The organism is Agarivorans albus, from assembly GCF_019670105.1.
GTDB classification, from domain to species: Bacteria; Pseudomonadota; Gammaproteobacteria; order Enterobacterales; family Celerinatantimonadaceae; genus Agarivorans; species Agarivorans albus.
Genome location: NZ_AP023032.1, coordinates 1,648,601 through 1,763,943, shown reverse-complemented (window position 1 = coordinate 1,763,943; position 115,343 = coordinate 1,648,601). Strand labels below are relative to the sequence as shown.

At 44.2% G+C, this 115,343-nt stretch carries 97 protein-coding genes, 6 tRNA genes and 3 rRNA genes (2 of these 106 running past the window's edge); 48 read left to right on the top strand and 58 right to left on the bottom strand.

All coding sequences use genetic code 11. The features are described from left to right. The 7 genes in view from K5620_RS08135 to K5620_RS08105 are tightly spaced (at most 9 nt apart) and all read left to right on the top strand, a layout consistent with a single transcriptional unit that may run on beyond the window. Positions 1-2,685: the 3' portion of a monovalent cation/H+ antiporter subunit A gene (locus K5620_RS08135; protein WP_016400655.1), read on the top strand. The gene continues 111 nt to the left of window position 1, outside the view; 2,685 of the gene's 2,796 nt are visible here — the last part of the coding sequence; its start codon lies beyond the left edge, outside the window; it ends in the stop codon at positions 2,683-2,685. After that, on the top strand, positions 2,685-3,038 hold the full coding sequence (locus K5620_RS08130; RefSeq protein WP_016400656.1) for a Na+/H+ antiporter subunit C: 354 nt from the start codon (positions 2,685-2,687) through the stop codon (positions 3,036-3,038). The genes K5620_RS08135 and K5620_RS08130 overlap by 1 nt, the downstream gene beginning before the upstream one ends. Further along, entirely contained in the window at positions 3,038-4,549 is a 1,512-nt protein-coding gene (locus K5620_RS08125) for a monovalent cation/H+ antiporter subunit D (protein WP_016400657.1), read from the top strand. The genes K5620_RS08130 and K5620_RS08125 overlap by 1 nt, the downstream gene beginning before the upstream one ends. Next, on the top strand, positions 4,546-5,049 hold the full coding sequence (locus K5620_RS08120) for a Na+/H+ antiporter subunit E (protein ID WP_016400658.1): 504 nt from the start codon (positions 4,546-4,548) through the stop codon (positions 5,047-5,049). The genes K5620_RS08125 and K5620_RS08120 overlap by 4 nt, the downstream gene beginning before the upstream one ends. Then, a complete protein-coding gene (locus K5620_RS08115) occupies positions 5,043-5,312 on the top strand; it encodes a K+/H+ antiporter subunit F (protein WP_016400659.1) in 270 nt (89 codons plus the stop codon). Before K5620_RS08120 ends, K5620_RS08115 begins: the two co-directional genes overlap by 7 nt. 9 nt (positions 5,313-5,321) lie before the next feature. After that, positions 5,322-5,687: a Na+/H+ antiporter subunit G gene (locus K5620_RS08110; RefSeq protein ID WP_016400660.1), complete on the top strand. Its 366-nt coding sequence runs from the start codon at positions 5,322-5,324 to the stop codon at positions 5,685-5,687. Next, positions 5,677-6,282: a DUF938 domain-containing protein gene (locus K5620_RS08105; protein WP_016400661.1), complete on the top strand. Its 606-nt coding sequence runs from the start codon at positions 5,677-5,679 to the stop codon at positions 6,280-6,282. The genes K5620_RS08110 and K5620_RS08105 overlap by 11 nt, the downstream gene beginning before the upstream one ends. Before the next feature lie 54 nt (positions 6,283-6,336). Here the strand turns inward: K5620_RS08105 and clpX are convergent, their stop codons facing one another. From clpX to tig, 3 genes are all read right to left on the bottom strand, one after another. Continuing rightward, a complete protein-coding gene (gene clpX, locus K5620_RS08100; protein ID WP_016400662.1) occupies positions 6,337-7,617 on the bottom strand; it encodes an ATP-dependent protease ATP-binding subunit ClpX in 1,281 nt (426 codons plus the stop codon). Between the two features lie 113 nt (positions 7,618-7,730). Then, entirely contained in the window at positions 7,731-8,354 is a 624-nt protein-coding gene (gene clpP, locus K5620_RS08095) for an ATP-dependent Clp endopeptidase proteolytic subunit ClpP (protein ID WP_016400663.1), read from the bottom strand. An 89-nt stretch (positions 8,355-8,443) separates the two neighbouring features. Then, entirely contained in the window at positions 8,444-9,745 is a 1,302-nt protein-coding gene (gene tig, locus K5620_RS08090; protein ID WP_016400664.1) for a trigger factor, read from the bottom strand. Positions 9,746-10,142: 397 nt separating this feature from the next. On the opposite strand from tig, the gene K5620_RS08085 reads away from it, so the two are divergent. Further along, entirely contained in the window at positions 10,143-10,649 is a 507-nt protein-coding gene (locus K5620_RS08085) for a prepilin-type N-terminal cleavage/methylation domain-containing protein (RefSeq protein WP_016400665.1), read from the top strand. 44 nt (positions 10,650-10,693) lie between these two features. Here K5620_RS08085 and K5620_RS08080 read toward each other — a convergent pair whose 3' ends face one another. The 7 genes from K5620_RS08080 to K5620_RS08050 all read right to left on the bottom strand — a co-directional run bounded on the left by K5620_RS08080 (position 10,694) and on the right by K5620_RS08050 (position 18,899). Beyond that, positions 10,694-11,680, bottom strand: coding sequence for a Gfo/Idh/MocA family protein (locus K5620_RS08080; protein ID WP_016400666.1), 987 nt, complete (start codon positions 11,678-11,680; stop codon positions 10,694-10,696). Positions 11,681-11,687: 7 nt separating this feature from the next. After that, the gene (locus K5620_RS08075; protein WP_016400667.1) at positions 11,688-12,587 is read right to left on the bottom strand and encodes a carbohydrate ABC transporter permease; all 900 of its coding nucleotides are present in this window, start codon (positions 12,585-12,587) and stop codon (positions 11,688-11,690) included. Further along, positions 12,584-13,600: a carbohydrate ABC transporter permease gene (locus K5620_RS08070; protein WP_040306892.1), complete on the bottom strand. Its 1,017-nt coding sequence runs from the start codon at positions 13,598-13,600 to the stop codon at positions 12,584-12,586. The genes K5620_RS08075 and K5620_RS08070 overlap by 4 nt, the downstream gene beginning before the upstream one ends. A gap of 69 nt (positions 13,601-13,669) precedes the next feature. Next, positions 13,670-14,911, bottom strand: a complete 1,242-nt coding sequence (locus tag K5620_RS08065; protein ID WP_016400669.1) for an ABC transporter substrate-binding protein — start codon at positions 14,909-14,911, stop codon at positions 13,670-13,672. Between the two features lie 59 nt (positions 14,912-14,970). Continuing rightward, positions 14,971-15,978: a LacI family DNA-binding transcriptional regulator gene (locus K5620_RS08060; RefSeq protein ID WP_016400670.1), complete on the bottom strand. Its 1,008-nt coding sequence runs from the start codon at positions 15,976-15,978 to the stop codon at positions 14,971-14,973. Positions 15,979-16,090: 112 nt separating this feature from the next. Beyond that, entirely contained in the window at positions 16,091-16,795 is a 705-nt protein-coding gene (locus K5620_RS08055) for a phytanoyl-CoA dioxygenase family protein (protein WP_016400671.1), read from the bottom strand. Positions 16,796-17,078: 283 nt separating this feature from the next. Continuing rightward, a complete protein-coding gene (locus tag K5620_RS08050) occupies positions 17,079-18,899 on the bottom strand; it encodes a carbohydrate-binding protein (RefSeq protein ID WP_016400672.1) in 1,821 nt (606 codons plus the stop codon). An 841-nt stretch (positions 18,900-19,740) separates the two neighbouring features. Here K5620_RS08050 and K5620_RS08045 point away from each other — a divergent pair. Further along, complete coding sequence (locus K5620_RS08045; protein ID WP_016400674.1) at positions 19,741-21,072, top strand: carbohydrate porin; 1,332 nt, start codon at positions 19,741-19,743, stop codon at positions 21,070-21,072. Positions 21,073-21,328: 256 nt separating this feature from the next. Continuing rightward, positions 21,329-22,294: a MalM family protein gene (locus K5620_RS08040; protein WP_246612318.1), complete on the top strand. Its 966-nt coding sequence runs from the start codon at positions 21,329-21,331 to the stop codon at positions 22,292-22,294. A gap of 480 nt (positions 22,295-22,774) precedes the next feature. On the opposite strand, the gene K5620_RS08035 is transcribed toward K5620_RS08040, so the two are convergent. The 5 genes from K5620_RS08035 to K5620_RS08015 form a co-directional block, all read right to left on the bottom strand. Then, a tRNA-Pro gene (locus K5620_RS08035) sits at positions 22,775-22,851 on the bottom strand. 134 nt (positions 22,852-22,985) lie between these two features. Then, positions 22,986-23,070: transfer RNA gene (locus tag K5620_RS08030), tRNA-Leu, on the bottom strand. 43 nt (positions 23,071-23,113) lie between these two features. Next, positions 23,114-23,189 (bottom strand) — tRNA-His (locus tag K5620_RS08025). A 31-nt stretch (positions 23,190-23,220) separates the two neighbouring features. Next, positions 23,221-23,297: transfer RNA gene (locus K5620_RS08020), tRNA-Arg, on the bottom strand. A 47-nt stretch (positions 23,298-23,344) separates the two neighbouring features. Continuing rightward, positions 23,345-23,421, bottom strand: a tRNA-Pro gene (locus tag K5620_RS08015). Between the two features lie 46 nt (positions 23,422-23,467). Here K5620_RS08015 and K5620_RS08010 point away from each other — a divergent pair. The 4 genes from K5620_RS08010 (at position 23,468) to K5620_RS07995 (ending at position 27,367) form a co-directional block, all read left to right on the top strand. Further along, the gene (locus K5620_RS08010; RefSeq protein ID WP_215426346.1) at positions 23,468-23,632 is read left to right on the top strand and encodes a hypothetical protein; all 165 of its coding nucleotides are present in this window, start codon (positions 23,468-23,470) and stop codon (positions 23,630-23,632) included. A gap of 208 nt (positions 23,633-23,840) precedes the next feature. After that, entirely contained in the window at positions 23,841-25,505 is a 1,665-nt protein-coding gene (locus K5620_RS08005; protein WP_016400677.1) for a putative transporter, read from the top strand. Between the two features lie 177 nt (positions 25,506-25,682). Next, positions 25,683-26,540 (top strand): bifunctional methylenetetrahydrofolate dehydrogenase/methenyltetrahydrofolate cyclohydrolase FolD, encoded by an 858-nt coding sequence (folD, locus tag K5620_RS08000; RefSeq protein ID WP_016400678.1) that lies wholly within the window; start codon positions 25,683-25,685, stop codon positions 26,538-26,540. Between the two features lie 98 nt (positions 26,541-26,638). After that, positions 26,639-27,367 (top strand): substrate-binding periplasmic protein, encoded by a 729-nt coding sequence (locus tag K5620_RS07995; protein WP_016400679.1) that lies wholly within the window; start codon positions 26,639-26,641, stop codon positions 27,365-27,367. A 43-nt stretch (positions 27,368-27,410) separates the two neighbouring features. On the opposite strand, the gene cysS is transcribed toward K5620_RS07995, so the two are convergent. Continuing rightward, the gene (cysS, locus tag K5620_RS07990) at positions 27,411-28,790 is read right to left on the bottom strand and encodes a cysteine--tRNA ligase (protein WP_016400680.1); all 1,380 of its coding nucleotides are present in this window, start codon (positions 28,788-28,790) and stop codon (positions 27,411-27,413) included. Between the two features lie 152 nt (positions 28,791-28,942). On the opposite strand from cysS, the gene K5620_RS07985 reads away from it, so the two are divergent. The 3 genes from K5620_RS07985 to K5620_RS07975 all read left to right on the top strand — a co-directional run bounded on the left by K5620_RS07985 (position 28,943) and on the right by K5620_RS07975 (position 30,985). Then, the gene (locus K5620_RS07985) at positions 28,943-29,440 is read left to right on the top strand and encodes a peptidylprolyl isomerase (RefSeq protein ID WP_016400681.1); all 498 of its coding nucleotides are present in this window, start codon (positions 28,943-28,945) and stop codon (positions 29,438-29,440) included. A gap of 6 nt (positions 29,441-29,446) precedes the next feature. After that, on the top strand, positions 29,447-30,196 hold the full coding sequence (locus tag K5620_RS07980; protein WP_016400682.1) for a UDP-2,3-diacylglucosamine diphosphatase: 750 nt from the start codon (positions 29,447-29,449) through the stop codon (positions 30,194-30,196). Between the two features lie 192 nt (positions 30,197-30,388). Further along, on the top strand, positions 30,389-30,985 hold the full coding sequence (locus tag K5620_RS07975) for a Yip1 family protein (RefSeq protein WP_016400683.1): 597 nt from the start codon (positions 30,389-30,391) through the stop codon (positions 30,983-30,985). A gap of 59 nt (positions 30,986-31,044) precedes the next feature. Here K5620_RS07975 and rluB read toward each other — a convergent pair whose 3' ends face one another. From rluB to rnm, 5 genes are read right to left on the bottom strand one after another with little or no spacing between them, the layout of a single operon-like run. Continuing rightward, positions 31,045-31,905, bottom strand: a complete 861-nt coding sequence (gene rluB, locus K5620_RS07970; RefSeq protein ID WP_040306893.1) for a 23S rRNA pseudouridine(2605) synthase RluB — start codon at positions 31,903-31,905, stop codon at positions 31,045-31,047. 26 nt (positions 31,906-31,931) lie between these two features. Further along, complete coding sequence (gene scpB, locus K5620_RS07965; protein WP_016400685.1) at positions 31,932-32,483, bottom strand: SMC-Scp complex subunit ScpB; 552 nt, start codon at positions 32,481-32,483, stop codon at positions 31,932-31,934. Then, a complete protein-coding gene (locus K5620_RS07960; protein WP_016400686.1) occupies positions 32,476-33,294 on the bottom strand; it encodes a segregation and condensation protein A in 819 nt (272 codons plus the stop codon). The genes scpB and K5620_RS07960 overlap by 8 nt, the downstream gene beginning before the upstream one ends. Beyond that, complete coding sequence (locus K5620_RS07955; RefSeq protein WP_016400687.1) at positions 33,294-33,914, bottom strand: L-threonylcarbamoyladenylate synthase; 621 nt, start codon at positions 33,912-33,914, stop codon at positions 33,294-33,296. The genes K5620_RS07960 and K5620_RS07955 overlap by 1 nt, the downstream gene beginning before the upstream one ends. 23 nt (positions 33,915-33,937) lie before the next feature. Further along, complete coding sequence (gene rnm, locus K5620_RS07950) at positions 33,938-34,780, bottom strand: RNase RNM (protein ID WP_016400688.1); 843 nt, start codon at positions 34,778-34,780, stop codon at positions 33,938-33,940. 242 nt (positions 34,781-35,022) lie between these two features. Here rnm and K5620_RS07945 point away from each other — a divergent pair, with 242 nt between their 5' ends. From K5620_RS07945 to galU, 10 genes are all read left to right on the top strand, one after another. Continuing rightward, positions 35,023-36,606, top strand: coding sequence for an anthranilate synthase component 1 (locus tag K5620_RS07945; protein WP_016400690.1), 1,584 nt, complete (start codon positions 35,023-35,025; stop codon positions 36,604-36,606). Then, a complete protein-coding gene (locus K5620_RS07940) occupies positions 36,596-37,192 on the top strand; it encodes an aminodeoxychorismate/anthranilate synthase component II (RefSeq protein WP_016400691.1) in 597 nt (198 codons plus the stop codon). Before K5620_RS07945 ends, K5620_RS07940 begins: the two co-directional genes overlap by 11 nt. Then, positions 37,192-38,196, top strand: a complete 1,005-nt coding sequence (gene trpD / locus K5620_RS07935; protein ID WP_016400692.1) for an anthranilate phosphoribosyltransferase — start codon at positions 37,192-37,194, stop codon at positions 38,194-38,196. Before K5620_RS07940 ends, trpD begins: the two co-directional genes overlap by 1 nt. Continuing rightward, positions 38,193-39,575: a bifunctional indole-3-glycerol-phosphate synthase TrpC/phosphoribosylanthranilate isomerase TrpF gene (trpCF, locus tag K5620_RS07930; RefSeq protein ID WP_016400693.1), complete on the top strand. Its 1,383-nt coding sequence runs from the start codon at positions 38,193-38,195 to the stop codon at positions 39,573-39,575. Before trpD ends, trpCF begins: the two co-directional genes overlap by 4 nt. Before the next feature lie 51 nt (positions 39,576-39,626). Further along, positions 39,627-40,817, top strand: coding sequence for a tryptophan synthase subunit beta (gene trpB / locus K5620_RS07925; protein ID WP_016400694.1), 1,191 nt, complete (start codon positions 39,627-39,629; stop codon positions 40,815-40,817). Beyond that, a complete protein-coding gene (gene trpA, locus K5620_RS07920) occupies positions 40,817-41,623 on the top strand; it encodes a tryptophan synthase subunit alpha (protein WP_016400695.1) in 807 nt (268 codons plus the stop codon). Before trpB ends, trpA begins: the two co-directional genes overlap by 1 nt. A 70-nt stretch (positions 41,624-41,693) precedes the next feature. Next, positions 41,694-42,254, top strand: a complete 561-nt coding sequence (locus tag K5620_RS07915) for a septation protein A (protein ID WP_016400696.1) — start codon at positions 41,694-41,696, stop codon at positions 42,252-42,254. A 4-nt stretch (positions 42,255-42,258) separates the two neighbouring features. Beyond that, on the top strand, positions 42,259-42,558 hold the full coding sequence (locus K5620_RS07910; protein WP_016400697.1) for a YciI family protein: 300 nt from the start codon (positions 42,259-42,261) through the stop codon (positions 42,556-42,558). 124 nt (positions 42,559-42,682) lie between these two features. Further along, the gene (locus K5620_RS07905; RefSeq protein WP_016400698.1) at positions 42,683-42,955 is read left to right on the top strand and encodes a ComEA family DNA-binding protein; all 273 of its coding nucleotides are present in this window, start codon (positions 42,683-42,685) and stop codon (positions 42,953-42,955) included. Positions 42,956-43,124: 169 nt separating this feature from the next. Then, positions 43,125-44,024, top strand: a complete 900-nt coding sequence (gene galU / locus K5620_RS07900) for a UTP--glucose-1-phosphate uridylyltransferase GalU (protein ID WP_016400699.1) — start codon at positions 43,125-43,127, stop codon at positions 44,022-44,024. A gap of 293 nt (positions 44,025-44,317) precedes the next feature. Here galU and rrf read toward each other — a convergent pair. The 7 genes from rrf to K5620_RS07865 all read right to left on the bottom strand — a co-directional run bounded on the left by rrf (position 44,318) and on the right by K5620_RS07865 (position 56,249). Beyond that, positions 44,318-44,433 (bottom strand): 5S ribosomal RNA (gene rrf / locus K5620_RS07895). Positions 44,434-44,543: 110 nt separating this feature from the next. Further along, positions 44,544-47,433 (bottom strand): 23S ribosomal RNA (locus K5620_RS07890). 240 nt (positions 47,434-47,673) lie between these two features. Further along, positions 47,674-47,749: transfer RNA gene (locus tag K5620_RS07885), tRNA-Glu, on the bottom strand. A gap of 105 nt (positions 47,750-47,854) precedes the next feature. Further along, a 16S ribosomal RNA gene (locus K5620_RS07880) occupies positions 47,855-49,397 on the bottom strand. The 16S, 23S and 5S rRNA genes sit together here with 1 tRNA gene alongside, the layout of an rRNA operon. A gap of 482 nt (positions 49,398-49,879) precedes the next feature. Next, the gene (gene gmhB, locus K5620_RS07875; protein WP_016401160.1) at positions 49,880-50,434 is read right to left on the bottom strand and encodes a D-glycero-beta-D-manno-heptose 1,7-bisphosphate 7-phosphatase; all 555 of its coding nucleotides are present in this window, start codon (positions 50,432-50,434) and stop codon (positions 49,880-49,882) included. Between the two features lie 34 nt (positions 50,435-50,468). Then, complete coding sequence (locus K5620_RS07870; protein WP_016401161.1) at positions 50,469-52,469, bottom strand: HAMP domain-containing methyl-accepting chemotaxis protein; 2,001 nt, start codon at positions 52,467-52,469, stop codon at positions 50,469-50,471. Positions 52,470-52,577: 108 nt separating this feature from the next. Next, positions 52,578-56,249 carry an ATP-binding protein gene (locus K5620_RS07865; protein ID WP_016401162.1) on the bottom strand — a complete coding sequence of 1,224 codons (3,672 nt, stop codon included), beginning with the start codon at positions 56,247-56,249 and terminating at the stop codon, positions 52,578-52,580. Positions 56,250-56,417: 168 nt separating this feature from the next. On the opposite strand from K5620_RS07865, the gene rcsF reads away from it, so the two are divergent. The 6 genes from rcsF to K5620_RS07835 all read left to right on the top strand — a co-directional run bounded on the left by rcsF (position 56,418) and on the right by K5620_RS07835 (position 62,090). Then, complete coding sequence (rcsF, locus tag K5620_RS07860) at positions 56,418-56,789, top strand: Rcs stress response system protein RcsF (RefSeq protein ID WP_016401163.1); 372 nt, start codon at positions 56,418-56,420, stop codon at positions 56,787-56,789. Next, positions 56,789-57,508 (top strand): tRNA (N6-threonylcarbamoyladenosine(37)-N6)-methyltransferase TrmO, encoded by a 720-nt coding sequence (gene tsaA, locus K5620_RS07855; protein WP_016401164.1) that lies wholly within the window; start codon positions 56,789-56,791, stop codon positions 57,506-57,508. The genes rcsF and tsaA overlap by 1 nt, the downstream gene beginning before the upstream one ends. Next, the gene (locus tag K5620_RS07850) at positions 57,498-58,118 is read left to right on the top strand and encodes an acyltransferase (RefSeq protein WP_016401165.1); all 621 of its coding nucleotides are present in this window, start codon (positions 57,498-57,500) and stop codon (positions 58,116-58,118) included. Before tsaA ends, K5620_RS07850 begins: the two co-directional genes overlap by 11 nt. A gap of 59 nt (positions 58,119-58,177) precedes the next feature. Further along, positions 58,178-59,878 carry a proline--tRNA ligase gene (locus tag K5620_RS07845; protein ID WP_016401166.1) on the top strand — a complete coding sequence of 567 codons (1,701 nt, stop codon included), beginning with the start codon at positions 58,178-58,180 and terminating at the stop codon, positions 59,876-59,878. A gap of 104 nt (positions 59,879-59,982) precedes the next feature. Beyond that, the gene (locus K5620_RS07840; protein ID WP_016401167.1) at positions 59,983-61,128 is read left to right on the top strand and encodes a patatin-like phospholipase family protein; all 1,146 of its coding nucleotides are present in this window, start codon (positions 59,983-59,985) and stop codon (positions 61,126-61,128) included. A gap of 80 nt (positions 61,129-61,208) precedes the next feature. After that, positions 61,209-62,090: a GGDEF domain-containing protein gene (locus K5620_RS07835; protein WP_016401168.1), complete on the top strand. Its 882-nt coding sequence runs from the start codon at positions 61,209-61,211 to the stop codon at positions 62,088-62,090. Here K5620_RS07835 and tilS read toward each other — a convergent pair. From tilS to rpsB, 18 genes are all read right to left on the bottom strand, one after another. Beyond that, a complete protein-coding gene (tilS, locus tag K5620_RS07830; protein WP_040307019.1) occupies positions 62,068-63,390 on the bottom strand; it encodes a tRNA lysidine(34) synthetase TilS in 1,323 nt (440 codons plus the stop codon). The genes K5620_RS07835 and tilS overlap by 23 nt on opposite strands. A gap of 48 nt (positions 63,391-63,438) precedes the next feature. Further along, the gene (accA, locus tag K5620_RS07825; protein ID WP_016401170.1) at positions 63,439-64,395 is read right to left on the bottom strand and encodes an acetyl-CoA carboxylase carboxyl transferase subunit alpha; all 957 of its coding nucleotides are present in this window, start codon (positions 64,393-64,395) and stop codon (positions 63,439-63,441) included. A gap of 12 nt (positions 64,396-64,407) precedes the next feature. Then, on the bottom strand, positions 64,408-67,893 hold the full coding sequence (gene dnaE / locus K5620_RS07820) for a DNA polymerase III subunit alpha (protein WP_281423306.1): 3,486 nt from the start codon (positions 67,891-67,893) through the stop codon (positions 64,408-64,410). Between the two features lie 2 nt (positions 67,894-67,895). Continuing rightward, complete coding sequence (rnhB, locus tag K5620_RS07815) at positions 67,896-68,492, bottom strand: ribonuclease HII (RefSeq protein WP_016401172.1); 597 nt, start codon at positions 68,490-68,492, stop codon at positions 67,896-67,898. Between the two features lie 30 nt (positions 68,493-68,522). After that, entirely contained in the window at positions 68,523-69,665 is a 1,143-nt protein-coding gene (lpxB, locus tag K5620_RS07810; protein WP_016401173.1) for a lipid-A-disaccharide synthase, read from the bottom strand. Beyond that, positions 69,665-70,453 (bottom strand): acyl-ACP--UDP-N-acetylglucosamine O-acyltransferase, encoded by a 789-nt coding sequence (lpxA, locus tag K5620_RS07805; RefSeq protein WP_016401174.1) that lies wholly within the window; start codon positions 70,451-70,453, stop codon positions 69,665-69,667. Before lpxA ends, lpxB begins: the two co-directional genes overlap by 1 nt. 12 nt (positions 70,454-70,465) lie before the next feature. Then, on the bottom strand, positions 70,466-70,921 hold the full coding sequence (gene fabZ / locus K5620_RS07800) for a 3-hydroxyacyl-ACP dehydratase FabZ (RefSeq protein WP_016401175.1): 456 nt from the start codon (positions 70,919-70,921) through the stop codon (positions 70,466-70,468). A 14-nt stretch (positions 70,922-70,935) separates the two neighbouring features. Then, a complete protein-coding gene (gene lpxD, locus K5620_RS07795; protein ID WP_016401176.1) occupies positions 70,936-71,961 on the bottom strand; it encodes a UDP-3-O-(3-hydroxymyristoyl)glucosamine N-acyltransferase in 1,026 nt (341 codons plus the stop codon). Positions 71,962-71,963: 2 nt separating this feature from the next. Then, the gene (locus tag K5620_RS07790; RefSeq protein WP_016401177.1) at positions 71,964-72,473 is read right to left on the bottom strand and encodes an OmpH/Skp family outer membrane protein; all 510 of its coding nucleotides are present in this window, start codon (positions 72,471-72,473) and stop codon (positions 71,964-71,966) included. A gap of 24 nt (positions 72,474-72,497) precedes the next feature. Next, a complete protein-coding gene (gene bamA, locus K5620_RS07785; protein WP_016401178.1) occupies positions 72,498-74,927 on the bottom strand; it encodes an outer membrane protein assembly factor BamA in 2,430 nt (809 codons plus the stop codon). A 27-nt stretch (positions 74,928-74,954) separates the two neighbouring features. Beyond that, positions 74,955-76,307: a sigma E protease regulator RseP gene (rseP, locus tag K5620_RS07780; RefSeq protein ID WP_016401179.1), complete on the bottom strand. Its 1,353-nt coding sequence runs from the start codon at positions 76,305-76,307 to the stop codon at positions 74,955-74,957. Beyond that, positions 76,304-77,506: a 1-deoxy-D-xylulose-5-phosphate reductoisomerase gene (gene ispC, locus K5620_RS07775; protein ID WP_016401180.1), complete on the bottom strand. Its 1,203-nt coding sequence runs from the start codon at positions 77,504-77,506 to the stop codon at positions 76,304-76,306. The genes rseP and ispC overlap by 4 nt, the downstream gene beginning before the upstream one ends. Before the next feature lie 6 nt (positions 77,507-77,512). Then, the gene (locus K5620_RS07770) at positions 77,513-78,355 is read right to left on the bottom strand and encodes a phosphatidate cytidylyltransferase (RefSeq protein WP_016401181.1); all 843 of its coding nucleotides are present in this window, start codon (positions 78,353-78,355) and stop codon (positions 77,513-77,515) included. Then, entirely contained in the window at positions 78,348-79,139 is a 792-nt protein-coding gene (uppS, locus tag K5620_RS07765; RefSeq protein ID WP_016401182.1) for a polyprenyl diphosphate synthase, read from the bottom strand. Before uppS ends, K5620_RS07770 begins: the two co-directional genes overlap by 8 nt. Before the next feature lie 69 nt (positions 79,140-79,208). Next, positions 79,209-79,766, bottom strand: a complete 558-nt coding sequence (gene frr / locus K5620_RS07760; protein ID WP_016401183.1) for a ribosome recycling factor — start codon at positions 79,764-79,766, stop codon at positions 79,209-79,211. Positions 79,767-79,777: 11 nt separating this feature from the next. Further along, complete coding sequence (pyrH, locus tag K5620_RS07755; RefSeq protein ID WP_040307020.1) at positions 79,778-80,527, bottom strand: UMP kinase; 750 nt, start codon at positions 80,525-80,527, stop codon at positions 79,778-79,780. Positions 80,528-80,602: 75 nt separating this feature from the next. Further along, the gene (gene tsf, locus K5620_RS07750; protein WP_016401185.1) at positions 80,603-81,451 is read right to left on the bottom strand and encodes a translation elongation factor Ts; all 849 of its coding nucleotides are present in this window, start codon (positions 81,449-81,451) and stop codon (positions 80,603-80,605) included. 102 nt (positions 81,452-81,553) lie between these two features. Continuing rightward, the gene (rpsB, locus tag K5620_RS07745) at positions 81,554-82,288 is read right to left on the bottom strand and encodes a 30S ribosomal protein S2 (protein WP_016401186.1); all 735 of its coding nucleotides are present in this window, start codon (positions 82,286-82,288) and stop codon (positions 81,554-81,556) included. A 306-nt stretch (positions 82,289-82,594) separates the two neighbouring features. Between rpsB and map the strand changes: the two genes are divergently transcribed. From map to K5620_RS07725, 4 genes are all read left to right on the top strand, one after another. Beyond that, on the top strand, positions 82,595-83,389 hold the full coding sequence (map, locus tag K5620_RS07740; RefSeq protein ID WP_016401188.1) for a type I methionyl aminopeptidase: 795 nt from the start codon (positions 82,595-82,597) through the stop codon (positions 83,387-83,389). A gap of 24 nt (positions 83,390-83,413) precedes the next feature. Next, positions 83,414-86,023 carry a bifunctional uridylyltransferase/uridylyl-removing protein GlnD gene (glnD, locus tag K5620_RS07735; protein ID WP_016401189.1) on the top strand — a complete coding sequence of 870 codons (2,610 nt, stop codon included), beginning with the start codon at positions 83,414-83,416 and terminating at the stop codon, positions 86,021-86,023. Positions 86,024-86,059: 36 nt separating this feature from the next. Next, entirely contained in the window at positions 86,060-87,097 is a 1,038-nt protein-coding gene (gene dapD, locus K5620_RS07730; RefSeq protein ID WP_016401190.1) for a 2,3,4,5-tetrahydropyridine-2,6-dicarboxylate N-succinyltransferase, read from the top strand. A 190-nt stretch (positions 87,098-87,287) separates the two neighbouring features. Continuing rightward, a complete protein-coding gene (locus K5620_RS07725) occupies positions 87,288-87,665 on the top strand; it encodes a DUF3461 family protein (RefSeq protein ID WP_016401191.1) in 378 nt (125 codons plus the stop codon). 59 nt (positions 87,666-87,724) lie between these two features. On the opposite strand, the gene ptsG is transcribed toward K5620_RS07725, so the two are convergent. Then, complete coding sequence (gene ptsG, locus K5620_RS07720) at positions 87,725-89,161, bottom strand: PTS glucose transporter subunit IIBC (RefSeq protein ID WP_016401192.1); 1,437 nt, start codon at positions 89,159-89,161, stop codon at positions 87,725-87,727. A gap of 553 nt (positions 89,162-89,714) precedes the next feature. Between ptsG and lamB the strand changes: the two genes are divergently transcribed. Beyond that, positions 89,715-91,007, top strand: a complete 1,293-nt coding sequence (gene lamB / locus K5620_RS07715) for a maltoporin LamB (RefSeq protein ID WP_040307021.1) — start codon at positions 89,715-89,717, stop codon at positions 91,005-91,007. A gap of 332 nt (positions 91,008-91,339) precedes the next feature. Here the strand turns inward: lamB and K5620_RS07710 are convergent, their stop codons facing one another. The 4 genes from K5620_RS07710 to K5620_RS07695 all read right to left on the bottom strand — a co-directional run bounded on the left by K5620_RS07710 (position 91,340) and on the right by K5620_RS07695 (position 95,207). Then, entirely contained in the window at positions 91,340-92,338 is a 999-nt protein-coding gene (locus K5620_RS07710) for a MalM family protein (RefSeq protein ID WP_040307022.1), read from the bottom strand. Positions 92,339-92,428: 90 nt separating this feature from the next. Continuing rightward, positions 92,429-93,715, bottom strand: a complete 1,287-nt coding sequence (locus K5620_RS07705) for a carbohydrate porin (protein WP_016401195.1) — start codon at positions 93,713-93,715, stop codon at positions 92,429-92,431. A gap of 419 nt (positions 93,716-94,134) precedes the next feature. After that, a complete protein-coding gene (gene truC, locus K5620_RS07700; protein ID WP_016401196.1) occupies positions 94,135-94,896 on the bottom strand; it encodes a tRNA pseudouridine(65) synthase TruC in 762 nt (253 codons plus the stop codon). Beyond that, entirely contained in the window at positions 94,896-95,207 is a 312-nt protein-coding gene (locus K5620_RS07695; RefSeq protein ID WP_040307034.1) for a YqcC family protein, read from the bottom strand. The genes truC and K5620_RS07695 overlap by 1 nt, the downstream gene beginning before the upstream one ends. A 127-nt stretch (positions 95,208-95,334) precedes the next feature. On the opposite strand from K5620_RS07695, the gene K5620_RS07690 reads away from it, so the two are divergent. Genes K5620_RS07690 through K5620_RS07680 form a run of 3 tightly spaced genes read left to right on the top strand, consistent with a single transcriptional unit; the run spans position 95,335 to position 97,451 of the window. Then, positions 95,335-96,381: a DUF3549 family protein gene (locus K5620_RS07690; RefSeq protein ID WP_040307023.1), complete on the top strand. Its 1,047-nt coding sequence runs from the start codon at positions 95,335-95,337 to the stop codon at positions 96,379-96,381. 9 nt (positions 96,382-96,390) lie between these two features. Further along, positions 96,391-96,675: a hypothetical protein gene (locus K5620_RS07685; protein WP_016401199.1), complete on the top strand. Its 285-nt coding sequence runs from the start codon at positions 96,391-96,393 to the stop codon at positions 96,673-96,675. A 2-nt stretch (positions 96,676-96,677) separates the two neighbouring features. Continuing rightward, positions 96,678-97,451 carry a Zn-ribbon-containing protein gene (locus tag K5620_RS07680; protein ID WP_016401200.1) on the top strand — a complete coding sequence of 258 codons (774 nt, stop codon included), beginning with the start codon at positions 96,678-96,680 and terminating at the stop codon, positions 97,449-97,451. A gap of 265 nt (positions 97,452-97,716) precedes the next feature. Here K5620_RS07680 and syd read toward each other — a convergent pair whose 3' ends face one another. After that, the gene (gene syd, locus K5620_RS07675) at positions 97,717-98,259 is read right to left on the bottom strand and encodes a SecY-interacting protein (RefSeq protein WP_016401202.1); all 543 of its coding nucleotides are present in this window, start codon (positions 98,257-98,259) and stop codon (positions 97,717-97,719) included. Positions 98,260-98,319: 60 nt separating this feature from the next. Between syd and queF the strand changes: the two genes are divergently transcribed. The 7 genes from queF to K5620_RS07640 all read left to right on the top strand — a co-directional run bounded on the left by queF (position 98,320) and on the right by K5620_RS07640 (position 108,589). After that, positions 98,320-99,183, top strand: a complete 864-nt coding sequence (queF, locus tag K5620_RS07670; RefSeq protein WP_016401203.1) for an NADPH-dependent 7-cyano-7-deazaguanine reductase QueF — start codon at positions 98,320-98,322, stop codon at positions 99,181-99,183. A 14-nt stretch (positions 99,184-99,197) separates the two neighbouring features. Beyond that, a complete protein-coding gene (locus K5620_RS07665) occupies positions 99,198-101,372 on the top strand; it encodes a tetratricopeptide repeat protein (RefSeq protein WP_016401204.1) in 2,175 nt (724 codons plus the stop codon). A gap of 114 nt (positions 101,373-101,486) precedes the next feature. Further along, positions 101,487-103,079 (top strand): GGDEF domain-containing protein, encoded by a 1,593-nt coding sequence (locus K5620_RS07660; protein ID WP_016401205.1) that lies wholly within the window; start codon positions 101,487-101,489, stop codon positions 103,077-103,079. A gap of 92 nt (positions 103,080-103,171) precedes the next feature. Beyond that, on the top strand, positions 103,172-104,533 hold the full coding sequence (gene ppnN / locus K5620_RS07655; protein WP_016401206.1) for a nucleotide 5'-monophosphate nucleosidase PpnN: 1,362 nt from the start codon (positions 103,172-103,174) through the stop codon (positions 104,531-104,533). Positions 104,534-104,557: 24 nt separating this feature from the next. Continuing rightward, positions 104,558-105,340, top strand: coding sequence for a flap endonuclease Xni (gene xni / locus K5620_RS07650; RefSeq protein ID WP_016401207.1), 783 nt, complete (start codon positions 104,558-104,560; stop codon positions 105,338-105,340). Between the two features lie 160 nt (positions 105,341-105,500). Continuing rightward, entirely contained in the window at positions 105,501-107,387 is a 1,887-nt protein-coding gene (locus K5620_RS07645; protein WP_016401208.1) for a methyl-accepting chemotaxis protein, read from the top strand. A gap of 194 nt (positions 107,388-107,581) precedes the next feature. Further along, positions 107,582-108,589 (top strand): isocitrate dehydrogenase, encoded by a 1,008-nt coding sequence (locus K5620_RS07640; protein ID WP_016401209.1) that lies wholly within the window; start codon positions 107,582-107,584, stop codon positions 108,587-108,589. Positions 108,590-108,657: 68 nt separating this feature from the next. Here K5620_RS07640 and rlmM read toward each other — a convergent pair whose 3' ends face one another. The 6 genes from rlmM to guaB form a co-directional block, all read right to left on the bottom strand. After that, positions 108,658-109,719, bottom strand: coding sequence for a 23S rRNA (cytidine(2498)-2'-O)-methyltransferase RlmM (gene rlmM, locus K5620_RS07635; RefSeq protein ID WP_016401210.1), 1,062 nt, complete (start codon positions 109,717-109,719; stop codon positions 108,658-108,660). Then, positions 109,712-110,077, bottom strand: coding sequence for a DUF423 domain-containing protein (locus K5620_RS07630; protein WP_016401211.1), 366 nt, complete (start codon positions 110,075-110,077; stop codon positions 109,712-109,714). Before K5620_RS07630 ends, rlmM begins: the two co-directional genes overlap by 8 nt. A 2-nt stretch (positions 110,078-110,079) precedes the next feature. After that, positions 110,080-111,006, bottom strand: coding sequence for a transcriptional regulator GcvA (locus K5620_RS07625; RefSeq protein ID WP_016401212.1), 927 nt, complete (start codon positions 111,004-111,006; stop codon positions 110,080-110,082). A gap of 426 nt (positions 111,007-111,432) precedes the next feature. Beyond that, complete coding sequence (locus tag K5620_RS07620) at positions 111,433-112,608, bottom strand: MFS transporter (protein WP_016401213.1); 1,176 nt, start codon at positions 112,606-112,608, stop codon at positions 111,433-111,435. 331 nt (positions 112,609-112,939) lie between these two features. Further along, entirely contained in the window at positions 112,940-114,520 is a 1,581-nt protein-coding gene (gene guaA / locus K5620_RS07615; RefSeq protein WP_040307024.1) for a glutamine-hydrolyzing GMP synthase, read from the bottom strand. A 74-nt stretch (positions 114,521-114,594) separates the two neighbouring features. Then, on the bottom strand, positions 114,595-115,343 hold the 3' portion of the coding sequence (gene guaB, locus K5620_RS07610) for an IMP dehydrogenase (protein WP_016401215.1). It continues 712 nt past the right edge of the window; only the last 749 of its 1,461 coding nucleotides appear in the window; its start codon lies beyond the right edge, outside the window; it ends in the stop codon at positions 114,595-114,597.

Below are 115,343 nucleotides of genomic sequence, written 5' to 3'. Positions count from 1 at the left end.
CTTGCACTGGCCTTGATTTTGTTCGACATGCCTGCGGTATTGGGTGGCCAATTTTTCACCCAAAGTATCGCTTGGATCCCACAGCTAGGGCTTAACCTCTCTTTTCGCCTTGATGGCTTATCAGTGCTGTTCAGCTTACTGATTTTGGGCATAGGTTTATTGGTCATTTTGTATGCTCGCTACTACTTGAGCGAAAAAGACCACATGGGCCGCTTTTATTGCTACCTAATCATGTTTATGACTGCAATGCTGGGTATTGTGATGTCGAATAACATGTTGCAGTTGTGGTTTTTCTGGGAGTTAACCAGTATCAGCTCCTTCCTACTCATTAGTTTTTGGTCTCATAGCAGTGACGCCAGAAAAGGCGCTCGCATGGCGCTTACCATTACTGGCGCTGGCGGCTTAGCCCTGTTAGGTGGCATTGTGTTACTGGGTCAAGTTGTCGGTAGCTACGAACTGGATGTGGTGTTAAACAGCGGCGATTTAGTGCAGCAACACCCTTATTACTTTGCCATTTTGGCTTTGTTTCTATTAGGCGCTTTCACTAAATCGGCACAGTTTCCGTTCCACTTTTGGCTACCACATGCCATGGCAGCCCCTACACCGGTAAGTGCTTATTTACACTCTGCCACTATGGTTAAAGCGGGTATCTTTCTATTAGCACGTTTTTACCCAGTGCTAGCAGGAACCGAAACCTGGTTTGCGGTGGTTTCTCTTACTGGCTTGTTCACGTTGTTACTGGGTGCTTACACAGCACTATTTAAGCACGATTTAAAAGGCTTACTGGCTTATTCAACCATTAGTCACTTGGGTTTAATTGTATTGCTGCTTGGCTTAAATACCCAACTGGCGGCAATTGCTGCAGTATTTCATATTATTAACCACGCCATTTTTAAAGCTTCACTATTTATGGCTGCAGGCATTATCGACCATGAGTCCGGTTCGCGTGATATGCGCAAACTTAATGGTTTATGGAAGTACATGCCAATCACCGCCACGCTGGCGATGGTGGCCTCAGCCTCGATGGCGGGTGTGCCGCTGTTAAATGGTTTTCTTTCCAAAGAAATGTTTTTTGCCGAAACTCTCGACCAAAGCATTTTAGGCTCATTGTCTTGGCTTATTCCTGTTCTCGCCACCATTGGCGGAGCGTTTGCAGTAGCCTATTCATTACGCTTTATTCACGATGTGTTTTTCAACGGGGAACCAAAAGGTTTAACCAAAACACCGCACGAGCCACCGCGCTACATGCGAGTGCCCGTCGAAATCTTGGTGGCTTTATGTTTGATTGTTGGAATCTTCCCTAATTTCACCATTGGCCCGCTGTTAGACAGTGCCTCGCTGGCAGTATTGAACCACCCCTTACCCGAATTTAGTTTAGCTCTTTGGCACGGCTTTAACATTCCATTGCTTATGAGCGGTCTGGCTATTGCTGGCGGATTAGCCATTTATTTAAACCGCAAACCATTGTTTAGGTTTGAAGGCTTATTCCCTGCGCTGGACGCAAAAATGATATTTGAAGGCGCCATTCAACGCTGCGTAATATGGGCGCAAAAAGTGAATGGTTATTTAGAGTCTGGCTCGTTACAGCGCTACGCATTTTGGCTGTGCTTTTTTGCACTAGCCCTAACGGCACCACCGCTACTGGATTTAGAGACAACTCAAGGAAGCTTGCCAAGCACGCCGCTTAATGGCGCTGTAGTGATTGCCGCAATATTACTGATTGCAGGCTCTCTCGCTACCATCATTTGGAGCCACTACCGGATGATAGCGCTGCTGATGCTATCGCTAGTGGGTTTGGTGGTATCGATTACCTTCGCCTACTTCTCGGCGCCAGATTTAGCCTTAACCCAGTTATCTGTAGAAGTAGTAACGGTAATCTTACTGTTGTTAGCTTTGTACTTTTTTCCTCAACATACTCCTACCAGTAAAAGCCGCCCCAGCCACTTTGTTCGTGACTTAGCGGTAGCTTCGGCAATTGGTTGTATCGTTGGCAGTATTTGTTTTGCCTTACTGACTCACCCGCTCGATAGCATTTCAGATTTCTTTATTGCTAATGCTAAAACTGGCGGCGGTGGTACCAATGTGGTTAACGTAATTTTGGTTGATTTCCGTGGTTTTGATACCTTTGGCGAAATTACCGTTTTGGGTATTGCGGCACTAGGTATTTATAAGCTGATCGCAAGAATGCGTTTATCGATGCGTACTAAAGATCACGATGGCCGCTTATGGGCTAAAGACAAATACCCAATTCTGCTGTCGGTAGTATCACAAAGCTTACTGCCCTTATTCTTATTGGTATCGGCTTACATTTTCATGCGAGGACACAACCTACCTGGTGGTGGCTTTATTGCGGGCCTAATTACCTCGATTGCGCTAATTCAGCAGTATTTGGCTCACGGCGTAGATTGGATGAGCAAGCGGGTAAGTGTTAGTTACCACTACTTTATTGCCATTGGTTTAGTCACCGCAGCAATCACCGGTTTAGGTAGCTGGGCCTTTGGTCGCCCATTCTTAACCTCCTGGTTTGATTACTTCTCACTACCTTGGATAGGCAAGTTTGAGCTTACCAGCGCGTTGGTATTTGATTTAGGCGTGTACTTAACGGTAATCGGCGCAACCTTATTGATTTTGGCTAATCTAGGCAAACTCACTACCAAAGAACGACTCACCGTAGGAGAAAGATAATGGAAGTAGTCTACTCAGTGTGTGTCGGCTTTATGACCGCTTGTGGCATCTTTTTGATGCTACGTGGCCACACTTTTACCCTTGTTATAGGATTAACCTTGCTGTCTTATGCTGTTAACTTATTTTTGTTTGCCAGTGGCGGATTAACCATTGGCGCTCCAGCGGTGCTAAATGGCGGAGATAATTACGCCGACCCACTCCCTCAAGCTTTAGTCCTAACAGCGATTGTTATTGGATTTGCGATGACCGCTTTTGCCGTTATTTTGGCCATGCGCGGACGTGCCGACTTGGGTAATGACCATGTTGATGGAGAAGAACCTATAGACCGTTTAGCGCGGGAGGATAAAGCCTAATGAGTTTGTTTGATCATTTAGTTGTTTTCCCCGTTCTTATCCCGTTTTTTGTGGGCGTGGTGTTGCTATTTCCAAGCCTAAGTGCTTCGTTAAGCAAACAACGTATTTTCACTGTTGCAGCCAATTTATCAATGGCTGTTGTGGCAATAGCCTTGCTTTTAAAAGTGCAAAATCAAGGTATTCAAATGTATGCCTTAGGTGATTGGTCGGCGCCCTTTGGTATTGTATTAGTGGCTGATGCCTTTTCAGCATTAATGATTGCCTTAAGCGCCATATTAGGCCTAACTGTCATTTTGTATGCCAGTGCCGGTGAAGATAAAAATGGCGCATTTTTTCATCCATTAATTATGTTCCAACTAATGGGTATTAACGGCGCCTTTCTAACTGGCGATGCGTTCAATCTGTTTGTATTTTTTGAGGTATTACTGATTGCTTCCTACTCCTTGATGATCCACGGAGGCGGTAAACAAAAAATTCAGGCCAACATCCATTATGTGTTTTTGAACTTAATTGGCTCATCGTTATTCTTGTTTGCCTTAGGCACCTTATACGGCACCTTAGGTACCCTCAACTTTGCCGATATGGCTGACAAAATTCCGCAACTGTCACACAGTGAACAGCTAATTACTAAGTCTGGTGCATTACTGTTACTTGCCGTGTTTGGCTTGAAAGCAGCAATGCTTCCGCTGCACTTTTGGTTGCCTAAAGCATACTCAAGCACCAGCACCCCAGTAGCCGCGCTATTTGCCATTATGACCAAAGTTGGTATCTACAGTATTTGGCGGATCCACGGAGTAATGTTTGGTGAACAAGCGGGTGAGCTAGCCAATATTGCACTACCTTGGCTATGGCCAATTGCCCTATTAACCATCGCCATTGGCGCGATATCAGTATTAGCGAGCCAAAGCCTAAGAGTATTATGTAGCAACTTGGTGATTGTTTCGGTTGGTACTTTGTTGGTTACAATTAGCCTTAATAGCGTACAAGCAAGCACTGCCGGTATTTATTACTTAGTACACAGTACCATCGCTTGTGCCGCGATGTTTTTGCTGGCGGGGCTCATTCAGCAACAGCGAGGAAAAGCAGAAGACCGCTTTGTAACAGCGAGAGCCATGCCTCAATCAGCTAAATTAGGCTTTGTATTTGCGCTGCTTGCAATTGGTCTAATCGGCATGCCTCCGTTGTCTGGTTTTGTTGGCAAAGCCCTTATCTTGCAATCGGTCACCGATACCAATCAAATGGCGTGGATATGGTCTTTAATTTTAGGTGCAGGTTTGATTTCGCTAATTGCCTTATCTCGCGCCGGAACCTCTTTGTTTTGGCGTACCAGTGGCGAAAACACCACTGCCTTACAAGGGCACCCTATTCAATATTTAGCCATCGCTATTTTAGTGGGCTTACTACCTTTAATGGTGGTCTTTGGTGGTCCATTAACCGATTACGCTCAGCTTGCCGCAGAGCAACTCAATGCAGGCTTAAGCCTGCAACAACTTAACGAGGTAGCCAAATGATTAAAACTCAAAAGAAATTTGTTTGGTTTCCAACCCCTTACCACAGCTTACTGTTGTGGTTAGTATGGCAAATCTTACATGAGTTTAGCCGCGGGCATATGGTACTAGGTGCAATCTTCGCTATTGTAATCCCTTGGATCGTTGCGCCTCTAAGTGAAAAAGAACCGGTTGCTAAAAACCCACTTAAAGTAATCTCTTACACATTTCGTTTAATTATCGATATTGTAGTTTCGAACTTTGATGTTGCGAAAAGGGTTTTGCAAAGTAACAAAAAGCTTAACCCTGCGTTTGTCGCAGTGCCCATCTCTTTTAGCGAACCTTTGCCATTAACCATTTTTACAAGCAGTGTGTCGTTAACCCCAGGAACCTGCAGTGTCGAGTTATCTGACGACAAACAATGGCTGTATGTACACGTGCTTCACCTAGAGGATGAGCAAGCGCTAATTACACAAATTAAACAGCGCTATGAAGCCCCACTGAAGGAGATTTTCAAATGTTAGCTTATGCCACTCTCTTTGCTAGCGGCTTAATTTGTATAGCCTTGGCGCTTAATGCTTGGCGCTTAATTATTGGGCCTACCGCACCTGATCGCATTGTTGCGGTAGACACTATGTATATCAACAGTATTGCCTTAATTATATTGCTAGGTTTATACCAAGGCTCGGTAAGTTACTACGAAAGCGCATTGCTAATCGCCCTATTAGGCTTTGTTAGTACTGCTGCATTTTGTAAATACTTACTTCGCGGCGACATCATCGAATAGGATTAGCAGATGACCAGTTTATTAGAAATTGTTGTAAGTATTCTGCTTGTACTAGGTGCGGTAGTTATGTTGATTGGCTCAATTGGTTTAGCCAAGTTGCCAGATTTTTTCACCCGCTTGCACGCCCCAACCAAGGCGAGCACATTGGGTGTCGGCTGTATTTTAATTGCCTCAATGGTTTATTTTAGCTTTGAGTTAGGCAGGGTTAATTTAAAAGAAATACTGATTACCATGTTTTTGCTAATTACTGCGCCTATTGCTGCGCACATGCTAGCTAAAGCCGGTTTGCACTACAAAGTGAAGCTTAAGGACAATACTCATAAGCAACACTTAACCAACAAAGCTTATTTGCATCAAAACCCGAATGACGAGTAATCAACATCCGGCGGCGTTTTTTAATCGCGCCGCCGACAATAACAAACAGGCAATCATAGAACAGCTCGCACCAAGGCTAACATCATCGCGGTGTCTGCTTGAGATTGGCTCAGGCACCGGACAACACGCGGCTTTTTTTGCTAAAGCCCTACCTCAGCTTCGTTGGCAGACCTCAGACCAACAAACCAATGACGCAGCCATTCAATATTGGCAAGAGTACATGCTACTCAGTGAGCAACCGCCGCCGCTTAGCTATCAAGTAGGTAAAGATGTATGGCCATGTGATTGCGACGCGGTATATACCGCCAATACCGCACACATAATGCGTAAAGAGCTCGTAGAGCTAATGTATTCGGACATCGGTGACAATTTACCATCTAATGGACAACTGTTTCACTATGGCCCGTTTAAGCAAGCTGGCCAATACAGTAGCGAGAGTAATCGCGAGTTCGATTTGATGCTGCAAGCTCAAGGCTACGGAGGCCTTCGAGACATTGAGCAATTGCAGGCTTGGGCTGCCAAACATGATTTACACCTCAAAGAGACAATAGCTATGCCAGCTAACAACCTGTTTTTAGTTTGGCAAAAGGCCTAACTTACAAAAATAAAAAAGCCAGTCATAAGACTGGCTTTTTTATACTCGCACAGTTTACTCTGCGCTAGCAGCTTTATCTTCATTGGTGTAAATCAAGATTGGGTCACTCTCACCTTGAATCACCGTTTGGTCGATAACTACTTTTGAAATATTATCAATCGATGGTAAGTCGTACATAGTATTAAGCAATACGGCTTCTACAATTGAACGCAAACCACGAGCACCAGTTTTACGCTCCATCGCTTTGTGAGCGATAGCTCGAAGTGCATCTTCGCGAAACTCTAGCTCAACATCTTCAAGCTTGAACAAAGCACCGTACTGTTTAGTAAGGGCATTTTTAGGTTCGCTCAAAATCTGGATTAATGCGTCTTCATCAAGCTCAGTTAGCGTAGCCACAACTGGCAAACGACCAATAAACTCAGGAATAAGACCATACTTAACTAGATCTTCTGGCTCAACTTTAGAGAAGGTTTCGCTTAGCGAGTTTTTATCTGCTTCACCCTTCACTTCAGCCCCGAAACCAATACCGGTTCCGGTAGAAGCACGTTGCTCGATAACCTTATCTAAGCCAGCAAATGCGCCACCACAGATGAATAAGATCTTAGAGGTATCAACCTGTAAAAACTCTTGCTGAGGATGCTTACGTCCGCCTTGAGGAGGAACAGAAGCTACAGTACCTTCAATTAACTTAAGTAAGGCTTGCTGTACACCTTCACCAGAAACATCACGAGTAATTGACGGGTTATCTGATTTACGAGAAATTTTGTCAATTTCATCAATGTAAACAATACCGCGTTGCGCTTTATCAACGTCGTAGTCACATTTCTGCAGTAACTTCTGAATGATGTTTTCAACATCTTCGCCCACATAACCTGCTTCGGTTAAAGTGGTAGCATCAGCCATGGTAAACGGTACGTCGAGTAAACGAGCAAGCGTTTCCGCCAGTAGAGTTTTACCACTACCAGTTGGGCCAATAAGCAGGATATTACTCTTACCAAGCTCAATGCCATCAGCCACATCACCGTTACGAAGGCGCTTGTAGTGGTTATAAACCGCAACTGCTAATACTTTCTTGGCGTGATCCTGACCAATTACGTAGTCATCAAGGTGTTCTCTAATTTCCTTAGGAACCGGTAAGGCGTTGCCTTCTTTTTTATTTGGCGATATTTCTTTTATTTCTTCTCGAATGATGTCGTTACATAACTCAACACATTCGTCACAAATATAGACGGAGGGACCGGCAATCAGCTTTCTCACTTCATGCTGGCTTTTACCGCAGAAGGAGCAATACAACAGCTTACTGCTATCTCCATCACCCTTGCGCTTATCTGTCATTCGCTAACCTCAAACTATGTAGCATTCTACGCTTTTATCTACAGTGTAAATCAAACCGCGAAGAATGCTATTTTCTCTATGCTCTATCTGTACAGACCGTGAATTGGAACTAATTATTCACGACGCGCAAAGATATCATCGACGATACCGTATTCTTTAGCCTGTTCAGCTGTCATATAGTTATCGCGATCAGTGTCTGCAGCGATAGTATCAAAACTTTGACCAGTATGCTCGGCCAACAACTCGTTCATGCGACGTTTTGTTTTAATAATTTCGTTAGCGTGAATTTCAATGTCAGAAGCTTGACCTTGATAACCGCCTAGTGGCTGGTGAATCATCACTTTGGCGTTTGGTAAACAATAACGTTTGCCTTTAGCGCCACCAGCCAATAAAAATGCGCCCATGCTTGCTGCCATACCCATACACACGGTACTAATTTTAGGCTTAATAAACTGCATGGTGTCGTAAATCGCCATACCAGCGCTAATTGAACCGCCTGGCGAGTTAATGTAAATGAAGATGTCTTTCTCTGGGTTCTCAGATTCTAAAAATAACAACTGAGCAACCACTAGGTTGGCCATGTGGTCTTCCACTTGACCAGTTAAGAAAATAACTCGGTCTTTTAATAGACGAGAGTATATATCATAAGAGCGTTCCCCTTTAGAGGTTTGCTCAATAACCATTGGCACCAAAGCCGCCATGGGGTCGAATGCAGACTGATTAACTTCTTTAGACATTGATGCGCTCTTCCTTAAAAAAAATGGCTCGTATGTAGTACATACGAGCCATTATATGCGAGATAAAGGTGGCTAAGTCAAATTAGACCTTAGTTTGCACCTTGCTTGTTCATAATTTCATCAAAAGCTACTTCTTTTTCAGTCACTTTTGCTTTACCAAGCACAAATTCAATCGCTTGCTCTTCTAAAACTACGTTACGAACGTTGTTCATCAACTCTTCGTTTTTCGCGTAGTAGTCAAGAACTTCAGTTGGATCTTCGTAAGCAGAAGCGAAAGAAGCAATGTGCTCTTTAACTTTCTCATCATCAGCTTCTAGTTCGTTAACTTTGATTAACTCACCTAATAGAAGACCGGTGCGAACGCGACGTTGTGCTTGCTCAGTGAATAGCTCATCCGGAAGCTCTGGAGCATTTTGTGCGTTTTCGCCAAAACGTTGCATTGCTTGCTTACGAAGTTGCTCAACTTCTTGAGAAACTAGAGCAGCTGGTACGTCAATTTCGTTTTGCTCGATAAGACCAGCTAAAACTTGCTCTTTAACACCCGCTTTTAGCGTTTGCTCAAGTTCACGTTCCATGTTCTTACGGATTTCAGCTTTAAGTGCGTCTAGTTCACCAGACTCTACACCGAACAATTTAACGAATTCTTCGTTAACTTCAGCTAGTTCAGGCTTTTCAACTTTGTTGATTTTGATATCAAAAGTTGCAGCTTTACCTTTTAGGTTTTCTGCGTGGTAATCTTCTGGGAAGTTAACTTCAATAGTGAACTCTTCGCCAGTTTTCTTACCCATGATGCCGTCTTCAAAACCAGGAATCATACGGCCAGCGCCCATAGCTAGGTCGAAACCTTCAGCTTTGCCGCCTTCAAATTCTTCACCGTCGATCTTACCTAAGAAGTCTAGGTTTACGCGGAATTCGTTTTTGATCATGCCCTTGGTTTCTTTCCAAGTAGCTTGCTGCTTGCGCAACGTGTCGATCATGTTGTCAACGTCTTTGTCGTTAACAGTAGCTGTTTTCTTTTCTACTTCGATTGCGTCTAGACCAGCAACTTCTACTTCTGGGAAGATTTCGAAAGTAGCGCTAAAGCTGAACTCGCCATCTTTAGTATCACCAGGCTGAAGTGCTGGAGCACCTGCTGGGTTTAGCTTCTCTTGCATGATAGCTTCGTAGAATGAACGCTGCATTGCTTGACCAGTTACATCGTGGCGAATAGCTGCACCGTAACGTTTCTTGATTACGCTTACTGGCACTTTACCAGGGCGGAAACCGTCGATGCGAGCGCGACGTGATTCTTGCTTAAGCGCTTGCTCAATTTGCTGTTCGATTTGCGTAGCGTCAATCGAAATCGTAACACGACGCTCCAAGCCCTGAGTTGTTTCTACTGAAACCTGCATTTTATTACCTCGGCTATAGTCAGCACCCTGCTGACAATTTACTTACGTAAACAATGGGAATTTAGCGGTTCGCATTGGCGAACTAGCTGTCCTTAGTTAAGGACCCATAATTTCAAAACGCCGCATTATAGCCATGGTTTTCGCCAAGGTCGAGACTGATTGCTAGATAATCGCAGATATCGCGTAAATATTTGCTGCTACGCATACCTGTTTGGCGATTTTCACTACATTAAGCTCAAAGCTCCCGCTCAAAAAACAGGTCTTTGTTGATATAACGCTTGCTTATAATTAGCGCACCCGCACAAAATTAGACCAATGACTCTACAAAGCTAGGCAAGCGATAAGCAAACTTTTATACTTCGCCGAAAACGGATGCGGTAAAAATGTTTAGGGATTAATGAAAAACCAAGGCTTTACCTTAATAGAACTGGTTGTAGTGATTATCGTGATCGGTATTCTTGCGGTTACTGCTGCACCTAAGCTACTAAATCTATCCAGTGATGCCCGAATAAAAACCATTGAACAAATCAGCGTTAGTGTAAAAGCCGCCAACGACCTCCTCACCCTTAAATCCTACATGCCAAGTTATGTGTCGCAACAGGTGCCTAATCGCGATGATTTAATCGACGTAGACATGGATGGAGATGGCACTTTTGATGTATTTAACCCCGATAGTCCTGACGTAAGACTAAAATGGCGATACCTTGATAATACCGACATTACTAAACGCATCGACATTGATGATGTTTTTGTTTTACAAGAGCAAGGCATTGCTTTCACTTATTTGGGTTACGACAGAAACGGTAATGGCCAAGTCACTGACGACAACTGCTATTTTCAATATACCCAAGCCAGTAACGCAACTACACCTCCGCAATACGAGCTAGTCGACGACGGTTGCTAAAAAGCCCCTAAGGCGGGGCTTTTGCTAAATGCATTAACGACCGACTAAAGAAATGGGTAACTAACGCCTACTTGAGCCAGAATCTCATCCATTACTCGCTGGGTGCCTAGGGTGTCTTGCCAAGTATTTAACTGGCTTTGCAACATCCCCCGACGAATGCAACTCATCGCTTCACTTGCTTGATACTCAAAACCGCTGGCTAAGTACGGCAGCTCTAATAACTCTGGGCGCTTGTCGAATAAATGAAGCTCTACTTTGTTGCTATCCCAAAAATACGCTGGCACCACAATTTTGCCTTTATCACCGTAAATGCAAAAACTGTTTTCGGTATAACTTTGGAAAGAACAGGTGAATTGGCTAACTGCACCACCATAGTTAAGAATAACGCTACAACGCTCGTCAACACCTGTAGGACCAACCAAGCCATCGGCTAAAACCTTACTAGGGTGTCTGCCCATCACAAACTGCGATAAAGCAACGTTATACACTCCGTAATCAAGTAGCACCCCGCCCGCTAAATCTACATTAAGTAAGCGATCACTTTCATCTCTTGGGATTGGAAACGCAAAGCTAGATTGCAGCAACTTAATGTCACCAATCATGTTTTGATTTAGCCAACGCTTTACCTGCTGCCATACTGGCAAATAGCGGCTCCACATAGCTTCCATTAAAAACACTTGGTGCTGTTCGGCCAACGCCATAAGTTGTTCAGCTTGCGCGGCATTCACCGTTAAGGGCTTTTCACACAACACTGGCTTACCCGCTAAAATACAAGCCCGAATCGTTTCGTAATGAAAACGATGGGGGTTGGCAATATATACTGCATCAACCTTTAGGTCGGCGAGTAATTCGTCGTATCGTAAATAGCTAGTAGCGGCGCCAAAATCTTTAGCAAAAGCTTTGCCACGCTGCTCATTAGAGCTTGCCACCGCATACAGTTTGGCGTCTTCTATGGCGCTTAAGCCCTCGGCAAAACGCCGAGCAATACGGCCTGGAGCAATAATGCCCCAGTTAAAGGTTTTTCTTTGCATTATTGATTTAACCTTTTACCGCACCACTGGTGAGCCCAGAAATCATTTGCCTAGAGGCAAACAAGTAAAAGGTCACAATCGGTAAAATGGAAATGGTAGTTCCCAACATCACCGCGCCCCATGGAGTATTTGGCAAACCTTGAACGGTTCGCAGAGCAAGTGTTACCACATACTTATCTTGGCTAGACAAAATCACCAAAGGTCCTAGGAAGTTATTCCAGAAGAAAACAAATTGCACAATGGCAACGGTTCCCAATACTGGTTTCATCAGCGGTAATGCAATGCGGAAATAAATTGACCACTCCCCCGCTCCATCAATTCGCGCGGACTCTATTAACTCTCGAGGGATAGAACTCACCACATATTGGCGCACCAAAAATATCGCAAAAGGGGTAGCGGTAAACGGCAACCACAAGGCAACGTGAGTATTTAATAAACCCAAAAACTGCACAATCATGTAGTAAGGAATCAAACCTAAGATAGGCGGTACCATCATTGAGGCTACCATGGTTCCAAATATAAAATTCTTCCCTCTAAACTTGTAGATTGCAAAGGCATAACCGCCCATAGAGCAAAACAAGATAGACACCACAGTCCCTAAGCCAGTGACATAAAAGCTGTTCAGCATTGAAGTCCAAAACGGCAAGGTATCAACCAAAGACTGATAGTTCTCAAACAGTGCATTGCCTAGCGCCAAGCTAAGCTCTGAAGAAAAAATCTCAGTTCGGGTACGAGTAGATAAAATGCTCGACCATATAAACGGGAATATACTTAAAAAAGCACACAACACTAAAAAGACATAAAACCCAATAGTGCCCACTACCCCAAAGATTTGGGCGGCTAATTCTCCGCCCTTGGTTTGCTGCCTACGACGACGAGGCAGGGTAGAATTTGCGAATATATTCATGAATGGCTCCCTAATCCTTTACGGCCAAAGAATAAGAACTGCACCGCCGTTACCGCTGCAATGATTAAGAACAGTAACCACGACATTGCCGATGCCCAGCCCATGTCTAGCCATTCCCAAGCGACTTTATAGAGGAACATAGAAATCGTTAAGCCAGAGTTACCAATGCCACCGGTACCATTAGTTAGAATGAACGGTTCTTCGAACATTTGTAGGCTACCGATAATGGTTAAAGTGACCCCAAAGAAAATAAATGGGCGTAAATGAGGCAAGGCGATATACCAGAAACGTTGACGGAAGTTTGCACCATCTAGCAAAGCCGCTTCTTCCACTTCCTTTGATATAGTCAATATGCCGGAAATATAGATTACTAAGTGAAAACCGGTGTATTTCCAAAATTGTAAAAAGGCAATAGCAGGTTTAATCAACAAACGATCTTCTAGCCAGCGCAAGGGCATTAAGTCGTTTAACCAGCCAAAGATGTAACCCAGACCAGGCGCGTTAGCTAGAGCTACCAAAGCCTTGTTAATTATCCCTACATTTGCAGAGTACATGTTTACAAAAATCAGGCTCACCGCAACGGTAGAGGTGATAAACGGTAAAAAGAAGGCAGAGGTCATAAAGTGGCGAAACTTGCTGCCAAGGTTCACCAGCAAATAAGCCATTGGAATTGCGACTAAGTGTTGGCTTATCCCTGAGGCTAATCCCAGCCAAATTGTGTTATATAAAGAACGGTAAAAGTCTTCGTCTTCTAAAGAAAACGTGTAGTTTTCGATGCCGACAAAGCGCATTGAATCTAATCCAGCAACCGGGTTCCATTGGTGAAACGACAAATACAAAGAAAAGGCGAAACCAAAAACCTGAAAAACCAAGAATAGAATGATGAACGGCATTAAAAAACCGTAAGGGGCGAACACTTGGCCTAACTTGGCAAACGACCGTTTGCGTGCAGACCTAGCCTTCTTATCGCCCTCTACCTCGGAAAGAGGTGCGGATGCGTGAGAACTGCTCATGTTACTTACTCATATTGTGGTGAACTGAGCGACGACAGTCGCCCAGTAATTAGAAAGAGACGGTGAAGCTTACAAACTACGCATGCGGCGTTTTATTTGTTTCTCGGCATCAGCCAAGGCTTCTTTCACATCTTTGCCTTCTTCTACTACCGCTGGTAACGCTTGCTCTAAAATAATCGCGCGGGCGATGTTATCGGCTTTAGAAGGTTTAATTGGCTTAATGTTTTCAGCAATTTCTGTCCACAATAGGCGAGCTTTTTGGCCACCTAAGAAAGGCATTTCTTCTTGGAACATTGGCGCGTCGTAAGAACTTTTTAATGCAGGGAAAGCAGCATTGGTTTTAAATTCGTACAACACGATGTCGCGGTTTTTAGTTAAGTATTCAACTAATTTGTAGGCTTCTTCTTTATTCTTGCTTTGCTCAGGGATCGCAAGGAATGTCCCCCCCCATGAACCGTAATTACCCGCAGGTAAACCACTTACGCCCCACTTACCGCCCGTATCAGGCGCGATCCAAGATTCTAGGAAACCCGCTAACCAAGCTCCCGAAAATTGAATAGCGAAATTGGCGTTTTTCAAGCCTTCGAACCACTCGGAGCTCCAGTCACCAATACGCGCATCAAGGCCTTTTTCACGCGCCATTTTGGCGTAAGTAAAGGCTTTAACAAAACGTTCGTTAGTTACAATTGGGTTATCATCTTTATCGAAGTAAATACTATTACCCGCTTCTACTTCGGTATTGATGATTGCTTGAGCGATAGAGCCAGCATGACCCACTAACGGAACACCTTTAGTTTTTAGCTCTTCGCCCCAAGCCATTAATGCGTCCCAATCTTTAGTAACGGCTTCAGGGTTGAAGCCTTTATCTTGCATGTGCTCACGGCGGTAATACATTACACCTGGGCCAACGTTTAGCGGCAACGCGTATTGCTCGCCATCAGCGCCTTTACCTTGTGCCCAAGCAAATGGAGCAAATTTGTTTTCATCCTGATCAGCGTTAAAAGCTTTGCTCATGTTGGCAAAGCCGCCTTGGTTAACAATGGCGCCAATCTTTTCTACATCGATACATACCACGTCGCCAGCACCATCGCCGGTAGCTAGAGCCGTGGTCAGTTTGTTGTGGTGGTCAACCCAGTTGTTAGACAGTACTTCAACTTTAATGCCTGGGTTGGCTTTGTAAAAATCGTCAATCTTTTCTACGGCGGTTTTATCGTGGTTTGGCCAACAATCGTAACGAATGGTTGTTTCTGCCTGTGCCGCCACGGTTGTGCCTGCTATAACTAGCGCTAAACTAAGCTTTTTGAGTTCCATTATTCAAATCCTTATGGGCGTCACTCAAACTGCTAAATTTGCACAGTAGGAGTGAACAACTAGATTGTTTTAACGGATTCGCGCTCCATCAGTTGAACATCAACCTCAAGGGCTAAATCCAGTTCTTCCTGTGCAATCAAACTTAACGCGCGTTTCGCAGCTAAGTTGCCGATACTTGCAACAGGTATCCTCATTGAGCTCATTTTGGGTTTAAGGAATTCATTCAGTGGCACATCCTCAAAACCAATCACTGAGACATCTTCAGGTACCGACAACCCGGCATGATTAAGCGCTTGAATTCCGCCAATCGCCATTTCGTCGTTACCATAAAAGACGGCGCTAAAGTGATGTTTAGCCGCTAACAACTTTTCAGTTGCTAGCTTTCCGCCAGGGACTTGAAAGTTAGATTCCAATACCAACTCAGGACGATAAGGAATTGCGAATTCCTCTAAAGCCTTGCGGTAACCGGTTAATCTATCTCTCGCGTCTTGATTACTTAAAGGTCCGGTGATGGTGGCAATATCACTATGCCCGTTAGCAATCAGGTGCTTGGTAGCCTGGTAAGCTCCACTGGTGTCGTCGAAGCGTATACACTGGCTGTCCAATTCTTCAATAAAGCGGGAAATCAATACTACTGGGCTTCCTGCTTGGTTAATCTTGATAATTTCTTCGTCCGATAAACAATCGGAATACACAATAATCGCGTCACATTGGCGCGAGACCATAAATTCCATAGCTGCACGCTCAGACTCATAAGTGCCATGCCCGCTAGTAACCATGCATTGATACCCAGCCTTGGTGAGAACTTCTTCCACCTCACACATGATGCTGCCAAAAAAGAAACCGCCTAAAGAGCGCACCATTAAACCAACACTTTGCGAACGCCCTTTTGCCAAGGCTTGAGAGAAATAGTTGGGCGCAAAACCCAACTCATCCATGGCTTGATTAACTCGCTCTCGCAACTCTGGTTTCACACCTGGGTAATCGTTTAATACCCGTGATACTGACGCACGAGATACCTTCGCCCTCGCGGCTACATCTTTAATGGTAACTTTCTTGTTATTCACAACGCTCTCCGTAAGCGGTTTCACAGCTAGCTCTAATAAGACCTTTATTTTCAGTCACTAGCAATTGCAGAACCGATTTCTATGGGTTTTGTCGTGAAAAATGTTAACGCTATCACTGTCGCTCTTCTACCACTTTATTGCTGCCAAAGTGGTAACGCATATTCCGGTAGACACAAATGTCTGTAATATCTAAAGGCGTGCCTTTAGGAACTGCGCGATAATTAGTCGATATACGATTTCCACCATGGATGGGCAGCACTCGATGCCAAGTATGGCCATGTAAGAAAATCAGGCTGCCTTTTTTCGGGCGCAGCACTAATTGCCCTGGTAACTCACCCTCTGGGTCTCCAATTGGAATTTCACCACGCAAATGAGAGCGAGGCACCACAACTACTTCACCACCTATGTCTTGGCGAATGTCCGAGGTGTAGATGAGGCGATTAATATTGAAACGTTTAGGGTCATCGGGGTCGCAGTCTTGGTGCCAGGCCTGCCCTACCGTACCTTGTTTAGAAAACATCACCATGCAGTAAAGTGTTTGGCTGTCTTCGCCTAACACGGCTTTTGAAAGTGCTTTGAAGTAAGGGTGCTGATCAACCTCGTTAAACAACAAGCAACCTTCATTTTGCGGAAACCAAGGAATCACTTCGGTTTTGGCACGATCTAAAAATTCATTGGTGTGCCAAAATTCTGGATCTACACCATAGTGCTCATTAATAGCATTGGTCATTTGGTCCATTAGCTGCATTGAAAAGAAGTCTTCAATAAGTAAGTAGCCATCTCGCCAGAACTGATCACTAAGTGCCTTAAGATCCATTTCTTCTCCAGTTTACCTTATTCCCTTAACCCAGAATCCGATTAAAAAACACAAAATGAAACCGGTTCCTGAAACTGGTTTCAGAATATTATTGATTATGAAAACAAACAAGTAATCTAAAAGAGAAATGAGATCTTGATCAGTAATAATTAACTAAACATTAACATTTATTTGAAGCTGATTAACGCAAAAAAAGCCCGCATTCTATGCGGGCAAACAAAGGCTATGCAATTGCTAATATAGCCAAGGAAGAGGAATGAAATAGATTCGACTAAGGCACCTCCTATTGTTGAACAAATTCGAACCAGTCAATGTTTCCTGGCGTGTTATAGTCACCACTTGCAGTAAATTCGATGGTAAGTAAGTGCTCACCTTGAGTTAGCGTTATTTCCTCAAGACTCACTACTTGGTAGGTTTCCCAGCTCTTAGTTGCCGGAATGTTTACTTGTTCGATGAGTCTTTCGCCATTTAATAGCACTTTGAAAGAGCCGGCTTTTTTCCCACCATGCCCCAGCCTAAAGTTAGCGGTATAAGTGCCTGTTTCAGCCACGCTAACCGAGTAATTCAACCACTCACCTTTGGCTGTCCAGCCAACTACGAAGCTTTCGGTCTCGGGATCTTTGCCAATATCAACAAGTTCATCTTCACGGAAGCGGATGCCCCATTCGTTCGCACCGTGGTTTATACCCGAACTATCTTTATAAGCTACACCCTCGCCTCCTTTATCGTACTCTTGTGCTTGAATGCGACCAGGAATTGCAGCAGGTTTATCGTGAAATGGGCTTGATTTAACCACCTTGGCTATTTCTGACTTAGCGGCTGTAGCTGCCGTTATTGCAACACTGGCTTCAGTCCAACCACTCAATTGATCAAAGCCGCCGTCTTCTTGGCGATAAATATACTTACCGTTGTCTAGGCGATTAAAGAATTGTTGCTTAATATATGGATTTACTTGCACTCTGGCATCACCCCATATGCCATCTTTACAGGTTAAGCCAAGCTTAACTGCGCGGGTGTTTTTAATGTCGCAACTCCAACCAGCAAATGACTCCCAATGCATGTTGATGTAAGACACTGCGCGAATTGATTGCTGATGACGTTCCAGAAAATCAAAGAACGGTTCATACCAATCTTGCCAAATTTGCTCGCCACTAACTTTTAGTAAGTTATTCACCGTGGTATCTGCATCGGGTTTGTACTCGCCACGTTCAATCCAATAGTATTTGGGGCTAGCTTCAGCAACAAAGATAGGTTTATCTTTTGCATTTAAGTAAGCGATGATGTTATCCAAAGCTAAACTATTGCCTTGCTCGTCAGCATCACTCAAGGAGCCAAAAGCAATCGGCAAACCACCAGCGGCATTTTTAGCTGTATCACTTAGGCAATCACGAGGTTGGGAAAAATATGAAAGCCCCAGCCAATCAACATGCTCATCGCCTGGGTACCAAGCGTCATAATCTAAGCCCTTAAAACTATTCTGAGTTTCGGTAAACACCGAGTTGTCCATAGATGCACAATAGCCAGCAATTTGCCAAACAGTAGTAATATTTTGCGCGTCGTTCTTGGCAATAGCAGCAGTGATAACCTTCCAAGCAGCTTTAAACTCCTCTGGGTGGTAGTTATTCCAGTAACCATCTACTTCATAGCCAATTCTAAGCATAATTGGCCTGTTCAAACCCTTTAGATGTTTTACTAAACGGTCTACATTATTGACGCTACGTGGGTGCCCCTCTGCTAACTTCTTATAGGTGTTTTTTAGCCACAAACCTATCGCCAATGTAGCGTTTGGGTAATCCTCAGCATAAGCAGGAATATCCAAAGACCCATGCGACTCAGGAAAAGCATTAAGCACACCGGTTAAGTCGGCCGAGGCGTAAGCGGTAACAGCAGCAGGCTGCACTCCTGTGTCAGCAACAAACTCAATAATAGTTTGTATGTCTTGGCCAATAAACATTAAGGTCTTACCCTGCGGAGGCAAAAACTGATGACGCTTGTACGATGTTACATCTAGATTAGGCTCAACCTTACTGGTTGCTCCGCACCCACCTAACAACGCCGCTAGAGAAACACCCAGTATTGCCGAGGTAGTTGTCCTTTTCTTCATATATCGCTCTTCCATAAAGTTCTCGTAATAACGCTTTTACTTTACCACTCAAACTAATTAAAACCGTGAACTCAAACACACAAATGAAACCGGTTTCAGACAAGTGTTACTTAAAAGTAAAATCATCGAACTATAAATAAAGGAGCGAGCTTTTGTGGCAGAAAGTGAGAAGGCAGTTGCTAATTTCAGATTGTCATTGGAAATTTAATAAATATAAAACAGACACTTATAATAAAAATACAGAATAAGCACCACTCGACAATGCCATATATAGCAAACAAACAAGGTCATTTCGAGCAACACTCTAAAGCCTAACGCTTAGCCACTAGGCCTAAAATATCATCGCTCTACTATTCATTTGCGCTCGCACCAAACTCGAAGTTAATATTTTGTTATTCAAGCTTTTAAAAATCATATTTGCTCGTGATTGTTACAAGCAATCTGGAATAGCGTAGTAAAGAATAAGCCCCCACAATAAGCAATTAACCATAAACCATTGATTAAATTGATTAAGATATCCAATAGAACACTGTAAAGTTGAAGCATAATCTAATTGGCGAGCTAAAAACCGCCCTACATCACATGTTAACGCTACCATCCAAAATCGCTTATTTTTGCCCTAACGCTCCGCATAGTTAACAAAAATTTACTTTTGCTTATGAATTTTAAAAATCGAAATAGAACTGTGATCCACACATCATTGAAACCGGTATCATTGTGACGAAGTTCAAAATAAAACCGGTTTCAGATCCCTATAATCGAATCGTCTTTTGGCAAAACAGCGATGTTTAAGGAAGCCCAATGAAGACATACGGAAATATATTTAGGGAGTTAAATTAAAATGAAAATTAAAGCACTATCTGTTGCATGTTCAATGGCACTTGCAGCTAGCGCAGTTAGCACAACTGTTGCAGCTGAAGAAGGATTCGAATTCCACGGATACTTCCGCTCTGGCGCGCTATTTACCGGCTCAACTGGCGGCAACCAAGCACTTTACCCTGCATCTAAAGAAAGCTTAGGTCGCTTAGGTATTGAAAGTGATGACTTCTACGAGCTAGCGTTTAACAAAACGTGGGCCCTAGACAACGGTCAAAAAATTGCTATCAAAACGCGTTTAGGTCAGCACAACACTGGCGAAGATGCATTTGAAGCTCAGCAGAACTACTCGATTAACGGTTCAGCTACTGGCTTACTAGAGGGATTTGTAGAGTTTGAAGGCTTAACAAACACCGGCAAAATGTGGGGTGGTCAGCGCTACTACGGCCGTGATAACTACATCTTCATGACTGACTTTTTCTACACAGATTGGTCGGGCACGGGTTTGGGTGTTCAGCAAATGGAACTAGGCGGCGGTAAGTGGGATTTTGCTTACTTAGCGAGTAACCGCCCCGATGACAACGGCTATGGCAGCGACGAAAGCGCCCCACTTCACTTAGGCCACGCTCGTGCCGATTACGGCAACTGGCGTGTAGAGTTAGTGGGTAAATACATGGCTGACAACGTGTCTCGCAGTGATGACGGAAATGGCAATATTACTGTTTCTGAGTTTGCCACTAATGGTATTGAAGCGCATGTTCAATACACACCAAAAGACTTCTTCTGGTTGGGCAATGGTTTCTCAAAAATCTCTGTTCAAGCCGGTTCAGGCCTAGGTGCTAGTAGCATGCTTGGTAAGTCATTCACTAACTACAACGGCTATGCGCCAGGCAGCGCTGGTAAAGGCCCTGTTGGCATGGCTCACGTAGATAAAGGTGATAAATCTTACCGCGCTTTAGCTTATGGTGGCTGGTTTGGCAGCAGCGTTATGATCTTCCCGTCTGTACAAATGCAGTATGACGATTTAGATAATGGCAACAAGAGCTTATGGTGGTCAGCAATGGCTCGCCCTGTGTTCTTGATCAACTCTATCGACAATTTCACCATTGCTACTGAATTTGGTTACACAGAAACAGACGTAGAAGGCTCAGGCGGTAACACTTTGTTTGAATCTTCACAGTACAAAGCAACCATAGCTCCTACTTGGGTAATTGGTACTGGTACTGGCCCTGCTCCTGAGATCCGCTTGTTAGCAAGTTACATCGACGGTAAGACAAATGGCCAAGATAATACCAATGCAAATGGTGAGCAAAAAGGTGAGTTTGTTTACGGTGTTCAAGCGGACATGTGGTGGTAGAAACGAGCCCTTAGGAAGAAGTGATTGGAGTTAGTGTGGCACCAACTTCAAACACTCCGGTAAAACTTCGGGTGATGACGAAGCTTTACTAACCCTAATAGGCAAGGTGAAATATTTGTGGCGAATACTCACCTTGCCTACTTTACGCTAAGCCTTTGTGAATTAGCAATAACTTAGTCAACAAACAGCAACAAGATAAAACAAAAACAACAAATAAAGGTGAAGGCAATGATCTTTGCTTAGCAACAAGGAAGATATGATGAAAAAGTTACTAGTAATAACTATGGTTGCGTTAACAGCGGCCTGTAGTAGTAATAAGAGTATGATTATTGATTATGGTGCTGCTGACGCAAAAACTGTACAGAAAATAGATCCCAGCATTGGTTACCAAGCCTTAGAGCAAGCGCCTGTTTGTTGCTCTAACTTGTCACAGCTCAATTACCAAAAAATATCGGCGCCAGGTAAAGTTGACTTTACCCTTACTACTCAAGATCCCGCTTTTCAGTTCAGAACAGGTAAATCCTTTGTTAAAGCCATTGAATTACCAGAAGTAAATGGCCCCATTAAGGTTGCGGTATCTTCCCCCATTGTTACCAGTGTTTTTGCTCCTACCCTATTAGTACTCGACAAAAACTTCGACCCCATTGATGTTTACGGGGAAGAAACTATCAATTACGAGAACGGCTCGCTATTAAGTATTGACCGTTTTTTTGGCAATGTGGAATTACCCGCAGTGTTTCGAGATGGGAGACAAGCTAAGTACCTAGTGGTGCTTACAACAGACCAAGCGATGCAACAAACCACTAAACTCGACCCACCCGATCCAAAAGCAGTGGAGTTAGGTAGAGAGGCCGATGTAGTAAAAATGTACAGCAACCAACCCATTGCCCACACAGCTACCGGTGTATTCCGCTTAGCCTTCGATTACGCACCAGGGGCTGCTAGCTCAGCTAATGACATGGTTGAACAGCAAAGCTCTACAGACGCATTAATTTCAGAGCCTGCTGCAGCCAGCACTGCAAGCGCTGTTGCAGTAAGTTCAGCAAAAATCAAAACCAGCCCTATACAACCAGAAACCGAAGCAATGTTTAATCAACTTATCGAAAATGCGGTAAAAGCCAGTGACTTTGATAAAGCGTTAAGCTTTGTGGAAGAAGCAGAGCGTGCAGGTTCAACCTCAGCCCGCGATGCCTTGGTTGAAGCAATGAAAAAGCATCACTAGCGATAGCTTTAAATTTTACATCAGAAGAGAGCTACGGCTCTCTTTTGTATTTGGAGGTGCGTTGAGGCAGCTAACTCCCGACACAAACGTTTAAACTTCGATAAACGTTAATTACAAGGAGCCTTACCACTGTAAACAAGGCTTTAGATAATGGTCGATGATAAGCCAAGCTTAACAGCCGAACTCCCGACACCAACACTCAAAATTCAATAAACACCAAATACAAAAAAGCCCCGTCATTGCTGACGAGGCTTCATGTAGTGGTCGTGATGAGCCAAGCTTAACAGCCGAACTCCCGACACCAATACTCAAAATTCAATAAACACCAAATACAAAAAAGCCCCGTCATTACTGACGAGGCTTCATGTAGTGGTCGGTGATGAGCCAAGCTTAATAGGCGAACTCCCGACACAAACACTCAAAATTCAATAAACGCCAAATACAAAAAAGCCCCGTCATTACTGACGGGGCTTCATGTAGTGGTCGGTGATGAGAGATTCGAACTCCCGACCCTCTGGTCCCAAACCAGATGCGCTACCAAGCTGCGCTAATCACCGAAATTTGACTTGGTATGTTTACCAGACTCTCTGGTCCCGCTCTTTATGAGCTTCGCGACGATGCACTACCAAGTTGCGCTAATCACCGAAAACTAGTTGGTATTTTTAAGCGTTACCTACGCTTACACCAATAATGGTGCGGAAGGAGAGACTTGAACTCTCACACCTTGCGATACTAGAACCTAAATCTAGCGCGTCTACCAATTCCGCCACTTCCGCAAAACTATTTTCGCAACACTGCTATGGCAATGTAGTCGAATAATGGGGTGAGTAATGGGATTTGAACCCACGACAACCGGAATCACAATCCGGGGCTCTACCAACTGAGCTATACCCACCACAAACTTTTATGCTACTAGAGCATGTATTTGGCGCACCCTGTAGGACTCGAACCTACTACCTACGGCTTAGAAGGCCGTTGCTCTATCCAGATGAGCTAAGGGCGCATCTTTAGCGTCAAATAACCCAGTATAAACACTAGGCTTCAAAAATTTGGTCGGTGATGAGAGATTCGAACTCCCGACCCTCTGGTCCCAAACCAGATGCGCTACCAAGCTGCGCTAATCACCGATTGCTTTGATATTTTAGAAGGCTATACCCTCTGGTCCCGCTCTTTATGAGCTTCGCGGCGATGCGCTATCAAACTACGCTATTCACCGATTTGTTTAAAGCACTGATTGTGCCCTTCAACGGAGGCGAATACTACCCACTTGATTGGTCAGCGTCAAACAGTTTTTTACTGATATTTACCGATTGGTTACAGCATAGCCAAAATGGGTGAATTTCAACAATATCTAGCGCTATTTATCAGCAAACAAACAGCATGTGCCAATCAACAAGCTTTGCACTTCCACATTTGAAACGTAGGCACTGTTTATTTGGATCATTGTTATTTATTAATCCAAATCAATAGTTAACTACGACTAAAGTAGTAGTCTCGTGCTGGTTATTTAAACACAGAATGTTTTTTACGATTGGAATGGAATCTCATGAGTGAAGTTGCGTTATCCATCTTAGTGCTATCAGCAGTGGCTGTTATAGGCCTATGGTTTGGTGGGATAAAGGTTCGTGGTGTTGGCTTAGGTATAGGCGGCGTATTGTTTGGAGGCCTATTTGTTGGCCACTTCATCAAACAATTTGGCTGGCACCTTGATCCACACGCACTACATTTTATCAAAGAGTTTGGCCTTATCTTATTTGTTTACACCATTGGTATCCAAGTAGGTCCAGGTTTTTTTGCCTCACTTAAAGCAAGCGGCTTACGATTAAACCTACTAGCCGTTGGCATAGTCGTATTGGGCGGCGTTACTGCAGTTGCACTTCATTTTATTTTCGACCTGCCTTTAAACGTATTTTTAGGCATATACAGCGGCGCGGTTACCAATACCCCCTCTCTAGCAGCTGGTCAGCAAATTCTACAAGAACTAGGTATGGCTACAGAAGAAACCACCGTACTCGGTTTAGGTTATGCAATGGCTTACCCCTTTGGCATTTTAGGCATCTTGCTCACTATGTGGATCATCCGCCTTGCCTTTCGCGTTGATATCGAAAAAGAAGCAGAAGACTTCGATAATGCCAAAGGTAAAAAGAAACAAAGCCTACTCGATATAAACGTTATTATTGAAAACCCCAACCTAAATGGCATTGCTTTCTCAGAGTTGAGTAAACTGATTGGCGAAGATGTGATTTGTTCGCGAGTAAAATCAGATGGCGAACTAAAAGTACCTGGTGCCGATATGCTGATGCACCTAGGCGACTACCTGCACTTGGTTGGACCCGACCGCAATAAACTAGAACAAGCCACCTTAATTATTGGCCAAGAGATTAATGAATCTCTTTCTACTAAAGGGACCTTGCTTCGCAGCGAGCGGGTTGTAGTCACCGAGGAGCGGATTTTAGGTAAAAAACTCAGCGAGTTAGATTTAAAACATAGCTTCGACGTAATTATCTCGCGTCTAAACCGTGCCGGTGTTGAGCTAGTCGCTAACAAAGACACCATTTTACAGTTTGGCGATATTCTTAATATCGTAGGCCCTAGCCAAGACATTGAAAAAGTAGCCAAAAGCTTAGGCAACGTGCGTAGCAAGTTACAGCATGTGCAAATGCTGCCTATTTTCATTGGTATTGGCTTAGGTGTTTTACTTGGTTCTTTACCTTTAGCAATTCCAAGCTTGCCGGCTCCTCTTAAGCTTGGCTTAGCTGGAGGCCCACTTATTGTGGCAATTATTCTTGCGAGAATTGGCAGTATTGGCCGCCTTTACTGGTTTATGCCACCAAGTGCCAACTTAGCACTTAGAGAGATAGGAATTGTGCTATTTTTGGCGGTTGTAGGTATTAACTCGGGTGCTAACTTCATTGAAACTTTAGTCGAGGGCGATGGCCTTAGCTGGATGTTCTATGGCGCTTTTATAACCCTTATTCCCCTGCTTATTATTGGCTTTATTGGGCGTTACGTTCTAAAAGTGAATTACTTAAGCCTATGTGGTTTGATGGCAGGTTCGATGACCGATCCACCAGCGTTGGCATTTGCTAACTCTATTCACAGTACCAGCGGTGCCTCGGCCTTAGCCTACGCTACGGTGTACCCTTTGGTAATGTGTTTACGGATTTTATCACCGCAAGTAATCGCTGTATTACTCTGGGTTGCTGCTTAGTTATATAAAGGCCTGCGCAAGCAGGCTTTTGCTTTATCCGCTTTATAAATTCCCCCGTTTCACTCATTTTCTTTTTAAAACCCTCCTTTTTGCTAAAAAAAAGATCTGACATTTATTCGCCTATCATGCCAAAATAGCGCCCTCTAGCATGGTCAATCACTCGTTAAAGAAGAATCAATGTCTGCACAAATAATTGATGGAAAAAAAATCGCTCAACAAGTTCAAGATCAAGTTGCTGAGCGTGTTAAGCAAAGAGTCGCTGAAGGGAAACGTGCTCCAGGTTTAGCCGTGATTTTAGTAGGCGATAACCCAGCCTCTCAAGTTTATGTAGGCAGCAAACGCCGCGTATGTGAAGCCGTTGGCTTTATTTCGAAGTCTATCGACTTAGATGACAACACTGATGAGCAAACGCTATTAGCCGAAATTGACAAACTTAACGATGACCCACTAATCGACGGAATCTTAGTGCAATTGCCTTTACCCGAAGGTATCGATGAAACCAAAGTGGTTGAGCGTATTCGCCCAGACAAAGATGTAGATGGTTTTCATCCTTATAACATTGGTCGATTAGCTCAACGTATTCCAGCACTGCGCCCATGTACTCCCAAAGGCATTATTACCCTTATTGAATCAACCGGTGTCAGCCCTTACGGCCTAGAAGCCGTGGTTGTTGGTGCCTCGAACATTGTTGGCCGACCAATGACCTTAGAGTTATTGCTAGCCGGCTGCACTACCACCACTTGTCACCGTTTCACTAAAGACCTAGAAGCGCATGTGCGTCGCGCCGATTTAGTAGTTGTTGCAGTAGGTAAACCGCAATTTATTCCTGGCGAATGGATTAAACCCGGAGCAATGGTGATCGATGTAGGCATTAACCGCTTAGACAACGGTAAACTAGCTGGTGATGTTGAATATGAAGTTGCTCGTCAAAATGCCGCGTTTATTACGCCAGTACCTGGTGGAGTTGGCCCAATGACAGTGGCAACACTTATTCAAAACACCTTAGAAGCCTGTGAAGAGTTCCACGACAAATAGTCGGTTGGGCGAATACTCAGATCAAGTATTCGCCATTTTCACTGCAACTTAATCAAAAGTAAGCTAATTTTAACAAAGGGACTAGATTAGGATTACTTATGCTCCACCGTTACTTATTATTGCTGTGTTTAACCTTACCTTTTGCCGCTCGTGCAGAAAACATTAGCTTTGTAACGGAAAACCTGCGCCCTTTTAACTATGTAGAAGATGCTCACCTAACCGGTATTTCTGTAGAGCTACTGCGTTTAGTGTGGCAAGAGATGGGCGAAGATCCTCAGCCTATTAAAGTGCAAACCTGGGAAAAAGCCTACTACTTGCTACAGCATCGCCCCAATATGGCATTGTTTCTTACCATGCGTAGCCCCCGTAGAGAACACATGTTTCACTGGGCCTGCCCCATAACTACCTCCAATATTAAACTCATCGCTTTAAAGTCACGCGCTATCAAAATTGACCAAATTGGGCCAAATTCAAAACTCCTATTTGGCGCTATGAAGGCCGGCGTTGGCGAACAGCTCTTGCTCTATAAAGGCGTTGAATTTGAGCAGATATCACTTACTGAAGACTTAGAAAAAGCCTTACGCATGTTAAAGCGCGAGCGTGTTGATGTTATTGCTTCTGAACCCGAGGTCGTCGAGCAAACCGCTAAAGCCTTAGGATTTGAAAGTGAGCTATTTGAACCTGTTCATCAGCTGGGTAAGTTAGAGGGTTGTTATGCATTTAGCCAAGGGACTGACCCAGATTATTTGCAACGCTTTAGAGCCGCACTAAGCAAAGTGACCTCTGGCGAGCAATATCAAAGCTTATTAAAGAAATACAAGATGTAAAAAAGGCAGCCTAGGCTGCCTTTTTGTTATCTGTAAACCTTGCTTAGGCTTTACGCCAAGTGGTGCCTGCCGCACCGTCTTCCAACACAATACCCATTTCGGTTAGGCGATTACGTGCAATGTCTGCTGCAGCCCAATCTTTATCAGCTCGCGCTTGATTACGCGCAGCAATCAAAGCCTCAATCTCAGCCACTTCACTATCGTGCTCACCTTGCAAAAAGGTTTCTACATCTTGTGTCAAAATGCCAAGCACCGCGCTAAGTTCTATCAACAAGCTAGCATACTGGCCGGCTAACATTGCATTGCTGTCTTTAACCCGGTTAATTTCTTTTGCTAACTCGAATAAAACAGGCAAGGCTTCTGGTGTATTAAAATCGTCATCCATCGCAGCCTTAAACGGTTCACGATAAGCACCTGCTACTTGTTCGTCTACAGCTACCAGCTCAATACCACGCAAGGCAGTATACAAACGCTCAAGAGCCGAGCGAGATTGCTTTAAGTTGTCTTCAGAGTAATTTAACTGGCTGCGGTAATGGCCAGACAACAAGAAGTAACGCACTGTTTCAGGATCATACACTTCTAACACATCTTTGATGGTGAAGAAGTTACCTAAAGACTTAGACATTTTCTCTTTGTTTACCTGAACCATGCCAGAGTGCATCCAGTAGTTCACGTAATTGGTTTTATGGGCGCAGCAAGATTGAGCAATTTCGTTTTCATGGTGTGGGAAGGCTAAATCTGAACCGCCACCGTGAATATCAAATACATCCCCTAAGTGCTTCATATTCATTGCTGAACATTCAATGTGCCAGCCAGGGCGACCTTTACCCCATGGAGAATCCCACATAGGCTCACCAGGTTTGGCACTTTTCCACAACACAAAATCAAGAGGATTACGCTTGTCTTCTTCTACTTCTACTCGCGCGCCTGCTTGTAGCATGTCTAAGTTTTGTAAGCTCAGCTTGCCGTAATCGGCGAAGGTGCTTACTTCAAACAGTACATCACCACTATCGGCAACATAAGCATGGCCGTTAGCAATCAGCTTTTCTATCACTTCAATGATTTCTGGCATATGCGTTGTTACCCGAGGCTCAATATCAGGGCGCAGCATATTCAGTGCATCAAAGTCAGCATGCATTGCTTTAGTAAAACGCTCGGTTAAGGCATCACAGCTTTCGCCGTTTTCAGCAGCACGTTTAATAATTTTGTCGTCTACGTCGGTAATGTTGCGAACAAAATTTAGCTCGTACCCCGACCAACGTAAGTAGCGAGCAACCGTATCAAAAGCAACAAACGTACGCGCGTGGCCAATGTGACAGTAGTCGTAAATGGTAACTCCACAAACATACATACCCACTTTCCCTTCTACTAAGGGCTTAAACGCTTGTTTCTTGCGGGTTAAAGTATTGTATATCTGTAACATCAAATTGGTTTCCTGTTCCATTTACTGACTATTGCTAAGGTTGGCTATTCTAACACTGCGCCTGAGGAAAAACAGCCGAATTAAGCGCTGTGACTAGTCAGTAGACATGGGAAAGTTTAGAATCGGTGCACTTACCAAAAAAGGGTGAAACAATGGTTACTTTACATACAAATTTTGGCGACATCGTGGTTAAACTAAACACCGCTGAAGCGCCTGAAACAGCTGCTAACTTCATTGCTTATGCAAAAGATGGATTTTACAACGACACTATCTTCCACCGCGTAATCGATGGCTTTATGGTTCAAGGCGGTGGCTTTGCATCTGGCATGGAAGAGAAAGAAACCAAAGCGCCAATTAAAAACGAGGCGAACAACGGTTTATCTAACAAAACTGGCACCTTGGCAATGGCTCGCACCATGGATCCTCACTCAGCTTCTGCCCAGTTTTTCATCAACGTGAATGACAACACCTTCCTAGACTTTAAAGCAGAGACCACCGAAGGATGGGGTTACTGCGTATTTGGAGAAGTCGTTGAAGGCATGGATGTAGTTAACAAAATCAAAGGCGTAGACACTGGTAACTTTGGTTATGTTCACTCAGACGTTCCTTTAGAAGAAGTACTAATCACTTCTGTAAGTGTTGCGGAATAAGCTTACGTGCACACCTATTTCATTTCAGATTTACATCTAAGTGAAGATCGGCCTGACATTATTCAGGCCTTTCTCGACTTTTTGCAGCAACAAGCCCCTAAGGCCGAAGCCCTCTACATTTTGGGCGACTTATTCGAGTTTTGGATTGGTGATGACGATAAAACACCGGTGGCCAAGCAAGTAGAACAAGCGTTAAAAGCTTTGTCTGATAAAGGTGTGCCAAGTTACTTTATTCATGGTAACCGAGACTTTATGGTAGGCAAAGCTTACGCACAATGCTGCGGCATGACCTTGCTTGAAGAAGAAACATTGGTAGATCTTTACGGTCATAAAGTCTTAATTTTGCATGGCGATACCTTATGCACTGACGATGTAGGTTATCAAGAGTACCGCGAGGTAACTCAAAAGCTTTGGCTTAGGCGCTTATTTTTATTGCTGCCTCTATTTGTTCGGCAAAAAATTGCCAACAAAATCCGCAGTAAAAGTAAACAAGCCAACACCAGCAAATCGCTTGGCATTATGGATGTTAACCAACAAGCCGTTGAACAACGCTTTGAAGGTCAGGCTATCGACTACATGATCCACGGTCATACCCACCGACCAGATATCCACTCTATTGAGCAAACCAATAATACAATCAAGTATCGGGTAGTACTTGGAGATTGGTACCAACAAATGAGTGTATTAAAAATTGATCGAAACGGATTAGAACTTAGCGCTAAAGGTCAGCTACAGAAGCTTGAGCTTGGTCAATAATTTAAACATTAAGTACTAGCACTTTGCTTAGGTAAATTGTTAATAAACCAAGCCAAGCACTTGAATACTCTACTCTTACCCAAATTCTCAGCAGAATCGTTTAATTAATAAACTACTTGACGATTTCATAGACATCGCGCATAACTTAATCATTAATGTTGCATTAATGTTAATTTTAGCGAGGACGCGCCTATGTTATTTAGTCATGTTTGGGGACTAGCTTCACATACAAAAGAAGAATGGCAAGACATTGACAAGCACCACGAAGGGATCGGAGCGAGCTTGTCGCACTTATTACTTATGGCACTTATTCCTGCCATTTGTGGTTACTTTTCTACCGTACACATTGGTTGGAAGGTGGGAGCAAATAGCTTTTCATTAACCAGCGACAGTGCGATTTTCATGTCTGTGGCTATGTATGCAGCCATGGTTACCGTAGTGTTGTGCTTAGCTTATGCAGCGCTTTGGATGGCAAAAACGTTTAATACCGATACCACCTACCAGCAAACCCTAGAGCTATCTGCTTACGTAGCCACGCCAATTTATATGGTGGGTTTCGCCGCGCTTTATCCAGAACCTTGGTTTGTTATGGTTGCCGGCTTAGTTGGAGTTACTTACGCCGTATATTTGCTGTACACGGGTGTGCCTATCATTATGCACATCCCAGAAGAGCGAGGCTTCATCTTTGCCAGTAGCCTAGTTACTGTAGGCTTGGTGATGTTAGTGACCGTGCTCATCTCAACTGTTATTTTATGGTCTAGCGGCGCAGGCCCCATCTTTGCGAACTGACGCAAGGCCAAAACAAAAAAAAGCTCGCAACTAAGCGAGCTTTTTTATTGGCTAAAGGGCTATTTTAAACGCCTTCTTTTTGCCGCTTGGCTTTGCGTGCGAGAGCGGTGTTTACGCACAGACTTTCTAATACGCTGAGTACTACGAACACGATCTTCAACCTTGATAATCGTATTCTCTTCTTTATTTAGCTGTACCAACTTACGCAAGTAGTTTACCTGATCTAAGGGCATTTCTTGCCAGCCGCTGCGTGGTAAACCTTTAGGTAAAGGAATAAGCCCATAACGAACCCGAATCAAACGGCTCACTTGCATGCCTTGAGATTCCCACATTCTGCGCACTTCGCGATTACGACCCTCGCTTAGTGTCACGGAGTACCACTGATTAATACCCTCGCCGCCTTGGCGCTTAACCGTGGTAAATGCAGCACGGCCATCTTCTAATTCAACACCGGTGCGTAAGTTACGAATTACTTCGTCATCTACATCACCAAATACCCGCACCGCGTATTCTCGCTCAACTTCGAAACTTGGATGCATCAAACGGTTAGCCAACTCGCCATCGGTAGTAAATAACAATAAACCAGAGGTATTGATATCTAATCGACCTACCGCAATCCAGCGACCATGTTGCAAACGTGGTAAACGGTCAAATACGGTTTCTCGCCCTTCTGGGTCATTGCGAGAACAGATTTCACCTTCCGACTTATGGTACGCCAATACACGACAAATGGTGTCTTCGACTTTTTGGATGTCGATGATGCGGCCATCCACCCTTACTTCAACCCCTTCTTCGATGCGATCACCTAAAGTGGCAATACTCCCATCTACGCTTACTCTCCCTGCGTCAATTACAGCTTCCATCTCACGACGTGAGCCTAAACCGCTGCGGGCCAGGACTTTTTGAAGTTTTTCACTCATATTTCTTATCCGGGTGGTAAAGTGCGCTAAGTCTGAAAGTCTTGCGGCAGTTTTTCAAGTAAAGATTGATCTAATTCTGGCAAATCGGCCAGATCTTTCAAACCAAAGTAATCTAAGAAGCTTGTTGTAGTTGCAAATAAGGTAGGACGGCCGGGAATTTCTTTATGTCCGACGCTGCGGATCCAATTGCGCTCTCTCAATACACTTATGATATGGCTGCTCACGGCCACTCCCCTAATCGCTTCGATCTCACCGCGAGTAATTGGCTGGCGATAAGCAATTAAAGTGAGTGTTTCTAACATTGCTCGGCTAAATTTCGGGGCTTTTTCAGCCCATAAGTTGGCTAATTGTGGCGCATATTCTTGGCGCGCTCTAAATTGAAACCCGGATGCGGTTTCGGCCAACTCAATACCCGAATCTTGATAACGCAAAGACAACTCTTCAAGCACCATATTCACTTGTGCTTTAGCTAATCCTACATCTGCCAACACCGTGGCTTGCAGCTCTTTAACGCTGAGCGGTCTGCCAGCAACAAACAAAGCGGCTTCAACTAACTTAACTAAATTGGGTTTAGCCATGCTCAGAGATCTCCGCATCAACTAATAATACTTGAATAGGCTGCAGAGGCTGACTTTGCACACACTTGATATAACCTTCTTTGACTAACTCAAGTATTGCCAAAAAACTTACCACTAAACCGCTACGACCTTCAGATAAGGAAAACAACTGACTAAATTCGACAAACTGGTGTTGTTGTAACTTGGCCAATATATCGCTCATCCTTTGCCGAGTAGACAGTTTTTCACGCTTAATTTCATGATGTTCAAAGTTAGCCACTCGCTGAGCAATACCCCGCATAGCTTGAATCAACTCATCCATCGTCACTTCTGGGTAAATAACATTGATTGGCATATCTTGAGGGCGGTTGATGGTAGCTGTGTAAGTATCTCGTTGCTGTCTTGGTAGACTATCTACTTTTTCGGTAGCGTCTTTATATAATTCATACTCTTGAAGACGCCGAATAAGCTCAGCCCTTGGATCTTCCTCAACTTGTTCGTGCTCTTGTACTGGTAGCAAGCTGCGCGATTTAATTTCGGTTAACAGCGCTGCCATTACCAAATACTCTGCTGCGAGCTCTAATTTGAGCATTCGCATTGCTTCAATATATTCCATATATTGCTGGGTGATGGCTAATACTGGTAAGTGTTCAATATCCAACTTCTGTTTACGGATTAAATACAATAATAAATCCAATGGCCCCTCAAACTGCTCCAGAATCACTTCCATGGCATCCGGCGGAATAAACAAATCCTCCGGCATGTCTAGCCAAGGCTCACCATTTACGCTGGCTAGAGTTAATTGCTGAGTAGGAGAAGCCTGTTCAGACATTATTCAAATGGGCTCGTATCACCGGAGCCACTGCGCAATATCTCTGGCTCATCTTCTGAAAGATCAATAACAGTAGTAGGCTGCTCGCCTAAATAGCCACCGTTAACAATTAAATCTACTTGGTGTTCCAATAGGTCGCGTATTTGTTCCGGATCAGATTCGGTGTAGTCATTGCCCGGCAAAATTAAGCTCGATGACATTAGTGGCTCACCAAGAGCTTCCAGCATCGCCAATGCAATTTTGTTGTCGGGAACTCGAATACCTATGGTTTTACGTTTAGGGTTGAGTAAGCGACGTGGCACTTCCTTGGTACCTTTAAAAATAAAGGTATATGGTCCTGGGGTATTGTTGCGTAACAAGCGATAAGCTTGGTTACCCACTCGCGCATATTCCGAGAGCTCAGATAAATCGCGACACATTAAAGTAAAATGGTGGTTTTTATCTAACTGACGAATACGGCAAATGCGCTCTAATGCGGCTTTATCACCAATATGGCAACCAATGGCATAACCTGAATCGGTTGGGTAGATCACCACCCCGCCCTGTTGAATATGATTAGCCGCTTGGTTCATCAAGCGCTGTTGAGGGTTGTCGGGGTGTACATAGAAAAACTGACTCATAACTGTCCCTGCGATTAATGGGCCTAGCGATTGGATTCAGGAGAGAAGCCAGGCCACAACTGCCAAATAGCTTGGCACTTTTCTGGTAATTGTAAGCCTCTACCTAATTCACGCCAAGGAGAGGGATGATGAAAATCAGAGCCTTGAGAAGCACGTAATCCATTTTGTTCGGCTAAATCAGCTAGCCACAGTAATTGGTCTTTAGACATTTGCGGCATTGCCACTTCTACGCCGTCGCCGCCCAATTCGGCAAACTCGGCTAACAACTTACGCACCCATTTATTCGACAAATCATAATGAGTTGGGTGAGCCAATACAGCAACGCCGCCCGCTTGGTGAATAATCTCTATAGCATCGCCCATGCTCATCCAATTATTAGGCACATAACCGGTATTGCCACGGCTTAAATACTTATCAAATACTTTATTAAAGTTAGCTGCTATACCACGTTCCACCAATACCTTGGCAAAATGGGAACGGGTTATCGGGGCTGTACCTGCCAATTGTTTTGCATCACTGTACACATCATTGATACCGGCTTTTGCTAAACGGCGACTCATTTCTTGAGCGCGAACTTCTCGCTTGTCTCGTTGCTCAGCTAAGTGTCTTTGTAATTCTGTAGACGTCACGTCAATATTCAAGCCTACAATATGAATATCAAAAGCATGCCAAGCAGTAGAGATTTCAGTGCCAGTGATAATTTGCACATGCTTCGCATTAGCTTTTGCTTCTGCAATGCCAGCTGTGGTGTCGTGGTCGGTAATAGCCAACACGTCGACTTGCATGTTTTCGGCACGCATTACTATTTCAGTTGGGCTTAAGCCACCATCCGAGGCAGTAGTATGGCAATGCAAATCAAATCGCATTAAATTTCCTAAATTTTTTCTTGACTTGGTGATGTCATTTACAGTTAACTTAGTCTATCAAAATGACTAGGAATAAGCATGACAACTTTTCTTCTTACCAACAAATCTTGGTGGTGGCGCACTCCGAAATAAACGGGTGTGAGTTGTTGTATTTCCAATACATTGAACAGAACAACAAAAAGCCCGCTTAATGCGGGCTTTTTTTATATTTGCGCTACGGCCTTAACGAGGAGTAACGAACCATGAGTAATCACCCTAGGGTGCAGCTAAGCAACAACTTAATTGATGCTAGCTACGTGCTTGACCCACTAAGCTTGTATCAAGAGCTTTGCAAAGAGAGTCAACACAATGTTTTGCTAGAATCTTGCGAAATAGACAGCAAAGAAAACTTACAAAGTTTAATTTTGGCCGATGCAGCCTTAAAGATCACTTGTAAAGGTCGTCAAGTGACGTTTACTGCGGTATCACTCAATGGTGAAGCGGTTATCTCGGCGGTTGTAGAACACAGTGACAACAGCTTAATCACCGAACATAGTGCAACTCAACTGGTTTTAGATTACCCACTCCCAGCCGCTAATTTGGATGAGGATTCTCGTTTAAAAGCGAGCTCTCCTGTTGATGCCTTACGTTTAATAACCACACTTTACGGTGAGCTAGCCTCTCATGATAAAGGCGTTTTTATCGGCGGTGTATTTGCCTATGATTTCATCGCCAGCTTTGAGCAACTACAAGACGTCGCCGAAAGCACCAACATTTGCCCCGACTACCAGTTTTACCTCGCCGAAACATTGCTACTAATAGACCACCAAGAACAAGTGACTCACTTAATTGGCTCGGTATATAATGAAAGTGAGCAAGCTAGAATAAATCAGCGTTTAGCCCACTTAGTAGAATTATGTGAGCATAAAAATCACCAACAAGCGCAGCCAGATTTTAGTGATTACCAAGGGAAGATTGAAGCTGACATTAGCGACCGAGACTTCTGCCAGAATGTAGAAACCATGAAAGACTACATTCGCCAAGGTGACATTTTTCAAGTAGTTCCATCTCGCAGTTTTAAACTCTCTTGCCCTGATAGCCTCGCCGCTTACCGCGAATTAAAAATTACCAACCCAAGCCCTTACATGTTCTACCTGCAAGACAGTGAATTTGTATTGTTTGGCGCCTCTCCTGAGAGTGCAATTAAATACTCCTCTGATAGCCGAGATGTAGAAATTTACCCGATTGCCGGCACGCGTAAACGCGGCTTTAACGCCGATGGTTCGATTAACCAAGATTTAGACGGCCGCCTAGAGCTTGAGCTACGCCTAGATAAAAAAGAAACCGCAGAACATATTATGTTGGTTGATTTAGCTCGTAATGATGTCGCTCGCATCAGTGAGCCTGGCACTCGCCATGTAGCTGATTTGCTAAAAGTAGACCGCTACAGCCACGTAATGCACTTAGTATCGCGCGTAGTAGGTACCTTACGTAATGACCTAGACGCACTTCACGCTTATCAAGCGTGCATGAACATGGGTACTCTTGTTGGCGCACCCAAAATTCGCGCTTCAGAGTTAATTCGCCAAGTAGAACAGCAGCGCCGTGGCAGTTATGGTGGCGCAGTTGGTTACCTTGCAGGTAACGGCGACATGGATAGCTGTATCGTTATTCGTTCTGCTTTTGTTAAAGATAAGGTCGCGCATGTTCAAGCTGGAGCTGGTGTGGTGTATGATTCACAGCCTCAAGCCGAAGCCGATGAAACTCGCAACAAAGCAGCTGCGGTGCTAAATGCCATTGCCCGCGCTCACGGTTCTACTTTGAAGGATGTTAGTGATGACGCATAGTGTATTTTTGTTAGACAACTTTGACTCGTTCACTTACAACCTTGTTGATCAGTTTCGTAGTCAAGGCTTAGAGGTTAGCATTTACCGTAACCACTTAAGTGCTAAAGAGATTAAACAACATATTGATAATAGCCCTACTCCGCCAGTATTGGTTTTATCACCAGGTCCTGGTAACCCACAACAAGCGGGCTGTATGTTAGAGCTTATCGATTTATGTAAAGGCGAAGTACCTATTATTGGAATCTGCCTTGGCCACCAAGCACTAGTAGAAAGCTACGGTGGTGTGGTGGGTAAAGCAGATGAAATTGTTCATGGTAAATCGTCGGCGATTGAGCACGACAACCGCCTTATGTTTGAAGGTTTAAGCAATCCTCTGCCAGTAGCGCGCTACCACTCGTTAGTAGCCACTACAATGCCAGATGGGGTTGTGGTGAATGCTCATTATCAAAACATGCCAATGGCGATAATCAACGAACAAGACAAGATTGTTGGGTTTCAATTCCACCCCGAATCCATTTTAACCAGCGAAGGGGCAACACTATTAGCCCGCAGCCTAGACTGGGCCACCCAAAAGGAGCAAGCGTAATGCAGGCTATTTTAGAGCAGCTATATCAAGGAAAAGACTTAAGCATTGAACAAGCACAGCAGGTATTTAGTCAGGTGATTCAGGGTGAAGTTGAGCCTATCGTTTTATCTTCATTGCTCACTGCACTAAAGGTTAAAGGCGAGCAACCCCAAGAAATCGCTGGAGCAGCCAAAGCTTTATTAGCGAATGCGGCGCCTTTTCCAAGCCCCGATTATGATTTTGCGGATATTGTTGGCACCGGCGGTGATGGCCACAACACCATTAATATCTCAACCACCTCTGCGTTTGTTGCAGCAAGCTTAGGGGTTAAGGTAGCCAAGCACGGTAACCGCAGTGTATCGAGCAAGTCGGGCTCTTCAGACTTATTGGCCGCTTTGGGAATTAACATTCAAATGACCCCAGATACCGCGCGCAAATGTTTAGATGAATTGGGCCTGTGCTTTTTGTTTGCACCGCAATACCACGCAGGTGTACGCCACGCCATGCCGGTGCGCCAAACCTTAAAAACCCGCACCATCTTTAATGTACTAGGTCCGCTAATTAACCCAGCTCATCCAAGTATGGAAGTGATGGGCGTTTATAACCCCGCGCTCATTTCGCCCATTGCGCATACCTTGCAACAGTTAGGTATGAAAAAAGCCATGGTGGTTCACGGTGCTGGCTTAGACGAAGTAGCCATTCATGGTGAAACTCAAATTGCGGAGATTAACGGCGACAAGATTACCGAATATAGCTTAAGCCCAGCTGATTTTGGTGTTGAGCAAGCCGATCTAGATGCCATTAAAGGTGGCACTCCTGAAGAAAACAAAGCCATCACTTTACAGTTATTGCAAGGCACCGCGACACCAGCACAACAAGCAGCTGTTGCAGTTAATGTTGCCTTGTTACTTAAGCTTGCAGGTAAAGCTGATGATGTTGCTCAAGGCGTTAAAATGGCCTTAGATGAAATGGCCTCTGGTCGTCCACTAACCCTAGCAAACCAATTGGCGGAGATGAGTCAGTGAGCCAAGCAGAAACAAAACAAGCCACCATTCTAGATAAAATTGTGGCTGACAAAGAAATTTGGTTAGCAGAGCGTATGCAAAGCCAAGCACTAGCAAGCTTTATCGATCAGGTTGAGCCCACGGAACGTAGTTTTTATGATGCGCTATCAGGCTCACCCGCTAAGTTTATTCTTGAATGTAAAAAGGCTTCTCCATCTAAAGGCTTGATTCGCCCGGAGTTCGACTTAGACCTAATTGCCGGCGTATATAAAAACTATGCTGCGGCCATTTCGGTGCTCACTGATACCAAATACTTTCAAGGTGAGTTTGACTATGTAACTCAGGTTAGAGAGCAAGTTGAGCAACCAGTGTTATGTAAAGACTTCTTCATTGACGAGTACCAAATCTATCTAGCCCGTTATCACAAAGCTGATGCCATCTTGCTAATGTTATCGGTTCTCGATGACAACGAGTATCGCTTGCTGGCTGAAGTAGCCCACAAGCTAAATATGGGCGTACTTACTGAAGTGAGTAACCAACAAGAGCTTGAGCGCGCTATTGATCTAAATGCCAAAGTCATCGGTATTAACAACCGCAACTTGCGTGACTTATCGATTACCTTAGATAGAACACCAGAGCTGGCCAAACAAATTCCTGAAGATCGCATCATCATTTCAGAATCAGGCATTTATCAGCACCAACAAGTGCGTGAGCTAGCCAAATACGCCAACGGCTTTTTAGTAGGTAGCTCACTAATGAGCCAAGATGATGTAGACATGGCTTGTCGTAAACTCATACTTGGTGAAAACAAAGTATGCGGCTTAACACGCGAGCAAGATGTTAAAACGGTTTATCAAGCGGGCGCAGTATACGGCGGATTAATTTTCGCCGAAAAGTCGCCGCGCTGCGTAAACCTAGCGCAAGCAGAAAAACTCAGCCAAGCGGCACCACTTAATTTTGTGGGTGTATTTGTAAATAGCTCGGTTGAAGAAGTGGCCAATATTGCCAATCAACTTAAACTTCATGCAGTGCAATTGCATGGTGATGAAGACGAGCAATTCATCAAGCAGCTAAAAGAAAAACTTAACAGCAGCCTTGTATGGAAAGCGCTTGGCGTGAGTGAGGCATTACCAGAAGCGCCAAGCAACGCAGACAAAATATTATTTGATAGCAAAGTCGCCGGCCAATGCGGCGGTACAGGGCAAACCTTCGATTGGCAACTATTAGGTGAGCACAGTCATGGTGCGATGCTAGCAGGCGGCATAAGCCCAAGTAACATTCAAGATGCGCTAGCCTACGCCGCTGCAGGCTTAGATTTAAACTCCGGTGTAGAACAAGCGCCAGGGGTAAAAGACCCAGCAAAAGTTAATGCTGCGTTTGAACAAATTAGACAGTACTAGTCTCAAACAGATTAGTAAGCGTTAACCATTTTTAACGAATAAGAGTCAACAATGAGTAAACTAAATTCATATTTCGGCGAGTTTGGCGGGCAGTTTGTACCACAAATTTTAGTGCCAGCGCTCGACCAGCTAGAACAAGCCTTTATCGACGCCCAAGAAGACCCTAGCTTTATTGAAGAGTTCAACGGGCTATTAAGCGAATATGCTGGCAGACCAACACCTCTAACCTTGTGCCGCAATTTAACTGCGGGTACTAAAACCAAAATTTACCTAAAGCGTGAAGACTTATTACATGGTGGTGCACATAAAACCAACCAAGTGTTAGGCCAAGCCCTATTAGCAAAACGCATGGGTAAGAAAGAAATTATTGCTGAAACCGGTGCTGGCCAACATGGCGTAGCGACCGCCTTAGCGTGTGCCTTACTTGGTCTAAAGTGCCGTGTTTACATGGGCGCAATTGACTGTGAACGCCAAAAGCCTAACGTGTTCAGAATGAAGCTAATGGGTGCAGAAGTTATCCCAGTACACAGCGGCTCTTCTACCCTAAAAGACGCGTGTAACGAAGCCTTGCGTGACTGGGCAGCCAGTTATGACAGCGCTCACTACTTATTAGGTACAGCAGCCGGCCCTCACCCATTCCCAACCATTGTTCGCGAATTCCAGAAAATGATTGGCGAAGAAGCCAAACAGCAGATTCTTGAGACCGAAGGTCGCTTGCCTGATGCGGTAATTGCATGTGTGGGCGGTGGCTCTAACGCAATCGGCATGTTTGCAGACTTCATCAAAGAAGAAGATGTAAAACTAATTGGCGTAGAACCTGCGGGTAAAGGTATTGATACCGACCAACATGGCGCTCCACTTAAACATGGCCGCAAAGGTATGTTTTTTGGTATGCATTCGTTATTGATGCAAGACCAAAATGGTCAAATTGAAGAGTCTTATTCAATTTCAGCTGGCTTAGATTTTCCATCAGTAGGCCCGCAGCATGCTTATTTGAATTCAATCGGCAGAGCAGATTATGAATCAGCTACCGATGAAGAAGCCTTGGACGCATTCCAAACTCTAGCTGAGAGTGAAGGTATTATTCCCGCTCTAGAGTCTGCTCACGCGCTGGCTTACGCGCTAAAACTCGCTAAGCAAGATAAAGACAAAGAACAGATATTGTTGGTAAACCTATCGGGGCGTGGCGACAAAGACATCTTTACCGTAGCCGAAATATTCGAACAAAGAGGAAGCTTATAATGACGCAACGTTACGCTAATCTATTTGAACGTCTAACAAGCGAAAAACAAGGCGCCTTCGTTCCCTTTGTAACACTTGGCGATCCCAATTTAGAGCAATCTCTAGCCATTGTTGATGCCTTAGTTGAAGGTGGTGCGGATGCTTTAGAGTTGGGTATCCCTTTCTCTGATCCAGTAGCTGACGGCCCTACCATTCAAGGAGCTAACGTTCGCGCATTAGCAGCTGATGTTACCCCTCCTAAATGTTTAGAAATGCTAAGTGCTATTCGTGAAAAACATCCAGAGGTACCTATTGGTCTGTTGTTATACGCTAACCTCGTATATTCAACCGGCATTGATTCTTTCTATCAAAAGCTTGCGGCTGCAGGCGTAGACTCGGTGCTGGTTGCAGATGTGCCGATTCGTGAGTCAGCGCCTTTTAGAGAAGCTGCTGATAAGCATGGCTTGCAAAGCATCTTTATTGCACCACCAAACGCCGATGAAGCGACTTTAGCCAAAGTGGCCGAGTACGGACAAGGTTACACCTACCTTGTTAGCCGAGCAGGCGTTACCGGTACAGAAACCAAAGCAGGCGCACCGGTGGGAGAGTTGTTAAACAAACTTAAGCAACATAATGCGCCGCCAGCTTTACTGGGTTTTGGCATCGCAACTCCTCAACAGGTTAAAGAAACCATTGAAGCTGGCGCAGCTGGTGCGATATCGGGCTCAGCCGTAGTTAAGATCATCGAAAACAACCTTGAAGACAAAGCGCAAATGCTTGTAACACTCAAGCAATTTGCCAGTGACATGAAAGCGGCTACCGTTTAGTTAAAGATCTTGCTACTATCAAAAGCCGCTTTCTAGCGGCTTTTTTATTAACAGCTTACGCTGAGGAACTATGAAACAATTTTTCGAGTTTATCCCTTTAGTTATTTTTTTGGCAGCCTATTACTTAAAAGACATATATGCTGCAACTCTTGCGTTAATGATATCAACTGCGGTCTTATTGCTAATTTCATATATTAAAAACAAAAAAGTTGAGAAAATGCATCTCATCTCCTTTGTTCTTATATTGGTCTTTGGTGGCTTAACTCTAATCCTGCGCGACGATAACTTTATTAAATGGAAACCTACCGTTATTAACTGGATCTTTGGTTTAGTGCTGTTAGTGAGTCAGTTTGCATTTGGTAACCCACTGATCAAAAAGATGCTGGGCAAAGAAATGACGCTGCCAGACGATATTTGGTCAAAAGTGAATGTCTCATGGGCACTTTTTTTCATCGCTTGCGGAACACTAAACCTCTATATCGCATTCAGTTTCTCAGAAGAATTTTGGGTCAATTTTAAGGTGTTTGGCCTACTCGGCTTAACCTTGGTGTTTACAGTAGGCACAGTCGTTTACTTATACAAACACTTACCTAAAGAACAAAAAGAATCACTCACAGAGAAAAAGGATTAATAGCATGTGGTATGTAATCTATGCAGAAGATGTGGCTAATAGTTTAGATAAACGCAAACAAGCGCGACCAGCACACTTAGAGCGTTTAAACGCTTTACTCAGCGAAGGGCGATTACTAGTTGCCGGCCCAATGCCCGCTATTGATGCTGATGACCCAGCAGAAGCAGGCTTCTCAGGCTCTACAGTAATAGCAGAGTTTTCAAGCTTAGAAGATGCAAAAGCCTGGGCAGATGCAGACCCTTATGTGGCTGCAGGCGTTTACGAAAAGGTAAGTGTAAAGCCCTTCAAAAAAGTACTTCCTTAATCTAATTGGGCGAGCTATCGCCCATTTGTCATTTTAGTGTCACAATTTAGCCCAAATGAGTGATTCGCATATAAAACTTATCCTCTACTGTTATTCATGGTTTTATCAAAAAGGAGAATAAACCATGAAATTACTTAAGCTGGCACTGGTGCTCGTATTTAGTTTAATCAATATACAACCAGCCTTAGCTAATAAAAATGTAACACCAATCAACTTAAATACTGCCAACGCAGAACAACTAGATTCTTTAAAAGGCGTAGGTGAGTCGAAATCAACAGCGATTGTTCAGTACCGCCAGCAACACGGTAACTTCAAGAACATTGAACAAATTGTGCTAGTGCCAGGCATTGGTGAAAAGATTTACCTCGATAACAAAGACCGAATCTACGTAGACTAAGTTACCCACCTAACATCGTCCGTAGCTCGCTACCACCGCGAGGGCGATGGCTTCTCCACTTCAAAGAATTATCACAAGAATGTCTATTCGCAAACATCTCAATTTAAAATGTCATTTTGGCGTGTTACAGTGCACGGGCATTTAACCTTACTTTTTCAAGAGACTGAAAATGACCCAACAAGTACGAAAAGCGGTACTACCGGTAGCAGGACTAGGAACAAGAATGCTACCCGCCACCAAGGCCATCCCTAAAGAGATGTTACCCATTGTAGACAAGCCGCTAATTCAATATGTTGTTCAAGAAGCAATATCTGCAGGCATTAAAGAGATCATTTTAGTAACCCACTCTAGTAAGAACTCAATAGAAAACCATTTTGACACTAGCTTCGAACTAGAAGCAACATTAGAGAAACGGGTAAAGCGTCAATTGCTTAATGAAGTGCGCTCTATTTGTCCTAAAAACGTTACCATCATGCATGTACGACAAGGTGTTGCAAAAGGTCTAGGTCACGCAATTCTATGTGCCCACCCTCTTATTGGCGACGAGCCTTTTGCCGTGCTTCTTCCAGATGTAGTACTAGATGATTCAACCTCAGACCTTCGCATTGAAAATTTGGCAGACATGGTGGCGAAGTTTAACCAAACAGGCTCTAGCCAAGTAATGGTTGAAGCAGTAGCTCAGGAAGATGTTAGCAAGTTTGGTATTGTAGACATCAACGGCAGCGAGCTTAAACCCGGAAATTCAGCAGACATGGTAGGTTCTGTAGAAAAACCCGCTGTTGAGGATGCTCCTTCTAATCTTGCTGTTGTGGGCCGTTATGTATTATCAGCTAAAATCTGGAAAGAGCTCGCAAGAACCCCTCCTGGTGCCGGAGATGAAATTCAATTAACTGATGCCATTGCTAGTTTAATGAAGAAAGAAACTACTCAGGCATACTACATGGTAGGAAAAAGCCATGACTGTGGTAGTAAGTTTGGCTATATGAAAGCCATCGTTGAATTTGGCTTACGCCACCCAGAGCTAAGAGACCGATTCAAGAAATACTTGTCTGAGCTGAAGCTCAAGTAAACCTAAAATCACTTTCTCAATTAAAAAGCCTGTTTGACAAACAGGCTTTTTAATTGACAGTCTCCTAATTAGCTAGAAGCTTTTTCCACTTAAGCAATCTCACCAAGCAACACGCCAAGCGTAATTACTGGTCAACCTTGTATGTGCAAGAGGGCGATGTTTGTGATGCGCTAGGTTAGCGCTGTTGATGAAACGACTGAGGTTTGAGTGTGGGTATATCTGGAAGACTTTTGTGAGACTAAATCGCAGGCAATAAAAAAGCCCTCGTCGTTAGACGAGGGCTTAGTATAGGAGCCTGGCGGTGACCTACTTTCACATGGGGAAGCCCCACACTATCATCGGCGCAGTTGCGTTTCACTTCTGAGTTCGGCATGGAGTCAGGTGGGTCCACAACGCTATTGCCACCAGGCAAAAACTGTTGTCTTTAACATTCGAAAAAGCTGAAATACCTCATGAGCACTAACAAGTATTCATGGTTTCTAAATAAAGTATCTATAAGCAACACCCTTTAGGTGTTGTATGGTTAAGCCTCACGGGTAATTAGTACAAGTTAGCTCAATGCCTCACAGCACTTACACACCTTGCCTATCAACGTTGTAGTCTCCAACGGCCCTTCAGAGGACTTAAAGTCCTAGTGAGAATTAATCTCGAGGCCTGCTTCCCGCTTAGATGCTTTCAGCGGTTATCAGTTCCGAACGTAGCTACTGGGCAATGCTATTGGCATAACAACCCAAACACCAGCGGTTCGTCCACTCCGGTCCTCTCGTACTAGGAGCAGCTCCCCTCAATTCTCAAACGCCCACGGCAGATAGGGACCGAACTGTCTCACGACGTTCTAAACCCAGCTCGCGTACCACTTTAAATGGCGAACAGCCATACCCTTGGGACCGACTTCAGCCCCAGGATGTGATGAGCCGACATCGAGGTGCCAAACACCGCCGTCGATATGAACTCTTGGGCGGTATCAGCCTGTTATCCCCGGAGTACCTTTTATCCGTTGAGCGATGGCCCTTCCATACAGAACCACCGGATCACTATGACCTACTTTCGTACCTGCTCGACGTGTCTGTCTCGCAGTTAAGCTGGCTTATGCCATTGCACTAACCGTATGATGTCCGACCATACTTAGCCAACCTTCGTGCTCCTCCGTTACTCTTTGGGAGGAGACCGCCCCAGTCAAACTACCCACCAGACACTGTCCGCAATCCCGATAAGGGACCAACGTTAGAACATCAACACTACAAGGGTGGTATTTCAAGGTCGGCTCCACGTCATCTAGCGACAACGCTTCAAAGCCTCCCACCTATCCTACACATGTAGGGTCAATGTTCAGTGTCAAGCTGTAGTAAAGGTTCACGGGGTCTTTCCGTCTAGCCGCGGGTACACCGCATCTTCACGGCAATTTCAATTTCACTGAGTCTCGGGTGGAGACAGCTTGGCCATCATTACGCCATTCGTGCAGGTCGGAACTTACCCGACAAGGAATTTCGCTACCTTAGGACCGTTATAGTTACGGCCGCCGTTTACCGGGGCTTCGATCAATAGCTTCGCGCGAACGCTAACCACATCAATTAACCTTCCGGCACCGGGCAGGCGTCACACCGTATACGTCATCTTTCGATTTAGCACAGTGCTGTGTTTTTAATAAACAGTTGCAGCCAACTGGTATCTGCGACTCTCAGCAGCTTAGGGAGCAAGTCCCATCACCATCAAGAGCGTACCTTCTCCCGAAGTTACGGTACCATTTTGCCTAGTTCCTTCACCCGAGTTCTCTCAAGCGCCTTGGTATTCTCTACCCAACCACCTGTGTCGGTTTGGGGTACGGTTTCGTATAATCTGAAGCTTAGAGACTTTTCCTGGAAGCAGGGCATCAACCACTTCGTGTCCGTAGACACTCGTCATCAACTCTCAGCGTAATGTAAACCCGGATTTGCCTAAGTTTACCGCCTACTGCCTTTCACGTGGACAACCATCGCCACGCTGGCCTAGCCTTCTCCGTCCTCCCATCGCAATTATACGAAGTACAGGAATATTAACCTGTTTCCCATCGACTACACTTTTCAGTCTCGCCTTAGGGGCCGACTCACCCTGCCCTGATTAACATTGGACAGGAAACCTTGGTCTTTCGGCGAGGGGGCTTTTCACCCCCTTTATCGTTACTCATGTCAACATTCGCACTTCTGATACCTCCAGCAAACCTTACGATTCACCTTCAACGGCTTACAGAACGCTCCTCTACCGAGCATGCAAGCATGCTCCCGTAGCTTCGGTGGTATGTTTAGCCCCGTTACATCTTCCGCGCAGGCCGACTCGACCAGTGAGCTATTACGCTTTCTTTAAATGATGGCTGCTTCTAAGCCAACATCCTGGCTGTCTAAGCCTTCCCACATCGTTTCCCACTTAACATACACTTTGGGACCTTAGCTGACGGTCTGGGTTGTTTCCCTTTCCACGACGGACGTTAGCACCCGCCGTGTGTCTCCCGAGTAGTACTTGATGGTATTCGGAGTTTGCAAAGGGTTGGTAAGTCGGGATGACCCCCTAGCCTTAACAGTGCTCTACCCCCATCAGTATTCGCTCGAGGCGCTACCTAAATAGCTTTCGAGGAGAACCAGCTATCTCCCGGTTTGATTGGCCTTTCACCCCCAGCCACAAGTCATCCGCTAATTTTTCAACATTAGTCGGTTCGGTCCTCCAATTGGTGTTACCCAATCTTCAACCTGCCCATGGCTAGATCACCGGGTTTCGGGTCTAATCCCAGCAACTATGCGCGCAGTTAACACTCGGTTTCCCTACGGCTCCGCTATTCGCTTAACCTTGCTACTGAAATTAAGTCGTTGACCCATTATACAAAAGGTACGCAGTCACCCCACGAAGGGGCTCCCACTGCTTGTACGTATACGGTTTCAGGTTCTATTTCACTCCCCTCACAGGGGTTCTTTTCGCCTTTCCCTCACGGTACTGGTTCACTATCGGTCAGTCAGGAGTATTTAGCCTTGGAGGATGGTCCCCCCATATTCAGACAACATATCACGTGTGCCGTCCTACTCGATTTCACTTAAAGTAGATTTTCATGTACGGGGCTATCACCCTGTATCGCCATCCTTTCCAGAATGTTCCACTAATCACCTAAAAGCTTAAGGGCTAATCCGGGTTCGCTCGCCGCTACTACCAGAATCTCGGTTGATTTCTTTTCCTCCGGGTACTTAGATGTTTCAGTTCCCCGGGTTCGCCTCGCAACGCTATGTATTCACGTTACGATACTGCATAAAATGCAGTGGGTTTCCCCATTCGGAAATCCATGTCTATTACGTCTTTTATCGACTTAACATGGCTTATCGCAGATTAACACGTCCTTCATCGCCTCTGACTGCCAAGGCATCCACCGTATACGCTTAGTCACTTAACCATACAACACCTAAATGTTGTCGCTTAAATCACTTGAATGGTCAGGCTGTATAAATCCTGCCATTCGAGTACGATCACCTTATTTTTGAATACCAAGAACACTTGTTATTAAACTCATATTCTTGAGATATTTTTTATCAGCTTTTCCAAATTGTTAAAGAGCAATTGGTTCCTTAGAAACCAAAGCTAAGCACTGTATAAACAAATGCTTAGCTTTGTATTCTCAAACCAAGAGAGAGAATGGTATCCCGTAGGGGATTTGAACCCCTGTTACCGCCGTGAAAGGGCGGTGTCCTAGGCCTCTAGACGAACGGGACACTGCAGTAGCTGTTCTCGTTGGTTCTACACCACACTAGAACTTCTCTCTTTTCTTTTTCATCAAGCAATCTGTGTGAACACGTCACAAAACCTAAGCATCATAATAAGGAGGTGATCCAGCCCCAGGTTCCCCTAGGGCTACCTTGTTACGACTTCACCCCAGTCATGAACCACAAAGTGGTGAGCGTCCTCCCGAAGGTTAAACTACCCACTTCTTTTGCAGCCCACTCCCATGGTGTGACGGGCGGTGTGTACAAGGCCCGGGAACGTATTCACCGTAGCATTCTGATCTACGATTACTAGCGATTCCGACTTCACGGAGTCGAGTTGCAGACTCCGATCCGGACTACGACATGCTTTTTGGGGTCCGCTTGCTCTCGCGAGTTCGCATCCCTCTGTACATGCCATTGTAGCACGTGTGTAGCCCTGCCCGTAAGGGCCATGATGACTTGACGTCGTCCCCACCTTCCTCCGGTTTATCACCGGCAGTCTCCCTAGAGTTCCCACCATTACGTGCTGGCAAATAAGGATAGGGGTTGCGCTCGTTGCGGGACTTAACCCAACATCTCACGACACGAGCTGACGACAGCCATGCAGCACCTGTATCTGAGTTCCCGAAGGCACTAAACCATCTCTGGTAAATTCTCAGTATGTCAAGGGCAGGTAAGGTTCTTCGCGTTGCATCGAATTAAACCACATGCTCCACCGCTTGTGCGGGCCCCCGTCAATTCATTTGAGTTTTAACCTTGCGGCCGTACTCCCCAGGCGGTCTACTTAATGCGTTAGCTGCGTTACCCACGAGTTAAACTCACAGACAACTAGTAGACATCGTTTACGGCGTGGACTACCAGGGTATCTAATCCTGTTTGCTCCCCACGCTTTCGTACATGAGCGTCAGTTTTTGTCCAGGTGGCCGCCTTCGCCACTGGTATTCCTTCAGATCTCTACGCATTTCACCGCTACACCTGAAATTCTACCACCCTCTACAAAACTCTAGCTTGCCAGTTCCAAATGCCATTCCCAGGTTGAGCCCGGGGATTTCACATCTGGCTTAACAAGCCGCCTGCGTACGCTTTACGCCCAGTAATTCCGATTAACGCTCGGACCCTCCGTATTACCGCGGCTGCTGGCACGGAGTTAGCCGGTCCTTCTTCTGTCGCTAACGTCAAAGATAGCAAGTATTAATTACTACCCCTTCCTCACGACTGAAAGTGCTTTACAACCCGAAGGCCTTCTTCACACACGCGGCATGGCTGCATCAGGCTTTCGCCCATTGTGCAATATTCCCCACTGCTGCCTCCCGTAGGAGTCTGGGCCGTGTCTCAGTCCCAGTGTGGCTGATCATCCTCTCAAACCAGCTAGGGATCGTCGCCTTGGTAAGCCATTACCTTACCAACTAGCTAATCCCACTTGGGCTAATCTTTACGCGAAAGGTGCCGAAGCATCCCCTCCTTTGGTCCGAAGACATTATGCGGTATTAGCAGTCGTTTCCAACTGTTGTCCCCCACGTAAAGGCATATTCCCAAGCATTACTCACCCGTCCGCCGCTCGTCATCTTCTAGCAAGCTAGAAATGTTACCGCTCGACTTGCATGTGTTAAGCCTGCCGCCAGCGTTCAATCTGAGCCATGATCAAACTCTTCAATCAAAAGTTTTTTCGCTCAAAGTTAAAAACTGAAATTATTACTGTGTTTTACAGTGCAAGACTCCAGTTCACTTAAGCTTAATTTTTTCGCTTAAGGTCCTGTGAGTGCTCACACAGATTGCTTGATAAATTGTTAAAGAGCGTTGCTTCTCAATCGAAGCGAGGTGCGCATTCTACGCTTTCCTCTGTGGCTGTCAACCGCTTTTTAAAACATTTTAAAAAGAAGTTTGAGAGCCGGCTAACTTAGCCCTAGGCCTTGCTAACCCTGACGTAGCCTTGCTTTGCTTTAGCGCGCTGCGTGCCGTGTCAGTGGAGGTGCATTATAGGGATCGATTCCCGCGGCGCAAGCGTTTTTTGAAGAAAATCACAGAAACACGGTTAAGTGTTCAGATAGTGAACAACAAAGCTTTAAAAGGATAGCTTATTTGCATAAATCTATCCCCTAAGAGTTACTAGAAAGTGAAGATAAAAGGAAGAAAATTGATCTAGCCCTTTAGGATATACTTGGCCGCTTCAGCTAGAGACGAAATCGTAGCAGTCGCTAAGGCTTTATCTTGTTCGCTCACATCGTACTGACCACTTACCAACAACCTATTTGGCACTCCGGCATTTTGGGCGGCCAAGATATCTGAAGCTTTATCCCCGACTAACCAAGACTTTTCTAGATCAATATCTAGTTCTGCTGCGGCTTCTAGCAACATACCTGGTTTAGGTTTGCGACAGTTACAATCTTGGCGGTAATTTTCATCACCGTATTCGCTATGATGAGGACAGTAGTAGATACCATCTAAGTCGACGCCGCGATCAGCAAGCGACCAGTCCATCCATTCGGTTAGGCTCAAGAACTGCTCTTCACTAAAGTAGCCACGCGCAATACCCGCTTGATTAGTTACAACCACAAGCAACCAACCAGCTTCTTTGAGTTTTTGCATCGCCTCAATAGCGCCGTCGATAAACTCAAAGTCATCAACTTGGGATACATAGGCCCGATCGTGGTTGATAACTCCATCTCGGTCCAAAAACACTGCAGCTTGTTTCATTAATTTTCTTTACTCGGTCAGTTAAGGGCTCATTCTACAATACAAAGCGTTGAATTTGTTGCTTGAGTTGATTGGATTTTTCTTCTAACGACTTTGCATCATGTACACTAGATTGCGCTTCACTCACTGAATCTTGAGCAATGAGGGCAATTGTTTCCAGTGTTGCCGCCACATCGGAGGCCACTGCAGATTGTTCCTCGGTGGCTGCTGCAATCGCGGTAACCATTTCGGTAACACCTTGAGTAGTGTCGATCACTTGATGCAACGCATCTCCTGCCTTATTAACCACATTGCGGCCGCTAGAAACCAGTTCGGTACTTTTTGACATACTCTGATTAGCCGCTTCAGTTAGGCTACGAATTTGGTTGATAATTCGAGCAATCTCTTCTGTGGATTGGCTAGTTCGGCTAGCCAAGCTACGCACCTCATCAGCAACTACAGCAAAACCACGCCCTTGCTCGCCAGCACGAGCTGCTTCAATAGCTGCATTTAGCGCTAACAAGTTGGTTTGTTCAGCGATACCAGCGATTACATCGGTAATCTTTTCTACCTCTTCACCCGCCAGGTTTAACTTAGCGATGTGCTGATTACTATCACTTACAGAACCTTCGATTTTTTGCATAATGGAAATGGTATCTGTCACCACTTGCCCACCTTCGCTTGCTACATCTCCGCAATCTCTTGCATGGTCAGCAGCTTGAGAAGTGTTTTGCGCTATTTCTCTGGCTGCTACAGACATCTCTTCAATAGCAGTAGCAGCTGAGTCAACTTTCGAACGCTGTTCATCTAGAGCGCTGCCAATGCCCGAGCTCTTATCAAAGACCTTCACACTGCTTTGACTCACATCTGCAGCAGTTTGATTAACCTCTGTTATTAATCCTTTTAGCTGTTCTGCCATCGCATTAATGGAGCCAGTAAGCTGCCCTACCTCGTCTTTAGCGCTAACCTTTAACGCCGGTTGCGAAAGGTTTCCGTTAGCTATTTGCATTGCTCGCTGATTAACTAGAGCCAGGTTGGATTTAATTTGACGAGTTAACCAAAGCACCACCAAGCCACCTAATAAAGCGGCAATAGCAGCACCAGCAAATACCACCAGCACAACTTGCTCGCCTAGACGCTCTAGGTCCTGTTGGTGGCTCACTAACACATTTTGCTGCTGCATATTCCAGTCATTAAGTTGCAGTTCAATATCAGCCACTAAGGGAATAACTTCATTGGCCATACGGTGGTTGGCAATATTCCAGTCAGGTGCAGCTCGTATCACAAACATTTCATCGACTAAGGGAACAAAAATATCAACTAACTCGACAAACTGTTGCCACAACCGAGCTTGTTCTTCGGTAAATAAATTATTTGCGGCCTCTACATCGGCTACCCGCTGTTTATGCCTGGCAAAATACTCTTGATATTTCTCTTGTTCATATTTATCGCCAGTAATAATAAAACTACGCAAGCTAGTAAGTGCATTGGCCAGTTCATTACGCGCTTCGCTCATATCTGCTAACAAACGTACCCGTTTTTTGGGGCTATATAAGCCGGGTTGAGAAATTTCTTCGGTGACAGCGCTAGAAACCTGGTTCATCGCTTCTTCAGCTAAGGGGGCAATATCAAACAGCAATAAAGCGTGTGCAGGTAGGTTATCTTCGCTATTGGAAATTTTGATAATTTGTTGCTGCAGTTCTTTCAAGGCTAAAAAACTAGTTAAGGTTTGCTCTGGAACCGCTATATCGCTTAACAATTGAATTTGCTCTACGGCCAAGTCAATGTTGAGCCAAGACTGTTCAAATAGGTTTTGAAAATGCTCCGCACGTTGTTTGTCGGCGCCATGAATGAGGTAAGCTCGAAGAGCACTTAGCGATTGCTGAAGGTGTCGCTCAATTTCTTTGCTTTGGGCAACTACAGGAACACTAACTTCAACTATTTGCCGCTCTTTTTGAGCAATTTTATCTAGTTGAATAAACACGATAACGGCGGAACAAAACATCAAAATAGCAACGAAACCAAAAGCCGATAACAGCTTATTCGAGATAGACACGAAGATAACTCCTTTCCACAAAAAACGATGCTGTTGTTTAAGGCTAGTCTATTTGCCTAAAGCTACAACGCATCGTGGTTTACATCCAGCAAACCTAAAAATACGAATCTATTTAGAATATAAGCGGATATGCTGTTCGATTTCCAGCATAGTTTCACTAAGAGTTTCAAATAAGCCAGCAGCAAGTGCTATATGCTCATCCAAAATCGGTTGTTTTTTCAAGCCTTCTTCAAGCGCTAAACACTGAGCTTGTAAACTGCTGGCACCGAAATAACTACTACTAGATTTAAGGCCATGCGCTAAGCGTACTGCATCTTGGTAACGCTTAACCTTTAAAGCTTGCAATAGCTCTTCAATCATCGCCTCTGCGCCCTTTTGATATTCCTGCAATAAGGCATCAAACTCATCCCCCATACTTTCTTGCAGCTTAGTAAGCTCAGTTGTTGAAATCCGTTGATATTGAACGTTAGAAAGCTCATCACTACTTGTTAGCTGTGTTTGCTCAACACTAGCATTTTTTGTATTCAACCATTTACGCAGGCAAACATATAAGCCCACTCGGTCAAATGGTTTAGTCACATAGTCATCCATTCCAGCATCAAAACAAGCCTGTTTTGCTTCTAAGCTAACGCTTGCTGTTAACGCAATAATAGGAATACGCTGAGCGAGGTTTTCAAGCTCCCGAATAACCATAGTGGCTTCATAACCATCCATGTCAGGCATCAAGCAATCCATTAAAATGAGAGAAAGTTTTGAACCCCAACGCTTAAACAGATCTATGGCTTCATGGCCATCACGAGCGATCATCACTTTAAGACCAAAGCTGTCTAACATATGGCTGGCAACACGTTGATTAACCACGGTGTCTTCAACCAACAATACGTGGCCAGACAACTTGCTTAATACAGCCTGTTCACGACTATCGGTAACACTTACGCTCAACACATCATCTTCTACACTTTGCAAAGGTAAGCTAACCCTAAATTCTGAGCCAACCCCTAAACCCGATGTCACCGATATATCACCATCCATTAAGGAAACAATGCGCTGACAGATGGCCAACCCTAAGCCAGTGCCGCCATAACGACGGGTTGTTGAACTGTCGGCCTGAGCAAAAGGCATGAATAAATTGTTGATAGACTCATCGGCAATACCAATGCCGCTGTCGGTTACTCTTACTAACACAGTTTCCTCGGCACCTGGCTGTTGACTGTATTCAACACTTAAATTCACCGTGCCCACCTCGGTAAACTTAATCGCATTATTGACGAGGTTAATGAATATTTGCTGCACCCTGCCCTGATCACCAATGAACACCTTAGGTAAATGTTCTGGGTAATCGAGATGCAAACTCAAATGCTTGGCTTTAGCTTGAGGAGAGAATAACTTAACCACCTCAAGCAAGGTTAAATGCAAGCTAAATGCATCCAAGCGTAACTCCATTTTACCGGCTTCTACCTTAGAGAAATCCAATACGTCATTAACAATCACCAATAAAGCTTTGCCAGAAAGGCGAATAGTATTTACGTGCTCAATTTGCTCTTCAGACAACGAGGAAGCACTAAGTAACTGAGTCATTCCTAAAATACCGTTTAGCGGGGTACGGATCTCGTGACTCATCATTGCCAAAAAGTCGCTTTTTGCTTGCGAAGCTGTTTCTGCATCTCGCCTAGCAATGCTTAACTGCTGCTGGCTACGCTGGTGTTCGGCAATCTCATCATTGAGCTGTTCAGTACGCGCATCTACTTTTGCCGTCATTTGGCCTATGGCTCGGGCTAATACGCCCACTTCATCATTAGATTTATCTGGCAAGGTCACCTGTATATTGCGCTCACCAAACAACAACGTTGCGTTGGTTATGTAGCGCAATGGCGCAACTATAGTGTGAGCAAAAAACCAACCTACTAGCACCATTAAGCCGATGACTACAGCTGCCGCTAACAAAGCTTGCTTAGCCGCCATTTGTGAGGCTGCGATAGTTTCCTCGTAATCAGTTATTTGCACTAAATCCAAATACTCTTGATCGTTCGACGGCAAATAAGGCAGGCGCTGAATACTTAGTATGTAAGAGCCAAACTTAACCACTTGTTCTGGTAAATCTTTAACGGGAGAATTAATTAGCTGCTGGATGCGCTGATATTCTGAGGCTTGAAAGCTCGTAGACTGCCCCCTACCATGCTCACTGCGCCATAACCTCTCTCCATTAATATCGAATACTAACAAAGGTCCAATGGTGGTTTCAGCATGTTGACTAGAACGATTTGATGACGCCTGCTGCGATACTTTAAATAAATCATCAAGGCGATACTCAAAAAGCCATATAGCGGCAACGCTGCCATCGCTATGTTGCACACTGGTTGCCAAGTACCATACACCTTGGCTATTTTGTCTAATTGTTTGAGCATGCACCCTGTCTGGCAACTTTTCTGCGTCTAATAGCAATGCCTTAGGCAGCGTTTGACCAATTCGTTTGCCTACTGAGAGATATTCAAATTGTTGGCCTTGGCTAACCACAATAAGATGGGCAGCCAGTAAAGCTTTTTCCCGTTTAAGTAACTGGCGAATATCGCTACTTAAGCGCGAATGCCAAAAATCGGGTTCAACATTGATGAAGCGTTCGTCTACAAATTGCTGCTGAATAAACCCATCAAGTAAAGATTGCTCCGCTAGATGGCTGAGCTCTTCATAAGCATGTGATATTTCTCGATCTAGGCGCTCCACTTGAATTGCATTTCGTAAACTTAGTTGCTGTTCTCGCTCGCTCTCTAAACTGGCAACAAAAGAAAAATAAAAAATAAGGTAAGTTACCGTAACCCCGGCTACCACCAAGCAACCGCTGAGCAAGGTAACGTAAGTACTGATCGAGCTTTTACTGCGTTTAAACCACGAGTACTGCTTCCCCCTAGCCCGCTCCATTAAGCGAATCAGCCGGTCTTCGCGGCGTCGCTCTCGCTCTATGGTGGTTACTGGCGCAGGCGCTCTTAACTCCAAGTAGCTAGCAACAGCTACCACCAGGTAACTGCTTAGCTTAATTAACGACAAGGAAAACACAGCAAAGCTGTTAACACCTAAGTCTTCTGACACCGGCCAAAAGTACAAAATAAATTGAATGCACACACACGCAAATACGCCACATTCAAGGGTGCAATTTAACCAACGACCACGCCAACCAAAATAAGCGATAGCAATGGCAAATACAGCAGTAACCAACAACTCCAACACTGAATGAAGATGGGCTAAAGCCACCTGCATAAAAGGTAATGACACCACATAAAGAAAGGCGACACTTAAAAAAGAAAATATCACACTACCGATAGCCAGCACTGCAATGCTCATTTTCCCACCGTTGGCTAAGCGCTCGTAACGGCTAAGCAGCACCCCGCAAATGAGCAACACAGCAGCTAAAAAGCCACGTGTAATCAGCCCAGACCATATCGCTACAGTATTCGAAGATAGTGGCTGAACACTTAAAAAGGAGGGATAGTTGAGAATAAAGTAGCAAAGCTCTAAACCCGACACCGAGAAAAAGGCGGCGCCAAAAACCAACATCGTGTAACTGTATTTCTTACGGTAAAAACTGCGGCACATTAAGCCAACAGAAAGCGGCAAAATAATGCTAAGCATCGCCACCATAACAGTAACTAAGGGAGCCACTGACGCTGAAGACTGGCGCCCCCAAAAGGCCAGAGCTACCACCAACACCAGCGAAAATAGCAAGCCAATGCTGTGCCGCCATGCTAAATCTAAATTGCGAAACATGCTGATGTTAGGTTTAGACATTACCTATATCCTTGGTAAAACATCCTAAAAACTTTTTCGCTATTCAGCATTAACTTGAAACAACAAGCGAAACTAAGTGATGTTATAATAAACCCAGTATTATCAATAAGTACATGTCAATTTTACCAGCTAATGACCAGCTTCAAGTATTTGATTCAAAGGAAGTGTATGCGTGTTTTTCTAATAATGGCGCTTAGCAGCAGCCTAATTGCTTGTAGTGGCAACTACAGTTTTAATACCAACGTAGATAAAGAAAACTTTGAAAACTATTTGCCTGCCACCGAAGTGGAAATTGTGAACGATGAACAAATCGATCCCCTGCAAGCAGAGTACTTAGGCATTGTAGAAGGGCTAAGTTGCCAAGAAAAAGCCAATCAAGCACCACCGCAGAAAGTGGATGCACGCAATAGTCTTCGCGAGCAAGCCGCCAGTATTGGGGCCAATGTAGTCACTATTCAACAATGCTACCCAATTGAAGAACCTGCAGCATGCATTGCCATGTTAAGTTGTTTTGGCAAAGCCTACAGAATTGAAAAGTAATGAATATCCAGCTATCTCCTTTGGGCCTTATCCACTCCCCTTATCAAGAGAAGTTTTCTGTGCCACGTCAACCCAGCTTGGTTAGTGCCACAACCAGTAGCTTAGTCTTCAACTCCGACTTTAATGATCCTGATTTACTAGACAGCGTGGAGCAGTTTAGTCACTTTTGGTTAGTGTTTGCCTTTCATCAAAATATTAAATCTGGCTGGAAAGCTAAGGTACGCCCACCACGTTTAGGCGGTAACAAAAAAGTGGGCGTATTAGCATCTCGTTCGTCGTTTCGCCCTAATCACTTAGGTTTATCCTTACTTGAACTTAGTCACGTTGAACGCAGCCCAAATAAGTTGGCCATGCATTTCAAAGGTGGCGATTTAGTTAACGGCACTCCTATTTATGATGTAAAACCCTACTTACCTTACGCTGACAGCGTTCCAGAAGCGCAGGCTGGTTACGCACAGCTAGCACCACAGCAGCAGCTAAAAGTGAATTGGACTCAACAAGCCTTGCAACAAGCTCAGCAACTAAACATAGAACAAACTCAACGGCTAGTGATAGAGCAAGTGTTAGCCCAAGATCCGCGCCCCGCATACAAACAAAACAAATCTGACGACCGAGAATACGGTGTGGCCTTATATCAATTCAATATCCGCTGGCGAATCTTAGAAGTTAATGCCAGTGAGTCACAAGTAGAAATTGTTTCGGTGACCCATGCAGCTTGAACCTCAGGACTATCAGCAACAACATAAACAGCGCCTTGCTTGGATGCCATGGCTTTATTACCGTTTAAAAGCTAAACACCTGCAATGGGCCAAACCCTGGCAAAATGATATCCAACAAAATTTGCAAGCACTAGAAACCGTACAAATTGGTGAGAACTGTTTCATTGCTCCAGACGCCAATATATTTGCCGAGCCAGGGCGTTTAGTCTCGCTAGGCAACAGCTCATTCGTGGCAGCCCAAAGTTTCTTGCATGGCCCAATAACCATTGGCGACCACGTAGCCATAAACCACGGATGCTCCATCGACGGCGGGCAAAAAGGCGTAAGCATTGGCAACAACAGCCGTATTGCCAACGGCGTTAAAATTTATGCCTTCAACCATGGCTTGCACCCAGAGCAAGATATTTGGCGGCAAAACAGCCAATCCAAAGGCGTCATAATTGGCGAAGATGTGTGGATTGGTGCTAACGCTTGTATTGTAGATGGCATTGAAATTGGCGACCATGCGGTCGTAGGCATGGGAGCGGTAGTCACTAAAAATGTGGCTAAATGGGCTATCGTTGCCGGTAACCCTGCAAAAATCATCGGCGACCGCCGTGACAAGGCCTGACAGAGCGAAATTAGCCTGTTACAATCGCCGCAATTTAATAGCTAAATGAAAGGACAGATATGCGTTCTAGCAAATATCTTCTGGCAACTCAGAAAGAAACTCCGAGCGATGCAGAGATTGTATCTCACCAGTTAATGCTGCGCGCTGGCATGGTAAGAAAATTAGCCTCAGGTTTATATACTTGGCTGCCCAATGGTTTGCGTGTTCTTTCAAAAGTAGAACAAATTGTTCGTGAAGAAATGAACGCCAGTGGCTCTATTGAGATCCACATGCCTACTGTTCAACCTTCAGATTTATGGCAAGAAACCGGCCGCTGGGACAAGTTTGGCCCAGAGCTGCTTCGCTTTAAAGACCGTCACTCGCGCGATTTTGTTCTAGGCCCTACCCACGAAGAAGTGGTTACCGAATTAGTCCGCAGAGAAGTAAACAGCTATAAGCAACTTCCGCTTAACTTGTTCCAAATTCAAGCCAAGTTCCGTGATGAAGTTCGCCCGCGTTTTGGCGTTATGCGCTCTCGCGAATTTTTAATGAAAGACGCCTACTCTTTCCACTTATCTGATGAATGCTTACAAAGCACTTATGATGAAATGTACGCAGCTTACTGCCGTATCTTTGAGCGTTTAGGTTTAGAGTACCGCCCAGTATTGGCCGATACTGGCAGCATTGGTGGCAGCGTATCCCATGAGTTCCACGTTCTCGCCGAGTCTGGCGAAGATGCAATCGTATTCTCAGATAACAGCGACTACGCGGCAAACATTGAAAAAGCAGAGGCCTTAGCCCCTGCAGGTGAGCGCCCAGCACCTAGCCAAGAGATGCAAGAAGTGGCTACGCCAAATGCTAAAACCATTGCTGAGCTCGTTGAACAGTTCGACATTAAGGTTGAACAAACAGTTAAAACCTTGATTGTGAAAGCCAGTGAAGAATCTGAGCATTCACTTATTGCATTAATTTTGCGTGGCGACCACGAGCTCAATGAAATTAAAGCAGAAAACTTAACTGAGATAGCTTCACCGCTTGAGTTTGCTAGTGAAGAAGAAATTCGCGCTGCAGTTGGCGCAGGCCCAGGCTCTTTAGGACCAGTTAATTTACCAATGCCAGTTATTGTAGACCGCGCTGCCGCGCACTGTAGTGACTTTGGTGCAGGTGCTAACGTAGATGATAAACATTTCTTCGGTATCAACTGGGAGCGAGATGTAGTACTTGGCGAAGTGGCAGATCTACGCAATGTGGTAGAAGGCGACCCAAGCCCTTGCGGTTCAGGTAATTTATCAATAAAACGTGGTATCGAAGTTGGCCATATTTTCCAACTTGGTGATGCCTACGCTAAATCAATGAACGCTGCAGTGCTTAATGAGCAAGGTAAAAACCAAACCTTAACCATGGGTTGTTACGGCGTGGGTGTATCTCGTATCGTTGCTGCAGCCATTGAGCAAAACAACGACAAATACGGTATTACATGGCCAGATGCGATTGCGCCATTCAAGCTAGCCATTGTACCGATGAACATGCATAAATCTCATCGCGTTCAAGAAGTGGCTAGCAAACTTTACGAAGAAGCCAAGCAGCGTGGTATTGATGTATTGTTTGACGACCGTAAAGAGCGTCCAGGTGTTATGTTTGCCGACATAGAATTAATTGGCATTCCACACGTTATCGTTATTGGTGATCGCAGCCTAGACAAAGGCGTGATTGAATACAAAAATCGACGTAGTGGAGAAAAAGTTGAAGTGGCTGTAGAGCAAATCTTCGACCAATTCTGAAATCTGTAGATTGATTAAAAAGCCGGCCTTCGCCGGCTTTTTTTGTTTTTGGGAGTGTGATATCACCAGCAAGCAGTGATAAAACGCTGTGCTAAGATATTATTATGAATCAAAAGGCTAGCATTAAAAACAAACCCAAAGTCGCTCTCGTTCTTACCGGCGGCGGCGCGCGAGCGGCCTACCAAGTTGGGGTTCTAAAAGCGATTGCGGAGCAATACCCAAGAAACCATGCCAGTCCCTTTTCAATACTTTGTGGTACTTCCGCGGGTGCGATAAACGCTACTGCGCTAGGTGTCTATGCGTCCTGCTTTCGATTAGGGGTTAAAAAGCTTGAATATATTTGGCGTAACTTTAAATGTAAGCAAGTTTTTAGAACCGACAGTTTAGCCATAGCCAAGCAATTATCATCAATGGTGTGCAAAAGCCTGCATGCAGACTATAGCCAGCAACAAGGCTTTTCCCTACTCAATAACCAGCCCTTACAAACCTTATTAAACGATTATCTTAACTACAAGCGGATCGATCAGAACATTGCCACTGGCTATCTGCATGCCTTATCGGTCACCGCTTCAAATTACCAAGACGGTCAGTCTTTATCTTTTTTTCAAGCCAAGCAGCATCAACAAAACTGGCAACGCGCCAGGCGGCTAGGGCGAAAAACCCAAATCCATACCAGTCACCTACTTGCTTCAACAGCCATACCTCTGATATTTCCGGCGGAGAAAGTAGGTCAAGATTACTACGGCGATGGCTCCATTCATCAGCTTTGCCCACTTAGCCCCGCAATCCATTTAGGTGCGGATAAAATATTGGCGATTCATTTAGAACAACCTCGCAAACCCAACTGCGCGATAGATTGTCCTCCGCCGAATAGCGCGACCATTGCTGGTCATCTTCTCGACTCGGTGTTTTCCGATACTCTCAATTCAGATTTAGAGCGCTTACAACGTATTAATCGAACTATTGAGTTATTAACACCACAACAGCAAAAACAATTAGATTTGCGCCCTATTCACTCTTTAAGTATCAAACCTAATATCGATTTCGAACAAACCGCACACAACCACTTTAGTATATTGCCTCTTTCAGTACGGCTGATGCTGGCTACCTTAGGCATTAAAAAAGACAAACCTTCGGCCATCACCAGTTTTTTAATGTTCGAGCAAGATTACACTAACTATTTGATAAGAGAGGGATACCAAAACACTCTGCAGCAAATTGACAAAATTTTGGCTTTTTTGGAAGATTAGCTGGCCTACAAATTGCTTTATTCTTAATTAGCGGCGTTTTTTGACGCTAAACAGCAAGATTAGATAAGAGTAAAGTAACTATGGATTCTCTACAATTAGCGCAGAACAATATTGTAAGCCCAAGAAAAATATCACATTTTTCTAATGACGCTAAACTTAGTGCTGTTCAGAAGCTGAGTATTCTTGAGTCTTTGCAAGAAAGCTTACAGTTAGATGAGTTACTGCAAAACTTTGCCGCTATGGCAACGAATTACGTTGAGTTTTCGGCCATGCGTTTGGTTAGTGATAGCCTGCAAACCGAAGTTAGCCTGTTTGAAGGACAGCGCTACTACCGTAGTTTTAATCTCAACAATAAAAGCCAACCCTTAGCGATTGTTACCTTTACCCGCGATACGCCGTTTCAGCGCAATGAAATTCATCAACTCCGCCAGCTAACGCAACTGCTCCAGGCACCATTAAAACATGCCCTGCAGATAGCGCGATTACAAGAGCGGGTGCGTAATGATTACTTAACCGGTATCGGAAATCGAGCCCATTTCGATGAATCTTTACATACGTCTATAGAACAGCAAACCCGTCAAAGCCAGCAGCAAGGCGGCTTAGTACTTATGCTGTTAGACTTGAACAAGTTTAAGCAAGTGAATGATTCGCTTGGCCATCCGGTTGGCGATCAAGTATTAATTAGCTTTGCCAAAGTACTCGAGTCGGTAATTAGAAGCGGCGATCAAGCTTTTAGAGTAGGTGGTGATGAGTTTGCCATGTTACTGCGCCCGGCCACTGAGTACTCTGCGCAAAAAGTGATTAAACGCTTACACGCTAAACTTGAAGAATCGCCACTACTGGCTCAATACGATATTTCAGCGAGTATTGGAGTAAGCGAATGGACACCTGGCAGCAATAGCGAAAGCCTAATCCAGAGCGCCGACGAACAGCTTTACGCTAACAAGTCGGCAACCAGTTAAGAGCAATGCCCTTATTATTAGGGCATGCATAGTCTTGCTGAATGTAAATGTCAGCTATTGCCACTAGTACCTCATCATAAAACACAAAAGGTAAGCGATTGCGCTGCCATGGCGGTAACTTGCATTCTTGCAGTAGCTTCTTAATGCTTCTACTCCCCAAGCGCCCAAACGCTTTAAACTCTTTTTGCTCTAGATGAGTTCTAAATTTAACGCTAACTTGTTGGGAACTTGAAGGCGGCAATAACTTGCCACCATTTTGCCAAGCTAATTGACTGCCATTATCCAAGGTTAATATTGGTGTGCTAGCAAGCTCCCAGTTAGTCACTAAGTTTGACTCAAGCAATTCAACTTCTCTCACCAAATACAAACAAGCTTGAAAGCGGCGACACTCCCCTTCTGATAATGTAACGGCTACCTTGGCATCTTGTTGTGCAGAGGCTTGAGTGATGATCTGCGCTAATTGCGCTTGGCTTGGGTAAGCCCAATTCATACGTTTAAACCAGTAACGGAGCACATTTCTTTGGCGCTTTGGCGAAAGCAGTAACAAGCTTTCGCAACACAACGTTTGCTCACGCTCAAGCTTTTGGTAATCAGACTCAGCCAGCTCTTCCAGCAAATCGACTGATTCTTGTAGTAGTTGAACACTACGCTGAGTGGAAGCTAGCCATTGGGGCCAGCGCTGTGTTAGCTCTGGCAATACCTTATGCCGCAAAAAGTTACGATCAAACTCTAAAGACTGGTTGCTTGGGTCCTCTATCCAGCTGAGTTGCTGTTGCCTAGCATAGCCTTCCAACTCTGCTCGCGTTACCAATAACAAAGGCCTTAACAAGCACCCAGCAGCAAAATTACGTATTTGCGGCATAGCAGCTAAGCCTTGTAAGCCACTTCCCCGCTTTAGCGCTAGCATAAAGGTTTCGAACTGGTCGTCGGCATGGTGTCCAGTTAACAAGCAGCTATGTGCATCCATATGTTTCGCTAAAGCTTGATAACGCTTTTCTCTCGCCACCGCTTCCAAGCTAGAGCGTGCTTTTACTTCAACATCAACCATCTCAGCCACAAAGGGTAAACCCAAAGCCTCAGCTTGCTGCTGACAGCTAAGTTGCCAGCTATTTGCTTGCTCTTGCAGGCCATGGTTTACGTGCACAACTAGCAACTCTAAGTGCCGGTGAGATTTATGGTACTGGGCTGCTAAGTGCAGTAGAACGCTTGAATCTAAGCCGCCACTAAGGGCAATAACAATACGTTGCGTTGTTGAAGGAAGTGAAACTAGGGAGTGTGAAAAGCGAGATTGAAGGGACAAATTAACCTCTTAATAGGGCACTGGATATACCAATGCCCTAGATCATTTTTAGCAATATCCGTAGGACATTAAGCGCTGATAGCGCTGCTCTAACAAGGTTTCAGTGTCTAAGGCCGATAGGCTTTCTAAATCGCTCAATAGCTTAGTTTTTAGATTAAGCGCCATCGCCGCAACATCCCGGTGTGCGCCACCTAATGGCTCTGGAACAATGTCATTAATTAAATCTAATTCTTTAAGGCGCTCTGAAGTAATGCCCATAGCATCGGCTGCAACAGGCGCTTTATCAGCACTCTTCCATAAAATCGAGGCACAACCTTCTGGAGAAATCACCGAGTAAGTGCTGTACTGAAGCATGTTAACGCGGTCGCCAACACCAATTGCCAAGGCGCCACCAGAGCCACCCTCACCGATAACGGTACAAATAGTTGGCACCTTTAAGCCAGCCATAACCAATAGGTTTTTAGCTATTGCCTCACTTTGTCCACGCTCTTCAGCGCCTACGCCTGGATATGCTCCAGGAGTATCAATGAAGGTAATGATTGGCATATTAAAACGCTCAGCCATTTCCATCAAACGCAGCGCTTTGCGGTAGCCTTCTGGTTTTGGCATACCAAAGTTACGACGGATTTTTTCTTTGGTTTCGCGACCTTTTTGCTGGCCAATAACCATTACTGGTTTGCCATCTAGACGAGCCATACCACCAACAATAGCTTCATCATTAGCGTAAGCTCTATCACCAGCTAACTCATCAAAGTCAGTAAAAATGTGCTCGATGTAATCCAACACATAAGGGCGATTAGGATGACGCGCTAGCTGCGCAACTTGCCAAGCACCTAAGTCTGAGAATATTTTTTGGGTTAAATCGTTTTGCTTTTGTTGCAAACGAGAGATTTCTTCCTGTAAATCTACATCTACGCCAGATTCTTCATTTACAATGCACAACTCTTCAATTTGCGCTTGCAGCTCAGCAATCGGCTGCTCAAACTCTAGAAAATTCGGATTCATATAATCTTTTTCTTAATTAAATTCTAGGGTGACTTGCTGTTGTCCCAGCAGTTGGGTCAACGCCTCTATTAAATCTTCACTCGGCGTAATTCGCCAATCGGTGCCTAAGCTTAACATGCCACTGGCATTATCGCCCTCATAACTTATTGCTATTGGGCAGGTTCCCGCTCGATAAGGCTCTAATACTTCGTAAAATCTTTGCCAAAATAGTTCATCTAGCTGGTCGCGACACATTCGCAAACGCAGTTTTTTCATCCAGCGTTCACGGGCCATCGACAAATCCATGACTTCACGAGCAGTCATTTTAATGCCTCCGGAGAAATCATCAACGCTGACCTCTCCTTGAATCACCAACATGCGATCTTTTTCTAATAATTCTTGGTAGGTATCGAATGCTTCACTAAAGAACATCACATCCAAACGGGCACTGCGATCATCGAGTTGAATGATGCCCATTTTTGAGCCCCGCTTGGTAAGCATTACCCGTGTAGATAACACTAAGCCCGCTACCGTTGATGTAGTGCCGCGGCCGGTGGGGCGTATATCCACCAAGCGACCAGTAGTATATTGACGAAACTCTTTTAAGTAGCGATTAACTGGATGACCGGTTAAGTATAAGCCAAGGGTTTCTTTTTCCCCTTCTAACCAGACTTTTTCTGTCCAAACTGGTTCATCGATAAACTCTGGACGTTCATCCTCTTCTTCAGCAATTATACCGAATAAGTCTTCTTGACCCCGAGCTGAAGCTTTTGCATGTTGTGAAGCGGCTTGCATAGCGGTTGGCAAAGTCACCATCATTGCGGCGCGATGCGGGCCTAGCTTATCCATGGCTCCGGCCATAATCAGTTTTTCAATCACCCTTTTATTGATTTTCTTGAGGTCTAAGCGACAACAAAAATCAAACAAATCAATAAATGGTCCACTTTGTCTGGCCTCTAAAATCGCTTCAATGGGGCCTTCACCTACCCCTTTAATCGCGCCAATACCGTAAACAATTTCTTCATCGGCATTCACCGAGAACTTGAACAAGCCAGTGTTTACATCAGGCGGCACCAGCTTAAGCCCCATGTTGTTACATTCATCTACCAAAGTAACAATTTTGTCGGTGTTATCCATATCGGCCGACATCACCGCAGCCATAAAGTACGCAGGGTAATGCGCCTTCATCCATAAGGTTTGATACGATACTAAGGCGTAAGCAGCGGAGTGAGACTTGTTAAAACCATAACCAGCGAACTTTTCTACTAAGTCAAAGATCTTCATGGACAGTTCGCCGTCAACCCCATTCTTAATAGAGCCTTCTTCAAATACCGCCCGCTGCTTGGCCATTTCTTCAGGTTTTTTCTTACCCATCGCCCGGCGTAACATGTCAGCGCCACCGAGGGTATAACCAGCTAGAACCTGAGCAATCTGCATTACCTGTTCTTGGTAAAGAATAATACCGTAGGTCGGCTCTAGAATAGGTTGTAGGCTGTCGTGTTGCCAAGTTTCATCAGGGTAAGAAATTGCTTCTCGGCCATGTTTACGCTCGATAAAGTTATCTACCATGCCTGATTGCAACGGACCGGGACGGAACAGGGCCACCAGTGCAATCATATCTTCAAAACAATCGGGCTTAAGACGCTTAATCAAATCCTTCATACCACGAGATTCCAGCTGGAATACCGCGGTTGTTTTACAATCTTGCAGTAATCTAAATGATTTTGGGTCAGTGGTAGAAATTGCCGCAATATCGATCGCCTGCTCACCCTTGGCTTCTAACACTGGGTTGAGCATATCCAAAGCCCATTGAATAATGGTAAGCGTACGCAAACCCAAGAAGTCAAACTTCACTAAGCCGGCATATTCAACATCATTCTTATCAAACTGGGTAACTGGGTTTTTACCCTCTGCATCACAATACAAGGGTGCAAAGTCAGTAATAGTGGTGGGCGAAATTACTACGCCACCGGCGTGTTTACCCGCGTTACGCGTAACCCCTTCAAGAATACGAGCCATATCGATTAGCTCGCGAACTTCTTGGTCAGCGTTATACAGCTCTGGCAAACGCGGTTCAGCCTCAAAGGCTTTTTCTAGGGTCATTCCCGGATCAGGTGGAATCAACTTGGAGATCCGGTCAACAAAACCAAAAGGATGACCCAATACCCGACCTACATCACGCACTACTGCTTTAGCAGCCATAGTACCAAAGGTGATAATCTGCGATACCGCATCTCGTCCATATAGCTCAGCTACGTGGTCGATTACCTCATCACGACGATCCATGCAAAAATCGACATCGAAGTCGGGCATAGATACCCGCTCAGGGTTCAAAAATCGCTCGAATAGTAAGTCGAATTCAAGCGGATCTAAATCGGTAATTTTTTGCGCATAAGCTACCAACGAACCAGCGCCCGAGCCCCGGCCGGGTCCAACCGGAATATTGTTATCCTTACTCCACTGAATGAACTCCATTACGATGAGGAAGTAACCTGGGAAACCCATTTGGTTAATTACATCAAGTTCAATTTGTAAACGTTCATCGTATTCCGGACGACGTTTTGCTCGCTCTTCAGGGTCGGGAAACAAAAACTCTAAGCGCTCTTCTAAACCGTCCCAAGATACTTTACAGAAGAACTCTTCAATGGGCAGGCCTTCGGTGGGAAAGTCAGGCAAGAAGTACTCACCTAAGCGCACCGTCACATTACAGCGTTTGGCGATTTCTACTGAGTTTTGCAGTGCTTCGGGAATATCTGCAAACAACTCCTGCATTTCTTGCTCGCTGCGAAGATATTGCTGCGCACTATATTTCTTAGGTCTGCGGCTATCATCAATAGCAAAACCATCGTGAATGGCAACCCGCACTTCATGAGGCTGAAACTGGTCTTCTTCTAAAAAAACGACTTCGTTGGTAGCGACTACTGGCAAGCCCTTATCGCCCGCTAACGCAACGGCCATGTGCAGGTAGTTTTCTTCGTCGGGGCGGCCGGTGCGAATTAACTCTAAAAAGTAATGATTTGGGAAATACTGTTGGTAAAATGCAAGACTTCGCTCAACGATATCGTGGTTACCTTTAAGTAAGGCTTTGCCCACATCACCTTGGCGACCGCCAGAGAGAACAATCACTCCTTCAGCATGTTCACTCAGCCATTGCTTATCAATAACCGGCTTACCCTGCAGCTGCCCTCGCAAATAGGCCCGTGAGATGAGCATAGTGATGTTCTGATAACCTTTGTTATTAGTAGCTAATAAGGTTAATCGAAACTGGTCATCACCTAATTCATCTGACTGAACAAAAAAATCACAACCAACAATGGGCTTAATCCCCTGGTTATGAGCTTCGCCGTAAAACTTAACTAAACCACAGAGGTTAGTTTGATCGGTTAAAGCAATGGCCGGCATGTTTAACTCGGCCGCTTTTGCAACAATGGGTTTTACTTTTTTTAAGCCATCAACCATCGAAAAGTCTGAATGGACTCGAAGGTGAATGAAAGATGGATTTGGTGTAGGTTCTGACAAAACTACAGCTCTCCTAGTACCCGTTGTACGGGTTTAAAACTGCGCCGATGCTCGGCAATAGCACCGTGTTTCTCCAACATTTCTAGGTGTAAAGCCGTTGGGTAGCCTTTATGCTTGGCAAACTGATAATCTGGGTAACGGGCATCTAATTCGATCATTTCTTGGTCACGTGCCACTTTTGCGATAATTGAAGCAGCACTTATTTCGGCCACCAAACCATCACCTTTTATCACCGCTTGGCAGGGGATGCTTAACTGAGGCTCTCGGTTGCCGTCGATCAACGCAAACTCAGGAGTAACGCTCAACGCTGCAACGGCTCTAGACATCGCCAGCATGGTTGCATGCAAAATATTCAGCTCATCTATTTCTTGAGGAGTTGCCCGACCTACCGCCCAAGCTATTGCATGTTGCTTGATCTCTTCGGCTAGCGACAAACGTTTTTTCTCGGAGAGCTTTTTGGAATCGTTTAGTCCTGCAATTGGCTGCTTAGGGTTAAGGATAACCGCTGCGGTTACCACATCACCCACTAAAGGGCCACGCCCTACTTCATCAACGCCAGCAAAAACAGAATAACCAGAAGGATAAACAAAAGGCGTCATGACAACTCCAAAAAACGCGTATAAGGAAAACTAACTATTTATTACTTCAATAACCGCTTGCGCTGCTTTGTGGTCAGCATCACAACGGATTTGTTGGTGCAATTCAGTAAACTTATCGATGAGTTTGCTGTTATCACTTTCAAGTAGGCGACTTAACTCGGCCACAATGTTGTCGCTGGTACAGTCTTCCTGTACATATTCTTGCACAATCATTTTGTCGGCAAGCAAATTAGGCAAGGCAGCAAACTTGGCATTAACAATTAACTTTGCAATTCGATAAGTCAAAGGCTTAAAACGATAAGCTACTACCATAGGCCGTTTTACTAACATCGCTTCCAGCGTTGCCGTGCCAGAAGCTAATAAAATAGCGTCTGCTGCGGTCATTACGGTGCGAGCTTGTCCGTCGATAACTTTAATATCTAGCTCTGGTGCATGCTCATTGACTAAAGCTTCAAATTGTTCTCGGCGGCGCTGATTAACTAAAGGAGCAACCAGTTGTAGATCTGGATATTGCTTAAGTAATTTTTTAGCTGATTCAAGGAAGACTGGTGTAAGCAAGCCCACTTCGGCATTTCGGCTACCAGGCAAAATTGCCAACACCTTTCTGGAGCTATCTAAGCCAAGCTGTTCAATGGCAGGCAATTGGGGGCTTTCAAGAGGAACTTGGTCAGCCAAGGTGTGTCCAACAAACTCACAAGGCACTTCGAAGCGATCATAAAAGGCTTTTTCAAATGGCAAGAAAACCAAAATTTTATTGCAGCCCTCTTTAATTTTGAAAACTCGCTTTTGTTTCCATGCCCAAACGGAGGGGCTAACGTAATGAACAGTTTTAACGCCTTTAGCGTGCAGTTTATGTTCTACGCCTAAGTTAAAATCTGGAGCATCAATGCCAATGTAGATGTCTGGTGGAGATTGAATATATTGTTGGAGCAGTTGTTTGCGGATTTTGAGTATACGCGGTAAGCGCCCTAGCACTTCCACTAGCCCCATTACCGACAGCTCCTCCATATCAAACAAGGCCTCACAACCTTGCTCTTGCATTAGTGGTCCAGCTATACCGGAAAAGCGCGCATTGGGGTATTGTTGTTTAAGTGCAGAAATTAAACCGGCACCTAAAATATCGCCGGAGACTTCCCCGGCGACGATAGCGATATGCAAATCCGCCAGGGCCATTAGCGAACAATACCTCGACCGTTTTCTTTTAGAAAATCGGCGAACAACTTAACCTCTGGGTATTGCTCAGCAGATAACTCTATCTGGCTTAGCGCTTCCTCTAAAGTATTGCCACTACGGTAAAGCGTTTTGTAAGCTTGGCGAATCGCCTTAATAGAATCTTTACTAAAACCTCTACGCAATAAACCCTCGGTATTAACTGCTACTGGGCGAGCATAGTTACCTACAGCCATCACATAGGGAGGAACATCTTTATTTACTGCTGCGCAGCCACCAACAAAGGCGTAAGAGCCAACTTTACCAAACTGATGAATCGCCGCTTGACCGCCAAAAATAACGTTATCACCAATAGTGACGTGACCAGCTAAAGTTGCGTTGTTAGCAAAAATACAGCCGTTACCTACAACACAATCGTGGGCAACGTGGGCATTAATCATAAATAAGCAGTTGCTGCCAATCTTAGTAATGCTTCGGTCTTGGGTAGTGCCTCGGTGAATCGTCACACTTTCACGGATAGTATTGTTATCGCCAATTTCTAAATAGGTTTCTTCACCTGCATATTTTAAGTCTTGGCAGTCTTCACCTACCGAGGCAAATTGGAAAATGCGGTTATTATTGCCAATTTTAGAGTGGCCTTTAATCACTACATGTGAAGCGATTTGACAGTTCTCACCAATCTCTACGTCACCACGAATAATGGTAAAAGCACCAACTGTAGTGTTGGCACCAATTTTTACATTACCTTCGATGATGGCGCTTGGATGTATACTTGCAGTGCTATCTATCATATTCAGCTCCACTTATTTGTAGGCCCTACGTGCGCACATGATTTCGCCGCTACATACCACTTCGCCTTCTACCTTGGCAACACAATTAAATTTACCGATGCCGCGACGGTCGCGTAATAATTCAACTTCGAGATGCAATACATCACCAGGGCCAACCGGCTTCTTAAATCGCGCATTATCGATACCGGCGAAATAGTAAAGCTCGTTGTCGGCTGGCTTAGTGGTTGATTTAAACGCCAATATTCCGGTACATTGAGCCAGCGCTTCAAGAATCAATACGCCTGGGAAAACGGGTTGTTGCGGAAAGTGACCGGTAAAAAACGGTTCGTTAAAAGTTACGTTTTTAATGGCGTGTAGGGTTTTACCTTCTTCAAAATCCAATACCCGGTCTACCAACAAAAATGGGTAACGGTGGGGCAAAAGCTCCATGATATCTTGAATTTCTAAGCGGTTAAGTTGTTTAGTCAAAATCTGTTCCTAGTTTAGTCAGCTTCAGCGCTGTTCTTGCGCTCTAAGCTTACAATGCGTTTATGCATCTCATCTATCTGAGATAGGCGAGCCATTGATTTTCGCCACTGACGATTCGCTTGGGTTGGCATGCCTGAAGAATAAGTGCCTGGTTCACTAATTGATTTAGTGACCATAGAGTAACCGGTGATAGTCACTTGGTCGCATATATCGATATGGCCGTTAATGCCAACTCCACCACCAATAATGCAATAGCGGCCAATATTAGTGCTACCAGCAATACCAGTAGTACCTGCAATGGCAGTTCCGGTGCCAATCATTACATTGTGAGCGATATGGACTTGATTATCGATAATCACGTTTGACGCAATCTCAGTATTGTCTAACGCCCCTCGGTCGATAGAGACCGAAGCACCGATTTCAACTTTATCGCCAATAATTACCGTGCCCAATTGTGGAATTTTCACCCATTGGCCTTGCTTATTGGCATAGCCAAAACCGTCACAACCAACCACAGTGTTGCTTTGAATTAAACACTGTTGGCCAATTTGAACTTCATGGTAGATGCTGCAATTGGCCCATAATTTTGTCTCTGCACCAATCTTTGCATTTTTGCCGACAAAGCAACCCGCACCAATTTGCGCGCTATCGCCTAAAACAGCACCGCTTTCAATAACTGCACTGGCACCAATAGAGACATTGTTACCAATTTTCGCGCCATCTTCGATAACAGCGGAGGGATGAATATTGCTTGCACAAGCTGGCGTGGTATCGAGTAGCTGCGCTAATTGGGCGTAACTAACATAAGGGTCTTCACTTATTAAGGTATTGCCAGAAAAAGCATCAGCATGATTTTTCGACAAAATAAGTGCACCGGCCTTACTAGTGGCCAGCATAGGCTTGTACTTTGCGTTTGTTAAAAAGCTTATCTCTTGCGCCCCCGCTTTTTCAAAGGGAGCGATGTTTGAAATAACTAGCTCGGGGTCACCCTGAAGGGTAAGCCCGAGTTGCTCAGCGATTTGGCCAAGGCTTAGTGTCATATTTACTTACTCTTACTCACTTGTTGAACAACCTGCTTGGTAATATCCAAAGAGTCAGATGCATACGCTGTTGCATCTAAAGGTAATACTAGATCGTAGCCCTGTGCTTTAGATACTTCAACAATTGCGTCTTGAACTTTAATCATCAATTTTTGTTGCTCTTCAGCGCCGCGACGGCGTTGGTCTTCTTCTAAGTTTTTACGCTTAAGTTTGTATTCAGCCTGCATAGTTTCAAGCTGACGGGTAATCTTGGTTACTTCTTGCTGACCTAGCAGCTCGCCATCCTTCTCACGTTTATCATAAAGACGTTGCATTTCAGCTTCCAAGCCACGAACTTCTTGCACGCGTACTTCAAACTCGTCTTTTAGCGTTTTTTGTAACGTGTCACGCTGAGGTAATTGTTGAAAAACTTCAGCAATATTAATCACAGCAATTTTGGTTTCTGCTAGCGCACTAAAACTCGGGGTTACGATAGTTGCAGCAAGGGCAACAGCAGCAATTAGTTTTTTCAAAAGATTTACTCCTAAAATCAAAAGTTAAAAAGTTTGGCCAATGTTAAATGAGAAGGCTTCAGATCGATCCCCTTCATAACTCTTAATTGGCTTAGCAAATGAGAATACCAGTGGTCCCATAGGAGAGAACCATTGAATAGACACACCTACTGAGGCTCGAATTCGGTCCGGTGATGAATAGTCACCAAAACGGTCACAATACCTAATACATTGCATTTGACTGTAACGTTCATAATCAAACTCGGTATCCCAAACTGTACCAAAGTCTATAAACGCAGTGGTACGAACTTGACGAATATAGGCTTCATCAAGAAATGGTGTTGGGAAGATAAGCTCTGCTGAACCTACCGCCAAAGCGTTACCGCCCACTGAATCATCTGACGCGGTAACATAGGAACTACCATTATTATCTACTAAATAAAGCGCACGTGGGCCGACGGTATTTGAACGGAAACCACGTAAGGTAGAATAACCACCGGCATAAAAGTTTTCGAAGAAAGGTAGAATTTGGTCATTACCTTCAAGCTGACCATAACCGTTGCCGTAGCCAACTTTACCTCTTACTGCAAACGCCCAATCGTGGTTGGTGGTAATAGGGAAGAAGTGACGCGTATCAAAGCTCATTTTAAAATACTGAATATCTGAGCCAGGAATGGTTATCTTAGTATCGAATTTCTGTGAAGAACCCGCTGTTGGCATAGAACCATTGTTTAGAGTGTTGCGGCTCCAACCCAAGGTAGTATCTAAAGAACCAAAGGTTAAAGATCCATCATCATTTCGGTGTGGGGCATAAATATCCCAAAACTGTTGGATCTGCGCATAAGCATTTAACTGCGAAATTTTGTTTTGCTCTAGGCCTAAACTTACGCTCAAACGGTTGTACTCGTTAACAGGGAAACCAAGGGTGCCGCGTAAACCAATTGTTTCGTTGTTATAGTCTACAATATCGGCTTTTGACGCTTCAAAGTCGGTGTAGTAGAAACGGCCACCAAAACTCACCCCATCTTTTGTAAAGTAAGGGTCAGTAAAGTTCACATCAAAATTCTTAGAGTATTTGTTAGTGCTTACATTAATACCTGCTCGGTTACCGGTGCCCAAGAAGTTGTCTTGCTGTACACCAGCTGACAAGCTTAAGCCGGATTCGGTACCAAAGCCCACGCCAGCATTAAACGACCCCGAAGGCTGCTCTTTAACCGTAAAATTGACATCCACTTGATCATCAGAGCCAGGAATTTTCACTGTCTCTACATCAACCGTTTCAAAGAAACCCAAACGGCTTAAGCGAGCTCTTGATTGCTCAACTAAGCGGCTTGATAACCAAGTACCTTCCATTTGGCGCATCTCTCGACGCAGTACTTCGTCTTTGGTGATAGTGTTGCCGCTCACGTTGATTCGGCGAACGTAAACTCGATTACCAGGATCTATATTGATGTTAAGAACTACTGTTTTATCTTCATCATTAATTACTGGGAAAACATTAACTTGAGGATAAGCGTAGCCATAGCGCCCCAAGAATTTGGACAGCAATTCTTCAGTTTTAGTGACTTCAGCACCGCTATAAGTGTCTCCTTGATTAATGCTCACCAAGCCATTTAACTCAGCGCTCTTATCTAGAAGGTTGCCCGCTAACTCGACTTTCTCTACCGTGTAAATCTCACCTTCATCAACATTAATGGTGATGTAAATGCCTTTCTTATCAGGCGTTAAAGCAACTTGAGTGGAATCCACTTTAAAGCGAATATAACCACGGTCATAGTAAAAGCTATTAATGGTTTCTAAGTCACCGGCTAGCTTTTGTTTTTGATACTTTTGGTCGGCAAGTACATTCCACCAAGGGGCACTATCGGTGAGAGTCATACGTTTAATTAGCTCACCAGAAGAAAACTTTTGGTTACCGATAATGTTAATTTGTTCAATTTCCGCAGATAAACCTTCTTGGAAATTAAACTTCAAATCAACTCGATTGCGCGGCAAGGGAGTAACAATCGCTTTGACCCGCGCACTGTACTTACCCACACTGTAATAAAAGTCTTCAAGACTTTTTTCAATATTACGAAGATTAGTTTTATCTAAGGGCTCGCCTATTTTGATGCCCGATGAACGCAAAGACTCTTCGAGTTGTTCGGTCTTGATGTCTTTATTGCCAGAGTACTCGATATTGCTAACGGTAGGCCTTTCAAGAACTTTGAATACCAATGCATCGCCGTCGCGGAAAACTTGAACGTCTTCGAAGTTGCCACTGCGATACAAGCGCTTAATGCTGTCACTAACTTGAGAACTGTCTACCTCATCGCCAATACGTAAAGGTATTTGCAATAACGCGGCACCCAGCGATACCCGTTGTAATCCCTCGATCCGAATATCTGCAACAGTAAACGCCGAATTTCCAGCGGCGAGAGTCGTTCCGGAGATGCAGGCTAGTAAAAGTCCAACAACCAACTGCTTTTTGAACATAAGAAAAAAGAACGTCCTATTTAATTGTTATAAGCGCATAAAATCATTAAAAATAGCAAGACTCATCAAAGCCATCACTAACACTGCACCAATCCTAAATCCAATTTCCTGCACACGCTCTGACACGGGTTTACCAGTTATGCCCTCAATGGCAAAAAATACTAGGTGGCCACCATCTAGCACTGGTAAGGGAAACAAATTAATAATGCCTAAGTTAATACTCACTAAGGCAACAAAACCTAAAAAATAAACCAAGCCGTAGTCGGCGGTAGCTCCAGCACCTTTAGCGATAGATATTGGACCGCTAAGGTTATCTAATGAAACCACGCCTGTCACCAATTTACCGATCATAGATACGGTCAATTTGCTTAAATGCCAAGTTCGTTCGAGAGATTTGCCAAACGCATCAAAAAAACCGTAATGCAAATCAATTCTATACTTTTCTGGGAACTCAGATACTTCAGGTGCTAAACCCACATAGCCGCTTTCTTTCCCTTGGTATTCTCTGGCCTCAGGAGTCATGGTTAGCTGCACTTGGCTACCAGCACGCTCCACATCAACAACAATTGACTGATGCGGCCTAGCTTGAACATAAGTAACAAAATCTTGCCAAGAAGCGAGATTAACGCCATCTAGTGCTACCAGCTTATCGCCTTCTAACAAACCGGCCTCTGCGGCAGGTTTAGCAGCAACTACCTTGGCGACGTTCATCGAGATGCTTGGGCTGAATGGCTGTAGGCCTAAACTAATAATTGGGCTTTGCTGCTCACTGTCCAACTGCCACTCACGAATGTCCAAATAAGCCATTTGAGTTTGTTGGGTTTCGGTGTCTTGCACTTCCACGGCCATCGACTCATTACCAAGCTGGCTAACCAAGGCTAAGTTAACGCTTTCCCAATCCAGCGTTTTCTGGCCGTCAATCATGATAATCTCGTGACCCGAACGAAGACCAGCTTGCTCAGCAATGCTGTTAGGTGCAACGCCACCTAGAACCGGTTTGACCGAAGGAACGCCAATAACAAACATCAGCCAGAAAGCTAATATAGCCAACAAGAAGTTAGCAATAGGACCAGCCGCGACAACCGCACTGCGCTGACCCAATGTTTTATTATTAAAGGCTTGAGAGCGAAGCTCGGCAGGCACTTCGGCAACTCGTTCATCGAGCATTTTTACGTAGCCACCAAGCGGGATCATTGCCACTACATATTCAGTACCATCTTTGGCAGTTCTACACCAAAGCGCTTTACCAAAACCTATTGAGAAACGCTCTACTTTAACGCCACAACGACGGGCAACCCAAAAGTGGCCAAACTCATGCACCGTCACCAAAATGCCTAGGGCAATAATAAAAAAACTGGTGTTCCAAATCACTTCGTTCATGCACAGATCCTTTTAACCGCTGCATCAGCATGCATTCGCGCCCTTTGGTCGACCTCTAGTAATACTGAAAGTTCAGTTTCGGCGCCCATATAACTCTGTTTATCCAAGCAAGTGGCGACAACTTCAGCAATCTGGGTGAATTTTATCCGCTCTGCCAAAAATGCTTCCACGGCGATTTCGTTCGCCGCATTTAAGCAAGTAGTAGCTGTTTGACTGTCGTAACAGGCGTCGATAGCTAATTTCAAGCAAGGGTATTTGGCGTAATCAGGTGGAATAAAGCTCAATTCGCCAATACTGAAGAAATCCAAGGCCTCTACCCCAGAGACTTGCCGTTGTGGGTATGCCATCACATGGGCGATTGGTGTAGCCATATCCGGTTGGCCCATTTGCGCCAACACTGACCCATCACAGTACTGCACCATGGAGTGGATAATGGACTGAGGGTGGATGATTACATCAATTTGGTTAGGCTGAGTATTAAATAAGCGCTTTGCTTCTATATACTCTAAGCCTTTGTTCATCATGGTGGCTGAATCTACCGAGATCTTTTGCCCCATCGACCAATTCGGATGGGCGCAAGCTTGCGCAGGGGTTACCGACGACAAGCTGGTCAACTCAGTGTATCTAAAAGGCCCGCCAGAACCGGTAAGCAAAATTTTACTTACGCCAGCCTCAGACAAATTACAATAACCAAGCTGCTGTTGGACTTGCTCCGGCATACATTGGAATATCGCATTATGTTCACTATCAACCGGTAGAATTTGCGCACCGCTTCTTTGCGCAGCTTCCATAAAGATAGCGCCGCTCATTACCAAGGCTTCTTTATTAGCCAGCAGCACCGTTTTGCCAGCATCTACAGCAGCTAACGTAGGTAATAATCCAGCAGCGCCAACAATTGCAGCCATCACCAATTCAACTTCAGTGGCCTTAACCAGCTCAGTAATCGCGTTGTTGCCGCTAGGCACCTCTACTTTAAGAGACTCCGCTTTAATCGCTTCACGTAATTTTTGATTACTAGGTTCGTCGGCCATTAATGCATATTGAGGTGAAAACTCACGACAAATATCCAACATAGCGCTTAGGTTTTTTCCACCAGTCACACCAAACAAAGCAAAGCTCTCAGGGTTTTCGCGGATAACTTTAAGGGTGCTACTACCAATCGAGCCGGTTGCGCCAAGAATAACCAATTGCTTGCTCATCAAGGGCTACATCCAATGAAGGAAGAAAAAAGCGAATACCGGCATCGCTGCAGTCATGCTGTCAATGCGATCAAGCAGGCCGCCATGGCCAGGAAGCAAACTACCACTGTCTTTTATTCCGGCTTGACGCTTAAACATGCTTTCAACCAAATCACCCACTACCGAGGCTAAAACGGTAAATCCACTGGCTATCACCAATACCCACTCTTTGCCTTGTGGTATATCTAAAAAGATAAATGCGCCCAAAGTAACCAACGCTGCAACCGCAAAGCCACCTAGCAAACCTTCAATGGTTTTCTTCGGGCTAACATTTTTAGCCAACTTACGTTTACCAAAACGTTTACCGGCGAAGTATGCCCCGGTATCTGCGGCCCAAACTAGCAGTAATACGTAAAGCACCCAAGCACCACCAACGGCTGGATTGTTCGGGTCTACTGAACGTAAAAAGACTAAAGACCAAAAGAATGGAAGTAGCACTACCAACCCAACTAACAGCTTAAAAATGCTGCTGTTGTGCCAAAACGTCGCCGAATGAGGATAGCTGGAGAGCAAATACAAACTACTTAGCCACGCAGCTACAGCAAGGCCCAGCATGGCGCTAAACCAAATTGAATGTGCCAAACTGTCTAGCGGGAGTTGCCACAAGCTAAACCCAAAAACCAAAGAAAAAACAACAAAAAAGCTCAAACGCTTTGAACCTTGGTCAGACACCACTCTAGCCCACTCTCTGGCTGCTAACACCAGCACTAATGCAAACACCACCGCTAAGCCAAACAGTGGTAACATGAAAATTGCAGCTAGGGCCAAAGGCGCTAATATCAGCGCCGTTATGATTCTTTGCTTAAGCAAAATGATCCTCATTTTTTTGATTATCTATCAACAAAGCTTGTACCTGTTCCCCAGTACAACCAAAGCGACGCTCGCGGCTAACAAATGCAGCAATGGCCTCGCCAAATGCATCTTCGTCAAAGTCTGGCCACAACACATCACTAAAGTAAAGCTCTGCATAAGCGGTTTGCCATAGCAAAAAGTTACTAATTCGGTGATCGCCACCGGTACGGATTAACAAATCCACATCGCCAACCGTATCACTGTCCATTAATGCCGAGATATGCTCTTCGCTAATATCTTGTGCATCTAAGTGTCCTTTCTTAACTTGCTCTGCAAGTTGTTTGCTAGCGTTTACAATGTCCCAACGACCGCCATAGTTAGCCGCAATATTTAGCACCAAACCATCGTTTGTGGCAGTTTCATTTTGAGCAATGGCAATACGCTTTTGCAATTTTTCGCTAAAGCGAGAAGTATCACCAATTATTCTTAGTTGTACATTATTGTTTTTCAGTTTTTTAACTTCTCGTTGCAAAACTGTCAAAAACAAGTTCATTAAGCTTGACACTTCTTCTTCTGGGCGTCGCCAGTTCTCGCTGCTAAAGGCAAACAAGGTTAATGACTTTACGCCAAGTTGGGTGGCAAAACTTACAGCCCGTCTTACAGACTTCACCCCTGCTTGATGGCCAAACATGCGCAATTTACCGCGTTGCTGAGCCCAGCGCCCGTTGCCATCCATAATTATGGCAACGTGCTTTGGCATAGCATCTTTCACGGCTAACTGCTGCGCTTCAGGTAAGGTCATAATTCACTACTCTTACTTACAAAAAAAAACCGTGTAACAAGACACGGCTATTTTCAATCGTTGAATCGATTAAACTTCCAGCAATTCTGCTTCTTTTGCGGCTAAGGCTTCATCAACCTGCTTAACGGCTGCATCAGTGATTTTTTGAATTTCGTCTTGTGCGCGACGATCATCATCTTCACCAATTTCTTTTTCTTTAAGTAGTTCTTTTACATCGCTGTTGGCATCACGGCGAATGTTACGAATAGCCACACGTGCTTGTTCTGCTTCCGCGCGAACAATCTTAATTAAGTCGCGGCGACGCTCTTCGGTTAGCATTGGTAATGGAATGCGAATTAGCGTACCTGCAGAAGAAGGGTTTAGGCCCAAATCTGAACTCATAATGGCTTTTTCAACTGCGCTAATAAGGCTAGCATCAAAAACGGTTACGGTTAGCGTGCGCGAGTCTTCAGTTGATACATTACCAACTTGCTTTAACGGCGTGTCTACACCGTAATATGGCACCATAATCCCGTCTAGCAGACTTGTGTGGGCGCGGCCAGTACGAACCTTAGACATTTGAGACTTCAAAGACTCAATGCTTTTACCCATGCGTGTTTGAGCATCTTGTTTGATTTCGTTAATCACGATAACTATCCCTACTCTGTTTCTGTTTTATTTGATACGTGACAGATAGTGGTGCCTTCATCTGCGCCCATAACAACATTCTTTAAACTGCCAGGTTTGTTCATGTTAAATACACGAATTGGCAAGTTATGGTCTCGCGCTAAAGTGAATGCAGCTAAATCCATCACTTTTAATTCTTTGTCTAGTACTTCAGCGTAATCCAGCTCACTGTATAAAGTGGCTGCAGGGTCTTTTACAGGGTCGGCAGTAAATACGCCGTCTACTTTAGTGCCTTTAAGCACAGCTTCAGCTTCAATCTCAATGCCACGTAAACACGCTGCAGAGTCTGTTGTGAAGAAAGGATTACCCGTACCCGCTGAGAAAATAACAACTTTACCGGCTTTAAGATTGCTAATAGCATCTGCCCAGTTGTATGAATCACACACGCCATTTAGCTCAATGGCCGACATTAAGCGCGCGTTCACAAAATTTCTATGTAATGCATCACGCATAGCTAAGCCGTTCATCACGGTTGCTAGCATGCCCATGTGGTCGCCCACTACACGGTTCATACCTGCTTTTGCAAGGCCTTCGCCTCGAAACAGGTTACCACCACCAATAACTAGCCCAACTTGGATACCTAATTCTACTAACTCTTTAATTTCAAGAGCCATACGGTCCAATACTTTAGGGTCAATACCAAAACCTTCATCACCCATTAGGGCTTCACCTGAAAGTTTTAAAAGAATGCGACGATATGCAGGTTTAGGATTGGTGCTCATAGCGATGATGATCTCTCTTATCTAGAAATACAAGAAGGTTGCGGCATGATACCGCAACCTGAAGAACAACTAAAATTACTTTTTAGCTGCAGCGATTTGTGCAGCAACTTCTGCAGCAAAATCTTCTTCTTTCTTCTCAATGCCTTCGCCAACTTCTAGGCGAATGAAACCAGCAACAGAAGCACCTTTCTCTTTCAAGATAGCGCCAACAGTTTTCTTAGGCTCCATGATGAACGCTTGGCCAGTTAATGAGATTTCACCGGTGAATTTCTTCATACGGCCAGTCACCATTTTCTCGGCGATCTCAGCTGGTTTGCCTTCGTTCATAGCAATTTCGATTTGTAGCTTTTTCTCTTTTTCTACAACGTCGGCTGGTACGTCTTCAGGAGATAAAAACTCTGGCTTAGAAGCAGCAACGTGCATTGCAACGTGCTTAAGTGTTTCAACATCAGCTTCACCAGTTACAGCAACACCAATACGCTCACCGTGACGGTAAGAAGCAATTGGAGCACCGTCTAAGTACTCAACGCGACGAATTGAGATGTTTTCACCGATTTTAGCAACCAGTTGAACACGCTCTTCTTCGAAGTTTGCTTTCAAAGTTTCGATGTCTGTTTTTTCTGCAGCTGCAGCTTCAGCTACTTTTTCAGCGAACGCTGTAAAGTTGCCATCTTTAGCTACAAAGTCAGTTTGACAGTTAACTTCTAGTAGGGCTGCAAAACCAGCGCCTTCTTTAATAATAATCGCGCCGTCAGCAGCAATGTTGCCGGCTTTTTTAGCCGCTTTAGCAGCACCGCTCTTACGCATATTATCAATCGCTAACTCGATGTCACCATCAGTTTCAGTCAACGCTTTTTTACAATCCATCATGCCTGCGCCGGTACGGTCGCGCAGTTCTTTTACTAGGGCAGCAGTAATTGCCATTTGTTTGATCCTCGACTGTTTATCGGATAAAACTCAGGGGACAAGCTTGTCCCCTGCTAATCATCAAGCTTACTCAGTATAAATGCTGTTTATTGCATTTAATTACTCAGCAGCTTCCTCTACGAAACCATCTTCTTCAGCTTGTACTACGATGTCGTCTTGACGACCTTCGATAACAGTATCAGCAGCTGCGCCAAGGTACAATTTAATTGCACGGATAGCATCGTCGTTACCAGGAATGATGTAATCAACACCGTCTGGTGCAGAGTTAGTATCAACTACAGAGATAACTGGGATACCTAGGTTGTTTGCTTCGCGAATAGCGATGTGCTCGTGTTCAGCATCGATTACAAACAATACGTCTGGTAAACCGCCCATGTTTTTGATACCGCCAAGGCTTTTCTCAAGCTTTTCCATTTCGCGAGTACGCATAAGCGCCTCTTTCTTGGTTAGCTTTTCGAAAGTACCGTCTTGGCTTTGAGCTTCTAGATCTTTTAGACGCTTGATAGATTGACGAACTGTTTTCCAGTTAGTCAACATACCACCTAACCAGCGGTGGTTAACGTAGAATTGATCTGAACGAAGTGCTTCAGTTTTGATGGTGTCACCAGCAGCGCGCTTAGTACCAACAAAAAGAACTTTACCTTTCTTAGATGCAACTTTCTTAAGAACAGACATTGCATCATTAAACATAGGTACAGTTTTTTCTAAGTTAATGATATGAACTTTGTTACGAGCACCAAAAATGAAAGGCTTCATTTTTGGGTTCCAGTAACGAGTTTGGTGACCAAAGTGTACGCCTGCTTGAAGCATATCGCGCATTGAAACGTTTGCCATTATAATTTCCTCAAATGGGGTTAGGCCTCCACACATCCCATTTTACCGACCAGACCAAATTGCCCAGCACCCCGGAAAACGTGACGATGTGTGTGTGTGTTTAAAATATAAATATTTAATTTATGTAAGCATCCACGCTAATTCGAAAACTAGAGTAATGACTTACGGCGCGCTTTATACCATAAATAGCCATATTGATAAAGCTAAGGCTAAACTTTTCGTTAATTTTTCTAGCCACTACAACTCCCCTCGACCTTACGGTAAACTAGCGGCAAAACCAAGGTAAACACTCAACTATTAGTACTCATGAGCATAGTAATAAAAACCCCTGAACAAATCGAAAAGATGCGCGTTGCTGGTCGCCTAGCGGCAGACGTTCTCACCATGATCGCCCCTTATGTTAAGGTTGGCGTTAGCACCGATGAACTTAATCAACGCTGCCATGACTACATAGTAAACGAGCAAGGGGCTATTCCTGCGCCACTAGATTACCATGGCTTCCCTAAATCAATCTGTACCTCGGTAAACGATGTGGTATGCCATGGTATTCCATCTAGTACCCATATTTTGCAAGATGGCGATGTAATCAACATCGATATCACCGTTATAAAAGACGGTTATCACGGCGATACCTCCAAAATGTTTTTGGTCGGCAATGCCTCACCTGCCGATAAACTGTTATGCCGCGTGACTCAACAAGCGCTCTACCAAGCTATTAAAGTGGTAAAACCTGGCAATAAAGTCAGCGATATTGGTAATGCAATTCAAAAATACTTGAAGAAAGGCAACTATCGCTATGGCATTGTCGATAACTTTTGTGGCCACGGTATTGGCGAAGGTTTCCATGAAGATCCACAAATCATGCATTACCGCAACAACGACCGAACGGTATTAAAAGCAGGCATGTGCTTTACCATTGAACCGATGATCAACCAGGGCAAAAAAGGCAACTGGGTTGACGATGAAGATGGTTGGACAGCGCGCACCAATGATGGCAAAAACTCCGCTCAGTGGGAGCACACGCTGCTAGTCACTAATGACGGTGTTGAAGTGTTAACACTTCGTGACGAAGAAGACTTACCACGTATTATTAAACACTAACCAACGGGTCTTAGAGGTATAGTCATGGAAACGACGTTAGCAGCACCGCCTTTGCCCTGCGTAGAAGAGATATCGCTTAAAAGTAGTAAGCGATATCTAGACGAACTGCAAGAGTACTTAGCCGATCAGTTCAACCAGGGCGTGCATGTCGTTGAGTTAGTGCAGTTGCGCTCTCAACAAATGGACTTGTTACTTAACTGTTTGTGGAAGCATTTTGGTTTAGCCGATCACCCAGAGCTCTCGTTGCTTGCCGTAGGTGGTTATGGCCGAGGCGAACTACACCCTCGTTCAGATATCGACATTCTTATTCTCACACGAGAGCAAGTTAAACCAGCAATAGCGGACAAAATATCAGCGTTTATTACCTTACTGTGGGATATACGCTTAGATGTAGGCCAAAGTGTTCGGACGCTCAAAGAGTGTTTAGAGCTAGGTCTAGAAGACATTACTATTGCTACCAACTTGCAAGAGTCACGTTTGCTGTTTGGTGATAAAGCACTGTATCAAGAGCTCTGTATGGCCGTTTGCGCCGACAGTTTTTGGCCTAGCGAAGCTTTTTTCCGCGCCAAAAAGGATGAGCAACTAAGTCGTCACCGCCAATACAAAGGTAATGCGTATTCCTTAGAACCAGATATTAAAGCTAACCCTGGTGGCTTACGTGATATTCAAACGATTTGTTGGGTAGCCGGCCGCCATTTTGGCAGTAGCGACTTAGATGAACTCACTAAACAAAACTTCCTTACTTTAGCAGAGTGCAGAGAACTGCAAGATTGTCGCGATTTTTTGTGGCGAGTGCGCTTTGCGCTGCATATTCACTTGCCTAAAAGTGATGACCGTTTGTTATTTGATCGCCAGTTAGCTGTAGCTCAGTCATTGGGTTATAGCGGTGAGCACAATGCGCCCGTTGAGCGCTTAATGAAGCACTTCTTCCAAACGGTGCGTCGAATTTCCGAATTAAATGAAATGCTACTGCAGCTCTTCGATGAAGCGATCCTTGGTAACACCGCCATGGATGTTCAGCCAGTCGATGAAAACTTTATGCTACGCGGCAACCTAATTGATAGCGCTAATGGCCAGCTGTTTTTAGAGCAACCTGAACAAATTTTGGTGATGTTTTTACACATTGCCGATAATCCGAAGATTACCGGTATTTACTCAGCAACCTTGCGCCAGTTACGCGAAGCAAGACGCCGACTAACCCATTGGTTGCAAGATATACCAGAGTGTCGCCGCTACTTTAGACGCCTTATTAAACATCCTAACGTGACTGGGCTACCGCTGACCTTAATGCACCGCTATGGGGTTTTATCAACCTATTTTCCTGCTTGGAGCCGCATTGTTGGTCAGATGCAATTTGATTTATTCCATGCTTTCACAGTTGATGAGCATACCCATCGCCTGATTAACAAAATCCATTCGTTTAATGATGAAAAAACCAAAGAGGTTCACCCTCTTTGTTGCCAAGTATACCCGCGTTTAGAACGACCCGATTTACTGGCTTTAGCAGCCATTTTTCATGATATTGCTAAAGGACGCAAAGGCGATCACTCAACCTTGGGTGCGGTAGATGCCGAAGAGTTCTGTTTGGCTCATGGATTTAGTAAACCCTCCGCTCGCACCGTAGCGTGGCTAGTTAAGCACCACTTATTGATGTCGGTAACCGCTCAACGCCGCGATATTTATGATCCTGAAGTGATTACCGAGTTTGCTAAGGTCGTACGTGATCAACGCCACCTAGACATGTTGCTTTGTTTAACGGTAGCAGATATTTGCGCAACCAATGACGATACCTGGAACAGCTGGAAGCGAACCTTATTAAGCGAACTTTATAATTCGACACAAAAAGCCTTACGAAGAGGCTTGGAAAATCCTGTCGATATTCGTGGGGTAATTAGAGATAAGCAGAAGAAAGCCATTCAGCAATTAGAGCTTAAAGGCTATTCAGAAGAGCAAGTGCGCGGCTTATGGCAGCGTTTTAGGGCCGATTACTTTCTGCGCCACACTCCTCAGCAAATTGCTTGGCACAGCGACCACTTATGGGGCCACAGCGAAGACCAGCCTTTAGTATTGGTTAGTCGTCGCGCAACTCGCGGCGGCACAGAGATATTTATCCATTGCCAAGATATACCGCATTTATTTGCATCAGTTGCCGCTGAACTAGATCAAAAGAATCTGAATATTCATGATGCGCAGATCATGTCGAGCCGTGATGGTTTTGTACTTGATACCTTTGTGGTGCTCGATCATGAGGGCGAACCTCTCTCACTTGAGCGCGGTATTTTGCTGCAGCAAACATTGGCCGAAAAGCTTCATGTTGCAGCGCCAATTGATTTGAAACAGCGCCGTGTGCCGCGCCAAGTGCAACAGTTCTCTATCGCACCTCGTGTAGAGTTTTTGCCCACCAAAGGTAATCGAACCTTGATTGAAGTTGTCGCCTTGGATAAACCTGGTTTATTGGCTAAAATTAGCGCCGTATTTCAATCCTTTAATTACACGATTCACGCAGCTAAAGTCACCACCATTGGTGAGAAAGCAGAAGATTTCTTCAGTATTAGTAACTGTGAACGTGAAAAGCTAAGTCCAGAGCAAAAGCAGCAGCTTAAGAGCATTCTGGAACAAGCACTCAAACAATAATATTTAGCAAGCTCAACCACTATTTTGGAGACAACCATGTCTAAAGACTTTTTTAGTTACGCCGTTGGTGTGGGAAGTAAAAACGCAAATGGCCAATGGCTAGAAGTTTTTTACCCTGCTCCGGTTTTAAACCCAAGCGAAGCAGAAGTATCAGGCCTAACTAAAGGTTTAGATTACAACAATGGCAAACAAGACATTGAACTAGACGATACAGCATTGAACATTCTAATCGCCAATGCTGAAGCTCTAGGTTTAGCAGCGCAAGTAACAGCGCTTAACGCTTTATTAGGCAGCAAACAGCCTCGCGTTTTATGTTTACTAAGCCAAGATGATGCAGCTGCCTCAACACCAGAAGCTTACCTTAAACTGCACCTGCTCTCTCACCGCTTAGTTAAACCTCACGGTACCGATTTAAGCGGCATCTTTGCGGTACTTCCTAACGTAGCGTGGACTAACCAAGGTGCTATTGATCTAGCCGAGTTACCAGCCCGCCAGTTAGAAGCCCGTGCTAAAGGTGAATTACTACAGGTTACTTCTGTAGATAAGTTTCCGAAAATGGCTGACTACGTGGTACCAAGTGGCGTGCGCATTGCGGCAACTTCACGGGTGCGCCTAGGTGCTTACATCGGCGAAGGCACTACAATTATGCACGAAGGTTTCTGTAATTTTAATGCAGGTACTGCAGGCACTAGCATGATCGAAGGCCGTATCTCTGCTGGAGTATTTGTAGGTAAAGGCTCTGATTTAGGTGGTGGTTGTTCAACCATGGGGACTCTGTCAGGCGGTGGTAACATTGTTATCGCAGTAGGTGAAGAATCGCTAATTGGTGCAAACGCTGGTACTGGCATACCACTAGGAGACCGCTGTACCATTGAGTCTGGCCTATACATCACCTCAGGTACCAAAGTGTTGCTAATAGACGAAAACAAGCAACAAGCAGGCACCATTAAAGCCCGTGAGCTTGCAGGTAAATCAGATCTGCTATTCCGCCGTAATAGCCTTACTGGCGCAATCGAATGTTTAACCAACAAAACAGCGATTGCCTTAAACGAAGAGCTACACGCACATAACTAAGTTAAAACGGCTCAAGTTACTGCAGTAGCTTGGGCCTACTTTCCCTCTTAAATTCCTCCACATAAAAAGCCCACTAGTTCACACTCCTTCTACGCGTAATGAGCTATGCTGCAATATACAGGCTCTGCAGAACAATGCGGCGGCGACTGTTTCTAGCACTAGAATGACAATTCGTTATGAAGGAAATTGTATGTACAAAAATCTAAAAAGCATTGGCATTACCAACCCAAGCGACATTGAACGTTACAGCCTCCGCCAAGAAGCCAATTCTGATACGCTCAAGATTTACTTCCATAAGGAAAAAGGTGACTTTCTCACCCGCAGTGTAAAATTCAAATATCCAAGGCAGAAAAAGACTGTACTCATTGATGGTGGTCGCGGCACTTACAAAGATACAACTGAAATAAACGCAAACCTACGTTTTATCGTAGAAGAACTAGATAAAATTACTCGCAGAGACCAACAAGAAAAAGATACCAAACAACAAGTACTTTCTGAGTTAAGACATTTGGAAAAGGTAGTATCTAATAAAATTGCTGAGATTGAGGCTAAGCTAGAGCGTTTATAAAGCTAAAAACAGATAAAAAAAGGAGGCTTAAGCCTCCTTTTCAACACTTACACTATACCTTAAACGGTTGCTAGGTAAGCTTCCATATCAGTTTTCAAGTTGTCTGACTTAGTACCAAAGATAGCTTGAACACCTTGGCCAGCAACTACTACACCAGCTGCACCTAAGCTCTTAAGCTTTGGTTGGTCAACAGATTCTACCGACTTAACCTGAATACGTAAGCGAGTGATACAAGCATCTAGGCTAACAATGTTAGCTTTACCGCCAAACGCTTCTACTAGGTTCTTAGACATTTCGTCTTCAGATACCGGAGCTGCAGCACTAGCAGACTCGTCTTCGTCTTCACGGCCTGGGGTTTTAAGGTCTAATTTAGCAATAACCACACGGAATACAGTGTAGTAAACAGCGGCATAACCCAAACCAATTACAGGGAACAACCACATTTTCTGAGCATTGCTCGATAGTACGATGAAGTCAATTAAACCGTGTGAGAATGAGGTGCCGTGAACCATACCTAGAGTATTGGTAATTACGAAAGCCAAACCAGCTAATAAAGCGTGAATTACGTAAAGAACCGGAGCAACAAACAAGAACGCAAATTCAATTGGTTCGGTAATACCAGTTAGGAATGAAGTAAGCGCAGCCGAGATCATGATACCGCCAACTTTAGCGCGGTTCTCTGGTTTAGCAGCATGCCAAATTGCAATAGCAGCAGCAGGTAGGCCGTACATTTTAAACATGTAACCACCAGCAAGTTGACCAAAGCCATTGCCCGCAGCACGAGACGCCTCGTCTGCTTGTAGGTAACAAGTTAATACGCCGTTAGCCACTTCGCCAGCCGCAGTTGTACACTGGCCAGCCTCGAAGAAGAATGGAACATTCCAAACGTGGTGCAATCCAAATGGAATTAGTGAGCGTTCAACCACACCGTAGATACCAAAGGCAAGAGTTGGGTTTTGCTCAGCAGCCCAGTGAGAGAATGCTGCAATACCGTTACCGATTGGCGGCCAAATAAATGCTAGTACCACACCTAAGAAAATAGTTAGGAAACCAGTGATAATCGGCACACTTCGCTTACCCGCGAAGAAACCAAGGTAGGCAGGTAGTTGAATGCGGAAGAAGCGATTAAACGCCCAACCAGCTACACCACCAGCTAAAATACCACCTAGTACTCCGGTATCAATCTTCTCAACTCCCATTACACCGGCCATAACACCCAGTGTAGCGGTCATAATACCGTAACCAACAATGGCCGCTAATGCAGCTACACCATCATTATTAGTAAAGCCTAAAGCAACGCCAACGGCAAACAACAACGCCATTTGGCCAAATACTGAACCACCAGCATTTTCCATTAACTCTGAAACAATACTTGGCATCCAACTAAAGTCGGCTGCACCTACACCAAGCAAGATACCCGCAACAGGTAGAACTGATACGGGTAGCATCAGTGCTTTACCTACCTTTTGCGCTTGCGCAAACAAATTTTTAAACATAGTGAGCTCCTAGGGGCTGATAGTAAACTAAATAAAGCCTTAGCCATTTTCCTTCAAAAGGCCAATTTTTAAGCGGCTTAAATATAATTATTTTGATGTTGCCGCTAAATTCGTTTTCTTACGATTTCAGGGCCTTAGTTTAGGCGGGTACGGAATAGAAAAATGCGATTTGGCACAAGTTAAACCTCACTTTTTGTAACACTTTGTAACACTTGATTTCAATTCAGATAAAAATGCCACATCGAGTAACTATTTCGTTTTATTCACCTTCTACCTCCCCATAAACTAACAATCTGCTAGCTTCCCCCAACACGCACAACAAAAGCACACAAAACCAAAATTAATACCGAATACAGAACGAAAAACCACCAAATAGACAAATAAAAGCATAAGAAAGGGTTTTCACGCTTCAACTGTGAGTTTCCTCACACGACAAACCACAAAACTACTGAGACAATACTTTCGACATAATGTTCCATAGGAATTGGAATTTACAGAACAGGGTGCTTATTTATGTCCTAATTTGGAAATTAATACACATAAGGTTTATGTAATGAAATTAAAAACACTTTCGATCGCAGTAGCATCAGCCGCGATGTCAACTCAAGCAATTGCCGCAACACCAGAATTTAACGGTTACATGCGTTCAGGAATTGGCGCTACCGGTTCAGGCGGCGAGCAAATGTGCTTCCAAGCCGACGGCTCACCATATAAGCACCGTTTGGGTAACGAATGTGAAACCTATGCAGAAATAGCATTATCTGCACCTTTGTATGAAGAGGGCAACAAAGCAATGGGTGTACATACCCTACTTGCTCACTCTGTAGATCAACGTAACGATTGGGAAGAAAGCCCTTCTGCAGTGCGCGAAATGTACGTTTCTGGCCAAAACATGGTTGAATCTTTCGAAGGTTCAAACCTTTGGGCTGGTAAGCGTTTTTACCAACGTCGTGACGTTCACCAAATTGACTACTACTACTTAGCAAATGCTGGTGCAGGTGCTGGTATCGAAAACATCGATGTAGGCTTTGCTAAGCTTTCTGCTGCATGGGTTCGCAATACCTCTGAAGCATTATTTGATGCCAACATTGCCGGCTCTGGTCAAACTATGGCTGATTTCTCAGGTAACAACTTAGATTTACGCCTAGACGGAATCTCTACTAACTCAAACGGCGAGTTGAGCTTAGTAGGTATTTACGGCATGTACTCTGAAGCGGCCGACCAAGATTTCAACATCGAAAACCAAAAAGACAACGGCGTGTTCGTGATGGCTGAGCACACTCAAGGTGATTTCTTTGGTGGCTTTAACAAGTTCTCTGTATCTTACGCAACAGACGCTATGGCGGGTATTGGCGCAAGTGGTCAACTGCGCGGGTTTGGCTACGAAAATATGGCTGACGAAGGTGATGATCCGGTTTACCGCACCGACAGCAATGAAGGCAGCTGGTACCGTTTACTAAACTGGGGTGTGGTTGATTTAGGCGAATCAACAGCCATGTCTTACGTAGTTAACTACGAAAACTATGACAAAGATGATAACAAAGGCTCTACTTTGTTCACTGTTGGTGTTCGTCCTCAGTACAACTGGAGCAATAACTTATCTACCATCTTAGACTTAGGCTACGATGTAGTTGAATTCCAAGATGCTGCTAAAGCTAATGGTAGCGAAGATAACAAGCTAGCTAAAGTAACTATTGCCCAGCAGTGGCAAGCTGGTCCAAATGTATTTGCACGCCCAGCTCTTCGTGCATTTGCTACTTACGCAAAATCAGACCAATACATCTCTCGTGACTCTAGCTCGAAAGATGAAGTAACCTTTGGTTTCCAAGCCGAAGCTTGGTGGTAAACACCAAACAATAAAAATGCCTATTTTTAGCCCTCGTAAAGAGGGCTTTTTTATTGCTAGTAAGTCTCTCACCTTCACTAACAACCCCAAATGCTCTCATCGATAAGACTCGTAAAATAAGAGCACTGAATAACGCGGAACATTGTGCGAACATTATGCGAACTGCCTTTTTGACTGAACCCAGATAAGCCTTTCCCCACCCTACTCACCGCACAAGATGTTTTACTAAGGCCACAACAACTAAACATAATTAGCACATACCCGCTTATACTGGATATCAAGCAACAAAAAAGCCAGCTAAACGCTGGCTTAATATCAAACGAAAAGAAACCTTATTTGTTTTTCACAGCTTCAATAAAAGTATTTCTTGCTGAGCGTGAGCCTGCATATTCTGCTTCTTCTACCAACTTAAGCGCTTTTTCTACTTCATCATTATTAATCATGTCTTCGATAAGCTTGTTGTAGAACGCCTCAGTTTCAGGAAGCATCGCTTTTTTAAGGGTTCTATTATCAGTGCCGCTTGAATTTGTTGATGAAACGGCCACGGCTGCTCCAGCGGAGCTGGCTGCTGCCACGGTTCCCTGACTAGAGGGAGAAGGAAGAGGCTCTTCTTTTTTCCCACCAAACCAAGCTTGATCAGAAAAAACCGAAGAGTTGGCAGAGTTAAATGTCATATTCACCATTCCCATAGCGGAATGTGGAATTAGTGGATCAGGTAGACCTGGATCAGCTTTAGCCTGAGCTTTTGCATATGTCCTAGCTGGGTGCACAATTTGAGTCTCATCGCTCAATGATTGATCTGTTGTATATACAATCATGTAGCGCTCACGCTCTTCTGGTAAGCCCGACGCCAAGCGGATCTTAAAAGTAGCCGCTAACATATTGGGCTTAAAGTGCTTAGCCTCTACATACTTAAAAAAATCAGCGGTCAATACTCTTAATACTTCAAAATTCTCATTTAATAAAGCAACTGTGGGAGCAAATACTGTTTCACCAATTTGCGCTTCTAGCGTGATAGGAATGTCTTCACCCAGGTCAGGCAACTTATAAGCTAATATAAAACTTTTTCCCGTATTGAACTGAAATGCTTGACGATTTTGGTCTATCGCTTCTTCAGCTTGGTAGTTATAACTAGTGGCTTTATAGCTGATATCCTGAAAACTATTACAACAAACTGGTGCCGAGTCTAATGTACGCCCTGTAACAAGGGTATCTGCGTATAGGTACCGAGTATCAGCGCCTCCGCTTAGCATAGAGCTATCTGAGCCAGAGCTACACGCTGTCAAACCTATCATTGAAGTTAGAACTACTACACCAAGTTTCGTTCTCATTACTACCTCCTCAAAACTAAAAGACCCTTAAAATATTCTATTTTAAGGGTCTTGACTAGCGTTCTAACTATTTAAGTTAAAAAGCAGTGTTTACCACCAAGCTTCAACTTGAGCGCCGTACATAAGGTCATTTTTCTCTTGAGCCATGTCGCCACCGAACTTCGCTACGAAGATACGGATTTCAGGACGTGCCCAGAAACCACCTTTCTCTTGAAGAGGAGACCAAGCTTGAGCTAATGCAACCTTGTTAAGGTCAGCACTTTCGCTCATCCATGGGTCTTCTGCATTGTAGTATGCAGCTTCAAGGATTGTGCTCATGGTGTTGTTCCACAAGTAACGAGGACGTATTGTTACGCCGTAACGAGTACCATCGCTCTTGTTGTTATCACCCGCGTCGTCTTGATCAAGTTGCGAGTAAAAAGCAGACCAACCCATATCTACATTGCTACCAAATTTAACCACACCGTGGTCAATGATACGCCATGATTTACGACCTAAGTCACCGCCACCACCGATGTTGTATGAATCACCTAAATGGTTGTTCATACCGTAACCAGACCAACCGTAGCCTTCAGTAGAGTACTGAGCAACTAACTTGTTGAAGCCACCAGGTAGACCAACAGCCCACTCAGCAGTTAACTGAACACCAGTTTTGTCGTTGTAGCTGCCATCAGTTTGAGCATCTTCTTGAGCATCACTTAGGTTAGCTTTGCCGCCCATAGCGATTAAATCAATAGAACCTAAACCAATATCAATACCGCTTAAACGAACGTCTAATTGAGGAGTTGAAGTGTAAGGTTGGCTATCGTCACCACCTACATCATGCCATTTGTTATGACGTACAGCTACACCCAAACGAGCGAAGCCTAGGTCAATGCTATCAACACCAGCACCGTAACCAGAACCGTTTACGTAGTACCAGTCGTTAATGTGTACATCTTTACGACCGTAGTAACGGTTACCAGCCCAGATTTCTGTGCCGCTAGCCATAGTGTACTTAGCGTAAGCTTCACGGAAAGATAGACGCTGACCAGACCATGGGTCTGAAGCTTCGCCTACGCCCTGCCAAGAGTTACCACGTTGGTCAGTGTTACCTTCTTGAGTACCGTAAGCAACTAAAGTGTGAATAGAGAACTTTTCACCAGTGTTACGTTCTACAACGTTTTGGCTCAATGCTAACTCTGCGTAAGTATCACACTCATCACCTAAACGACCAACAACGTGAGCGTTAGGGCCACCATCACCATAACAGTACTGTGAACCACCATCAGCGTTTAAGCCGAAGCCAGCACGGAAGTAACCGTTGAAATCAAGAGCGAATGCGCTTGAAGAAATTGTTGCCGCAGTAACTGCAACAGCAAGTGTTTTCAGTTTCATAATCCTTTCCTTTTCCTTTAGAACTACTAAGTCCCTTACCTTATTTAGTAAGAGCCAGCGGTGCATTTGTAAGTGTGCTTATATCCGCTAACTGAGATGGATTATAGGGAGCCTATTTCCAGACAACTTTGAACTAGCTCACAGAATGATTTTTCTGAAAATCGCTTGAAAACAAGGGTTTCAGGGGTGAAAACAAGGTATGGATCACATCATCCAATGACCATAAGAAAAGCCTTGAAAATGCTTTCAATCACAAAGAAAAGGCTTTCAGTAGGTTAATTACTAAAAAAAACCAAAATTTGAACTAATATTTAAGGTTAAGACCTAAAAAAAGTAATTTTTTTTCACGACCATGAAAGCCTTTTCAAAGTTCCAATTACCTTTCACAAGTGTGACATAGATCACCAATAAAAAGGGAACTATTTCCAAGACATTCGCTTAAATAGCTGTTTCCAGCGCTCGGGCATGGGGCAATCGATGATGATTTCGTTGTCAGTATAAGGATGAACGAAGCGTAATTGCTTAGAAAACAACCAAAGCCCAGGTAGCCCCAGCTCACGAAATAAGCGGTTGTGACGACCATCGCCGTAAGTAGTGTCACCAACAATATGATGACTTAGGTGATGCATGTGACGGCGCAATTGGTGCTTTCTTCCAGTTTTAGGTTTAAGTGACACTAAACTATACCGAGAAGTTGCAAATTTACCTGATGGATATGGTAACTCTGCTTTTTGTAATCCAGTGTAAAAAGTAAGGGCTGACTGGGCAGGTTTATCCTGCTGTGCCTTAGCATCCACCATCTTATCTAGCTTTTCCTTCAACGGATAATCTAGCTGGTGTTCCCCCTCTATATAACCTCTAACCAAAGCAAGGTATTGCTTATCTATATGTTGTGCAGCAAATTGTTCGGAAAGCTTACGGGCAGCTTCAGATGACTTAGCCATGATAAGTACACCACTGGTTGGTCTGTCTAAGCGGTGCACTGGGTAAACATATTGGCCAATTTGATCACGCAAAATCTGTAAAGCAAATTGGGTGGCGTCTTTAGCTATCCAACTTCGGTGAACTAACAATCCAACCGGTTTATATACCGCTACATAATGGTCATCTTCAAACAAGATCTGAAGTTGTTCTGGAATAGCTTCAACAAGCTCTTCATTAGGCTTAAAGTCGTCAGTCATTACTTAAAGCTCTCATCGATTGTTTTTATAACGTCCAACAAGGGCTTAGCGTCAAATGCCAATTGCTTTACCGCCTCTTCTGCGTAAGGGCTTATCTCAACTTTTTGAGGTAACGGGGCACCTAGTTCAATGAGTTCACGCATTTTAGGGATAAAAATAAACTGTAACCATTGCGGCAAACTTAAGGTGTCGATACAAAATGGCTGAGTACTAGCAAGTAGCTCGTTACTTGGTAGGGTGTTTTGCCAACTATTAGTTTGTTTTAAGCACTGCTCAAGTTCCAAAAGCAATGGCATGATTTGTTGCGGCATCGTATTCATTAAAGCAAAAATCGCAGTGTAACATTCCACTCTAACATTACCTACCAAACTGAGATAATTGCCCTCTCCACTATAAATGTGGATACTGACGCCAAATGTTGTGGATCGAACAGTAACAATGAATAAACTAAGCACATTAAGCGAAATCCTTCAGGCTTCGGGCAGTGACCTACGGGTGTATGAAATGGGTCGACAGATCCATCACATCAGCAACCAAGACTTCTACCAAATGGAAGTAGCAAAGCAGCCCTACCCTGCCCCCATTCAACAACATGCTAGATTTGCAGTTTGTTTTTGGCAAAAGCAACAATCTACAACACCTTATATATGGTTTTTGCAATTACCAGTTAACGAGCAAGGCTTTATCAATCTTGCTGCGCGCGATCAGTTCATCCAACTGGTTATTGAAGCACTAGGGCAAGAACTAAATCTTAAACCGAGTGAAGAGCAACAACAGGCATTAGCCAACAATCAATATATCTATAAACCCATTGAGGAAAAGCTCGCTTTTTTTAATGCCATATATAAAAGAGATACTCAATTAGCGCCATCGGAGCATTACTTGGCTGTTCGTCGCTATTTGCAAAACGATGGTGAATGGGGAAATTGGCAGAGCCTAGCACTGCAAGGCATAGCAGACTTAGTGGCAAGGCTAGATAGAGATGATAATAGTAAACTGCTTAGCCAAGCCTTCCCACATCTCCCACTAGAAGTTGCCAACAAAACCCTAGAATTACTAGAACATGCTAAGTTAGATCAGCAGCTTAGTCATGTAATTGCATCTTTGCATCAGCAGCAATTGTTAAGCAATGAAGAGCTTGCAAGCTTGTATCTTCGAGCTTTAGCTGGGGCTTCTGTTAAGCCGCTTACCCATCAAGCAATTAAGCAACAGCTTGCAAATGCAAATTCGATTCATAGCTTTATCGCGGTGGCAGGAAGGTTGTGGCAATCCTTAAGTGATCCACATTTACTCAAATACTTCTTAGAAACGATTGCGGACCAAAACGACCCGGAGCTGTTTCAACAGATTTTCGCTGATTTAGTATTCATTCCAAGCTTACGTAGTTTTGTATTAGCCCAGCTTCGTGACCCCAATAACTCAGAAGCTCTGCAGCTATCCATTGCGCAGCTGATTAAACTGTATCAATCACCTAAACACCACTAAGGATTAGTTATGTCTCAGCAAATTGCATTGATCGCGATAAAAGCCTTATTGGATGAAAACAAACAACCTACTCTTGCTTTAGTAAAAGGTAAGCTCACCACCAGGCTACCAATGCCTACGGTAATTGCAGCGCTAAATGCTTATAAGAAAGATCCCTCTATCGTTGAAAACCTTGTGGCTGAAGCGCCTCCAGTTAAAGAGGCACCAAAGGCTATTGAACAACGCGTGATGGAGCTAGAAAGCCAAGTTCAGCTACTATTGCAACGCATCGAACAACTAGAAGCGAAGAACTAACGATGTACTTAAGCAAAGTAAACTTTGAATGCTATACCGACACAACCATTACCCGCGCTGAAAAAGCGATAAACCTATTGTTAGATAGTTGGCGTTACCATGGGCAAATCATTGGTCGCGAGTTCCCTGTTGTTTTGAAAGACGCCGCATTTTCAGTGCGAGTAGTTTGTCCCGAGGAAAATAGTCTATTAGACAGTTTTCAAAGTAAGCAAGTAAAACGCGCCAAACTAGCATTAAGTGAGGCAGGTTTACTCAGCCCAAAACTTAAAAACCTTGGCCGAGACATCAACTCAGATGACAGCGATACTTGCGAAACACCTAGCTGGCAGGTCTTGTATACTAATTATCTGCAAAGTTGTTCTCCAGTTCGCTGTGGTGACCATTTTACCCCCATTCCGCTTTATCATTTGCCCGCAGTTGCCAATGGCGACCACAAGCAGCTAATTAAGTGGCAAGAAGATTGGTCAGCCTGCGACCAACTGCAAATGAATGGCAGCATATTAGAACATTCTGCATTAAAAGAGATGAGTGATATCACTAGTCGCCTTTATCGCAGAGGCTCAGACCTAACTAAACGTTTGGAATACTTAAGTAAAGTACCGACTTATTTGTATCTCTATAGGGTTGGTGGCGAAAGCCTTGAAACAGAAAAAGAACGATGCTGCCCAAGTTGCGGTGGAGATTGGTTATTAGAAAACACCGTTCATGACATTTTTGACTTCAAATGTGACACCTGCCGTTTAGTGTCCAATATTTCTTGGGATTTTAAGCGCTAAAGTTTGTTGCTCTTTCGAGCAACTCTTTGCAACAATTTGCGGTTGTTTATACAAGTTAGAGGCTTTGAACTAGAACAAAAAGCCTCTAAAGTATTAGAACAGCCACAAGTGCTGCGCGAAGGGTTTGGCTAAAATCGTTTTATGCTTTTGGTTATGCTTATTCTTAGTTAATAAGTGAATACTTAAAGTAGCTAGGCTACGCTCTACTACCCGCACCCAAAACGATTTTATCTCCAACAAAATTCAACCGCGAAGGTTAACTGGCTTAGTCACATAGCTCAAATTTAGCAACAAACTCTTCCAGTGTTTTTGCCAGCACTCGATCAATTCCTTTTCCTAACTGCTCCAGTACAACCTCTCCGGAATCATTATCGATGCTAACGACTTGCATCTCGTCTTCTGTACTAGCAATAAACACCGTTTCTTTTTGCTTCAAGCGACGTTGCATTAATACATGGCCGATGATGTTCTCAAGTAGCATCTCAAAGTCTTGTTCATTCCAGGCTTGAACCAACTCAATGCGATTGTTTTGAAAGTCCACCGCTAGGGTTTCAGAGAAGTAATCACCGTAAAATGCTTTAATACTAGGGTGTAAAGTTATTTCTAAGGCACGCTCAATGCCAGAGAAATCTCCTTTATCCTCACGTAACACCGGTTTCCAACTCACCTCTTGTTGCTCTGGCTCTCCAATAATGCAAGGAGACAACCATTGCTCATCATACTCAACCTTCGGATAGGCGCTGCTTTGCCAATGCTGTTCAAACTTATTAAAAACGAGAGATAATGGTTGTGATATGACGCTGCTCATGGATGTGTTTCACTAAGAATTAAGATAGACTAAGCCTAACTAATTCCATGTAACAACACCATGAAAAAGCAGCCTTTAAACACTTCGCAACAGTTAAAAGACAGTTTGAGCCTCGGTAAGCCTACCGATTACATTAGTCACTACTCTCCCGAGTTATTACAAGGCGTACCTCGAACCTTAAATCGCCAGCAAATTAATTTGGATGAAAGCCAAGCCTTGCCTTTTACCGGCTACGACTTATGGAACTTGTATGAACTATCTTGGTTAACCCCATCGGGCTTGCCCGTTGTAGCGGTAGCCGAGGTAAAAGTGGCTGCTAGTTCGCGCTGCTTAATCGAGTCAAAATCATTTAAGTTGTACTTAAATAGCTTTAACCAAAGCCACTTTAAGAACGTTGATGAGGTTGCTGCAACCCTTGAGAAAGATTTACAACATTGTGCTGAAGGCGATGTAGAAGTAAAACTGTTACCTATCTCCAGTGAAATGGACTCAAGGCCAATTCCCGGCGTTAATATTGACCAACAAGAGATTAGCATTAGCAACTATGAGCTAGACCCTAACCTTTTAGAAAATGCAGCCGACCCGCAGCATGTAGTCAATGAAACGCTAAATAGCCATCTATTAAAATCAAACTGCCTAATCACTAATCAGCCAGATTGGGCCAGCGTTTACATCGATTATCAAGGCTCGAAAATAAACCAAGAAGCTCTACTTCGTTACTTGGTCTCTTTTCGTCAACACAACGAGTTTCATGAGCAGTGTGTCGAGCGGATCTTTTGTGACATTATGCAGTTTTGTAAACCCAGTACCTTAACTGTATATGCTCGTTATACCCGCCGCGGTGGGTTAGACATAAACCCTATGCGCTCTAATGACCCTAAGGTTGACGAAAAATTAGGTAACTGGCGTTTATTACGCCAATAAAAGGTAATTATTTCTTGAGAGTTCAAGCTTATTTAACTGGATTGTTGGCCTTAATTACGTGCTTAGTAAGCTTCAATAGTTCTGCTTACGAGCACGGTTTTGTTCATGTACCCAAAGCACTAGAGCCGCTGCGCCAGCTACTGATTGCTAATCCTCGAGAATGCATAAGGCAAACCGAGCAGCAACTCAGCAATCAGCAACAATCCCCTCAAAATGCTGAGTCGCAAAGCGTTACCTTACTAAGTTATCAACTCGGTGCGCTATGCGCCTATCGAATCAAAGATACCCGACAGGCTCAGCAATACATTGATCAAGCTATCGAGCTAGCGAAACAACAGCAACATCAAGCTCACTTAACTCAAGCCTACATCATTGCCGCATTAGTGTTGAGCAATGATCCTAACCGAGCAAGTGAAACAGAAACTTACCTCAATCTGGCACAAGCTAATTTAGATAAACTCAAAATTTTCCCATTGCCTAACATGCGCTTTCAACTTCAAAAAGTATTGGCGCTATATCATCTAAACCAAGGTAAAAGCAACGAAGCAAAAACCTACCTACTTAAAGCAAAAGAAGAAGCGTACGCCAGCAAATCCCCCATATTACGCGCCTGGTCCGAAGCATTACTCGCTAATTATTACCTAGCGAACAGTCAACCTGAACTGGCACTTAGCCATTTAAGTGAAGCCGAGTTGGACCAACAAGACATTAATAGTAATGAAGCACTGTTGCTCACCAGCATGCTACAGGCCAATATCGCTCGGGTATACCTTGGGCAAGGAGAGTTAGCAATAGCCCAACAAATTCAACAAGATGCTATTGCCAATGCGGTTGACTTAGGTAATTTTGATTTACAAGCCGAAGAGATTGCCACCTTAGGCAATATGTCAGAGCTAGCCGGAGATATAGACGCAGCTCTAGTGCACTACCTCAATGCGAAAGAGATAGCCAAAGCCAATAATAACCTTCCCTTATTAGCGGACATTGAGCTGCAACTAGGCAAAACCTATATGGAGTTGTCAGACTACACACCAGCACTGGTTCACTTACAAATTTCTCGACAGCTTTTTATTAGCTTAAATCAACCTGGCAAATTACTGCGCAGCTTATTGTTGTTAGGTGAATTACACATCAATAATAACGAAAACGGCTTAGCCATTTTGCAGCTAGAAAAAGCAGAAGAATTGGCTAACACCATGGGGCTAAGCAGCAGCCACAGTAAAGTGTATAAACTGCTTACACAAGCTTATGAGAAAAATGGCAACTACGCGTTAGCACTAGAGCAGTTTAAGGTTTACCACAGCCTAAATCAGCAGTATCAGCAAATTCGTAATGAACTTAAACGCGAGCAGTTTAAACAACACTATCAATACATAGAACAAGCTCAGCAACTCTCTGACCTTACTCGTGAAAAAGCGATTATTTTGCAACAAAGTAACTTTCAGCAATTGGTACTTGTGCTGGTTTGTGTATTTGGCATCATGCTGCTGTTCCTATTCTTGGTGACCCGTCAAAAGCTACTGAGTCGAAACGCTTCGCTTAACGACATAAGCCATCAGCTCAATCACCACCCAGTAACGGGGCTGCAACAGCTAGCGAACAGCGACGCACCATTAGTATGTTTACGTGACAAACTGTCCAACAAACAACAAGCTCGTATTCTATTAATGCTTTCGATAGAGAGCATTAGCCTAGCCAGCCAACAAACACTTGGCTTTAAAGCTCAGCGCGAGCTAATTAAACGCTTTATTGAAGAATTGATTGAAGACATAGAAGGCGATTTCCACTTAGGTCATATTAGCGACAAGCAGTTGGTGTTATGCATAGAACAAGCAGATTTAAGTCCGCAAGAGTTGGGCGAGCAGCTTAGTGGTCGAGCCAAAATATGTGCAGAACAACAAAAAATAAAACTAATTATGGCCATTGGATGTTGTAGCTTGCCATTTTTAGCTAAAGCTAAAGATGCAATTGACGATAAAGGAATGACCGAAGTTGTATGGTTAGCTCTTGAAGGCGCTCAACAGCTTTGTAAACACACTAATCAAAACCAATGGGTTGAACTTACAGCAATGAGTGGTTCACATGCTGCATTTTTCTGTAGTGACGTTACCCAAGATGTAAAACAAGCGATTGCCAAAGGCTTGGTGAAAGTAAACGCTTCCAGCGATAAGAGCTTAATAAATTGGTAAACTTATGCAAACAGCAGCCAAAAACTATGACACTTGAGCTGCTGTAGTTATCAAAGATCTCATGTTATGCTAATTTTATTATGTTAGGCACGCTAGGAAGTATTGGTTTAAACGATGAGCGATATCATCACTATTAAGAAGCGACTTGCGTTGGTGAGAAACGAAATTGACAGTTCCAACAAAAATCCTTCAAACCAAGATGCAAAGGTTAGAATGGAAAAAAAAGCAATAAGCCAGCTAATTTCTCGCCTGTCAAAAATTTGTTATGGTCTAGACGAACAGCTCGATCAAAAACTTGAACAACTTATCCAAGAAGTTGAAAGTAATGAAGACCTGTCGGCTATTTCTCAATACCAAAACGAATTAGATGGGCTGTTCAAGCAACACAGCGAAACACTTAAAACACTACTGGCGCACAATCAACGAATTATTAAAACGTCGGGCGAATCACTTAAACGTATCAACGGTTTACCACCGCAATTACGCCGTAAACTAACCGACTTTTTAGAACAAGAGCCTGCTTATTCTCACAACGACAATCAGCAACGCCTTGAACAGCTACTAAATTATTACTACCAAGCATTGATCAACAAACCTGCTCTTGGTGGTGCTCCCTTATCAAATGATTCAACACCTGCTGTAAAACCTAAAGAAAGCATCCTCAATAATCGCCTTCACAAACGTATATGTGATGATCTTCAGAGGCTAATTACCGAATTAGATTACACCGGTGACGTAGGAACCAAACTTGGCCAAGTTCGCTCAGACCTATTAGTAGGCATTGAGCCTGAAGAACTACCAAGTTTGTGCATAAAAGTTATTCAACTAGTCATTGAAGGTAGCCGTGAAGAACGTAAAGCTTCACAAGAGTTTTTATATTCTCTTAATGAGAGCTTAGGCGGTGTTCACGACCAATTTAATGACTCCTTGAGTCAATCGAAGTCTATTCATAAAGACCAAAAACAAAGTGACGGTTTACTGAAAAATCGTTTATTAGAACTAGGTGCCGAAGTTCGTTCAAGTAACGATTTAGACACCCTAAAAAGCTCTATTCAAAATCGCTTGATTCAAATTGCTGATGTGTTCAAAGAGAAAGAACAACTTGAGCAACGCACTAGCGAGCTGTTAGATGAACTAGGTAATGTAGAGCTAAAACTTCGTCTGGTTCGTGAAGAAACTCACGAGTACAAAAAACGCCTTAATGCTCACAAGCACAAATTGTTTATTGATAGCCTAACCCAAGTGTATAACCGCGCGGCTTTAGATGAACGACTAGAGCTTGAGTACAAGCGCTGGAAGCGTTACGGCTACAATCTAGGCATGGCAGTTATTGATATTGACCACTTCAAATCAATTAACGACAAATTTGGCCATATGGCAGGAGACAAAGCACTTAAAGTGATTGCCCGTGCTTTGCAAAACAACCTAAGAGACACCGACTTTTTAGCACGTTTTGGCGGCGAAGAGTTTGTGCTACTTATGCCAAATATTTCACCCGACGCGGTAATGGTGCCACTGGACAACATCCGAGAGCAAATAAAAGCCTTGCCATTTAGGTTTAAAGACCAACAGGTATCTATCACTGTGTCTATTGGTGCTACCTTGTTTAAAGAAAGCGACAAACCACTAGATGCTTTTGAACGAGCCGACCAAGCACTGTATGAATCAAAGAGCAGTGGTCGTGACAAAGTTAACATAATCAGCTAGTTAGTTTAACGTTGGGTTGAGAAACTCAACGCTAACTTGACGCCTCACGCTATACTCTAAGTTGCGATCCGCAAATTAACCGTGAGGTGTCGATGATTACCCATATAAACCCTGTGGGCAGTATGAACTTACTGTCAAAGCTCGAAGTAGATCAACTCACCTTAAGTGCCTCAGAAGATATTTATCTATTGTACCGAAACTGCAGCTTGGCAGTGCTCAACTCCGGCAGTAAAACTGATAGCAGCCGTGAAATTCTAGAACGTTACAAAAACTTTGAGATAAATGTATTAAGCCGAGAGCGAGGAGTAAAGCTCGAACTCGCCAATGCCCCTGAAGATGCCTTTGTTGATGGCGAAATTATTCGCGGTATTCAAGAACACCTGTTTAGCGTACTTCGCGACATTTTATATGTTTCTAACGAAATTAAAGAACAAGCCCACCTCGACCTCAATCAATCATCGCACATTACTAACTTAGTCTTTTCGATGCTGCGAAACGCTCGAGTTATTCACCCTAGAACCGAGCCAAATTTGGTCGTGTGCTGGGGCGGTCATTCAATTAATGATGTTGAATACCAGTACACACGAGAAGTAGGCAGCCAACTGGGATTACGAGAGCTAAACATATGCACTGGTTGTGGTCCAGGCGCTATGGAAGGTCCAATGAAAGGAGCAGCAGTAGGCCATGCCAAACAGCGGGTAAACGACGGTCGCTATATTGGCTTAACCGAACCCAGTATTATTGCGGCCGAGCCACCCAATCCAATAGTAAATGAACTGATCATTCTGCCCGATATTGAAAAGCGCTTAGAAGCCTTTGTTCGAATGGGCCACGCTATCGTTATCTTCCCGGGTGGTGCCGGAACGGCTGAAGAACTGTTATATATTCTTGGCATTATGCTCCACCCAGAAAATGCCCGCCAACCTTTGCCTATTGTTCTTACCGGCCCAAAATCCAGCGAGGAGTACTTTAAAAGCATCGATGAATTTATTGGCGCAACATTAGGGCACGAAGCTCAGCAGCGCTATCAAATAATCATTGATGATTCGGCTAGAGCTGCACAAGTAATTAAACAGATGATGCCAAAAGTGAAAGACTACCGCCGAGCAATTGGTGACGCCTATTCATTTAACTGGAGCTTAAAAATTGATAGTGACTTTCAACACCCATTTGAGCCGCTACACGAAAATGTCGAGAAGCTTAATTTGCACTTCGACCAAGCACCACAAGATCTAGCCGCTAACTTACGTAGAGCATTTTCTGCCATTGTAAGTGGCAATGTGAAAGATGAAGGCATCAAACAAATAGAAAAACACGGCCCGTTTATTATTGACGGTGACCCTAAAATAATGAAAATGTTAGATAAACTCTTAAAAGACTTTGTCTCTCAACACCGTATGAAGCTACCAGGAAGCAATTACGAGCCCTGCTACAGGGTTGGAAAAGCTAAATGACATTTGCCATAGGCGAGTTCGAAATTGGCTAAACAACTTGTCATCATCGACGCATTAAACCTCATTAGACGTATCTATGCTGTGCAGCAGCAAAGAACGCCTAATGGGGCTTTAGATAATGCCACCACCATGGCCTTAGGCAGCGCTTGTAAGCGCATTATTGCTAGCCTGAAACCTTCACACATTATTGCGGTATTCGATGGAGAACGCTGCGCTTGGCGTGAACAGCTTTTTCCCGATTACAAACAAAACCGTTCGCCCATGCCGGAGCAACTTGCTAAACAGTTAGAAAACCTAAAAGACCATCTATTAGATCTCGGCATTGATTCAGTTTCAGCTCCAGATGAAGAAGCCGACGATATCTGTGCGACTATTGCCAGCAAAGCAGCTGCGGCTAGTTACCCGGTAACCATAGTGTCTACTGACAGAGGCTATTACAGCCTGCTCAACAACGGGGTTAATCTGTACGACTATTTTCGCCGAGAATATATATCCATAGATGAAGTAGAAAACAAATTTGGCATTACCATCTCCCAACTTACCGACTACTGGGCCCTTGTTGGTATTAGCAGCGTTAATGTTGCCGGCGTTGCCGGAATAGGAGCTAAAAGTGCTAAAACTCTGTTAAACAACTATTCCGATGCACAAGCTATACTAGATGCCCCTACCCCCGACAAACTCGCACAGAAAGTACAAAGCAATGCCGAACAGCTCAACTTAGCTAAGCAGCTATTAAGCCTGCGAATCGATTTACAGCTTGGCTTTTCTCTCAAACAACTGCGCTATCAACAGGTGCCCAGCAATTAAATCCCCAGGCTCATTAAGTGGCAGTCCTTTTAGCGGCGTTTTTAATTTAACTCCTTAAAAACTATTAAGCTACTTAACACCCGTTTTTGTGGACTATAGTGTAAGAACAGTTTTTATTTATTACTGCTATTTCTCTTGTAAAAGTTAAGGGACTAACTCTATGAGCGCTAAGGCCAAAATCCTTTCACTAATGGGTTTACTCATTTCAGCCATCATCATTTTCATTTCTGTCATCGGTTTTTTAAATTTTAAGTCTGCATCAGAAGTTAATTACAGCAGCCAACTAAACAACCAGGCGTTTTTAATTTCTAAAGCCATTGAACAAAAAATGAATCGTTACTTTGATACGCTTAAGCTCAAAGCTTCTGAACTCCCTTTAAGTGCTAGCGGAAAAATTGATGAAAAGCCGCTAGTCGCTAGCCTGCACAAAATACAAGACGCCTTAGAAGTACTTAATGCTTATGTAGGTTTGGAAAATGGCGACACTTACGCCGCAAGTAATGACGGTATTATTCCTAACTTCAACGCAAAGCAACTAAATAGGGAGTGGTATCGAAGAGGCATGGCCAATGAGCCTAAGATCGTGACCACTCCCTATACAAGTAGTACTGGTGATGTAGTGATGGCTGTGGCTGTGCCTGTTATTCGAAATGGTAAGCCGGTAGCCATATTGTCGGTCAATCTCGCGCTTAATCAGATCACTAGCTTCATTGACGGTTTATCGGAAAACAACCAGTTGTTTGTGAGCCGAGAAGACGGCTTTGTTATCGCTTCGAAGTACACCGACTACATCGGCAAAAACTTATTTGAATTACGTCCATCCTACCGTCAATACAACGATCAAGCATCCAGCCAGCATGACTACGAATTTGACGGAAATGAGTACTCTGTTGTGTCAGCAAAAGTTGCTAACCTGAATTGGACGGTATGGGCGTGGGACAAGTGGGAAAATATTAATCGCGCTTCCAATGAGAACCTTGTGCTTACCATCTCGATAGCAATCTTCCTGCTGCTGCTCGCATTAGCCGTGTGTTATTGGGTAGTAATGAAGCTTATGTATGGCCCTATTGGAGGAGAGCCTGCCACCATCGAAACCATAGTCCAAAATATTGCAAAAGGAGATCTGCGTTACTCTTCCCAGCAATCTGGCCAGGAAACAGGCATTTACCAAGCGGTATTATCGATGGTGAATAGCCTAACCAACATTGTTACCGGAATAAACACTGCAACCGAACAGCTCAATCAATCCTCTTCACGCATTCATGAATCAGCGACGTCTGTAAATACCAGCTCAGAATCACAAATGATGCAACTAGAACAAACCTCTACTGCAATGAATCAAATGACCGTGACTGTTGACGAAGTTGCTCGCAACGCTCTGCAAGCATCTAGCGCAGCGACAGAAGCAAATGAGCAGTCAAGCCAAGGTATCAGCGTAGTCAATGAAATGAACAGTAACATAAGCTTATTAGTTTCGGGGATCGAAGAAGTACAGCAAGTAATTGGTAAACTTGAAATGGAAACGGAAGGCATTGGTCGGATTTTGGAAGTAATTAGAGGCATTGCTGAACAAACCAACTTGCTGGCGCTTAATGCGGCGATTGAAGCTGCTCGAGCAGGAGAACAAGGCCGTGGGTTTGCGGTAGTGGCCGATGAAGTAAGAAACTTAGCCAATAGAACTCAAGACAGCACCAATGAAATTCAAGAAATGATCACTAATCTGCAAACTGAAGCTAAGAACTCCGTCTCTCTAATGGAGACAAATGCAAAAGATGCCCAACAAACTTCAGAAAAATCAGAGCTAGCCAATCAAGCGCTTAATGCTATTAGCGATTCAATTTCGGTAATCCACGATATGAACGCTCAAATAGCGACAGCAGCGGAGCAGCAAACCCTAGTAGCAGCAGAAATAAACAGCAGCATAGTAGGCATAAATGACTTAGCGAAAACCACTTTTGATAGCTCAGAAAACAATAGCAAAATGGTTGAAGAATTAAGCAATATTGCCACGCGCTTGAATAAATCAGTAGAAGTATTCAAGTTTTAACTAGGCTCAATAGCGCTAATAGATTTTTGTATTGTAATCAAGCTAATACCTTAGTATTAGCTATTTCCTTTTGAGTATTGCGTTAAAAAAATGTAAACTCTGTGTTGCCCGAACACCTCAAACTTCGGGCATTAACACGGAGTGTTACCTCCTCCCCCTTAAATAATAAAAATGCCTACGAATTAGGAAGAGATATGTCAACAAGACGAATCACCGTCATACCTGGAGATGGTATTGGCCCTAGTATTATCGAAAGTGCAATCGCGATTATGGATAAAGCGGGTTGTGGTTTCGAATATGATTTTGCCAACGCAGGTCTAGCAGCCCTAGAAAGCGATGGCAGCCTGTTGCCTGAAAAATCACTGCAACTTATCGAGCAAAATGGCATCGCCTTAAAAGGCCCGCTAACCACACCGGTTGGCACTGGCTTTACATCAATCAACGTGTCTATGCGTAAACACTTTGACCTTTACGCCAACTTACGCCCTGTGCGCTCTTTTGTTGGTACTAAAGCGCGTTACGAAGACGTAGATATTATTACCGTTCGTGAAAACACCGAAGGCATGTACTCAGGTGTTGGCCAAAAACGTAGTGAAGATGGCACTAGCGCAGAAGCAATGAGTGTAATCACTCGAGACGGCGCAGAGCGTATTGTAAAGTTTGCCTACGAGCTTGCCCGCCGCGAAGGCCGAAAAAAAGTAACGGCAGTTCACAAAGCAAACATCATGAAATCAACTTCAGGCCTATTCCTAGAAGTGGCTCGTGAAATCGCTAAACAATACCCAGATATCGAATCTGAAGAAATGATTGTTGACGCAGCGTGTATGAACTTAGTGATGTACCCAGAACGTTTCGACGTAATGGTTACCACTAACTTGTTTGGTGATATTTTGTCAGACTTGTGTGCCGGATTAGTGGGCGGCCTTGGTATGGCACCTGGTGCTAATATTGGTGAACGAGCAGCAATTTTTGAAGCCGTGCACGGCAGCGCGCCAGATATCGCAGGCCAAGATATTGCAAACCCAACGTCGGTTATTCTAGCCAGTATTCAAATGCTTGAATATTTAGGTATGGAAGACAAAGCGGCCAATATTCTTAATGCAGTGAAAGACGTTATTGCCAGCGGTGACAGAACCACTCGCGATTTAGGTGGCACAGCCGGTACTAAAGAGTTTACACAAGCGATTCTAGATCGCCTATAAAGCTGATAGCAGCGTAAATAACAAAAAAGGCAGCCTAGCTGCCTTTTTTGATGCTCAGTCTTGCTGCCCTAGTAAACACGCGCAAAAACGGTAATTTCTTCTCGGTCATGGTACAAGTGCTTGGCCCTTACTTCATGCTCAAAACCTAACTCACTTAAGCCCTCTTTAAGCAAATTAAGATCCTGATTCACCTCAGCAAAGCGTTGCTTCATTGGCAACTTCAAATTAAACATTGCATATTGGCACCAGCCATTTGCCAACCACTTCAACATTAAACGACTTACCTTAGCAGGACGCTCTACCATGTCGCAAACTAGCCAACTTACGTTGCTGCGCTCTGGCTGATATTTAAAGCCATCTTCTCGAAAGTGCTGCACTTGGCCAGTATCCATTAGCGATTGCGCCATAGGGCCATTATCAATAGCAGCCACAAACATGTTTCGTCTGACTAATTGGTAAGTCCAACCACCCGGGCATGCACCCAAATCAACAGCATGTTGGCCATTTTGAATATACTGCTCTCGCTCTTCGTCATTCAACAACACCATAAAGGCTTCATCTAGTTTAAGCGTTGAGCGACTTGGAGCTTCTGCTGGAAACTTAAGACGTAATATACCATTATGCTGAGCATTACCATTGCGGGTATCCGAGTAGCCTATCCAGCAATGGGTTCCGCTTACAAAAAATAGCTGCATGGCTGGCAACTTAGGATTCGCTTTTTTAGTCAACCATTGATGCTTCACCAATGCATTTTCTAGCGGGCGAGTAAATTTTTTGCAAAAGCTAGATAAAGCTTTACCGTCATTAGTATCTGGATACTCTAAACGTAGGCTGCCACACTTGGGTAGCTTTTGCTCAATGGCAAGTATAGATGCGACGCGGTTTGCCTCATCGAGTTGTAATTCTACAAGCGCTAAAAACCAATGCCTAGCAAACACCAATTGACGAAAATCTATCGCTTGATACAAGGCTTGTGAATGCTCAGCTTGATAGCAGCTAAACTCCACAAAACCAGCGCCACTGCTCGCTTTGGCAAAACCAAAGAACCCTAGCTGCTCAGCATGAAATTGGATCTCTGCAGCACAGTCGCTCTCAAAGCCAGTGCGACAATACAAAATTATACTACTCATTTACACTTCTCTTTGTTGGCAAAGCTAGGCTCAACCAAGCAATAATCAAAATAAACCCACCAATTGGGGTTATTGGCCCAAACAGCTTTGAGCCAAAAAAAGCCAAGCAGTATAAGCTACCGGCAAATAACCAACCACCTAAAATCCAAAGTAAAGCGGTTGTTCGGCGTTTATCTATCACTACCAAAGCAGCCACTAAATGAATGATTTGATAAAACACGCCGGTTTCAATCCACGATAATTGCGCCTCACCCAAAAAGCGACTGAAGCCATGCGCAGCACCCGCGCCCATAATCACGGTAACAGCGCCACTTACAGCCAACAGCAGCCTTAAGGGCCAAGCCGTTTGATTCAACATATTCACTCCGCGTCTACCAAACCTTCATTCACAAATTCTTGCTGCTCTTGCTCAACCAAAGAAATCATCCACTCACGGAAAGCAACCAATTTACCTTGTTCAGCTTGGCTGGGTTTACACACCATGTAATAGGCGTTTTTACTCAGTAAAACTTGCTCAAAGGGACACACTAAACGGCCGGCTTCAATTTCAGGTTTAGCCAATACGCTATGACCTAGTGCCACCCCCTGCCCATACACCGCCGCTTGTAGCACCATGGTTGAATGCGAAAATATAGGCCCATGATTCACATTCATTTGTCGCAGCCCTACCAATTTAAACCACGCTTTCCAATCGTGGCGAGCGGTATCATGCAATAGGGTGTGATATTGCAAATCCTCCGGTTTAGTTAAAGCTTTATCACCCACTAATAAACTGGGGGCGCAGACTGGAACCAAATACTCTGTGTGCAATTTGTCGGCTCGTAGGCCAGACCAATTACCTCTGCCGTAATAAATAGCAACGTCAACATCTTCCGTTAATGAACCTTCGTATAAATCAACCGCTTTAATACGAACATCAATATCGGGATGCATCTCACTAAATTGAGATAAACGTGGTACTAGCCATTGGATGGCAAAACTGGGTTGTAAACTAACCGTTATCGTTCCTTTGGCGCCACGAGCGAGCAAACGGTCGGTAGCCTCGGTTAACGAAATAAAAATATCTTTAATATCGAGAAAATAACCTTGGCCTTCTTCGGTTAGCAGTAAGGCTCTGTTTTTCCTTCTAAAAAGCTTTAAACCTAAGAATTCTTCTAAGGCTTTAATTTGGTGACTAACAGCGGCTTGAGTCACAAAAAGCTCTTCTGCTGCTCGGGTAAAACTAAGATGCCTTGCTGCCGCTTCAAAGGCTTTTAAGGCATTAAGTGGAGGCAAACGACGCGCCATTTTCACATCCCATTAACGGATAAGTTTTTCTAATCTATGGTCATTATAATTTATCTGTTGTTGTAGGACCAGTTGCAGATTACTATGCACCCGCAATCAGGCGAAGGGGTCTGACGCAGCACCTAAAATCAAGGTGTTATGTCAGGCCTCTTTGAGTAGTTACCGGATTTGTAATTACTTTGATTGCTATGTTGTGTTTGCATTTGTCAGCCCTTTTGCTGACTTCCCTGTTTCTTATTTTGACCCTGTCTGTCAAAAAGAATTTTGAGCCACTGCTTATGCAGTGGCTTTTTTTTACCTGAAATTCATAGAGATAGACCTATCAGCAAACACATCAGTGGTATTAATCAATAAAAACCGCATGGCTTTAGCATTAAAAAAATTAATCTTTGATGTTACGCACAAAAATCCAGGCTTTAATTAGCCTCATACAGATAGTTGCCTTTTATGTTGACGCTGATAAAACAACAAGCAAATCAAACCAAGCGTCAATATGGGTAAGGCGCTAACATTTACCACTCGCCACCCCAAACTTTGCTCTAACCAGCCAGCAGACAGCGCTGAAATAGCCACTAAAGAGAACACCACAAACTCATTAACAGCTTGAGCTTTAGCCTTCTCATTTAAGTGATAAGATTGAGTTAGCATTTGGGTCGCGCCAATAAACATAAAGTTCCACCCTACTCCAAGCAAGGTTAATGCAACTGCAAAATGAATAAAGCTAGTGCCCATTAAATTAACAACAACACAAGCAAACATTAGCGCTAAACCAAGCAGCATGGTTGGGAAAAGCCCCATTTTCAATATTAGCCTGCCGGTAATAAACGAAGGGGCAAACATGCCTAATACATGCCATTCAATGACCGAAGCAGATTGAGCAAAATGATAGCCATGGTGATGCATCGCTAAAGGCGTTGCGGTCATAAGGAGGTTCATTACAAAGTAACTAACAACGCCAGCCACCACTGCAACGATGTAATTGGCCGAACTAACTATTTCCCTTAGAGGTCGAGCATCGATTGTCGACTGGCTGCTAGCTTCAGTATCATTGAAGCGAATCATCAGCAGCAGTATTAAGGCAATAATATACAGAGCAAGTAAACCAACAAACGCGCCAATGAAAGGCTGATTAGGCCACCACGCTTGACTATAAACCGCTAGGCTTGGCCCAATCACCGCTGCGATCACCCCGCCAGCCATAATGGCTGAAATGGCTCGGGGTTGCTGCCCTTCGGAGCAAAGCTCTACCGCCGCAAAGCGATACAACATGCCAAAACCAATGCCTATTCCTAATAAAAAGGTTGCGCAACTAAACAGCATAAATTGATGGTGATATAGCGCATAAGTAGCTAATAGTGCACCACTAATTCCAACCAAGTTACCAAGTACAAAACCTTTCTTGCGCCCGGTTATCCCCATAATAAGAGACGCAGGAATGGTGGCTAACATTAGCCCTAAAAATTGCATAGCAACAGGGAAGGTAACCCAAGCAGCGGAAGGAGCGAGCTGCTGGCCAATTAAGCCGGTGACTGCCACGAGCAAAATATTTCCGGTGGTTAATAAGGCTTGGCAAATAGCCAGCATCCATACAAAAATGTTCACGCCATGACTCTCCCTGTTATACCAACCGTACTAAGTAACTAATCATTCTAACTGGTTAAAAATACTCGATAACTGCGTTAGAATTTTTGATTGTAGAATAACTACTTATCGAAAACCCCTGCCTTATTCTCGAGCCTTTTCCCTGCGTTACTTCTGCTCACTTACTTAGTGTGATTGGTATTAAAACATCATCATAGAGCAGATCTTAAAAATAGAGAACGTGAATTAGTTGTTCGGCTTTAAATAGCAAGGAGGCACGCAGAGAAAGCCTTTGGCTGAATGTGAGGCAAAAAAAAGCGCCATTACGGCGCTTTATTCAACGAAGGGAAGTTTATTCCCACTCAATGGTCGCTGGTGGCTTACCAGATATGTCGTAAACAACACGAGAAATACCATCAATCTCGTTGATTATACGGTTGCTCACATTACCTAAGAAATCGTAAGGTAGGTGTGCCCAATGTGCAGTCATAAAGTCGATAGTTTCAACTGCGCGCAATGATACAACCCAGTCATACTTACGCGCATCGCCCATTACACCTACCGAGCGAACCGGCAAGAATACGGTGAAAGCTTGGCTTACTTTATGGTATAGATCTGCTTTGTGTAATTCTTCAATGAAGATAGCATCGGCACGGCGTAGTAAATCACAGTATTCTTTCTTCACTTCACCCAATACGCGTACACCTAAACCAGGCCCAGGGAATGGATGGCGGTATAACATATCGTAAGGAAGGCCTAGCTCTAAGCCAATTTTGCGCACTTCATCTTTAAACAACTCTTTAAGTGGCTCTACTAAACCCATCTCCATATCATCAGGTAAGCCACCTACGTTATGGTGAGATTTAATCACATGCGCTTTGCCGGTTTTAGAAGCCGCTGATTCGATAACGTCAGGGTAAATCGTGCCCTGTGCAAGCCATTTAGCATTTTTCAGCTTTTTAGCCTCTTCATCGAACACGTCAATGAACACATGGCCAATAATCTTACGCTTCTTCTCCGGGTCACTTTCGCCAGCCATTGCATCTAGGAAGCGGTTTTCAGCATTTACGTGAACGATGTTTAAACCGAAGTGGTTACCAAACATATCCATCACCTGCTGGCCCTCATTCAGACGCAGCAAACCATTATCTACAAATACGCAGGTAAGTTTGTCACCAATTGCACGTTGAACCAACATTGCCACAACCGAGGAGTCAACGCCGCCACTAAGACCAAGAATAACTTCGTCATCGCCGACTTGCTCTTTAATTTGAGCAATGGCGTTCTCAATGATTGATTCAGAGGTCCATAAAGCTTCACAAGCACAAATATCTTTTACAAAGTGCTCTAGCATGCGCAAGCCTTGACGAGTATGAGTCACCTCAGGGTGGAACTGCACACCGTAGAAATGCTTATCTTGATTCATCATGGCAGCAAACTCACAACTTGGAGTTTGCGCAACGGTGGTGAAACCTTCAGGAATGGTCGACACTTTATCGCCATGGCTCATCCAAACATCTAGCAAGGCATTGCCATTTGGTGCAACTGCATCTTCGATTGCTTTAAACAATGGAGATTGCGCAACCACTTCAACTTGAGCGTAACCAAACTCACGCTCGCCTTCGCCTTGAATAACCGCTCCACCTAGTTGCTCAGACATAGTTTGCATGCCGTAACAAATACCTAGAACAGGAACGCCAGCATTAAATACGTACTCAGGAGCGCGCGGAGAATCATTCTCCGTAACGCTTTCTGGGCCACCGGCCAAAATAATACCGTTCGGCGCAAACTCGCGGATATCGGCTTCTTCTACATCCCAGCCCCACAATTCACAATACACACCGATTTCGCGGATTCGACGCGCGATAAGTTGGGTATATTGCGATCCAAAATCTAAAATTAGAATACGATGTTCGTGGATATCTCTGCTCATAATCACTTACTTAAAATAGGCTGATAGAACTAAGCGCCTTTCGGCGCTTAGAGAAGAAAAACAAACTTTTAGGCTTAACCCATACGGTAGTTAGGGGCTTCTTTGGTAATGGTTACGTCATGTACGTGACTTTCACCCATACCTGCGCTAGTTACCCGCACAAATTCTGCTTTGGTATTTAACTCGTTAATTGTAGCGCAACCGGTTAAGCCCATGCACGAACGTAAACCGCCCATTTGCTGGTGAATAATCGCTTTTACCGGGCCTTTATAAGCTACGCGGCCTTCAATACCTTCTGGTACTAATTTGTCAGCTGCATTGTCTGTTTGGAAGTAACGATCTGATGAACCTTGAGACATTGCGCCAAGCGAGCCCATACCACGGTAAGACTTAAACGAACGGCCTTGATAAAGTTCAATTTCACCTGGTGCTTCTTCGGTACCAGCAAACATGCTACCAACCATTACACAAGATGCACCAGCAACTAAGGCTTTAGCAATATCGCCAGAGAAGCGAATACCGCCGTCTGCAATAACCGGAATATCACGACCTTTCAGCGCTTCAACAGCATCAGCTACTGCGGTAATTTGTGGTACACCCACACCGGTTACAATACGCGTAGTACAAATTGAACCAGGGCCAATACCTACTTTTACCGCACTTACACCTGCGTCAGCTAGGGCTAAAGCGCCTGCGCCAGTTGCCACATTGCCACCAACGATTGGCAAGTCTGGGTATTTTTCATGGGTGGCTTTAATGCGATCAAGAACGCCTTGAGAATGACCGTGAGACGAGTCAATCAACAATACATCTACGCCGGCTT

What these genes read in the sequence shown, in the direction of transcription:
- K5620_RS07995 (WP_016400679.1), top strand. Translation starts at nt 26,639, where the DNA reads ATGCTCCACCGTTACTTATTATTGCTGTGTTTAACCTTACCTTTTGCC.
- rcsF (WP_016401163.1), top strand. Translation starts at nt 56,418, where the DNA reads ATGCGTGTTTTTCTAATAATGGCGCTTAGCAGCAGCCTAATTGCTTGT.
- gmhB (WP_016401160.1), bottom strand. Translation starts at nt 50,434, where the DNA reads ATGAAACAAGCTGCAGTGTTTTTGGACCGAGATGGAGTTATCAACCAC.
- K5620_RS08085 (WP_016400665.1), top strand. Translation starts at nt 10,143, where the DNA reads ATGAAAAACCAAGGCTTTACCTTAATAGAACTGGTTGTAGTGATTATC.
- scpB (WP_016400685.1), bottom strand. Translation starts at nt 32,483, where the DNA reads ATGGCTAAACCCAATTTAGTTAAGTTAGTTGAAGCCGCTTTGTTTGTT.
- clpX (WP_016400662.1), bottom strand. Translation starts at nt 7,617, where the DNA reads ATGACAGATAAGCGCAAGGGTGATGGAGATAGCAGTAAGCTGTTGTAT.
- K5620_RS08125 (WP_016400657.1), top strand. Translation starts at nt 3,038, where the DNA reads ATGAGTTTGTTTGATCATTTAGTTGTTTTCCCCGTTCTTATCCCGTTT.
- tig (WP_016400664.1), bottom strand. Translation starts at nt 9,745, where the DNA reads ATGCAGGTTTCAGTAGAAACAACTCAGGGCTTGGAGCGTCGTGTTACG.
- K5620_RS07640 (WP_016401209.1), top strand. Translation starts at nt 107,582, where the DNA reads ATGTCAACAAGACGAATCACCGTCATACCTGGAGATGGTATTGGCCCT.
- K5620_RS08070 (WP_040306892.1), bottom strand. Translation starts at nt 13,600, where the DNA reads ATGAGCAGTTCTCACGCATCCGCACCTCTTTCCGAGGTAGAGGGCGAT.
- syd (WP_016401202.1), bottom strand. Translation starts at nt 98,259, where the DNA reads ATGAGCAGCGTCATATCACAACCATTATCTCTCGTTTTTAATAAGTTT.
- K5620_RS07710 (WP_040307022.1), bottom strand. Translation starts at nt 92,338, where the DNA reads ATGAGAACGAAACTTGGTGTAGTAGTTCTAACTTCAATGATAGGTTTG.
- K5620_RS07685 (WP_016401199.1), top strand. Translation starts at nt 96,391, where the DNA reads ATGTCTCAGCAAATTGCATTGATCGCGATAAAAGCCTTATTGGATGAA.
- K5620_RS07955 (WP_016400687.1), bottom strand. Translation starts at nt 33,914, where the DNA reads ATGAGTCAGTTTTTCTATGTACACCCCGACAACCCTCAACAGCGCTTG.
- queF (WP_016401203.1), top strand. Translation starts at nt 98,320, where the DNA reads ATGAAAAAGCAGCCTTTAAACACTTCGCAACAGTTAAAAGACAGTTTG.
- map (WP_016401188.1), top strand. Translation starts at nt 82,595, where the DNA reads ATGAGCATAGTAATAAAAACCCCTGAACAAATCGAAAAGATGCGCGTT.
- lamB (WP_040307021.1), top strand. Translation starts at nt 89,715, where the DNA reads ATGAAATTAAAAACACTTTCGATCGCAGTAGCATCAGCCGCGATGTCA.
- lpxB (WP_016401173.1), bottom strand. Translation starts at nt 69,665, where the DNA reads ATGGCCCTGGCGGATTTGCATATCGCTATCGTCGCCGGGGAAGTCTCC.
- ptsG (WP_016401192.1), bottom strand. Translation starts at nt 89,161, where the DNA reads ATGTTTAAAAATTTGTTTGCGCAAGCGCAAAAGGTAGGTAAAGCACTG.
- K5620_RS07940 (WP_016400691.1), top strand. Translation starts at nt 36,596, where the DNA reads ATGACGCATAGTGTATTTTTGTTAGACAACTTTGACTCGTTCACTTAC.
- trpB (WP_016400694.1), top strand. Translation starts at nt 39,627, where the DNA reads ATGAGTAAACTAAATTCATATTTCGGCGAGTTTGGCGGGCAGTTTGTA.
- K5620_RS08065 (WP_016400669.1), bottom strand. Translation starts at nt 14,911, where the DNA reads ATGGAACTCAAAAAGCTTAGTTTAGCGCTAGTTATAGCAGGCACAACC.
- uppS (WP_016401182.1), bottom strand. Translation starts at nt 79,139, where the DNA reads ATGACCTTACCTGAAGCGCAGCAGTTAGCCGTGAAAGATGCTATGCCA.
- tsaA (WP_016401164.1), top strand. Translation starts at nt 56,789, where the DNA reads ATGAATATCCAGCTATCTCCTTTGGGCCTTATCCACTCCCCTTATCAA.
- dapD (WP_016401190.1), top strand. Translation starts at nt 86,060, where the DNA reads ATGTCTAAAGACTTTTTTAGTTACGCCGTTGGTGTGGGAAGTAAAAAC.
- K5620_RS07680 (WP_016401200.1), top strand. Translation starts at nt 96,678, where the DNA reads ATGTACTTAAGCAAAGTAAACTTTGAATGCTATACCGACACAACCATT.
- K5620_RS07705 (WP_016401195.1), bottom strand. Translation starts at nt 93,715, where the DNA reads ATGAAACTGAAAACACTTGCTGTTGCAGTTACTGCGGCAACAATTTCT.
- K5620_RS07695 (WP_040307034.1), bottom strand. Translation starts at nt 95,207, where the DNA reads ATGCCGCAACAAATCATGCCATTGCTTTTGGAACTTGAGCAGTGCTTA.
- K5620_RS07690 (WP_040307023.1), top strand. Translation starts at nt 95,335, where the DNA reads ATGAATAAACTAAGCACATTAAGCGAAATCCTTCAGGCTTCGGGCAGT.
- K5620_RS07915 (WP_016400696.1), top strand. Translation starts at nt 41,694, where the DNA reads ATGAAACAATTTTTCGAGTTTATCCCTTTAGTTATTTTTTTGGCAGCC.
- K5620_RS08045 (WP_016400674.1), top strand. Translation starts at nt 19,741, where the DNA reads ATGAAAATTAAAGCACTATCTGTTGCATGTTCAATGGCACTTGCAGCT.
- galU (WP_016400699.1), top strand. Translation starts at nt 43,125, where the DNA reads ATGACCCAACAAGTACGAAAAGCGGTACTACCGGTAGCAGGACTAGGA.
- K5620_RS07725 (WP_016401191.1), top strand. Translation starts at nt 87,288, where the DNA reads ATGTACAAAAATCTAAAAAGCATTGGCATTACCAACCCAAGCGACATT.
- trpD (WP_016400692.1), top strand. Translation starts at nt 37,192, where the DNA reads ATGCAGGCTATTTTAGAGCAGCTATATCAAGGAAAAGACTTAAGCATT.
- K5620_RS07945 (WP_016400690.1), top strand. Translation starts at nt 35,023, where the DNA reads ATGAGTAATCACCCTAGGGTGCAGCTAAGCAACAACTTAATTGATGCT.
- K5620_RS08010 (WP_215426346.1), top strand. Translation starts at nt 23,468, where the DNA reads ATGAGCTTCGCGGCGATGCGCTATCAAACTACGCTATTCACCGATTTG.
- rluB (WP_040306893.1), bottom strand. Translation starts at nt 31,905, where the DNA reads ATGAGTGAAAAACTTCAAAAAGTCCTGGCCCGCAGCGGTTTAGGCTCA.
- rnhB (WP_016401172.1), bottom strand. Translation starts at nt 68,492, where the DNA reads ATGACGCCTTTTGTTTATCCTTCTGGTTATTCTGTTTTTGCTGGCGTT.
- K5620_RS07625 (WP_016401212.1), bottom strand. Translation starts at nt 111,006, where the DNA reads ATGGCGCGTCGTTTGCCTCCACTTAATGCCTTAAAAGCCTTTGAAGCG.
- lpxD (WP_016401176.1), bottom strand. Translation starts at nt 71,961, where the DNA reads ATGACACTAAGCCTTGGCCAAATCGCTGAGCAACTCGGGCTTACCCTT.
- trpA (WP_016400695.1), top strand. Translation starts at nt 40,817, where the DNA reads ATGACGCAACGTTACGCTAATCTATTTGAACGTCTAACAAGCGAAAAA.
- rseP (WP_016401179.1), bottom strand. Translation starts at nt 76,307, where the DNA reads ATGAACGAAGTGATTTGGAACACCAGTTTTTTTATTATTGCCCTAGGC.
- K5620_RS08105 (WP_016400661.1), top strand. Translation starts at nt 5,677, where the DNA reads ATGACGAGTAATCAACATCCGGCGGCGTTTTTTAATCGCGCCGCCGAC.
- ispC (WP_016401180.1), bottom strand. Translation starts at nt 77,506, where the DNA reads ATGAGCAAGCAATTGGTTATTCTTGGCGCAACCGGCTCGATTGGTAGT.
- K5620_RS08040 (WP_246612318.1), top strand. Translation starts at nt 21,329, where the DNA reads ATGATGAAAAAGTTACTAGTAATAACTATGGTTGCGTTAACAGCGGCC.
- truC (WP_016401196.1), bottom strand. Translation starts at nt 94,896, where the DNA reads ATGACTGACGACTTTAAGCCTAATGAAGAGCTTGTTGAAGCTATTCCA.
- K5620_RS07660 (WP_016401205.1), top strand. Translation starts at nt 101,487, where the DNA reads ATGAGCGATATCATCACTATTAAGAAGCGACTTGCGTTGGTGAGAAAC.
- guaA (WP_040307024.1), bottom strand. Translation starts at nt 114,520, where the DNA reads ATGAGCAGAGATATCCACGAACATCGTATTCTAATTTTAGATTTTGGA.
- K5620_RS08080 (WP_016400666.1), bottom strand. Translation starts at nt 11,680, where the DNA reads ATGCAAAGAAAAACCTTTAACTGGGGCATTATTGCTCCAGGCCGTATT.
- folD (WP_016400678.1), top strand. Translation starts at nt 25,683, where the DNA reads ATGTCTGCACAAATAATTGATGGAAAAAAAATCGCTCAACAAGTTCAA.
- K5620_RS07645 (WP_016401208.1), top strand. Translation starts at nt 105,501, where the DNA reads ATGAGCGCTAAGGCCAAAATCCTTTCACTAATGGGTTTACTCATTTCA.
- clpP (WP_016400663.1), bottom strand. Translation starts at nt 8,354, where the DNA reads ATGTCTAAAGAAGTTAATCAGTCTGCATTCGACCCCATGGCGGCTTTG.
- K5620_RS08005 (WP_016400677.1), top strand. Translation starts at nt 23,841, where the DNA reads ATGAGTGAAGTTGCGTTATCCATCTTAGTGCTATCAGCAGTGGCTGTT.
- K5620_RS08115 (WP_016400659.1), top strand. Translation starts at nt 5,043, where the DNA reads ATGTTAGCTTATGCCACTCTCTTTGCTAGCGGCTTAATTTGTATAGCC.
- cysS (WP_016400680.1), bottom strand. Translation starts at nt 28,790, where the DNA reads ATGTTACAGATATACAATACTTTAACCCGCAAGAAACAAGCGTTTAAG.
- bamA (WP_016401178.1), bottom strand. Translation starts at nt 74,927, where the DNA reads ATGTTCAAAAAGCAGTTGGTTGTTGGACTTTTACTAGCCTGCATCTCC.
- K5620_RS07865 (WP_016401162.1), bottom strand. Translation starts at nt 56,249, where the DNA reads ATGTCTAAACCTAACATCAGCATGTTTCGCAATTTAGATTTAGCATGG.
- K5620_RS07905 (WP_016400698.1), top strand. Translation starts at nt 42,683, where the DNA reads ATGAAATTACTTAAGCTGGCACTGGTGCTCGTATTTAGTTTAATCAAT.
- K5620_RS07850 (WP_016401165.1), top strand. Translation starts at nt 57,498, where the DNA reads ATGCAGCTTGAACCTCAGGACTATCAGCAACAACATAAACAGCGCCTT.
- K5620_RS08120 (WP_016400658.1), top strand. Translation starts at nt 4,546, where the DNA reads ATGATTAAAACTCAAAAGAAATTTGTTTGGTTTCCAACCCCTTACCAC.
- K5620_RS08110 (WP_016400660.1), top strand. Translation starts at nt 5,322, where the DNA reads ATGACCAGTTTATTAGAAATTGTTGTAAGTATTCTGCTTGTACTAGGT.
- K5620_RS08130 (WP_016400656.1), top strand. Translation starts at nt 2,685, where the DNA reads ATGGAAGTAGTCTACTCAGTGTGTGTCGGCTTTATGACCGCTTGTGGC.
- glnD (WP_016401189.1), top strand. Translation starts at nt 83,414, where the DNA reads ATGGAAACGACGTTAGCAGCACCGCCTTTGCCCTGCGTAGAAGAGATA.
- K5620_RS08075 (WP_016400667.1), bottom strand. Translation starts at nt 12,587, where the DNA reads ATGAATATATTCGCAAATTCTACCCTGCCTCGTCGTCGTAGGCAGCAA.
- rlmM (WP_016401210.1), bottom strand. Translation starts at nt 109,719, where the DNA reads ATGAGTAGTATAATTTTGTATTGTCGCACTGGCTTTGAGAGCGACTGT.
- ppnN (WP_016401206.1), top strand. Translation starts at nt 103,172, where the DNA reads ATGATTACCCATATAAACCCTGTGGGCAGTATGAACTTACTGTCAAAG.
- K5620_RS07960 (WP_016400686.1), bottom strand. Translation starts at nt 33,294, where the DNA reads ATGTCTGAACAGGCTTCTCCTACTCAGCAATTAACTCTAGCCAGCGTA.
- K5620_RS08050 (WP_016400672.1), bottom strand. Translation starts at nt 18,899, where the DNA reads ATGAAGAAAAGGACAACTACCTCGGCAATACTGGGTGTTTCTCTAGCG.
- K5620_RS07630 (WP_016401211.1), bottom strand. Translation starts at nt 110,077, where the DNA reads ATGTTGAATCAAACGGCTTGGCCCTTAAGGCTGCTGTTGGCTGTAAGT.
- rnm (WP_016400688.1), bottom strand. Translation starts at nt 34,780, where the DNA reads ATGCGATTTGATTTGCATTGCCATACTACTGCCTCGGATGGTGGCTTA.
- accA (WP_016401170.1), bottom strand. Translation starts at nt 64,395, where the DNA reads ATGAATCCGAATTTTCTAGAGTTTGAGCAGCCGATTGCTGAGCTGCAA.
- K5620_RS07985 (WP_016400681.1), top strand. Translation starts at nt 28,943, where the DNA reads ATGGTTACTTTACATACAAATTTTGGCGACATCGTGGTTAAACTAAAC.
- K5620_RS07845 (WP_016401166.1), top strand. Translation starts at nt 58,178, where the DNA reads ATGCGTTCTAGCAAATATCTTCTGGCAACTCAGAAAGAAACTCCGAGC.
- K5620_RS07840 (WP_016401167.1), top strand. Translation starts at nt 59,983, where the DNA reads ATGAATCAAAAGGCTAGCATTAAAAACAAACCCAAAGTCGCTCTCGTT.
- K5620_RS08055 (WP_016400671.1), bottom strand. Translation starts at nt 16,795, where the DNA reads ATGGATCTTAAGGCACTTAGTGATCAGTTCTGGCGAGATGGCTACTTA.
- K5620_RS07835 (WP_016401168.1), top strand. Translation starts at nt 61,209, where the DNA reads ATGGATTCTCTACAATTAGCGCAGAACAATATTGTAAGCCCAAGAAAA.
- pyrH (WP_040307020.1), bottom strand. Translation starts at nt 80,527, where the DNA reads ATGAGCACCAATCCTAAACCTGCATATCGTCGCATTCTTTTAAAACTT.
- rpsB (WP_016401186.1), bottom strand. Translation starts at nt 82,288, where the DNA reads ATGGCAAACGTTTCAATGCGCGATATGCTTCAAGCAGGCGTACACTTT.
- K5620_RS07975 (WP_016400683.1), top strand. Translation starts at nt 30,389, where the DNA reads ATGTTATTTAGTCATGTTTGGGGACTAGCTTCACATACAAAAGAAGAA.
- lpxA (WP_016401174.1), bottom strand. Translation starts at nt 70,453, where the DNA reads ATGATAGATAGCACTGCAAGTATACATCCAAGCGCCATCATCGAAGGT.
- K5620_RS07910 (WP_016400697.1), top strand. Translation starts at nt 42,259, where the DNA reads ATGTGGTATGTAATCTATGCAGAAGATGTGGCTAATAGTTTAGATAAA.
- tsf (WP_016401185.1), bottom strand. Translation starts at nt 81,451, where the DNA reads ATGGCAATTACTGCTGCCCTAGTAAAAGAACTGCGCGACCGTACCGGC.